This is a genomic window from Escherichia sp. E2748 (genome assembly GCF_005781125.1).
GTDB lineage: Bacteria > Pseudomonadota > Gammaproteobacteria > Enterobacterales > Enterobacteriaceae > Escherichia.
Genome location: NZ_VATP01000001.1, coordinates 57,672 through 173,014, shown reverse-complemented (window position 1 = coordinate 173,014; position 115,343 = coordinate 57,672). Strand labels below are relative to the sequence as shown.

111 protein-coding genes, 7 tRNA genes and 1 pseudogene (2 of these 119 cut by a window edge) are annotated in these 115,343 nt (G+C 50.6%); 43 read left to right on the top strand and 76 right to left on the bottom strand.

What is annotated here, in order from left to right; genetic code table 11:
- From folC to pdxB, 6 genes are all read right to left on the bottom strand, one after another.
- Positions 1-808: the 5' portion of a bifunctional tetrahydrofolate synthase/dihydrofolate synthase gene (gene folC / locus FEK42_RS00825; RefSeq protein WP_135490981.1), read on the bottom strand. Its footprint begins 461 nt before the window's first position; 808 of the gene's 1,269 nt are visible here — the first part of the coding sequence; the start codon lies at positions 806-808; its stop codon lies beyond the left edge, outside the window.
- A 73-nt stretch (positions 809-881) separates the two neighbouring features.
- Complete coding sequence (accD, locus tag FEK42_RS00820) at positions 882-1,796, bottom strand: acetyl-CoA carboxylase, carboxyltransferase subunit beta (RefSeq protein ID WP_064526523.1); 915 nt, start codon at positions 1,794-1,796, stop codon at positions 882-884.
- 155 nt (positions 1,797-1,951) lie between these two features.
- Complete coding sequence (locus FEK42_RS00815) at positions 1,952-2,599, bottom strand: DedA family protein (RefSeq protein ID WP_130207260.1); 648 nt, start codon at positions 2,597-2,599, stop codon at positions 1,952-1,954.
- Between the two features lie 82 nt (positions 2,600-2,681).
- Positions 2,682-3,494, bottom strand: a complete 813-nt coding sequence (truA, locus tag FEK42_RS00810; RefSeq protein WP_001283597.1) for a tRNA pseudouridine(38-40) synthase TruA — start codon at positions 3,492-3,494, stop codon at positions 2,682-2,684.
- Positions 3,494-4,507 (bottom strand): aspartate-semialdehyde dehydrogenase, encoded by a 1,014-nt coding sequence (locus FEK42_RS00805; protein WP_130207262.1) that lies wholly within the window; start codon positions 4,505-4,507, stop codon positions 3,494-3,496. The genes truA and FEK42_RS00805 overlap by 1 nt, the downstream gene beginning before the upstream one ends.
- Positions 4,508-4,572: 65 nt before the next feature.
- Positions 4,573-5,709, bottom strand: a complete 1,137-nt coding sequence (gene pdxB / locus FEK42_RS00800) for a 4-phosphoerythronate dehydrogenase PdxB (RefSeq protein WP_130207264.1) — start codon at positions 5,707-5,709, stop codon at positions 4,573-4,575.
- Positions 5,710-5,808: 99 nt separating this feature from the next.
- On the opposite strand from pdxB, the gene flk reads away from it, so the two are divergent.
- The gene (gene flk, locus FEK42_RS00795; protein WP_131162049.1) at positions 5,809-6,801 is read left to right on the top strand and encodes a flagella biosynthesis regulator Flk; all 993 of its coding nucleotides are present in this window, start codon (positions 5,809-5,811) and stop codon (positions 6,799-6,801) included.
- On the opposite strand, the gene FEK42_RS00790 is transcribed toward flk, so the two are convergent.
- Both FEK42_RS00790 and fabB read right to left on the bottom strand, forming a co-directional pair.
- A complete protein-coding gene (locus FEK42_RS00790; protein ID WP_130207268.1) occupies positions 6,798-7,976 on the bottom strand; it encodes an MFS transporter in 1,179 nt (392 codons plus the stop codon). The two genes, flk and FEK42_RS00790, sit on opposite strands and share 4 nt — an antisense overlap.
- 265 nt (positions 7,977-8,241) lie before the next feature.
- Positions 8,242-9,462, bottom strand: a complete 1,221-nt coding sequence (gene fabB, locus FEK42_RS00785) for a beta-ketoacyl-ACP synthase I (RefSeq protein ID WP_000817178.1) — start codon at positions 9,460-9,462, stop codon at positions 8,242-8,244.
- Positions 9,463-9,620: 158 nt separating this feature from the next.
- Between fabB and mnmC the strand changes: the two genes are divergently transcribed.
- Positions 9,621-11,627 carry a bifunctional tRNA (5-methylaminomethyl-2-thiouridine)(34)-methyltransferase MnmD/FAD-dependent 5-carboxymethylaminomethyl-2-thiouridine(34) oxidoreductase MnmC gene (gene mnmC, locus FEK42_RS00780; protein ID WP_135492853.1) on the top strand — a complete coding sequence of 669 codons (2,007 nt, stop codon included), beginning with the start codon at positions 9,621-9,623 and terminating at the stop codon, positions 11,625-11,627.
- A 119-nt stretch (positions 11,628-11,746) separates the two neighbouring features.
- On the opposite strand, the gene FEK42_RS00775 is transcribed toward mnmC, so the two are convergent.
- Genes FEK42_RS00775 through prmB form a run of 6 tightly spaced genes read right to left on the bottom strand, consistent with a single transcriptional unit; the run spans position 11,747 to position 16,296 of the window.
- Positions 11,747-12,025 (bottom strand): YfcL family protein, encoded by a 279-nt coding sequence (locus FEK42_RS00775; RefSeq protein ID WP_135492854.1) that lies wholly within the window; start codon positions 12,023-12,025, stop codon positions 11,747-11,749.
- A gap of 33 nt (positions 12,026-12,058) precedes the next feature.
- The gene (gene epmC, locus FEK42_RS00770; protein ID WP_135492855.1) at positions 12,059-12,607 is read right to left on the bottom strand and encodes an elongation factor P hydroxylase; all 549 of its coding nucleotides are present in this window, start codon (positions 12,605-12,607) and stop codon (positions 12,059-12,061) included.
- Entirely contained in the window at positions 12,607-13,416 is an 810-nt protein-coding gene (locus tag FEK42_RS00765; protein WP_064526496.1) for a sulfite exporter TauE/SafE family protein, read from the bottom strand. Before FEK42_RS00765 ends, epmC begins: the two co-directional genes overlap by 1 nt.
- Positions 13,416-14,240: a penicillin-insensitive murein endopeptidase gene (gene mepA, locus FEK42_RS00760; RefSeq protein ID WP_138211707.1), complete on the bottom strand. Its 825-nt coding sequence runs from the start codon at positions 14,238-14,240 to the stop codon at positions 13,416-13,418. Before mepA ends, FEK42_RS00765 begins: the two co-directional genes overlap by 1 nt.
- Positions 14,241-14,243: 3 nt before the next feature.
- Entirely contained in the window at positions 14,244-15,329 is a 1,086-nt protein-coding gene (gene aroC, locus FEK42_RS00755) for a chorismate synthase (protein ID WP_135492856.1), read from the bottom strand.
- 34 nt (positions 15,330-15,363) lie between these two features.
- Positions 15,364-16,296: a 50S ribosomal protein L3 N(5)-glutamine methyltransferase gene (gene prmB / locus FEK42_RS00750; protein ID WP_130207278.1), complete on the bottom strand. Its 933-nt coding sequence runs from the start codon at positions 16,294-16,296 to the stop codon at positions 15,364-15,366.
- 165 nt (positions 16,297-16,461) lie between these two features.
- Here prmB and smrB point away from each other — a divergent pair, with 165 nt between their 5' ends.
- Positions 16,462-17,013, top strand: a complete 552-nt coding sequence (gene smrB, locus FEK42_RS00745; RefSeq protein ID WP_000730806.1) for an endonuclease SmrB — start codon at positions 16,462-16,464, stop codon at positions 17,011-17,013.
- Between the two features lie 44 nt (positions 17,014-17,057).
- Here smrB and FEK42_RS00740 read toward each other — a convergent pair whose 3' ends face one another.
- The 11 genes from FEK42_RS00740 to FEK42_RS00690 all read right to left on the bottom strand — a co-directional run bounded on the left by FEK42_RS00740 (position 17,058) and on the right by FEK42_RS00690 (position 28,700).
- On the bottom strand, positions 17,058-17,885 hold the full coding sequence (locus FEK42_RS00740; protein ID WP_138211706.1) for a StfH/YfcO family fimbrial adhesin: 828 nt from the start codon (positions 17,883-17,885) through the stop codon (positions 17,058-17,060).
- 1 nt (position 17,886) lies between these two features.
- On the bottom strand, positions 17,887-18,372 hold the full coding sequence (locus FEK42_RS00735) for a fimbrial protein (RefSeq protein WP_131162111.1): 486 nt from the start codon (positions 18,370-18,372) through the stop codon (positions 17,887-17,889).
- Between the two features lie 41 nt (positions 18,373-18,413).
- A complete protein-coding gene (locus FEK42_RS00730) occupies positions 18,414-18,893 on the bottom strand; it encodes a fimbrial protein (protein WP_130207284.1) in 480 nt (159 codons plus the stop codon).
- Entirely contained in the window at positions 18,890-19,387 is a 498-nt protein-coding gene (locus FEK42_RS00725) for a fimbrial protein (protein WP_131162052.1), read from the bottom strand. The genes FEK42_RS00730 and FEK42_RS00725 overlap by 4 nt, the downstream gene beginning before the upstream one ends.
- 15 nt (positions 19,388-19,402) lie before the next feature.
- Complete coding sequence (locus FEK42_RS00720; protein ID WP_240783132.1) at positions 19,403-20,104, bottom strand: fimbria/pilus periplasmic chaperone; 702 nt, start codon at positions 20,102-20,104, stop codon at positions 19,403-19,405.
- A gap of 70 nt (positions 20,105-20,174) precedes the next feature.
- Positions 20,175-22,811 carry a fimbrial biogenesis outer membrane usher protein gene (locus FEK42_RS00715; RefSeq protein ID WP_138211705.1) on the bottom strand — a complete coding sequence of 879 codons (2,637 nt, stop codon included), beginning with the start codon at positions 22,809-22,811 and terminating at the stop codon, positions 20,175-20,177.
- Between the two features lie 82 nt (positions 22,812-22,893).
- On the bottom strand, positions 22,894-23,460 hold the full coding sequence (locus FEK42_RS00710; protein WP_130207292.1) for a fimbrial protein: 567 nt from the start codon (positions 23,458-23,460) through the stop codon (positions 22,894-22,896).
- A gap of 633 nt (positions 23,461-24,093) precedes the next feature.
- Entirely contained in the window at positions 24,094-24,579 is a 486-nt protein-coding gene (gene sixA, locus FEK42_RS00705) for a phosphohistidine phosphatase SixA (protein ID WP_130207294.1), read from the bottom strand.
- Between the two features lie 201 nt (positions 24,580-24,780).
- Positions 24,781-26,925, bottom strand: coding sequence for a fatty acid oxidation complex subunit alpha FadJ (fadJ, locus tag FEK42_RS00700; protein ID WP_138211704.1), 2,145 nt, complete (start codon positions 26,923-26,925; stop codon positions 24,781-24,783).
- The gene (fadI, locus tag FEK42_RS00695; RefSeq protein ID WP_130260689.1) at positions 26,925-28,235 is read right to left on the bottom strand and encodes an acetyl-CoA C-acyltransferase FadI; all 1,311 of its coding nucleotides are present in this window, start codon (positions 28,233-28,235) and stop codon (positions 26,925-26,927) included. Before fadI ends, fadJ begins: the two co-directional genes overlap by 1 nt.
- Positions 28,236-28,415: 180 nt before the next feature.
- On the bottom strand, positions 28,416-28,700 hold the full coding sequence (locus FEK42_RS00690; RefSeq protein WP_135492858.1) for a YfcZ/YiiS family protein: 285 nt from the start codon (positions 28,698-28,700) through the stop codon (positions 28,416-28,418).
- Positions 28,701-29,071: 371 nt separating this feature from the next.
- Here FEK42_RS00690 and fadL point away from each other — a divergent pair, with 371 nt between their 5' ends.
- Positions 29,072-30,412, top strand: coding sequence for a long-chain fatty acid transporter FadL (fadL, locus tag FEK42_RS00685; RefSeq protein WP_138211703.1), 1,341 nt, complete (start codon positions 29,072-29,074; stop codon positions 30,410-30,412).
- 61 nt (positions 30,413-30,473) lie between these two features.
- Here fadL and mlaA read toward each other — a convergent pair whose 3' ends face one another.
- Positions 30,474-31,229 carry a phospholipid-binding lipoprotein MlaA gene (gene mlaA, locus FEK42_RS00680; protein WP_130207304.1) on the bottom strand — a complete coding sequence of 252 codons (756 nt, stop codon included), beginning with the start codon at positions 31,227-31,229 and terminating at the stop codon, positions 30,474-30,476.
- Positions 31,230-31,522: 293 nt separating this feature from the next.
- Between mlaA and FEK42_RS00675 the strand changes: the two genes are divergently transcribed.
- Positions 31,523-32,455, top strand: a complete 933-nt coding sequence (locus FEK42_RS00675) for a formate/nitrite transporter family protein (protein ID WP_138211702.1) — start codon at positions 31,523-31,525, stop codon at positions 32,453-32,455.
- 75 nt (positions 32,456-32,530) lie between these two features.
- Positions 32,531-32,605: transfer RNA gene (locus FEK42_RS00670), tRNA-Arg, on the top strand.
- 84 nt (positions 32,606-32,689) lie between these two features.
- Here FEK42_RS00670 and FEK42_RS22740 read toward each other — a convergent pair.
- Positions 32,690-32,908: a hypothetical protein gene (locus FEK42_RS22740; RefSeq protein WP_171022630.1), complete on the bottom strand. Its 219-nt coding sequence runs from the start codon at positions 32,906-32,908 to the stop codon at positions 32,690-32,692.
- Positions 32,909-33,291: 383 nt separating this feature from the next.
- Positions 33,292-33,945: pseudogene (locus FEK42_RS00660) on the bottom strand (transposase); the annotation flags it as partial.
- A 270-nt stretch (positions 33,946-34,215) separates the two neighbouring features.
- Between FEK42_RS00660 and FEK42_RS00655 the strand changes: the two are divergent.
- From FEK42_RS00655 to FEK42_RS00625, 7 genes are read left to right on the top strand one after another with little or no spacing between them, the layout of a single operon-like run.
- A complete protein-coding gene (locus FEK42_RS00655) occupies positions 34,216-35,331 on the top strand; it encodes an FAD-dependent oxidoreductase (RefSeq protein ID WP_135488980.1) in 1,116 nt (371 codons plus the stop codon).
- A 5-nt stretch (positions 35,332-35,336) separates the two neighbouring features.
- A complete protein-coding gene (locus tag FEK42_RS00650) occupies positions 35,337-36,374 on the top strand; it encodes a glycosyl transferase family 2 (protein ID WP_135492859.1) in 1,038 nt (345 codons plus the stop codon).
- Positions 36,362-37,129: an NAD(P)-dependent oxidoreductase gene (locus FEK42_RS00645; RefSeq protein WP_135492860.1), complete on the top strand. Its 768-nt coding sequence runs from the start codon at positions 36,362-36,364 to the stop codon at positions 37,127-37,129. Before FEK42_RS00650 ends, FEK42_RS00645 begins: the two co-directional genes overlap by 13 nt.
- Position 37,130: 1 nt before the next feature.
- Entirely contained in the window at positions 37,131-37,946 is an 816-nt protein-coding gene (locus FEK42_RS00640; RefSeq protein WP_135492861.1) for a TIM barrel protein, read from the top strand.
- Positions 37,947-37,960: 14 nt separating this feature from the next.
- Positions 37,961-38,317: an EamA family transporter gene (locus FEK42_RS00635; protein ID WP_130207320.1), complete on the top strand. Its 357-nt coding sequence runs from the start codon at positions 37,961-37,963 to the stop codon at positions 38,315-38,317.
- Between the two features lie 5 nt (positions 38,318-38,322).
- Positions 38,323-39,141, top strand: a complete 819-nt coding sequence (locus tag FEK42_RS00630) for a glycosyltransferase family 2 protein (protein WP_135492862.1) — start codon at positions 38,323-38,325, stop codon at positions 39,139-39,141.
- Positions 39,138-40,448, top strand: a complete 1,311-nt coding sequence (locus tag FEK42_RS00625; RefSeq protein ID WP_138211701.1) for a hypothetical protein — start codon at positions 39,138-39,140, stop codon at positions 40,446-40,448. Before FEK42_RS00630 ends, FEK42_RS00625 begins: the two co-directional genes overlap by 4 nt.
- A gap of 932 nt (positions 40,449-41,380) precedes the next feature.
- Here FEK42_RS00625 and FEK42_RS00620 read toward each other — a convergent pair.
- The gene (locus FEK42_RS00620) at positions 41,381-41,623 is read right to left on the bottom strand and encodes a YfdY family protein (RefSeq protein WP_130216891.1); all 243 of its coding nucleotides are present in this window, start codon (positions 41,621-41,623) and stop codon (positions 41,381-41,383) included.
- 351 nt (positions 41,624-41,974) lie between these two features.
- Here FEK42_RS00620 and lpxP point away from each other — a divergent pair, with 351 nt between their 5' ends.
- Complete coding sequence (gene lpxP / locus FEK42_RS00615; protein WP_135410226.1) at positions 41,975-42,895, top strand: kdo(2)-lipid IV(A) palmitoleoyltransferase; 921 nt, start codon at positions 41,975-41,977, stop codon at positions 42,893-42,895.
- Positions 42,896-43,217: 322 nt separating this feature from the next.
- Entirely contained in the window at positions 43,218-43,289 is a 72-nt protein-coding gene (gene ypdK, locus FEK42_RS00610) for a membrane protein YpdK (RefSeq protein WP_010723117.1), read from the top strand.
- Positions 43,290-43,353: 64 nt separating this feature from the next.
- Here the strand turns inward: ypdK and alaC are convergent, their stop codons facing one another.
- Complete coding sequence (alaC, locus tag FEK42_RS00605) at positions 43,354-44,592, bottom strand: alanine transaminase (RefSeq protein ID WP_135492863.1); 1,239 nt, start codon at positions 44,590-44,592, stop codon at positions 43,354-43,356.
- 375 nt (positions 44,593-44,967) lie between these two features.
- Here alaC and ypdA point away from each other — a divergent pair, with 375 nt between their 5' ends.
- Genes ypdA through FEK42_RS00590 form a run of 3 tightly spaced genes read left to right on the top strand, consistent with a single transcriptional unit; the run spans position 44,968 to position 48,284 of the window.
- Positions 44,968-46,665 carry a two-component system sensor histidine kinase YpdA gene (gene ypdA / locus FEK42_RS00600; RefSeq protein ID WP_000544385.1) on the top strand — a complete coding sequence of 566 codons (1,698 nt, stop codon included), beginning with the start codon at positions 44,968-44,970 and terminating at the stop codon, positions 46,663-46,665.
- 14 nt (positions 46,666-46,679) lie between these two features.
- A complete protein-coding gene (ypdB, locus tag FEK42_RS00595) occupies positions 46,680-47,414 on the top strand; it encodes a two-component system response regulator YpdB (protein WP_130237839.1) in 735 nt (244 codons plus the stop codon).
- Between the two features lie 12 nt (positions 47,415-47,426).
- The gene (locus FEK42_RS00590; RefSeq protein ID WP_138211700.1) at positions 47,427-48,284 is read left to right on the top strand and encodes an AraC family transcriptional regulator; all 858 of its coding nucleotides are present in this window, start codon (positions 47,427-47,429) and stop codon (positions 48,282-48,284) included.
- 2 nt (positions 48,285-48,286) lie between these two features.
- Here the strand turns inward: FEK42_RS00590 and ptsP are convergent, their stop codons facing one another.
- The 6 genes from ptsP to glk all read right to left on the bottom strand — a co-directional run bounded on the left by ptsP (position 48,287) and on the right by glk (position 55,724).
- Positions 48,287-50,782 (bottom strand): phosphoenolpyruvate--protein phosphotransferase, encoded by a 2,496-nt coding sequence (ptsP, locus tag FEK42_RS00585; protein WP_135492864.1) that lies wholly within the window; start codon positions 50,780-50,782, stop codon positions 48,287-48,289.
- 24 nt (positions 50,783-50,806) lie between these two features.
- Positions 50,807-51,844: an aminopeptidase gene (gene ypdE / locus FEK42_RS00580; RefSeq protein ID WP_135492865.1), complete on the bottom strand. Its 1,038-nt coding sequence runs from the start codon at positions 51,842-51,844 to the stop codon at positions 50,807-50,809.
- The gene (gene ypdF / locus FEK42_RS00575; RefSeq protein WP_138211699.1) at positions 51,844-52,929 is read right to left on the bottom strand and encodes an aminopeptidase; all 1,086 of its coding nucleotides are present in this window, start codon (positions 52,927-52,929) and stop codon (positions 51,844-51,846) included. The genes ypdE and ypdF overlap by 1 nt, the downstream gene beginning before the upstream one ends.
- A 15-nt stretch (positions 52,930-52,944) precedes the next feature.
- Positions 52,945-54,192 (bottom strand): PTS fructose transporter subunit IIC, encoded by a 1,248-nt coding sequence (locus FEK42_RS00570; RefSeq protein ID WP_000985352.1) that lies wholly within the window; start codon positions 54,190-54,192, stop codon positions 52,945-52,947.
- 21 nt (positions 54,193-54,213) lie between these two features.
- Complete coding sequence (locus FEK42_RS00565; RefSeq protein WP_000038455.1) at positions 54,214-54,540, bottom strand: PTS fructose transporter subunit IIB; 327 nt, start codon at positions 54,538-54,540, stop codon at positions 54,214-54,216.
- Positions 54,541-54,758: 218 nt separating this feature from the next.
- Entirely contained in the window at positions 54,759-55,724 is a 966-nt protein-coding gene (gene glk, locus FEK42_RS00560; protein WP_130207348.1) for a glucokinase, read from the bottom strand.
- Positions 55,725-55,928: 204 nt separating this feature from the next.
- On the opposite strand from glk, the gene FEK42_RS00555 reads away from it, so the two are divergent.
- Together FEK42_RS00555 and ypeC are read left to right on the top strand one after the other, a co-directional pair.
- On the top strand, positions 55,929-57,185 hold the full coding sequence (locus FEK42_RS00555; RefSeq protein ID WP_135492866.1) for an ion channel protein: 1,257 nt from the start codon (positions 55,929-55,931) through the stop codon (positions 57,183-57,185).
- 114 nt (positions 57,186-57,299) lie between these two features.
- Positions 57,300-57,626 (top strand): DUF2502 domain-containing protein YpeC, encoded by a 327-nt coding sequence (ypeC, locus tag FEK42_RS00550; RefSeq protein ID WP_130207352.1) that lies wholly within the window; start codon positions 57,300-57,302, stop codon positions 57,624-57,626.
- Between the two features lie 143 nt (positions 57,627-57,769).
- Here ypeC and FEK42_RS00545 read toward each other — a convergent pair whose 3' ends face one another.
- Positions 57,770-59,008, bottom strand: coding sequence for an Nramp family divalent metal transporter (locus FEK42_RS00545; RefSeq protein WP_130216878.1), 1,239 nt, complete (start codon positions 59,006-59,008; stop codon positions 57,770-57,772).
- A gap of 335 nt (positions 59,009-59,343) precedes the next feature.
- Here FEK42_RS00545 and nupC point away from each other — a divergent pair, with 335 nt between their 5' ends.
- Positions 59,344-60,546, top strand: a complete 1,203-nt coding sequence (gene nupC / locus FEK42_RS00540; RefSeq protein ID WP_064526382.1) for a nucleoside permease NupC — start codon at positions 59,344-59,346, stop codon at positions 60,544-60,546.
- 227 nt (positions 60,547-60,773) lie between these two features.
- Here nupC and FEK42_RS00535 read toward each other — a convergent pair whose 3' ends face one another.
- From FEK42_RS00535 to FEK42_RS00520, 3 genes are all read right to left on the bottom strand, one after another.
- Complete coding sequence (locus FEK42_RS00535; protein ID WP_130207356.1) at positions 60,774-62,963, bottom strand: sensor domain-containing phosphodiesterase; 2,190 nt, start codon at positions 62,961-62,963, stop codon at positions 60,774-60,776.
- Positions 62,964-63,171: 208 nt separating this feature from the next.
- A tRNA-Ala gene (locus FEK42_RS00525) sits at positions 63,172-63,247 on the bottom strand.
- A 39-nt stretch (positions 63,248-63,286) separates the two neighbouring features.
- Positions 63,287-63,362, bottom strand: a tRNA-Ala gene (locus FEK42_RS00520).
- A 220-nt stretch (positions 63,363-63,582) separates the two neighbouring features.
- Between FEK42_RS00520 and FEK42_RS00515 the strand changes: the two genes are divergently transcribed.
- Together FEK42_RS00515 and FEK42_RS00510 are read left to right on the top strand one after the other, a co-directional pair.
- Positions 63,583-63,942: a YfeC-like transcriptional regulator gene (locus FEK42_RS00515; RefSeq protein WP_135492867.1), complete on the top strand. Its 360-nt coding sequence runs from the start codon at positions 63,583-63,585 to the stop codon at positions 63,940-63,942.
- 1 nt (position 63,943) lies between these two features.
- Positions 63,944-64,336: a YfeC-like transcriptional regulator gene (locus FEK42_RS00510; RefSeq protein WP_135492868.1), complete on the top strand. Its 393-nt coding sequence runs from the start codon at positions 63,944-63,946 to the stop codon at positions 64,334-64,336.
- Positions 64,337-64,388: 52 nt separating this feature from the next.
- Here the strand turns inward: FEK42_RS00510 and gltX are convergent, their stop codons facing one another.
- Entirely contained in the window at positions 64,389-65,804 is a 1,416-nt protein-coding gene (gene gltX, locus FEK42_RS00505) for a glutamate--tRNA ligase (RefSeq protein ID WP_130207364.1), read from the bottom strand.
- A 258-nt stretch (positions 65,805-66,062) separates the two neighbouring features.
- Here gltX and FEK42_RS00500 point away from each other — a divergent pair.
- The 4 genes from FEK42_RS00500 to FEK42_RS00485 all read left to right on the top strand — a co-directional run bounded on the left by FEK42_RS00500 (position 66,063) and on the right by FEK42_RS00485 (position 66,460).
- A tRNA-Val gene (locus FEK42_RS00500) sits at positions 66,063-66,138 on the top strand.
- A gap of 44 nt (positions 66,139-66,182) precedes the next feature.
- Positions 66,183-66,258: transfer RNA gene (locus tag FEK42_RS00495), tRNA-Val, on the top strand.
- 46 nt (positions 66,259-66,304) lie between these two features.
- Positions 66,305-66,380, top strand: a tRNA-Val gene (locus FEK42_RS00490).
- A gap of 4 nt (positions 66,381-66,384) precedes the next feature.
- Positions 66,385-66,460, top strand: a tRNA-Lys gene (locus FEK42_RS00485).
- A 49-nt stretch (positions 66,461-66,509) separates the two neighbouring features.
- Here the strand turns inward: FEK42_RS00485 and FEK42_RS00480 are convergent.
- The 5 genes from FEK42_RS00480 to FEK42_RS00460 all read right to left on the bottom strand — a co-directional run bounded on the left by FEK42_RS00480 (position 66,510) and on the right by FEK42_RS00460 (position 72,085).
- The gene (locus tag FEK42_RS00480) at positions 66,510-67,394 is read right to left on the bottom strand and encodes a LysR family transcriptional regulator (protein WP_130260680.1); all 885 of its coding nucleotides are present in this window, start codon (positions 67,392-67,394) and stop codon (positions 66,510-66,512) included.
- An 88-nt stretch (positions 67,395-67,482) separates the two neighbouring features.
- Positions 67,483-68,724 (bottom strand): nucleoside permease, encoded by a 1,242-nt coding sequence (locus FEK42_RS00475; protein ID WP_135492869.1) that lies wholly within the window; start codon positions 68,722-68,724, stop codon positions 67,483-67,485.
- A gap of 58 nt (positions 68,725-68,782) precedes the next feature.
- On the bottom strand, positions 68,783-69,616 hold the full coding sequence (gene xapA / locus FEK42_RS00470; RefSeq protein ID WP_138211698.1) for a xanthosine phosphorylase: 834 nt from the start codon (positions 69,614-69,616) through the stop codon (positions 68,783-68,785).
- Positions 69,617-69,847: 231 nt separating this feature from the next.
- Positions 69,848-70,777, bottom strand: coding sequence for a nucleoside 2-deoxyribosyltransferase (locus tag FEK42_RS00465; protein ID WP_135492870.1), 930 nt, complete (start codon positions 70,775-70,777; stop codon positions 69,848-69,850).
- A 54-nt stretch (positions 70,778-70,831) separates the two neighbouring features.
- Complete coding sequence (locus FEK42_RS00460) at positions 70,832-72,085, bottom strand: nucleoside permease (RefSeq protein ID WP_135492871.1); 1,254 nt, start codon at positions 72,083-72,085, stop codon at positions 70,832-70,834.
- A 602-nt stretch (positions 72,086-72,687) separates the two neighbouring features.
- Here FEK42_RS00460 and FEK42_RS00455 point away from each other — a divergent pair.
- Positions 72,688-73,686, top strand: coding sequence for a bile acid:sodium symporter family protein (locus FEK42_RS00455; RefSeq protein WP_135410231.1), 999 nt, complete (start codon positions 72,688-72,690; stop codon positions 73,684-73,686).
- Here FEK42_RS00455 and FEK42_RS00450 read toward each other — a convergent pair.
- From FEK42_RS00450 to zipA, 3 genes are all read right to left on the bottom strand, one after another.
- Positions 73,683-73,901: a DUF3820 family protein gene (locus FEK42_RS00450; protein WP_130260674.1), complete on the bottom strand. Its 219-nt coding sequence runs from the start codon at positions 73,899-73,901 to the stop codon at positions 73,683-73,685. The genes FEK42_RS00455 and FEK42_RS00450 overlap by 4 nt on opposite strands.
- Before the next feature lies 1 nt (position 73,902).
- Positions 73,903-75,918, bottom strand: coding sequence for an NAD-dependent DNA ligase LigA (gene ligA, locus FEK42_RS00445; protein ID WP_130260673.1), 2,016 nt, complete (start codon positions 75,916-75,918; stop codon positions 73,903-73,905).
- Positions 75,919-75,988: 70 nt separating this feature from the next.
- Positions 75,989-76,969 carry a cell division protein ZipA gene (gene zipA / locus FEK42_RS00440; RefSeq protein WP_130260672.1) on the bottom strand — a complete coding sequence of 327 codons (981 nt, stop codon included), beginning with the start codon at positions 76,967-76,969 and terminating at the stop codon, positions 75,989-75,991.
- Positions 76,970-77,198: 229 nt separating this feature from the next.
- On the opposite strand from zipA, the gene cysZ reads away from it, so the two are divergent.
- The 5 genes from cysZ (at position 77,199) to crr (ending at position 82,078) form a co-directional block, all read left to right on the top strand.
- The gene (gene cysZ, locus FEK42_RS00435) at positions 77,199-77,960 is read left to right on the top strand and encodes a sulfate transporter CysZ (protein ID WP_130207372.1); all 762 of its coding nucleotides are present in this window, start codon (positions 77,199-77,201) and stop codon (positions 77,958-77,960) included.
- A 184-nt stretch (positions 77,961-78,144) separates the two neighbouring features.
- Positions 78,145-79,116 carry a cysteine synthase A gene (cysK, locus tag FEK42_RS00430; protein ID WP_000034402.1) on the top strand — a complete coding sequence of 324 codons (972 nt, stop codon included), beginning with the start codon at positions 78,145-78,147 and terminating at the stop codon, positions 79,114-79,116.
- Positions 79,117-79,498: 382 nt separating this feature from the next.
- Complete coding sequence (gene ptsH / locus FEK42_RS00425; protein WP_000487600.1) at positions 79,499-79,756, top strand: phosphocarrier protein Hpr; 258 nt, start codon at positions 79,499-79,501, stop codon at positions 79,754-79,756.
- 44 nt (positions 79,757-79,800) lie between these two features.
- Complete coding sequence (gene ptsI / locus FEK42_RS00420) at positions 79,801-81,528, top strand: phosphoenolpyruvate-protein phosphotransferase PtsI (protein ID WP_000623129.1); 1,728 nt, start codon at positions 79,801-79,803, stop codon at positions 81,526-81,528.
- Positions 81,529-81,568: 40 nt separating this feature from the next.
- On the top strand, positions 81,569-82,078 hold the full coding sequence (gene crr / locus FEK42_RS00415; protein ID WP_000522247.1) for a PTS glucose transporter subunit IIA: 510 nt from the start codon (positions 81,569-81,571) through the stop codon (positions 82,076-82,078).
- 41 nt (positions 82,079-82,119) lie between these two features.
- Here the strand turns inward: crr and pdxK are convergent, their stop codons facing one another.
- A complete protein-coding gene (pdxK, locus tag FEK42_RS00410; protein WP_130257428.1) occupies positions 82,120-82,971 on the bottom strand; it encodes a pyridoxine/pyridoxal/pyridoxamine kinase in 852 nt (283 codons plus the stop codon).
- 103 nt (positions 82,972-83,074) lie between these two features.
- Here pdxK and FEK42_RS00405 point away from each other — a divergent pair, with 103 nt between their 5' ends.
- On the top strand, positions 83,075-83,443 hold the full coding sequence (locus FEK42_RS00405) for a YfeK family protein (RefSeq protein ID WP_000719945.1): 369 nt from the start codon (positions 83,075-83,077) through the stop codon (positions 83,441-83,443).
- A gap of 2 nt (positions 83,444-83,445) precedes the next feature.
- Here FEK42_RS00405 and cysM read toward each other — a convergent pair whose 3' ends face one another.
- From cysM to murR, 7 genes are all read right to left on the bottom strand, one after another.
- Positions 83,446-84,357 (bottom strand): cysteine synthase B, encoded by a 912-nt coding sequence (gene cysM, locus FEK42_RS00400; protein ID WP_130207378.1) that lies wholly within the window; start codon positions 84,355-84,357, stop codon positions 83,446-83,448.
- 133 nt (positions 84,358-84,490) lie between these two features.
- Entirely contained in the window at positions 84,491-85,588 is a 1,098-nt protein-coding gene (gene cysA, locus FEK42_RS00395) for a sulfate/thiosulfate ABC transporter ATP-binding protein CysA (protein ID WP_135492872.1), read from the bottom strand.
- On the bottom strand, positions 85,578-86,453 hold the full coding sequence (gene cysW, locus FEK42_RS00390; RefSeq protein WP_064526347.1) for a sulfate/thiosulfate ABC transporter permease CysW: 876 nt from the start codon (positions 86,451-86,453) through the stop codon (positions 85,578-85,580). Before cysW ends, cysA begins: the two co-directional genes overlap by 11 nt.
- Positions 86,453-87,286, bottom strand: a complete 834-nt coding sequence (gene cysT / locus FEK42_RS00385; RefSeq protein WP_135492873.1) for a sulfate/thiosulfate ABC transporter permease CysT — start codon at positions 87,284-87,286, stop codon at positions 86,453-86,455. The genes cysW and cysT overlap by 1 nt, the downstream gene beginning before the upstream one ends.
- Positions 87,286-88,302 (bottom strand): thiosulfate/sulfate ABC transporter substrate-binding protein CysP, encoded by a 1,017-nt coding sequence (gene cysP / locus FEK42_RS00380; protein ID WP_000290223.1) that lies wholly within the window; start codon positions 88,300-88,302, stop codon positions 87,286-87,288. Before cysP ends, cysT begins: the two co-directional genes overlap by 1 nt.
- Before the next feature lie 172 nt (positions 88,303-88,474).
- On the bottom strand, positions 88,475-89,266 hold the full coding sequence (gene ucpA, locus FEK42_RS00375) for an SDR family oxidoreductase UcpA (RefSeq protein WP_000517431.1): 792 nt from the start codon (positions 89,264-89,266) through the stop codon (positions 88,475-88,477).
- A 128-nt stretch (positions 89,267-89,394) separates the two neighbouring features.
- Positions 89,395-90,252 carry an HTH-type transcriptional regulator MurR gene (gene murR / locus FEK42_RS00370; protein WP_131162080.1) on the bottom strand — a complete coding sequence of 286 codons (858 nt, stop codon included), beginning with the start codon at positions 90,250-90,252 and terminating at the stop codon, positions 89,395-89,397.
- 171 nt (positions 90,253-90,423) lie between these two features.
- On the opposite strand from murR, the gene murQ reads away from it, so the two are divergent.
- From murQ to pbp4b, 3 genes are read left to right on the top strand one after another with little or no spacing between them, the layout of a single operon-like run.
- A complete protein-coding gene (gene murQ / locus FEK42_RS00365; protein WP_130207386.1) occupies positions 90,424-91,320 on the top strand; it encodes an N-acetylmuramic acid 6-phosphate etherase in 897 nt (298 codons plus the stop codon).
- A gap of 3 nt (positions 91,321-91,323) precedes the next feature.
- Entirely contained in the window at positions 91,324-92,748 is a 1,425-nt protein-coding gene (gene murP / locus FEK42_RS00360) for a PTS N-acetylmuramic acid transporter subunit IIBC (protein WP_135492874.1), read from the top strand.
- A gap of 2 nt (positions 92,749-92,750) precedes the next feature.
- Complete coding sequence (gene pbp4b / locus FEK42_RS00355) at positions 92,751-94,055, top strand: penicillin binding protein PBP4B (RefSeq protein ID WP_138211697.1); 1,305 nt, start codon at positions 92,751-92,753, stop codon at positions 94,053-94,055.
- Positions 94,056-94,293: 238 nt separating this feature from the next.
- On the opposite strand, the gene yfeX is transcribed toward pbp4b, so the two are convergent.
- The 4 genes from yfeX to FEK42_RS00335 all read right to left on the bottom strand — a co-directional run bounded on the left by yfeX (position 94,294) and on the right by FEK42_RS00335 (position 96,929).
- On the bottom strand, positions 94,294-95,193 hold the full coding sequence (gene yfeX / locus FEK42_RS00350; protein ID WP_000084590.1) for a porphyrinogen peroxidase: 900 nt from the start codon (positions 95,191-95,193) through the stop codon (positions 94,294-94,296).
- Positions 95,194-95,288: 95 nt separating this feature from the next.
- Positions 95,289-95,861: an RpoE-regulated lipoprotein gene (locus tag FEK42_RS00345; RefSeq protein ID WP_135491696.1), complete on the bottom strand. Its 573-nt coding sequence runs from the start codon at positions 95,859-95,861 to the stop codon at positions 95,289-95,291.
- A 206-nt stretch (positions 95,862-96,067) separates the two neighbouring features.
- Positions 96,068-96,517, bottom strand: a complete 450-nt coding sequence (locus tag FEK42_RS00340) for a DUF2919 domain-containing protein (protein ID WP_130207394.1) — start codon at positions 96,515-96,517, stop codon at positions 96,068-96,070.
- On the bottom strand, positions 96,504-96,929 hold the full coding sequence (locus FEK42_RS00335; protein ID WP_000406000.1) for a GNAT family acetyltransferase: 426 nt from the start codon (positions 96,927-96,929) through the stop codon (positions 96,504-96,506). Before FEK42_RS00335 ends, FEK42_RS00340 begins: the two co-directional genes overlap by 14 nt.
- Before the next feature lie 213 nt (positions 96,930-97,142).
- On the opposite strand from FEK42_RS00335, the gene amiA reads away from it, so the two are divergent.
- The 6 genes from amiA (at position 97,143) to FEK42_RS00305 (ending at position 101,544) form a co-directional block, all read left to right on the top strand.
- A complete protein-coding gene (amiA, locus tag FEK42_RS00330; RefSeq protein ID WP_130207396.1) occupies positions 97,143-98,012 on the top strand; it encodes an N-acetylmuramoyl-L-alanine amidase AmiA in 870 nt (289 codons plus the stop codon).
- 3 nt (positions 98,013-98,015) lie between these two features.
- Positions 98,016-98,915: an oxygen-dependent coproporphyrinogen oxidase gene (gene hemF / locus FEK42_RS00325; protein WP_131162084.1), complete on the top strand. Its 900-nt coding sequence runs from the start codon at positions 98,016-98,018 to the stop codon at positions 98,913-98,915.
- Positions 98,916-99,035: 120 nt separating this feature from the next.
- A complete protein-coding gene (locus FEK42_RS00320; protein WP_131162085.1) occupies positions 99,036-99,329 on the top strand; it encodes a DUF1778 domain-containing protein in 294 nt (97 codons plus the stop codon).
- The gene (locus tag FEK42_RS00315) at positions 99,313-99,828 is read left to right on the top strand and encodes an N-acetyltransferase (RefSeq protein WP_135492875.1); all 516 of its coding nucleotides are present in this window, start codon (positions 99,313-99,315) and stop codon (positions 99,826-99,828) included. Before FEK42_RS00320 ends, FEK42_RS00315 begins: the two co-directional genes overlap by 17 nt.
- Before the next feature lie 95 nt (positions 99,829-99,923).
- Positions 99,924-101,186: a DUF1963 domain-containing protein gene (locus FEK42_RS00310; protein ID WP_135492876.1), complete on the top strand. Its 1,263-nt coding sequence runs from the start codon at positions 99,924-99,926 to the stop codon at positions 101,184-101,186.
- A 40-nt stretch (positions 101,187-101,226) separates the two neighbouring features.
- On the top strand, positions 101,227-101,544 hold the full coding sequence (locus tag FEK42_RS00305) for a hypothetical protein (protein ID WP_135492877.1): 318 nt from the start codon (positions 101,227-101,229) through the stop codon (positions 101,542-101,544).
- A 70-nt stretch (positions 101,545-101,614) separates the two neighbouring features.
- On the opposite strand, the gene eutR is transcribed toward FEK42_RS00305, so the two are convergent.
- The 15 genes from eutR to eutQ all read right to left on the bottom strand — a co-directional run.
- A complete protein-coding gene (gene eutR, locus FEK42_RS00300) occupies positions 101,615-102,673 on the bottom strand; it encodes an HTH-type transcriptional regulator EutR (RefSeq protein ID WP_138211696.1) in 1,059 nt (352 codons plus the stop codon).
- A 45-nt stretch (positions 102,674-102,718) separates the two neighbouring features.
- Positions 102,719-103,219: an ethanolamine utilization microcompartment protein EutK gene (gene eutK, locus FEK42_RS00295; RefSeq protein ID WP_130207402.1), complete on the bottom strand. Its 501-nt coding sequence runs from the start codon at positions 103,217-103,219 to the stop codon at positions 102,719-102,721.
- Between the two features lie 12 nt (positions 103,220-103,231).
- On the bottom strand, positions 103,232-103,891 hold the full coding sequence (gene eutL, locus FEK42_RS00290; protein WP_001111027.1) for an ethanolamine utilization microcompartment protein EutL: 660 nt from the start codon (positions 103,889-103,891) through the stop codon (positions 103,232-103,234).
- Between the two features lie 9 nt (positions 103,892-103,900).
- The gene (eutC, locus tag FEK42_RS00285; protein WP_135492878.1) at positions 103,901-104,788 is read right to left on the bottom strand and encodes an ethanolamine ammonia-lyase subunit beta; all 888 of its coding nucleotides are present in this window, start codon (positions 104,786-104,788) and stop codon (positions 103,901-103,903) included.
- A 20-nt stretch (positions 104,789-104,808) separates the two neighbouring features.
- Positions 104,809-106,170, bottom strand: coding sequence for an ethanolamine ammonia-lyase subunit alpha (gene eutB, locus FEK42_RS00280; RefSeq protein WP_000769975.1), 1,362 nt, complete (start codon positions 106,168-106,170; stop codon positions 104,809-104,811).
- Between the two features lie 11 nt (positions 106,171-106,181).
- Entirely contained in the window at positions 106,182-107,585 is a 1,404-nt protein-coding gene (gene eutA / locus FEK42_RS00275; RefSeq protein ID WP_096843166.1) for an ethanolamine ammonia-lyase reactivating factor EutA, read from the bottom strand.
- Positions 107,582-108,808 carry an ethanolamine utilization protein EutH gene (gene eutH / locus FEK42_RS00270; protein ID WP_000512386.1) on the bottom strand — a complete coding sequence of 409 codons (1,227 nt, stop codon included), beginning with the start codon at positions 108,806-108,808 and terminating at the stop codon, positions 107,582-107,584. The genes eutA and eutH overlap by 4 nt, the downstream gene beginning before the upstream one ends.
- Positions 108,809-109,124: 316 nt before the next feature.
- Complete coding sequence (gene eutG, locus FEK42_RS00265) at positions 109,125-110,312, bottom strand: ethanolamine utilization ethanol dehydrogenase EutG (protein ID WP_135492879.1); 1,188 nt, start codon at positions 110,310-110,312, stop codon at positions 109,125-109,127.
- The gene (gene eutJ / locus FEK42_RS00260) at positions 110,302-111,138 is read right to left on the bottom strand and encodes an ethanolamine utilization protein EutJ (protein ID WP_135492880.1); all 837 of its coding nucleotides are present in this window, start codon (positions 111,136-111,138) and stop codon (positions 110,302-110,304) included. The genes eutG and eutJ overlap by 11 nt, the downstream gene beginning before the upstream one ends.
- A 10-nt stretch (positions 111,139-111,148) precedes the next feature.
- Complete coding sequence (locus tag FEK42_RS00255) at positions 111,149-112,552, bottom strand: aldehyde dehydrogenase family protein (RefSeq protein WP_001075662.1); 1,404 nt, start codon at positions 112,550-112,552, stop codon at positions 111,149-111,151.
- An 11-nt stretch (positions 112,553-112,563) separates the two neighbouring features.
- Positions 112,564-112,851 carry an ethanolamine utilization microcompartment protein EutN gene (gene eutN, locus FEK42_RS00250; RefSeq protein ID WP_000762196.1) on the bottom strand — a complete coding sequence of 96 codons (288 nt, stop codon included), beginning with the start codon at positions 112,849-112,851 and terminating at the stop codon, positions 112,564-112,566.
- Positions 112,852-112,957: 106 nt separating this feature from the next.
- Positions 112,958-113,251: an ethanolamine utilization microcompartment protein EutM gene (eutM, locus tag FEK42_RS00245; RefSeq protein ID WP_000387713.1), complete on the bottom strand. Its 294-nt coding sequence runs from the start codon at positions 113,249-113,251 to the stop codon at positions 112,958-112,960.
- 38 nt (positions 113,252-113,289) lie between these two features.
- Positions 113,290-114,306 (bottom strand): phosphate acetyltransferase, encoded by a 1,017-nt coding sequence (gene pta, locus FEK42_RS00240; protein ID WP_000582977.1) that lies wholly within the window; start codon positions 114,304-114,306, stop codon positions 113,290-113,292.
- Positions 114,303-115,106 (bottom strand): ethanolamine utilization cob(I)yrinic acid a,c-diamide adenosyltransferase EutT, encoded by an 804-nt coding sequence (gene eutT / locus FEK42_RS00235; protein WP_023281406.1) that lies wholly within the window; start codon positions 115,104-115,106, stop codon positions 114,303-114,305. The genes pta and eutT overlap by 4 nt, the downstream gene beginning before the upstream one ends.
- Positions 115,103-115,343: the end of an ethanolamine utilization acetate kinase EutQ gene (gene eutQ / locus FEK42_RS00230; protein ID WP_047668824.1), read on the bottom strand. 461 nt of this gene lie beyond the right edge of the window; the window shows 241 of its 702 coding nt (coding positions 462-702); its start codon lies beyond the right edge, outside the window; its stop codon occupies positions 115,103-115,105. Before eutQ ends, eutT begins: the two co-directional genes overlap by 4 nt.

Here is a 115,343-nt window from a genome sequence, read left to right as displayed (position 1 = left end):
GGCCGCTGGCACGCAGTGCCGCCAGCGCCGTTGCGGCATTCGGTTGCGGGACAAGTGGCAACGGTAATCCCGCCAGCGTGCCGTGAGCATCGGTAAATGACCAGTCATGGTCAGTGACGGAATAATTCCACTCAACGCCACAACGTTGCAACAGTGCGCTTTTCTCCTGTGCTACATCGGCAATGGTGTAAGGCATTTCCGGTTCACCGACGATTGCCGGTTTTTCGCTGCGGAAGATCCCCGCTTTCTCACGACCAATGCTTTCACGATCTGGCCCCAGCCAGTCGGTATGATCCAGCGCGATACTGGTCACCACGGCAACATCAGCATCGACAATGTTAGTCGCATCCAGACGACCGCCCAGACCTACTTCCAGAATCACCACATCGAGTTGCGCCTCTTTGAACAACCACAATGCCGACAGCGTACCGTATTCAAAATAAGTCAGAGAAATATCGCCGCGCTCGGCCTCAATCTCGGCAAAAGAAGCCGTATGGGCCGACTCCGCCAGTTCTTTGCCCTGTATACGAACGCGCTCGGTATAACGCACCAGATGCGGCGAACTGTAGACCCCCACCCTGTACCCTGCCGCCATCAGAATCGACTCCAGCGTACGGCAGGTCGTGCCTTTGCCATTAGTTCCCGCTACGGTAAACACAAACGGTGCAGGTTTAAGGACGCCAAGACGCGCCGCAACCTGGCTGACGCGATCAAGGCCGAGATCGATAGTTTTACTGTGCAGGTTTTCCAGATAAGAAAGCCACGAAGCCAGAGGCGACGCGGCTTGAGGAGTGCGTTTGATAATCATGGTATCCGCTGATTCGTTACGGGGAGAATAAATAGCAAAAGGGCAGAGCCAGTGGCCCTGCCCTTATCAGTTATCAGGCCTCTGGTTCCTGATCCGGCACCGGTGGCACCACTTCGCCTTCACGCGGCGCATCAGGATTAGGCGCTGGCAGATTCATCAGCTTCGCCAGAATGCTAGCCAGTTTCAGACGCATTTCCGGTCGACGGACGATCATATCGATGGCGCCTTTCTCGATCAGGAATTCACTGCGCTGGAATCCTGGCGGCAGTTTTTCGCGAACGGTCTGTTCGATAACGCGCGGACCGGCAAAGCCGATTAACGCTTTCGGTTCAGCAATATTGAGATCGCCCAGCATCGCGAAGCTTGCAGAAACACCGCCCATAGTCGGGTCGGTCAGTACAGAAATGTACGGTAACCCGCGCTCCTGCATTTTCGCCAGTGCCGCAGAGGTTTTCGCCATCTGCATCAGCGACATTAACGCTTCCTGCATACGTGCGCCACCAGAAGCGGAAAAGCAGATCAGCGGGCAGTTATCTTCCAGCGCTTGCTCAACGGCACGCACGAAACGAGCGCCAACCACTGAACCCATTGAACCGCCCATAAAGGCGAATTCGAATGCCGCAGCGACAACCGGCATACCATACAGAGTGCCTTTCATCACCACCAGCGCGTCTTTTTCGCCGGTTTCTTTCTGCGCAGAGGCCAGACGGTCTTTATACTTTTTGGAGTCACGGAACTTCAGCACATCTTTCGGCTCAAGCTCGCTACCCAGCTCCACAAGGCTGCCTTCATCTAACAAGCTATGCAGGCGGTTACGCGCCGACATACGCATGTGATGGTCACACTTCGGACAGACCTCAAGATTACGTTCCAGTTCAGCGCGGTATAAAACCTGACCGCAGCTATCACACTTAGTCCACACACCTTCAGGAATGCTCGCCTTGCGGGTGGGAGTAATGTTGCTTTTAATTCGTTCAATCCAGCTCATTAGGGACCTTTCTGTCTGAACCTGGTTCGATGCCAGTTTTATCTTTGGGGACGCATAATGCCATTTTTGCCCCCAACAGACCATGAATGTTGCACATTAAAACATAACAGCCCGAAACTTTGGATAAAAAAGTGGTCGAACCGCGGAGTTACTTTTTATTTTGCAGCGCGTTTGTGACGAATAAATTCGAAAACCCCAGGCAATATTGAAACAAAAATAATGCCAACAATCATCAGTTTAAGGTTACTCTGAATGAAGGGGAGCGTGCCGAAGAAATAACCTGCGTAGGTAAAAATCAGTACCCACAACAGTGCACCAATCACGTTAAAAGCGGCGAAATGACGATACGACATGTGGCCCATTCCCGCAACGAACGGCGCGAACGTTCTGACGATCGGTACAAAACGGGCGAGAATAATTGTTTTGCCGCCATGTCTCTCGTAAAACTGATGAGTCTTATCAAGATAACTACGACGAAAAATTTTCGAATCCGGATTACTGAACAGTTTGTCACCAAATAACCGCCCAATGGTGTAGTTGACCGCATCACCCACAATTGCAGCAATCAACATCAGTACCACCATCATATGGACGTTGAGATCATTAGTCTCCAGAGATGCCAACGCGCCAGCGACAAACAGCAACGAATCACCAGGCAGGAATGGCGTTACCACAAGCCCGGTTTCACAGAACAGAATCAAAAACAGAATGGCATAAACCCAGACGCCGTACTCTGCGACCAGCTCCGCCAGATGCACATCAATATGCAAAATAAAATCGATGAGGAAATAAATCAGGTCCATAATTGCCTATGCCTTGTACTCTTCATTTCTCAGGCTGTAACAGCATTGGCTACAGCCTGAAATTTTTAGAGCATTATTCTCATTAGTCCGCCAGAAACAGCGGGCCCATTGGCGGTTTTGGAAGATCAAATCGGTCAGGGTAATCTACCGCAACCAGATACAGCCCTTCCGCTTTCGCCGTTGCTGCCGCCAGCGTTCTGTCCTTTGCCGCTAACAGCTCTGCTATCCAACTCTCTGGCTGGTTGTGGGCGCCTACTTCCATCAGGCTACCGACAATATTCCTCACCATATGATGTACAAAGGCATTCGCTTTGATATCTACCACCACATAAGGACCATGTCGCGTGACGTTAATATGCATAACGTTGCGCCACGGCGTTCGGGACTGGCACTGCACCGCGCGAAATGAGGTGAAATCATTCTCGCCCAACAAGCATTGCGCAGCCCGATGCATCCGTTCGGCATCCAGCGGTTCGTAGAAGTGGGTCACACCTTTACTCAGCACTGCCGGGCGCAGCCGATGATTGTAGATGATGTAGCGATAACGGCGAGCCGTGGCGCTAAATCGGGCATGAAAATCATCAGGTACAGCTTTAACCCAACGCACGGCGATGTCACCAGGTAAATTCGCATTTACGCCTAATGTCCACGCGGCGTCTTTGCGCTGCGCGGTGGTTTCGAAATGCACTACCTGCCCGGTGCCGTGTACGCCTGCGTCAGTACGCCCGGCGCAGAAGACGGTGATGGGCTCGTTCGCCACCTGGGAGAGCGCCTTTTCCAGCTTCTCCTGCACACTGCGGACTTCGTTCTGCCGTTGCCAGCCGTAATACCTACTGCCGTCGTACTCAATGCCCAGCGCAATTTTATAAACTGGCGGTTGTTGCTGGTCGGACATTAGTACAGATACTCCTGCACCAGTTTCTCGGCGATTTTCACTGCCATCAGTGCGCCGCCAAAACGGACGTTATCGGCCACCGACCAGAACTGGATTTGCTCTGGAATACCGTAATCATTGCGCACGCAGCCCACAGAAAGATGCGGCGTACCGGAAGCGTCACCCACCTGAGTAGGAAACTCGTTCTCTTCAGAGAGCACAATATCTTCGCCCTGGGTAAAGGCATCACGCGCTTCTTCTGCCGCCAGCGGACGCAGAGCTTCAAAGTTGACCATCTGAGCGTGACCGTAAAATACCGGTGCCTGCACGACGCTTGCCGAAATCATCAACCCTTCGTCCTGCATGATTTTGCGCACTTCATCGACGATACGACGTTCTTCGCGCACGCTACCTTCCCTGTCAGGCAGTAACGGCAGCATGTTGAACGCCAGCTGACGTCCGAAGAAATCTTCTTCGTCAATCGGAATGCCGTTGAGCAATTTCGCACTCTGCCCCGCTAACGCATCGACCGCTTTTTTGCCCTGGGCGGAGGCTGAAATCAGGCTGGTAACGCTAATACGCGACAATCCGCCCTGATCGATTAACGGTTTCAGAGAGGCCAGCAGCTGGCTGGTCAGGCTGTCCGGTACGGCAATGACATTACGGTTACGGTAATCAGCAAGTACAAACGGGTTTACTTCCGGCACCACCAGCGGTACGTCGGGTTCGAGAGCAAACAATCCGCTGCTGTCGATAACCAGGCAGCCTGAGTTGGTTGCTTCTTCAACCCAGGTCGCGGTCGCTTCTTTGCCTGCGACAAAAAACGCCAGTTGCGCCTGCGTCCAGTCAAATTCGGCAGCATCCTGCACGGTGATTGTCTTACCACCAAAGCGCAGATGTTCGCCTGCGCTTTCGTTACGTGCCAGTGCATAAATTTCCCCAACCGGGAACTGACGTTCAGCCAGCGTTTCAATCAGGGCTTCGCCCACAGCGCCAGTTGCGCCCAGGACGGCAATGTTCCAGCCTTCAGACATGGTGGTTTACTCCAGAAAATGCAAAGCTCCCTGCCTATGTTACAGCAGAGAGCATGAAGAAGAGATTAACGAGCCGGATGATGAACGGCGTTAAAACCCAGTTTACACAGTAATGATGCCGCACTGGCGTCATTACAAATCACATACAGAGACGACCATTCACGGCGCTCAAGGTAGTTTTTACGCAGTTTATCGAACTCACCCGGTATTCCGGCAACTTTACGCAACGGCGCATCGTCGCGGCGCACATCATACACCAAATGCACCAGCCTTTTTAGCGTCGGCTGATCGAGCGGACCATGCAGCGTAATGCGGCCAAACTCCGGCGCGGGCAGTAAAGTATCCAACGCCACGTGCTGTTCATGACCAATAAACTTGCTGTAGGCTTCAAACACTTGCGTTGTGCCACGCGCTTTACCTTCGAGGGTGTAGCCCGCGATATGCGGCGTGCCGATATCCACTTTTTGCAGCAGCTCGACGTTGAGTTCTGGCTCGCCTTCCCAGACATCCAGCACCACGCTTAACTTCTGACCTTCATTCAGGCAGGTTAGCAGTGCCGTATTATCGACAACGGCACCACGGCAGGCGTTAATCAGAATTGCCCCCGGCTTCAGGCTGCGAATCAGTTTTTCATCCGCCAGATGCCGCGTTTTGTACGGACCATCTTTAAAGAGTGGAGTATGGAAAGTCAGAATGTCTGCCTGCGCGACCAGTTCATCAAGAGGACGGAAATCCCCCTCATCCCCACGATCGGCGCGAGGTGGATCGCAAAGTAATGTTTTGATCCCCCACGCTTCCAGCCGCGCCTGTAAACGTCGCCCGACGTTGCCGACGCCCACGATCCCCACGGTACGCTCGTGCAGTGAAAATCCATCGCGTTCGGCGAGCATCAGCAGTGACGAGAAAACATATTCCACTACCGCAATCGCATTGCAGCCAGGTGCAGCAGAAAAACCAATTCCCGCCTGCTTTAACCACGCTTCATCGACATGGTCCGTCCCCGCGGTCGCGGTGCCAATAAATTTTACTGGTTTTCCTGCCAGTAAAGATTCATTCACTTTCGTGACCGAACGCACCATCAAAGCATCTGCATCATCCAGTTCAGCAACTGGAATTGGACGCCCCGGAACCGCTTTCACCTCCCCCAGACGACTAAATAATTCGCGGGCATAAGGCATATTTTCATCAACAAGGATTTTCACGTTTGTGGTACCTGTATGAGAACGAGAGTTAACCGGACAAGTGTGCCATAATCTCGCGGCCAGGCATACTTGCGATGATTTCAGGTATAAGGATACGTAATGATACAACCAATTTCCGCCCCTCCTGGGCAACCACCGGGTCAGGGGGATAAACTGTCGTCTGGCGCAGGCAATCAGCCTTTATCCAGCTTGCAACGTACAGTGCTGGAAAGTTTGATAACCAAAGTGACTTCGCTGACGCAACAGCAGAGCGCGGAATTGTGGGCCGGTATAAAGCACGACATCGGTCTGCCAGGCGATTCACCGTTACTTTCACGCAATTTCCCCGCCGCAGAACAAAACCTTGCACAACGTTTACTGGCCGCGCAAGAAAGCCATTCTGTCCGCCAGCTTTTGGCGCAATTGAGCGAGTACTTACGGCTGGGGAATAATCGTCAGGCGGTCACAGATTACATTCGTCATAACTTTGGTCAGACGCCGCTGAATCAACTCTCACCGGAGCAATTAAAAACCGTCCTGACGCTGTTACAGGAAGGGAAGATGGTTATTCCGCAGCCGCAACAGCGCCAGGCGACCGATCGCCCTTTGCTACCGGCAGAACACAATACGCTTAAGCAACTGGTGACTAAACTCGCGGCGGCAACAGGAGAACCCAGCAAACAGATTTGGCAATCTATGCTGGAACTTTCTGGGGTAAAAAATGGAGAGTTGATCCCGGCCAAAATGTTTACCCACCTGGTTACCTGGTTGCAGGCACGCCAGGTGTTAAGTCAGCAAAATACACCGACACTGGAGTCGCTTCAGATGGCGCTAAAACAGCCACTGGATGCCAGCGAGTTGACAGTATTATCGAGCTATGTTGAGCAAAAATATGGCCTTTCTCAGCATTCAGCCCTGACTTCCGCACAGGCCGAGGATATCCTCAACCAGCTTTATCAACGGCGGGTGAATGGGATTGAACCGCGAGATATTCAACCGTTGCTCAATCCCTTTACGCCATTCATTAACACGATGCAAGAAATGGCCATGCGCCCCAGCCTGTGGATATTGCTGACCGCCATCATCGTGATATTGGTCTGGTTATTGAGTTAACCACGACGAAATGACAGTATCGTCACGATAATCCCCAGCACCGCCGATATCGCCCCGGCAAGGAATACCGACGAGTAGCCAAATGTGGTCGCCAGGACACCTGCCAGTGGCCCGGAAACACCGAGGGCGATATCCTGAAACGCCGCATAACCGCCGAGCGCAGTACCGCGAACCTGAGACGGAACGCGCTTAACCACTTCCACACCAAGCGCCGGGAAGATAAGTGAACACCCTGCCCCGGTTAACGCCGCACCGGCTAACGCCACCCACGCGCCAGGCGCTTGCCAGAGCAGCAACAAACCTACCGTTTCGACAAGCAAAGAGACAATCGCCACTTTCACGCCGCCAAAACGGTCTGGCATCCAGCCGAACATGACGCGCATCACGACAAATGCGCCGCCAAATGCGGTGAGTGTAAAACCTGCCATCGCCCATCCTTTGCTGGCAAAGTAGAGCGATACAAAGGTTCCGATAACCGCAAAGCCAACGCCCTGAAGCGCCAGACCAAGACCCGGTTTCCAGATAAGTCCGACAACGCTCCACAGTGATGGACGTTCTCCCGCCATTGCCGGTACTTTGCGTACTGTGCCGTTACAAGCCCACGCCAGCAGGGGCAATGCCATTGTCGTAAGCGCCAGTGCGGCAAAACCGTAATGGCTATGAATCAACAAGCCAAGCGGTGCGCCCACCGCCAGTGCGCCATAAATCGCCATTCCGTTCCACGACATCACTTTGCCTGAGTGTTTTGGCCCGACAATGCCCAATCCCCAGGTCAAAGCGCCCGTCAGTAACTGGCTTTCGCCAAAACCAAGAATCAAACGCCCGACGACCAGCAGGGCAAATTTAATTGGTGCGGAGACAGGCAAAAGCGCCGCCAGCAGCAGCGCGCCGCCAGCCAGACCACAGGCGAACATGCCCTGAAGCGCCGAACGTTTTGCACCATATTGATCGGCCAGTCGTCCGGCGTAGCCACGCGTCAGCACCGTAGCCAGAAACTGAATGCCGACGGCAATCCCGACCATGGTGTTGCCATAGCCCAGTTCATGATGAACAAACAGCGGGATAACCGGCAACGGCAGCCCTACGGTCATGTAAGTTAGAAAAACCGCAAAAGCGATGCGGAAGAGCGAAAAATTGGCAGAAGATCGTGTTTCTGTTTGGCTTACAGCAGTCATGCATTACTCCAGAATGCAGCGCAAGGCGAGGAGTCTCCCCGTCTCATCTCTCTGGTTTTCAGGGTTACGGTGCGTTGGCAGGATTTAACGCGTACGTCTTTTCAGAAGGAAATCGACAAAACGGGAAGTTTGCCTGGAACAGGCGGCGATTGTCAATGATGTGAAAAAGGGAACCATCGGGTTCCCTTTTGCGTTAGTGCCGGATGCGACATTGCCGCGTATCGTCGGATGCGACGCTGACGCGTCTTATCCGACCTACTCCGAATTAATCTTTCAGCTTACGCATTACCAGCGTGGCGTTGGTGCCGCCGAAGCCGAAGCTGTTAGACATCACGGTGGTCAGTTCGCGATCGGTCGTTTCGGTCACGATGTTCAGACCCGCAGCCTGCTCGTCCAGCTCTTCAATGTTGATGCTCGGGGCGATAAAGCCGTGTTCCAGCATCAGCAGAGAGTAGATAGCTTCCTGCACACCCGCAGCGCCCAGAGAGTGACCGGTCATTGCTTTGGTTGCAGAAATCGCCGGGCTCTTATCGCCGAACACTTCACGGATAGCCGCCAGCTCTTTCACGTCGCCAACCGGAGTCGAAGTACCGTGGGAGTTCAGGTAGTCGATTGGGGTATCAACACCGTGCATCGCCATCTTCATGCAGCGCACTGCGCCTTCGCCAGACGGAGCAACCATGTCTGCGCCATCAGACGTTGCGCCGTAGCCAACGATTTCAGCGTAGATATGAGCACCACGTGCCAACGCGTGTTCCAGTTCTTCGACCACCACCATACCGCCGCCGCCAGCGATAACGAAACCGTCACGGTGAGCGTCATAAGTACGGGAGGCTTTTTCCGGGGTGTCGTTGTATTTGGTAGACAGCGCGCCCATTGCGTCGAATTCGCAGGCCATTTCCCAGCACAGCTCTTCGCCGCCGCCGGCAAACACGATGTCTTGTTTGCCCAGTTGGATCTGCTCTACTGCGTTACCGATACAGTGTGCGGAAGTCGCACACGCGGAGCTGATGGAGTAGTTAACGCCGTGGATTTTGAACGGCGTGGCGAGGCAGGCAGAAACGCCAGATGCCATCGCTTTAGTGACCACATACGGGCCAACCGCTTTCAGGCCACGTGGGCCGCGCATTGCGTCAGCGCCGAACACCTGGAAACGCGGAGAGCCGCCGCCGGAACCTGCAATCAGGCCAACGCGCGGGTTATTCTGGTAAGCTTCCGGGGAGAGGCCAGCATCTGCAATTGCCTGCTCCATAGAAAGGAATGCATAAATGGATGCATCGCTCATAAAGCGCACAACTTTGCGGTCAATGAGGCCAGTGGTATCCAGTTTTACGTTGCCCCAAACATGGCTACGCATGCCGGAATCCTTCAGCTCCTGAGAGAAAGTGATCCCTGAGCGTCCTTCACGCAGAGATGCCAGGACTTCCTGCTGGTTATTACCGATGCTGGAAACAATGCCCAGGCCAGTAATCACTGCACGTTTCATTCAATACCTCTGTAAGTCGCACATAGAGTAAGTTTCGAATGCACAATAGCGTACACTTGTACGCCGAACAAGTCCGATCAGCCAATTAATAGAGAAATTTGCGCAGCCTGGCACACATCGCTAAGATCGAGCCACCGCCTGTAAGACGAGTAACTTACGTGAAACACTACTCCATACAACCTGCCAACCTTGAATTTAATGCTGAGGGTACACCTGTTTCCCGAGATTTTGACGATGTCTATTTTTCCAACGATAACGGACTGGAAGAGACGCGTTATGTTTTTCTTGGGGGTAACCAATTAGAGGCACGCTTTCCTGAGCATCCACATCCTCTGTTTGTGGTAGCAGAAAGCGGCTTCGGCACCGGATTAAATTTTCTGACGCTATGGCAGGCATTTGATCAGTTTCGCGAAGCGCATCCACAGGCGCAGTTAAAGCGCCTCCACTTTATAAGTTTTGAGAAATTTCCCCTCACCCGTGCGGATTTAGCGCTAGCGCACCAACACTGGCCGGAACTTGCGCCGTGGGCGGAACAGCTTCAGGCGCAGTGGCCTTTGCCCCTGCCCGGTTGCCATCGTTTATTGCTCGATGAAGGCCGCGTAACGCTGGATTTATGGTTTGGCGATATAAACGAACTGACCAGCCAACTGGACGATTCGCTAAATCAAAAAGTAGATGCCTGGTTTCTGGACGGCTTTGCGCCAGCGAAAAACCCGGATATGTGGACGCAAAATCTGTTTAACGCCATGGCACGACTGGCGCGTCCGGGCGGCACGCTGGCGACATTTACTTCTGCCGGTTTTGTCCGCCGCGGTTTGCAGGAAGCCGGATTCACCATGCAAAAACGTAAGGGCTTTGGGCGCAAACGGGAAATGCTTTGTGGGGTGATGGAACAGACATTACCACTCCCCTGCTCCACGCCGTGGTTTAATCGTACGGGCAGCAGCAAACGGGAAGCAGCGATTATCGGCGGCGGTATTGCCAGCGCGTTGTTATCACTGGCACTATTACGTCGCGGCTGGCAGGTAACGCTTTATTGTGCGGATGAGGCCCCCGCGCTGGGTGCTTCCGGCAATCGCCAGGGGGCGCTGTATCCGCTTTTAAGTAAACACGATGGGGCGTTGAACCGCTTTTTCTCTAATGCGTTTACTTTTGCTCGTCGGCTTTACGACCAATTACCCGTTAAATTTGATCATGACTGGTGCGGCGTCACGCAGTTAGGCTGGGATGAGAAAAGCCAGCATAAAATCGCACAGATGCTGTCGATGGATTTACCCGCAGAGCTGGCTGTAGCCGTTGAGGCTAATGCGGTTGAACAAATTACGGGCGTTGCGACAAATTGCAGCGGTATTGCTTATCCGCAAGGTGGCTGGCTGTGTCCAGCAGAACTGACCCGTAATGTGCTGGAACTGGCGCAACAGCAGGGTTTGCAGATTCATTATCAATATCAGTTGCAGGATTTATCCCGTAATGATGATTGTTGGTTGTTGAATTTTGCAGGTGATCAGCAAGCAACGCATAGTGTGGTGGTACTGGCGAACGGGCATCAAATCAGCCGTTTCAGCCAAACGTCGTCTCTGCCAGTGTATTCGGTTGCCGGGCAGGTCAGCCATATTCCAACAACGCCGGAATTGGCGAAGCTGAAGCAGGTGCTGTGCTATGACGGTTATCTCACGCCACAAAATCCGGCGAATCAGCACCATTGTATTGGTGCCAGTTATCATCGCGGCAGCGAAGATACGGCGTACAGTGAGGACGATCAGCAGCAGAATCGCCAGCGGTTGATTGATTGTTTCCCGCAGGCACTGTGGGCGAAAGCGGTTGATGTCAGTGATAAAGAGGCGCGCTGCGGTGTGCGTTGTGCCACCCGCGATCATCTGCCAATGGTAGGCAACGTGCCTGATTATGACGCTACACTCGTGGAATATGCGTCGCTGACGGAGCAAAAAGATGAGGCGGTAAGCGCGCCGATTTATGACGATCTCTTTATGCTTGCTGCTTTGGGTTCGCGTGGTTTGTGTTCTGCCCCACTGTGCGCCGAAATTCTGGCGGCACAGATGAGTGAAGAACCGATTCCGATGGATACCAGTACGCTGGCGGCGTTAAATCCGAATAGGTTATGGGTGCGGAAGTTGTTGAAAGGTAAAGCGGTTAAGGCGGGGTAATCTGCTTTGGCATTGTTTGTCGGATGCGGCGTGAACACCTTATCCGACCTCGTGTGACGTGTAGGCCTGATAAGACGCGATAAGCGTCGCATCAGGCATGGTGCTCCAGACGCCGCAACTTACTGCTGTGACGCCTGCTGAAACAGGTGTTCCCACATATCGGTTACCAGCGCCTGGTCACGCGGCGACAATTCACCGGCACCAATGGCTTTTTCCAGACTCTGACTAACGGTTGTATGTACCGCATGAGCGGAGTGGTCATCACCACTTTCCAGTTCTGCGATAGCTAATGTCAGGTGGCCACGCAAATACCCACTGGCAAACAACTCATCATCACTGGCATGGTCAACCATACCGTCGATTAATGCCAGAATGCGTGATTCAAACTCCGCGATCATCTTCTTTCCTCATTGTAAAACGTGGCGCCGGCTTCAGTTGAGCGCTTCCGGCCACGGGAACTGTTCCGCCGTAATTTCCGGCGTGTGATAATAATTTTGTAATGCTTTAATTAAGCGTGCCGGACGTTCTGGAATACCGTTAGCCAGATAATCCATCACCTGCGCATGTACCCGCCGTTGAAACACCACACGATCCGGTTCGAAGTCGCCTTCCAGATTGTCGCAACTGACGTTAAACGGATATCCCGCCGCCACGCAGAACAACCAGTCGAGCGCCTGCGGCTTCACTTCAACATCTTCAAACTGGTTTTGCGTTTGGGCATCGCGACCGTCCGGGCAATACCAGTAACCGAAATCAACCAGCTTACGGCGCGCTTTCCCGGCAATACACCAGTGCGAAATCTCATGAATTGCGCTGGCATAAAAGCCATGAGCAAAGACGATTCGGTTATACGGTACTTCCGCATCAGCAGGAAGATAGATCGGTTCGTCGTCGCCTTTAATCAGACGGGTATTAAATTCATCGGCAAAGCAGCTATTAAAAATTTCAATTAACTGCTCATAGTGGTGTGTACTGTTCATTAGTTCATCCCCAACCAGTGGAGGATCTCCTGTCCGTGGCTATCATAAAGTAATTTGGCACTCATCACCGCCGAGACGATAACGATCATCGGGCGGATCAGCTTTTGTCCTTTGCTCAACACCAGTCGTGAACCCATGCGCGCGCCGAGGAACTGCCCCACCAGCATCACAAAGCCCGTCGCCCAAATCACTTTGCCGCCGAGAATAAACAGCAGCAAACCGCCGATGTTTGACGTTGCGTTAAGTAATTTGGCGTGAGCCGTGGCTTTGGCGAGGTTGAATCCGCACAGCGTAACGAAAGCCAGCGCGTAAAACGATCCGGCTGCCGGGCCAAAGAATCCGTCATAAAAACCGACGCAGCCACCGGCAATTAACGCGAAGGGCAAACCGTACATCCGGCGCTGGCGATCTTCTTCACCCAGCTTTGGCATCAGCAAGAAATAGAGGCCGATGCAAATCACGAGGATGGGCAATATCTGCCGTAATATATCGGCCTGAACATATTGCACCAGCAGTGCGCCACTCATTGAGCCGACAAAGGTCATGGCGATATTGAGTTTTTGATCGCTTAAACTAACCACTTTGCGGCGAATAAAGTAGATAGTGGCGGAAATAGAGCCACCGCAGGCTTGCAGTTTATTGGTTGCCAGCGCGTTAGCGGGAGACATCCCCGCCGCCATCAATGCCGGAATAGTGAGTAACCCACCGCCACCGGCAATCGAGTCGATAAATCCCGCCAGCATGGCGACAAAAAAGAGAACTCCCAGCAGCAGCGGGGAAACCATAAACAGGCTATTAAACGTTTCCATTAGATCACGTGCTCATCCAGTAGCGCCTGGCAGGAAGGCGGCAACGGAGGCGGTGTCTTCTTCTCAGGCTTTGTTGTTCCCGGTTTTGGAGGTTCAAACCAGCTTTGCAGTTCTGCCCCGCAACCATCGCCTGGTGGCGGTAAAGGTTGATCTTCACACTCCAGACTATCGGCAGGACAACGTAATCGTACATGCATATGCGCGCGATGCTGGAACCAGGGTCGCACTTTGCGCAACCAGTCGCGATCGGTGCCGGCATCAAGGCAAAGTTGTTGTTTAATCGCCGGATTAACAAAAATGCGCGTGACGTCTTTGTCCTGGGCGGCAAGTTTGATCAAGCTGAAAATTTCCGGCTTCCATAGCGTCGGGACAACGTGTTTACCGTCGCGGGAAACCAAATCTAATGCTTGCGGGCGCAAGAGCTGCGCAGTGGTCCAGCGTGTTTTTGGCAGTTGCAGAAAGATATCAACATCCAGTCCGGTCTGGTGGCTGGCGTGACCGCCGTTGAAACGCCCACCAGCAGGCATCCCCATATCGCCAATCAACACCGTCCCCATGCCCAGATTGCTCACCTGGCTACTCAGACGCTGGATAAACATCACCAGGTCCGGGTGACCGAAGTAGCGACGCTGATCGGTACGCATGACCTGATAATGTTCGGACTGTATCGGCAGCGTGTCAGCGCCGACGATACAACCATTGGAGAAACTACCTATCGATTGTGCGCTACCCGGCACAGGTTGGGTTATTTTTTGCCACGGCGTCGCTGCCAGGCTGGCGCTACTGGCAAGCAGGGCCAGCAGCGCAATCGCAGTTTTGTTCATTTTTTACCAGCGTGGAATATCAGTCTTCACATCGGCATTTTGCGCCCGCTGCCGTAACAGGTGATCCATTAAAACGATCGCCAGCATCGCTTCAGCGATCGGCACCGCGCGGATCCCGACACAAGGATCGTGACGACCTTTGGTGATCATCTCAACTTCTTCGCCAAAGCGGTTAATGGTGCGCCCCGGCACGGTAATGCTGGAGGTCGGTTTTAGCGCCATATGGGCAATGATTTGCTGCCCGCTGCTAATCCCGCCGAGAATGCCGCCCGCATGGTTGCTCTGGAAACCTTCTTTGGTGATTTCGTCGCGGTTCTGGCTGCCACGCAGCGCCACCACGTCAAAACCATCACCGATTTCCACGCCTTTCACCGCGTTGATGCTCATCAGCGCATGGGCGATGTCGGCATCCAGGCGGTCAAAGACCGGCTCGCCAAGTCCGGCGGGGACGCCACTGGCAACAACGGTGACTTTCGCGCCAATGGAGTCGCCCTCTTTTTTCAGCGCGCGCATCAGTTCATCTAAGGCTTCTATTTTGTCCGGGTCCGGGCAGAAGAACGGATTTTGCTCGACCTGCGACCAGTCTTTGATTTCCAGCGGAATGTCGCCCATTTGGGTCAGGCAGCCGCGAATTTCGACACCGAATTTCTCAGCAAGATATTTTTTGGCAATCGCCCCTGCCGCAACGCGCATGGCGGTTTCACGGGCGGAAGAGCGTCCACCGCCGCGATAGTCGCGCAAACCATATTTTTGTTCGTAGGTGTAATCGGCATGGCCTGGACGGAAAACGTCCTTAATTGCGCTGTAATCTTGAGAACGCTGGTCGGTGTTTTCTATGAGTAGGCCAATGCTGGTGCCGGTGGTCACACCTTCAAAAACACCGGAGAGAATTTTGACCTGATCCGGCTCGCGGCGCTGGGTGGTATAGCGCGATGTCCCAGGGCGGCGGCGGTCAAGATCGTGTTGCAGATCCGCTTCCGTCAGCGGAATGCCTGGCGGAACACCATCGACGATGCAACCGAGCGCCAGCCCGTGCGATTCGCCGAAGGTGGTTACGCGAAAGAGTTGTCCAATTGTGTTTCCAGCCATCACGGCTCCGTTATTGTTGTGTTTGCGTGTTTATTTAATCTTTATAAATCGCGAAATGTTCACGTGCGGCAATAAGCTGCGCTTTGGTGAGCATAAACACACCGTCGCCGCCGTTATCAAACTCCAGCCAGGTGAACGGAACATCCGGATATTGTTCCATAAGATGTACCATGCTGTTGCCGACTTCACAAATCAGCACACCATCATCAGCAAGATAATCTGCCGCGTTACCGAGAATGCGGCGGGTCAGTTTCAGGCCGTCGGTACCAGACGCCAGGCCCAGTTCCGGCTCGTGACGGTATTCATTTGGCAGGTCGGACATATCTTCCGCATCGACATACGGCGGGTTGGTGACGATCAGGTCGTACTGCACTTTCGGTAAATCACGGAACAGATCGGAACGAATCGGGATGACGTTGTGGATCAGACCGTGTTCTTCGATGTTCTGTTCGGCAACCGCCAGCGCGTCTGGAGAGATGTCCACCGCGTCGACTTCCGCTTCCGGGAAGGCATAAGCGCAAGCAATAGCGATGCAGCCGCTCCCGGTACACATATCTAAAATGTGCTGCGGTTGCTTGCTGATGAGTCCGGCAAATTTATTGTTGATTAGTTCACCAATCGGCGAGCGCGGCACCAGCACGCGTTCATCGACGTAAAATTCATGGCCGCAGAACCACGCTTTGTTGGTCAGATAAGCCACCGGAATGCGTTCGTTGACGCGGCGGATCACGCGCTCAACAATGCGGTGTTTTTCGCTGGAGGTCAGACGCGCATTGCGCATATCTTCCGGAATATCCAGCGGCAGGTAGAGCGAAGGCAACACCAGCTGTACGGCTTCATCCCACGGGTTATCGGTGCCGTGACCGTACCAGATATTTGCCGCACTGAAGCGGCTAACCGACCAGCGCAACATGTCCTGAATGGTTTGCAGCTCATTTACTGCTTCATCAACGAAAATTTTATCCACGTATTCCTCCAGGGCATGATCGCAATAATTTCGGCGGCTAGTTTGCCATGAAGATGACGATAAATCAGCATTCACGCGCGGTGAGTGAGGAAAAATACGTTTAAAACGATCGATTGCGCGACGAGTCGGGTAAACTGTAGGGAAATTAGAAATAGAGACACATCAATGAAAAAGAAAACAACACTTAGCGAGGAGGACCAGGCTCTGTTTCGCCAGTTGATGGCGGGGACTCGCAAGATTAAGCAGGACACGATTGTCCACCGACCGCAGCGTAAAAAAATCAGCGAAGTGCCGGTTAAGCGGTTGATTCAGGAACAGGCCGATGCCAGCCATTATTTTTCCGATGAGTTTCAGCCGTTATTGAATACCGAAGGCCCGGTGAAATATGTCCGCCCGGATGTAAGCCATTTTGAGGCGAAGAAACTGCGACGCGGTGATTATTCACCGGAGCTGTTTTTGGATTTGCACGGTTTGACGCAGCTACAAGCCAAGCAGGAACTAGGGGCGTTGATTGCCGCCTGCCGCCGTGAACATGTATTTTGTGCCTGCGTGATGCATGGACACGGTAAGCATATTTTGAAGCAACAAACACCACTGTGGCTGGCGCAACATCCGCATGTGATGGCGTTTCACCAGGCACCGAAAGAGTACGGTGGTGATGCGGCGTTGCTGGTGTTGATTGAAGTGGAAGAGTGGCTGCCGCCGGAGTTGCCCTGAATGCTAAACCGGATACGACATAAACACCGTATCCGGTTTGGTCACTACAACATATTCAGCACATACTGGAATCGGCAAGTGGAATCTATTGGCTGCGGTGTAGTAGTATCGACACGCACCACAATATCATGTAGTTGTTTGTCGGTTATCGCATGTCGGTTTGGTATGGTTGTCACTTTGCTATCTGTACAACCATATGACGTAAAAGTGATCATTTGCGAAATAAAACGACAATATGCGCCACGCTCGTTAAATTGGCTACCATCACACAACTTGCCATCCTTCATCAAAAAGGTAGGGAGTGTATTTTCGATTACCCCTCCCGTGGATTTCAATGATAACAGCTTGCTATGCACTACCGAATTTGGACTCCATGAAACATCATAAGGGTCTAAAGGAACTGGCGGACAGGTGGAGTTAAACGCTGAAGGCCCCAGGTAAACAGTACCAGTCGCTCTTGCTTGTGTTTTGATATTACTGGTCACTATCCAGGGACAGCTACCGGGATCGCCTTCAACGATAATATCCATGATAACCTTACTACAACTAAAACCTCCCGATGTCGGCAACCCTGGGCAATTCGATGAGTCAATATAATCCCCACTTTTCACATTAATTTCTGGTGCTGTCCCTGGCCCATTCCAGGATATATTGGGAATATCTCCGGTATAAAGAGTATAACCATCCCGGTGATATGTTCCCTGATAGACGCCAGATAAAGTTTGGACATTAAGTTCATACCAGATTGAGGTATTACCGTTACCGGCATACCCCATCAACGTGTGCATATCACGAAATATTGTTGATGCCATCGCGGTGGGTACCATTAGTATCAACACTAGTAAGCAAAAAACATGGCGTAATTTTTTCATTTTAAAGGTACTCAAACGTTGCGGTTAGCTGGGCGGTAAAATTGCCAGGAGTCACATCACGACCGCTTTTTGCCTGTAACCAGGCCCGGAAATTAAGACTATTGCTGCCGTTATTAAGTACAAAGGTCGCTCCAGTAGAACTGTTGATGGCAACAGGTGTGCCGTCGTTTTTTTCCATACCTATACCAACTCCCTGCGCACCCGATGACGCATCCAGCGCCAGAATACCCGGCTGTTCGCTATCTTCCGTGCCGGTCAAGGTTACCTTTACGTTGTATGACGTTGGTCCCTTACAGTCTTTCAGTTGAAAAACCACCGGCACACGGGCCGACTGCCCGGCGACCACTAAATCTTGTGCACTCACCGTAGGAAACTGTACTTCCGCCAGCAATCCTTGTGTCTCTACCGGTGTACAGGTTTTATTCAATAAATTACCGTAAAAATGCAGGTTGTCAGCCGCCTGCACCGGCGCTACACAGATCAGCATTAAGCTCCCCAGCAGCGTTGCGAGAACATACTCTTGTGTTTTCATTGGTAATCCACCTGTAGCGTGGCATACGCGGAAAATGCTCCGTCTCCCAACACCGCGCCGCTGGCTTTCACCGGTACCGCCTTGAGCATTGGGGGGCTGGCAGGATCAATACTCAGAGGTTTATCCAGCTCAAACGGACTGCCATTTTGTTGCATTTCAATGCCCAGGTCGGTAACGCTGGTCTGGACTGCCGACGTATTGTAATTGGTGGGAGTCCCCTTCCAGGTCAGAGTCATCTCCCAAACCGCATCACGAACTCCAGAATCACAGGTGATCTCATAGGGTACAGTCTGACGAAAGTTAACACCGTCAATGTCATTAATAAGGATGTCGCCAAAATCCACTTCAATGGTTTTCCCGCCGCTAATGGTACAAACTGGCGGTGATACCAAAGTTCCGTGAAAAGTAATGTCTGGTGTCGCCGCCTGTACCACGCAACAGCAACCACAAATCACAAAAAAACCGAGTCGTTTCATTGGTAATCCACCACCATCGTCATACTGGCGTTAAATTCCGATGCCGCGAGTGATACACCGCTCTCTTTTACTGGCACCGCTTTCAGTTTCGGTTGGCTGTTGATGTTGAAAGGCGTCCAGTTGTTTTCGCCAATCGGAAACAGCGAATTATCAGACGCACTTTCAATTCGAATACCAAATCCAGAAATTCCTGTACTCAACACTGTTTCGCCATTAATCGTGGTAGTCGTTCCCTTAAACTGCATTTGCAGGTCGTCACTTAGACTTCCCTTACAGTCCAATTTGTACTCAGCATTCATGCGATAGTTGGTGCCATTGATCTTTTTGATGATCACATCACCAAACTCCACAGCACTACCCGTTACTGAACAAGGTGGCGGAGCATCGACCAGCACCCGCAATATCAGATCAACGGATTTCGATTCTCCGCCTGCCGCAGGATGGCTCACCACACCAAAAACCAGCAGTAATTTAACCAGAAACATCTTTCTCATCGGATTCTCCTGGAATCAGCCTTTGCTGCTTAGTTCTTCATCCACCAGGCAGGCACTACCGCTACAGCGGAAAAAGAGCGGCATACGCGCACCATAGTCGTTGACATAGGTCAGCACTGGAGTGCTATCCATTTTCACGTTTAACGGAGCATTGGTTTTGGGCGGCATGACTAACGGCGAGAAACCTGCCGCTGGATTGCCATTTTTCTGCGTACTGGCGTTGCTGATGATGACGTAATACGCCGTTGGGTTATTGACGGTAAATTCCTGGCCGCTGCGGGTTAGGGTCACTTTATGCTGCCAGGGAGTTTGTGTGCTGCTTTTTTCCAGTGCCTTAGGACGCCAGAAAAGTTTGATACGTGTCTGCAGAGCAATTTGCAGCGTGTTAGCTTTATTCGATTTAGGCGGGATCTCGCGAACGTTAAAGTAGAACATCGTTTCGCGATCGGTAGGCAATTTGTGGATATCTGGCAATCCCTGAATTTTCACCTGACCGTTCATCATCGCATCAATACGCTGTACAGGAGGTAAAACAGCTAATGGTGAACTCACCTTGTTACCCTTTTCATCTTCAATCCAGCTTTGCGCCAGGTAAGGAAGTTTAGGATCGTTATTACGTAGGGTAACACTAATAGATTTATCACTTTCGTTAAAAATCAAACGGGTACGATCGGGCGTCACTGAAGCCTGTGCGTAAAAACTTGCAGCCGCCGCCATCAACGTCAATGCAGTGACGATCTTTTTTGAAGAGATATGTTTAGACATGGATCATTCCTTAATCACGTTATTAATTCGATGAAACAGAGATTGGTGGTTCCATTGGTGTCACCTGTTGTGTCTGCTCCTGAATGACGGGCTGAATATCATGTGAAATTGCGGGAGCACTTCCCCCAATTTGCTGGCATGGCAACAGCAAGCCATTGAAGAGATCATCCGGTAGCGGGTCCGGTAGACTGATATCGCAGTGGGATTCTCCCTCCCAGGATACCGTCATGCGTTCACCCGGTTTAACGCCCGCCAGATAGACATTCCCTTCATCATCAACCAGACCAACTTGCTGTTTATTAACATTTTTCACTTCCGCACCAAATGGCGGATGACTACCATCCTGCAATCGCAATACCGCCATTGCTTTCTGCCCACTGATCACCGCAAATTTACGATAACCAATGGCACCTTCCGTTAGCGTTGCCTGGACCACCGACTGGGTGGCCTCAGCATTTTCTGGCAGGTTATTCAAATCGATATAAGCCTGATTACGGTAGTAGTCGTTAACATCGGCCACCACGGCTTTACCAAACATGTTGGTATAAACAGCAGCACCGTTGCCTTCTACTGGCACATTGGCAACGCCATCGGCATCAATCAGCAAACGCGTGCCGCCCATGTTCTGCGTGCGATGCAGCGCGCCGCCGTGGGCAGTCAGCGTTGCACCGCCCTGTAAAGAGATACCCGCGGAAGTGTATTGCCCTTCATGATAGTTGGCGCTCAGATCAACTTTTGCCATAGTGCCATCGTGGCTGTAATAACCATCTACACTGGCGTGGTTTTCACTGGTGCCTGCACTCAGCGTATAGTGGCTGGCGTCATCTATTCGATGGTACAAACTCGCCTGGCTGCTGTCGGCACCGCTGCCATAGTTGCCGTTGTAACTAATGGTGCTGCTGTCACCCCACGGCAGGCTTAAGGAAAGATAAATACCTTTATCGGCATTGTTATCGTATTCATAGCGATAACCGGTCAGAGAAACGCTCATGTTTCTGATATTTCCCATATTGAAATAATGAGAAAGCATCATGTTGTAGTTGGTTTGATCCTCGCGGTCCCAGTAGGTATGGTGGGAATAGTTGAGATAGACCGAAACACGCGCATCCCTGAAGTTCTGGTTGTAAGTGACCGTATACATCTCTTTGTCGTTGCCCGTGCGCGCCCGATCGGCGTTGTTAGCATCCAGGTATTCGCTCATGGTCATGTAGTTTTTTTCAGAGAAGCGATATCCGGCAAAGGTCACACGGCTGTTGAGTTCATCAAAATCTTTGGCATAACTGACACGATAAGAGTTACCATCCAGCGTTTTGTTGCCGTATACGCTGTTGTCGTCAAAACGAGTACGGGAGTGGGTAACGTCAAACGCTAACGCGCCGAACAGTGCCAAATCGCGCCCAAGTCCAATTGCCGCTGACTGGTAGTTTTCATCCGCTAACGCACCGCCATAGAGCGACCAGCCATTGGCAATCCCCCATGATGCCTCGCCTCCCGAGAAGAAACTCCCTTCGACATGATGATCCCAGTTTTGCGGACGGCCCATCGCCACTTTATATCGCACCTGGCCTGGTCGGGTCAGAAACGGCATGGAAGCCGTGCTGACGTCATATTCCTGCACCTGACCATTTTGTTCTTCAATACGGACATGCAGAGTACCAGATACCGAATCACCAATATCCTGAATACGGAACGGACCTGCGGGGACCTGGGTTTCATAAAGGACGCGCCCCATTTGCGTTATCGTAACTTTCGCGGTGGTATGTGCTACACCGGAAATATCCGGAGCGTAGCCGCGAAGGTTTGGCGGCAACATTTGATCGTCGGTGCTGATGCTACCGCCAATGTAGCTAAAGCCATCAAAAATATCGGAGTTGAGGTAATCTTCGCCCAAAGAAAGTTTGGCTTTTAATGACGGCAAGGCGCGCCAGGCGTAGTAACGGCTCCACTCCCAGTTTTTTTGCGTGCCGCTATCGTTAGCATCACCATCATCGTTACTGCGGGTATGCTGATAGTCGCTCTGCCAGTCGGCACGCAGGCGCCACGGGCCAACGTTAACGCCAACCGTACCATTACCACTAATATCGTTAGTATCATCCCCACCCTCTTCATGCCGGGTCTGGGCGTTGATACTGTAATCGGCAATAAGACCGGGAATACCTTCATCCCAACGTGAAGGTGGATCCCATTCACTGTCGGTATATTCAAGATAAGCCTGTGGCAAAGAAATCACGAAAACTGACTGGCTTAAATCACCAGTCATTTCCATGCCATTTAACGGTTCAGTATTCAGACACTGACCATCACGAATCCATTGCAAATTTTTCGTGATATCTTCTTTAAAGCCTAACTGAGCAACCAGTTCAGGCGGTAAGCAGGCATACGATTTATCAGGATTGTTTTCGACTGCGTACCAGTAGATATCGTATTCATCCGGTAAGGATTGGTTATTTACATGAACCTGTAAATTATATTTACCCGGCTCAACATAACCTTTTTGGGAAAAACGCCCCAAATCAATTTTGGTATTCCCTTTTAACTCGAGAAATCGGGCATCAAACTGAATGGTATCATCTGCCAGGGCATAAAATGGACTTCCGGAAATTGCCAGAGCAATCCACCACGAAAGCCCCCGTAAACGGAGAAAAGAATGTTCGGGCATTTACGTATCCATCCGTAATTATTATAATTTAATTATCTTTCATTTAAAAACCCCATAACTTTGCAGTTATGGGGGAGTCACATTAAAGATACGTAATCTGGAATGTTGTTAGCGTTTCAAACGGAGCCGGAGTTGGTGTTACCGCAGCAGTTTCACCGACTAACCAGGCTTTAAATTTCAGCGTTTGTTTCTGTTTGCCTTTACCCGTTGAACTGTCCATTGCAATGGCCTGATCGATACCTTTGCCCAGGTCATAGCCTTTACCACGCTGGTCGCCGATCACCAGACTTACGTTTGGAACTTCGGTGCCATTATCCAGGTTAGACAGGGAGTAATTATTTGGATTACCGGAATATGGATTACCGGTAAATGTCGTGGTCATCGTTGTTTCAGTATTGAAATTGCAATCCTGTAAACGAATCTGGAAATCCTTTGGTGTGGTAGTTTTGCCACCCGTTAAAGAACCGGTACCGATGCTCCCCATATCCACTTCCAGCTTGTGGTCATCAGGAACAATTGAGCATGGAGAGTCTTCAATTATACCGAAAAATCTCACTGTACCGTTGTTCCCTGCGGCTACGACCGATGCTGAAGTCAGCGCCCCCATAAGCATTGCTGTGGCGACGGCTGCTTTTACAAACTTACTCATTATTTGTCCTTAAATCATAAATAATTAAAATGTCAGCCAACTGACACATTAATACTGAATATAATAACTTTCAGTGTAATTTGCAGTGGCTTATAACCCACCATTGAATAGGATTTCTGAGGTCTCGTGAGATGATATTCTTTGGCGTGGCGAGCATGTTGATATTATAGAGCGCGTGACACAATTTAAATTTACTAACAACAATATTTAGAAATATTTAAATAATTAACAAAACAAATAATATTTTGAGAACTTTCCTGGAATTACGTGGCAAATGGCTAAAATATGGTATAAGCACATCATGGATGTGAATGATTGAAGAGCAAAAAACAACCAACAGCAAATAACACGATTGTATTTTTATTTTTTGCCGATACAATATTAAAACACTATAATTAATATAAAATCAAGACCAAAAAGTATCTCTTTTCTACTCTCTTATTTTGCGTTCACAGTGGTTAACTCTGGAAATAAAATACAAGAAAAGTTAATGAATGTTTCTAGATGTAACTTTATACAAATCGGCGATTAAACGCTAAAAAGATGCCATCTGCATCGTTATTGGGAGAATTTCAATAAGGTATGAACAATTCAGGCCCGATAGCTTGCGCCATCGGGCACTTTACGATCACATCAGATTGCTTTTGCCATTTTCAAATTACACGGACTCATCTGCCAGTTGAATGTGCCGTTTCCGCTTTCATCAAGCGTTACGCTGGCAATGGCCGAAGTGGTAAACATAGGCGGCGTTTCGCCCGGACATAACTCGGCAACCAGATACCCGACTAACGGTAAGTGGGAGATAACCAGTACCGAAGCGACACCTTCGTTGGTCAGCGCCTGTAAATATGCACTGACCAGCCCTACATCGCCGCAGGGCGTCAACTCCGGCAGAACTTCCACGTTGGAAGGCAGGTTCATACAATCCCCTACTTCCTCCAGTGTTTGCTCGGCTCGCAGGAACGGGCTCACCAGAACACGTTCGACTTCCACTTTTTGACCTTTCAACCAGTTCGCCATCAGGCGAGATTCGTCACAACCGTTAGTGGTCAGAGGACGAACCGAATCACTGGCGGCATCGAGGGCTGCGTCGCCGTGACGCATGATAAAAACTTGCATATTGCACCGCTTTTGTTAACCAGATTCACCCGCCCCGTTCATCTGAAACCAGAGAAACAAGGCGGTGGCCGGCATTGTGCCTTATCCATTCACCGAATGAAACGCTGTTTTTTACCTCAATGGCGCAAGTATAGTCAATATGTGTTTACATTTTGACCAATACTCCACCATTCAGCGCGGATTCATATAGCTTTGACCCTTTTATTGAGGGTCAGTTGCACTTGTTTTCCAAAAACTTTCCCCGCGCTCGCTCATCTCTAATAGACGCTCGCAAGGGGTAAAACGAGAACCATACTGCGTGGCCAGTCGTTGCATTGTTGCAACGACTTCCCCCGCGCCGAGAGCATCGATATATCGGAACGGGCCACCAAGAAACGGCGGGAAGCCTATTCCAAATACCGCGCCAATATCCCCGTCACGCACACTTCGGATAACCTGCTCGTCCAGACAACGTACTGCTTCATTCAGCATCAACATCACACACCGTTCAGCAACCTGCGGTGCGGAGAGTCGCCCCTGCCCTTGTACACCAATTAGCGGGTAAATGGCGGGATCGACCTGTTTTTTGCTTTTACGCCCTTTTTGGCCATAAAGATAGAAACCTCGGCCATTTTTTCTGCCTTTGCGATCATCATTCAAAATTGAAGAAACAACATTTGCAGGCGCGCTAAAACGTTCTCCATAAGTTGCTTCCAGTACAGGAATAATTTTAGTCCCGGTATCAATTCCTACCTCATCCAAAAGTTGGATTGGCCCCACCGGAAAACCAAATTTCACCAGCGCGGCATCAATATGCTCAACACGTTCGCCTTCGGTCAACATGCGGATAGCTTCATTAATATACGGCGCCAGGATGCGATTGACATAAAACCCAGCTTTATCCTTTACCACAATCGGCGTTTTGCCCTGTTTTTTCGCCAGTTTTACCGTGGTGGTGATGGTTTTCGCCGATGTCCCCGCATGAGGAATGATTTCCACCAGCGGCATTTTTTCCACCGGGCTGAAGAAATGCAGGCCGATAACTTGCTCTGGTCGCGTGGCGTGCGCGGCAATATCGCTAATCGGTAAAGAGGAGGTGTTCGATGCAAAAATGGTATGAGAAGCGCAGTTTTGCTCAACTTCTGCCACCATCTGCTGTTTTAATTCGAGATTTTCAAACACCGCTTCAATAATCAGATCTCGATGGGCAAAGCCACGGTAATCCGTCGTCCCCGAAATTAAAGCCAGTTGCTTGTCGCGTTCGCTGGCTTTGAGATGACGACGGCGCACTTTACCCTCCAGCTGCTCCCAACTGTATTTCAGCGCATGATTTATGCCCTGGGCATTGATATCTTTAATTCTTACCGGCAGACCCGCTTTACAGGCAGTAACGTAGGCAATTCCACCGCCCATCAACCCGCCGCCTAAAATCCCCACGCTGTTTAATGGCGCAGGAGGAACATCACTGCCGGGATCTTTCTTCACTTCAGTACTGGCAAAAAAGATATTGCGCAGCGCCTGCGATTGCGGCGTCATCGCCAGTTCACCAAACGCCCGAGCTTCGGCGTCATAGCCACTGCTGGTCCCCTGCGCTAAACCGGTTTCAATAACGTCAAGAATGCGTTTTGTCGCTGGATAGTTACCCTGAGTTTTTTGCTCTGTTTTCTTGCCTACCATTTTGAACAACAATGCACGACCTAACGGCCCCGCCAGAATACGCTCGCGTACAGGTAGAGGGCGGGAAGATGGACGATCCTGCTTTGCCAGCTCAACAGCGGCTTCCAGCAAAATGGAGTGCGGAACGACGTCATCCACCAGCCCCAACTTTAATGCCTGTTTCGCCCGAAGTTGTTTTCCGGTGAGGATCATCTCTAATGCTGTGCTGACACCTGTCAGGCGTGGCAAACGCTGAGTTCCGCCTGAACCTGGCAATAATCCAAGCTGAACCTCCGGCAAACCGAGCACAGTTTTAGGATCGTCAGTACAGACACGGCCATGACATGCCAGCGCCAGCTCCAGCCCGCCCCCCAGGCAAGCGCCGTGAATAGCGGCAATAACCGGAACAGGCAGAGCATGAATCTCCGCCATCAACTGTTGGCCCTGCCGCGCCAATGCTTCCGCTTCTTGCGCCGTTTTGCAGTTGCCGATCATGTTGATGTCTGCGCCAGCAATGAAGTTATCTGGTTTAGCGGAGACAAACACCACGCCGCGCAACTCTTTGTTTTCACGGAGTTGCTTAATAATGGCGCGCACCTGCGAAGCAAATTCCGCCTTCAGGGTATTCATTTTCTCGCCGGGAACATCAATGGTGATAACGGCAATGTTGTCCAGACGGACATTGAGGGTAAACGCTGATGCCATTTCCATTATTCCGCCTCCACAACCATTGCCGCGCCAAGCCCACCTGCGGCACAGGCAGTCACCAAACCAAACCCACCGCCGCGACGCCGCAGCTCATGTAAGGTCTGGGTAATCATCCGTGCGCCGGTAGCCGCAAAGGGATGACCATAAGCAATCGAGCCGCCAAGCACGTTAAATTTGCTATCGTCAACTTCGCCAGTGGCATGTGCACGCCCCAGTACGTCGCGGGCAAAACGTTCGCTGCCAAGCAACTGAATATTGGCCAGCGTCTGGGCGGCAAACGCTTCGTGCATATCAATCAACGTCAGATCGGCCATTGTCAAACCAGCACGTTCCAGCGCCAGCGGTGTTGACCAGGCCGGACCGAGCAGCATGTCCTGCCAGACATCTATAGCGGTAAATGCGTAGCTGCGCAGATATCCCAGCGGCACCAGCCCTAACTCTTTCGCCCGGGATTCAGTCATCAGGATCACCGCGGCCGCACCATCGGTCAGCGGCGTACTGTTTGCCGCCGTTACCGTCCCGTGTTTGCGATCAAACGCCGGGCGCAGCTTTGCGTAGTCGGCAAGCGTGGAATTTCCGCGAATATTATTATCTTCCGCGAGAGGCTGTTTATAAGGCGGGATATAAGCGGTCATGACTTCTTCTTTTAATTTACCTTCTGACCACGCCTGGGCGGCACGTTGATGCGAACGGTGGGCCAACGCATCTTGCTGTTCACGGGTGATGCCGTACGTTTTTGCCATTTGTTCGGCGGTGTCGCCCATCCGTAATCCAGTGGAGTATTCCGCCACTGCCGGAGGCACCGGCATTAAGTCACGCAAACGTAAGCGAGAAAAAAGTTTCAGGCGCTGGCTCATGGTTCGTGCTTTGTTGACATCAACCAGCACGCGCGCCAGTTTTTTACTGACGCCAATTGGCAATACAGAAGAGGAATCTGCCCCACCAGCAATCCCCGCTCGAATAGTTCCCGCCATCAGGCTTTCTGCGACGTTTGCAACCGCCTGGAAACTGGTAGCGCAAGCGCGGCTGACGCTGTAAGCATCGGTATGCACATTCATTCCAGTGCCGAGAACAATTTCACGCGCAATGTTGGGCGCTTCCGGCATTTGCACAACCTGACCGAAGACCAGTTGCTCAATCACTTCTGCGGGAATTTCGCTGCGTGCCAGCAATTCGCCTACGACCATCTTCCCCAAATCAACAGCAGGAATGCCATGAAAAGCCGTCGCCTGGCGGGCAAAAGGCGTACGTAACCCGCTAACGATGGCGATACGATCGCCCTGACGGGTAATCAGCGGTAAAACCTGACCCATAACACTCCCCTGTAAAAATAAGATATAAAGTGGTCTGACCTGATCATAGTCTTAACCATTTTTTTACATTTAGCCAAGCGGAGAAAAGGGAAAGTGGGAGCTATGACACAGTGAAGACAGGAGAAAGAAAAGAAAACGCCCCTGCCTGTTGCTGGCAGGGGCGTACGTACCCGAGAGGAATTAACGCAGACCCAGCTGGAAGATCAGCATTTCAGCTTCGCAGGCAAAAGTGAAATCGATATCCAGGTGCACACCGTCAGACTCTTCAGTGAAAGTCGGGGTGATTTTGCACGGTTCGGATTCCACGCTACGGGCTTTTTCAGTCAGCGCCGCCAGCGTTTGTTCTGCTTCTGCGCGGTTTGCAAACACACGGCTGTAAGACGCGGTGCAGTCGGAGTTGTCCATAATGGTGCCAACATCCATACAGCAGCAAACCGGGGTTTCATCAGCACTACATTTACTCATCGTTGATTTCCTCTGTATGTGCACCTAAGGTGCCAGATAAACGTTGCGGATATTTTACGCTTCTGAAAAGTGCCACTCCAGTTGTTAATTCTGCAAAATCAGATAAGTGACCGAAATCACACTTAAAAATGATCTAAAACAAAATTCACCCAAATCTATGAGTGCACTACCTCCAAATTTTGCCAGCTGGATCGCGTTTCTTAGATCATATTTGAAAAAACATAGAAACATACTTGCAACATTCCATCTGGTCCGACCTATACTCTCGCCACTGGTCTGATTTCTAAGATGTACATCAGACCCTACACTTCGCGCTCCTGTTACAGCACGTAACATAGTTTGTATAAAAATAAATTATTGAGGTTATGGTCATGAGCCAGAAAACCCTGTTTACAAAGTCTGCTCTCGCAGTCGCAGTGGCACTTATCTCCACCCAGGCCTGGTCGGCAGGCTTTCAGTTAAACGAATTTTCTTCCTCAGGCCTGGGCCGGGCTTATTCAGGGGAAGGCGCAATTGCCGATGATGCCGGTAACGTCAGCCGTAACCCCGCGTTGATTACCATGTTTGACCGCCCAACTTTTTCAGCGGGCGCGGTTTATATTGATCCGGATGTAAATATCAGCGGAACGTCTCCGTCTGGTCGTAGCCTGGACGCGGATAATATCGCGCCTACGGCATGGGTTCCGAACGCTCACTTTGTTGCGCCAATTAACGATCAATTTGGTTGGGGAGCTTCCATTACCTCTAACTATGGCCTGGCGACAGAGTTTAACGATACTTATGCAGGCGGTTCTGTCGGTGGTACAACCGACCTCGAGACCATCAACATGAACTTAAGCGGCGCCTATCGCTTAAATAACGCATGGAGTTTTGGTCTCGGTCTGAATGCCGTCTATGCCCGTGCGAAAATTGAACGCTTCGCAGGCGATCTGGGGCAGCTGGTTGCAGGTCAGATTATGCAATCTCCCGCCGGGGCGACTCTACAAGGACAGCAACTGGCGGGCATGGCTAATAGTATCCCAAGCGATGAGAAAATTGCCCATCTGAATGGTAACAAATGGGGCTTTGGCTGGAATGCCGGCATCCTGTATGAACTGGATAAAAATAATCGCTACGCGTTGACCTACCGTTCTGAAGTTAAAATTGACTTCAAAGGTAACTACAGTAGCGATCTGCCAATTGCTATTAACAACTACAATTTCGGTCTGCCAACGGCTACGGGCGGAGCTACGCAGTCAGGTTATCTGACGCTAAATCTGCCTGAAATGTGGGAAGTGTCTGGTTATAACCGTGTCGCGCCGCAGTGGGCGATTCACTATAGTCTGGCTTACACCAGCTGGAGTCAATTCCAGGAGTTGAAAGCTACGTCCACCAGTGGTGATACGCTGTTCCAGAAGCATGAAGGCTTTAAAGATGCTTACCGCATCGCACTGGGTACCACTTATTACTACGATGATAACTGGACCTTCCGTACCGGTATCGCCTTCGATGACAGCCCCGTTCCGGCACAGAACCGTTCGATTTCCATTCCGGATCAGGACCGTTTCTGGCTGAGCGCAGGTACGACATATGCATTTAATAAAGATGCATCTGTCGATGTTGGTGTCTCTTATATGCACGGTCAGAGCGTGAAGATCAACGAAGGCCCGTATCAGTTCGAGTCTGAAGGTAAAGCCTGGCTGTTCGGTACTAACTTTAACTACGCGTTCTAATAACACGCTAGCTTAATAAGAAAAAAGGTGAGTTTTCCAACTCACCTTTTTTATTGGCTTCTTATTCAGAATCGATATCTTTTAAATCATCCTGAATCGCTTGCGCATTCGGGTTTTCCTGCGGTTTGAGTTCTCCGCCATTGGCGATGAAATCATGACGCTGGAAGTACGCCTCGCGCACCATGACGTAAGGATCGGACGACTGACGAAGCAGGCCATCAGAATCCAGCAGTTGCGCACGCGTTTCGATACCTTCAAGTGTCCATTTTCCTACCGACATCGGCCAGGTCAACCACGAAAGCACTGGATAGAGGCCATCAGCCATATCACCGCCGTCATCTCGCAGCGTGAAGCTACCGTAGAACGGTAACTGAACATAAGGCCCATACCCCACGCCATAGTGACCGAGCGTGCTACCAAAACGGTGAGGTTCCGTTCGTTGCAGTTTCGGATTCGCCATCCCAGCAACATCAATAAAACCCCCCATCCCCAAAATAGTGTTCAGGAAAAAGCGGGTAAAGTGGACCATCCCCTGATAAGGGTCGCCCTGCAGGAAGTAGTTAACCATCACTGCAGGTTCTTCAAGGTTGCCAGTAAAGTTGCTTAACCCATTACGTGCCGGTTGCGGAACATAATCACGCCACACGACAGCCACCGGTCGAACCACATACGGGTCTAACACATTGAAGTTAAAATTGTACATGGTGCGGTTGAACCCTTCTAACGGGTCAGAACGCCCTTGCTGATCTGTTCCGGAACTCGCACACCCCACCAGAAGCGTAGTTCCCAGAGCAAGCGCCGACAGGCGAAGCTTCATAAATGTCTCCCTGTTTTTTTTATGGCTTATGCAGTTTGCCATCCATGACGGAACGATACCGTATCCGCCTGTTTAGGTGTGGGCGATTGTAACAGCACGTCAAATGACGTCCATACGCCCTGTTTTGCTGATTTGATCATAGCCTGGTAATCACCGCCCTGTAGGCTACTTGATTCTATAGAAACAGAAAAAGGCAAACGTTGCCTTTTATTCATTTTCAGAGTAACTCCCGCCAGTTGCGAGCAAAAAAGCCGCTACGCTTTAGCTATACGTGCTAATCAAGAGAACTCACCATGGATAACGATAAAATTGATAAACACAGCGACGAAATTGAAGTCGAGAGTGAAGAAAAAGAGCGCGGAAAAAAAATTGAAATAGATGAAGATCGGCTCCCTTCCCGGGCAATGGCTATCCACGAACATATTCGTCAGGACGGCGAAAAAGAGCTGGAACGCGACGCAATGGCGCTACTGTGGTCAGCTATTGCAGCAGGTCTGTCGATGGGTGCATCGCTACTGGCAAAAGGGATATTTCATGTCGAACTGGAAGGCGTGCCAGGGAGTTTCTTGCTGGAGAATCTCGGTTATACCTTTGGTTTTATTATCGTTATTATGGCGCGCCAGCAATTATTTACTGAGAACACCGTGACAGCGGTACTACCCGTAATGCAAAAACCGACAATGGGCAATGTCGGTTTATTGCTACGACTTTGGGGCGTTGTTCTGTTAGGTAATATTCTGGGAACGGGTATTGCGGCGTGGGCTTTTGAGTATATGCCTATTTTTGATGAAGAAACCCGCGATGCGTTTGTCAAAATCGGCATGGATGTGATGAAGAACTCGCCCAGCGAGATGTTTGCCAATGCGATCATTTCCGGCTGGCTAATAGCTACTATGGTATGGATGTTTCCGGCGGCGGGTGCGGCAAAAATAGTAGTGATTATTTTGATGACCTGGCTTATCGCCCTGGGAGACACCACTCACATCGTTGTCGGTTCCGTAGAGATCCTCTATCTGGTGTTTAACGGCACACTACACTGGAGCGATTTTGTCTGGCCATTTGCGCTTCCCACTCTGGCGGGAAACATCTGTGGCGGCACCTTTATCTTCGCGTTGATGAGTCATGCGCAAATTCGCAACGACATGAGCAATAAGCGAAAAGAAGAAGCATGTCAGAAAGCAGAACGTGCGGAAAACATTAAGAAAAATGATAAAAATCCGGCATGAGTGGCGAGCGTTTAAGCAATCGAGCGGCAGTGTACTTACCCCGCAGTCCATTAGCGGGTATACTCATGCCGCGCTGTCCTCTTAGTTAAATGGATATAACGAGCCCCTCCTAAGGGCTAATTGCAGGTTCGATTCCTGCAGGGGACACCAGTTATCAGTGCGCCCCATTCGTACCAGTCAGCAAAATTCCCTGAATATCAAGCCTTCCTAATCCACCGTTCGTCATGGTCCGAGTCAGATCGTAACAGCCGCACTCCATGACGGATAAAAAGTGGATAAAATAATTTTACCCACCGGATTTTTACCCATGCTCACCGTTAAACAGATTGAAGCAGCAAAGCCGAAAGAAAAACTGAGGTGGCTGCCCATCGCACTCTTTATCCTTGCTTGCCGCAAGTTGGCAGAAGTCAGCAACGCGAGCGTGATGGACGCTGCTGTCCAGGTGTTTCGCATACATGTCAAAACACCTTCGACGGGCAGTGCTTACATATCACTGCCCGTTACTTCTGCTCGGCCTGTCAGATCACGTAGGCCGTGGTGACGTTTTCAACCCACAGAGGCGGATTTGTTCTTCAGCCTTTCAGCACTCAACCTTGAGGATCATCCTGGCTTAGTGATCTCGCCTCAATCCCCGTTGTCAGCGGGTTACATCACCCTGCGGGCATGCCGCAGGTCACTGCCGCTCAGGTTCTCCACCGTCACACCCGGTGGAATTGTTGGGTTTCTCATCATGAGTTACCGGTTCAATATTCCAGACAGACTCATGGTTTATTTGAGCCTCCATGCTCGCCCTGAACTCCGGGCACACTATACGTCACGTCGCCACATCACACTTAATTTGGCTCTGTCACGGCGAACTGCCGTTCAAGATAGTTAGGGATAGCAACATGTTCATGACCGCCATGCCTGTACCGGTGAGTCGGCTGCTGGCAACTGACCAGTCCCAACTCTTTCATAAGTCTGTCAGCAAGCCAGCGCCCCATCTGATAGCCTCTTTGGGTTGCCATTGTGGCAATGCTTCTTGCTCCTGCCGAACAGTGGCTGATGCTATGTAGCTCAAGTACCTGACTGCGTAATACAGCCCGTCTGGTTTTTCAGGACGGTTTTTCCAGTATCTGTAGCTGCTGCGATGAACCCCGAACACGTGGCAGAGAGTGACCACAGGATAACGCACCCTGAGTTTCCCGATTATCGAGAACTGTTCAGGGAGTCTGACATCAAGAGCGCGGTAGCCTTTTTTAATATTTCGTTTTCCATTTCAATTCGTTGTAGCTTTTTCTTTAGCTCACGTATTTCGATTTGTTTCGGAGTTATCGGGAAGTCTGTTTGTGTTTTTCCCTGACGCTCATCACGCAGTTGTTTGCCCCATCTTGTCATCGTGGAAAGGCCAACATCAATAGTTTGGCGGCATCTGCCACTGTGTAGTTCTGGTCAACAATCAGTTGAGCGGATTCGCGTTTGAATTCAGGACTAGATTTTCGGCTTTTCATTTGTGCACCTGTATTGTTCTGAGGTGAGCATATCACCTCTGTTCAGATGAACAAATTAAATAAACCACTAAAATTCACAATAGACTTTCATTCATCTAACGAATTAAGTATTATCCCAATATTAAGGATAATCTAAAAATATAGCCGCAGTTAAATTTTTGTACGCCCAAACTTACCAACATTAATACTTATCAACGTTAATACTTATAAACATTAATACTTACCAACATTAATACTTCTAGTTTTAACGTATTTTCGGAGGTTTCGATTATGGGGAGTAAAAATATTGCAATCGCAGGAGGCGGTTTTTTTGGTTTGTATCTGGCAGAACAACTTGCATTGAAGGGTTGTAAAGTTACAGTTTATGAGAAAAGTCAAGAACTCATGTCCCGAGCATCCTATGTTAATCAGGCTCGAGTGCACAATGGCTATCATTATCCACGCAGCATCTTGACAGCGTTACGCTCTCGTATCTCTTTCCCCCGTTTTGTTACTGAATTTCGCGACTGCATTGAAGATGATTTTGCCAAATATTACCTTGTTGCAGGTGCGTTAAGTAAAATAACAGGTGCACAATTTAGCCGATTTTGTCAACGTATAGGTGCTGAATGTGAAGATGCTCCTCCGTCAGTGAAACGTTTGATTAATCCTGTACTTATCGATGCGGTGTTTACTACCCGTGAGTATGCATTTGATTCCCATAAGCTGCGTAATATAATGCTACAACGGCTTTCAGCGGCAAAAGTTACTATTGTAACGGACGCGGTTGTTGAAAAAGTTAGCAAATCTGGTGAGGGGTTAGAGGTAATCACAACAATATCTGGACAACCAGATATTAGCTATGTTGATCATCTTTTCAATTGTACTTATTCAAGAATTAATTATCTCTTGAATGGTTCTGAGCTTACATTAATTCCCCTTCGTCATGAAATGACGGAAATGTGCCTTGTAACTGTTCCAGATGAGCTAAAAAAAATGGGGTTAACACTAATGTGTGGTCCATTTTTTTCTGTTATGCCATTCCCACCAGCTCAACTACATTCCTTCAGCCATGTTCGATACACACCCCATTACCAATGGAATGACAGACCAAATGAACCTTACGAGGATGCATATAGAAAGTATGAACTGAATGAACGGCATTCAGCCTGGGGGCATATGATAAGAGATGCCACGCGTTATATCCCTTGTTTGAGTGAATGCCAATATCAAAGCTCTATCTGGGAAGTAAAAACAATCCTTCCACGAAGTGATAGCGATGATTCTCGCCCAATTTTATTTCGCCCGAATTATATATTGAAGGGGCTTCACTGCGTGATGGGTGGGAAAATTGACAATATTTATGATGCTCTACATGAAATAGAACGCGTGATCGAGTTGAGTTGATAAAAATGAAAAGTGAATCTTTTGTATCAGTCGTTATTGTCATTCCAGACCACTTGAATGATATCTATACTCCTTTATCTAAACTAGCCTCACTTCTGGATACGCTATACAGTGATTACGAATTAGTCGTTATAGCACCGGGGTTAGACAATACTAGTGCACAGGTAGAAGATCGTGTTTTGAAGGATATTCCTTGTGTACGAATAATCCAGCTATCCACTCCCGTATTTCATGATGTTGCGTTAGCGGCTGGATTAGAAAGTGCTATTGGTGATTTTGTTGTTTTATGGAATCCACTGGCCGATCCGGTAGAAGTCGTACCTCAAAGTGTTAACAAATGTCGTGAAGGTGCCGATGTCGTAATTGGTGTCTCGAATAGCGTTCGTTCACTACGTTATCGGATACTTCGTCGACTCATGAATGTTGCATTGCGCACCATAGATTATGAGATTCCTTCTAACTCAACGGGGTTACGTTGTTTAAGCCGTCGCGCTGTAAATGCCGTTACTCGAATCGGTCGATTTCACCGCCAATTCTATCTTCGTATTCACAAAACCGGCTATCCAGCCGAAGCCCTCATCTACAAACCCCTAAAACAATCAGAGGGCGCCGGGGTAGTAAAATCATTGCATCGATTGATGCACCTGGTAATATTTAACTCCACGAAGCCGCTACGTTGGATGTCTATTCTCGGTTTCGGCGGAAGTCTTGCAGGTTTTCTATTTGCTTGTTATAGCGTGTTGATCCATCTGTTTAGTGGGCTTGTTGTTGAGGGCTGGACAACGTCTATATTAGTTGTAACTTCATTATTTATAATTCAGTTCGTCATGATGGCTTTTTTTGGCGAGTATTTGGGACGCCTGCTGGATGAAAGCAACTCACAGGCAGAGTATGCAGTGGTTTATGAACGAACAAGTGAAGTCATGGTTAATACCGATAGGTTTAATGTTATGCACACTTCTCTGCCACTAGAGTCTAATTATGTACAAACTGGTCGTGATGGTTTAACACCACAGGCTATGGGGGAAGAATGGACGCATTGATTGGATATACCGGTTTTGTCGGTACAACTTTATTAAGACAACGTCGTTTCGATGCACTATATCGCTCAACCAACATCGACGAAATTGTTGGAAAAACATTTGATACTGTAGTTTGTGCCGGTGCCCCTGCACAAAAATGGCTTGCAAATAAAGCCCCTGCCGACGACATAAAAAAAATCAATGACCTAATTGAAAAATTAAAAACCATATCTTGTCAAAAATTTATTTTGATTAGTACTGTGGATGTTTTTAAAGATCCAGTTAATGTTGATGAGACTACATCAATCGAAACAGAAGGATTACATGCTTATGGTGCACACAGATATTATTTAGAACAATTTGTTAGCAAACAATTCCCTGACAATCTAATTATACGATTACCAGGCCTCGTTGGGCCAGGTCTCAAAAAAAACATTATCTATGATTTTTTGCATAAAAATAATATTTTACAAATTGAAAGTCGTAGTGTTTTTCAATTTTATCCGATGATCAACTTGTGGTATGACATTAACATTGCGCTACAACATAAATTATCACTGGTACATTTTACTGCGGCGCCAATAAGCGTCGCTGATATAGCACAACATAGTTTTGGCTTCGAGTTTTGCAATCACATTCAGGATAAACCTGGATATTACGATATGAAAAGTTGCCATAGCCACCTATTTACTAACGATCATGACTATCAGTATAACCGTCGTGAATCATTGATGGCAATACGCGCTTATGCACAATCTGAAATAGGCAGTAATTAAAATGAGACTTTCACTCTCAGGTTTGGCCTGGAGTATAACCAATGATGATTCTATCTGTCACCTACTACATTCCAGACAGATTGATGCAATAGATATTGTCCCTGGGAAATACTTCCCCAATCCGTTAGATGCTAGTGAACGCGAAATATTTGCCGTTCGTAATTACTGGCATGACAATGGAATTTCATTAGTTGGTATGCAATCATTATTATTTGGAACCCAAGGGTTAAATCTTTTTTCAACCAACGAAGTACAAAAAAAAATGTTGGTTCACTTACAGGCTATCAGTCGTATTGCTGCTGGTTTAGGAATTCCAGCATTAGTGTTTGGATCACCTAAAAACCGCGACCGAAAGGGATTATCTGATAGTATCACTCTTGAAACTGCAATAAATTTCTTTAATCATCTTGGTGATATTGCGCGGCAAGAAGGTGTTTATTTTTGCCTTGAACCTAACCCAGTCTGTTACGGGGCGAACTTTATGATTGACAGTGCTGAAACTGCTTTTGTTGTTCGGCAAGTAAATCACCCAGCAATTAAAATGCAGCTGGATACTGGTGCCATCATAATTAACAAAGAAAATATTAATGATATCCTTCAGCAAGACGTTGACATTATAGGTCATATTCATCTCAGTGAACCAGATCTGGTTCCTTTAGGCTGTAGTGGTGCGAACCATACACATATTGCTAATGCTCTCTATCACGCATTACCGAACTCTATTGCAACAATCGAAATGCTCGATCCCCAAAATAAACATTCGCTTTCCTCTATTGAGGATGCTCTTGATTTCGCAATTTCTCATTATCGCCAGTAGAAAGGGGGAATAGCATGAAGTGGCTCATTTTAATTCTTGGCATATTTTCTAATGCCTCGGCCAGTGTTCTTATAAAATTAGCAATAACCCCTCCCAGAAGGCTCCCAAGTTTGGCTGAACCTCTTGCCGCGCTTGCAAATTGGCCATTATGGTTAGGGATATTTCTATATGGAATTGCCTTTTTGTTATATGCTGTTGCACTGGCATTTTTACCTTTGAATGTAGCACACCCAATACTGACCTCTGGTGCAATTGCCTGTGTCGCATTATTCTCTGTCATTATTTTCCGCGAACCAGTTTACTGGTCTACCATTACTGGAATTCTGTTGGTGATGAGTGGTGTCGCCCTTATTACCCTTAAAGTTAAGTAAACATTATGACTGAATTCATATCTCAAACACTTCGCGCCAAATGGCAAGTCCCAGCCTACGAAAACCAAATGTGGCTTGGTAAAAAACACAATTATTGCGTCGTTATCCCCGTAATTAACGAAGGCAATCGTATACATAACCTATTAGCAAGAATGGCTGCCATAAATGTATCAACTTATGCGGATATAATTATTGTTGATGGCGGTAGCACCGATGGTTCTCTGAATCCCAATATCCTACAGGAAAAAGACGTTCGTGGTCTAATACTGAAAACAGCACCGGGTAAGCTAAGCGCACAGCTAAGATGTGCCTATGCTTTTGCTCTTGAGCGAGGTTATGAAGGCATTGTGACTATTGATGGAAATGACAAAGATGATCCTGTGGCTATTCCACAATTTATCACAGCTCTAAAAAATGGTGTACATTTCGTCCAGGCGTCTCGTTTCCTTAATGGTGGTTTAGCAGAAAATACTCCTCTCACCCGAGATATTGCAATACGTTTTATCCATGCGCCTATGCTTAGTTTCTTTTCAGGATTTAAATGGACAGATACTACTCAAGGATTTAGGGGTTATAGTAGTAAAATGCTGCTTGACGAGCGTGTTGCACCGTTCCGAGATATTTTCTCATCTTATGAACTACTGGCATATCTTTCATACCGAGTCCCACAACTTGGTTATCGTTGCTTAGAAATTCCGACCATTCGTCGTTATCCTAAAGGTGAAATACCTACAAAAATAAATGGAATCAAAGGAAATTTTTCCGTATTGATTGTCTTATTTAAAGCGTGTTTTGGATTTTATAATCAGAGAAAAGGAAAATGAGAAATATAAACATCAGCAGTTATATTATTTTAATAATATTTGGCATGATAATTTTGGCTATGCGTTATACAACTCCAATCATCAACCCCTGGCTTTATGCGGAAGATGGTGTATGGGTTGCTAATGCATTGAATCATGGTTGGCTAGAAACCTTCATCAATGCCAGAGAAGATTATTTTGTATTCTTTAATATTTTCTTTTTGTTTGTATCAACATCAATCAGCAGTATTATAAGCGGGAGTCCATTATTACTTCTTCCGCAATCCCTAGCTATAGTATCGTATTTTTTCTATAGCCTAATGGCCGTTATGGCTTTTCGTTTAATCATTAAAATATCCAATCCATTATTTTCTATTTTAGCATATTTCATAGCTCTCTTATTGCCTTTAGGTCATTCTCAATTTGAAAATATCGGTCATTTGCTACAAATTGGTTTTTATATGCCAGCTATAGCGAGCGCTCTTATTATACAGAGAGAGTACGTCAATAAAAAAATTGCTAAAATTATTATTGACATAATGATCTGGTTAACTGCCGCAACAAACCCAGTCGTATTTATAATTGTGGGGGTTTATTATTCCGTCAAGTTGTTGAATGTTAAAAATAAATATATTTTAATTAAGGATATGCTACCTTTAGCTATATCCATGGTCATATTAGCTTTATTTATACTTCCTCGACTCAATGGTTCTGGTGGACTTGGTAACTATGGCTATAATTCTAATAATATTATTGAAATGGTAACGGCTCGACTACTCCTTTATCCATTTATATTTCCTTGGTACGAAAAATTCAATGATTCAATATCGATAACCCTATCATTTGCATATATTATCTTTTGTACAACAATTATTTTAAAAACTAAAAATATAATAATAAAAAAACATTTGCTTACTTTAGCGATCGCACTTTTTATCTGTCTTGTTACGACTGTTTTTGGTAGAATCGGTCTTAGCGATATCCTGAATAACTATCAAACCACATTTCCCGATAGATATTTTGTAGGAACAAACTTTCTCTCTATCTTATTGTTCATAGCATGTTTATCTCAATGTAATTTCTCAAAACCAATCAGTTATTTATCTTATTTTATTTCCGGAGTGTTATTGTGTATTTATCTTGTGAATGCAGACATAATATCAGAAAGTGAAATGGCGAAGAAAAACATTTTTTTAAATGATCATTTTTATTATTCAATATGTCACGCTGAAAAAATTGATAACGCAAATTCAGCCATACAAATCAAACCAGCAAACTGGGTTATGATTGTTCCAACAAACTTAATTAGCGAAATTCACTGCCACTAAAGTATTGCATGATTTATGCCCCGAAGCTGGGGCTTTAATTTTGCTAGTCACTTAATACAAATGATCAGAAACTAGCGATTCTTTTTTAAGCCGATACAGACTCAGAACTTCTTTTTACTTTCCAGATTCAGCTCTTGTATCGTCTTAACTGCTTTGTCATGATAACGGTCATCTTCCTGTATTTTATATTGAATGGCATCCAGACAGACGATAGAACTTTTCCAGTGGACGTTGTTGCCACTGGTTTAACTCAGAAATGGCCTTATTTGTCATGGCGATAATGGTCATAGCGGGCACGCTGAAAGCATATAAATCTTCAATCTCACTACAGAGATCCTGCAGCGTACCCCAGGCACAACAAGAGAATGATAATCCGTTCGATCTTATAGGGGAACGTGGTCTAGCGCCTTTTTCACTAATTGGGAATCAACCGAGCGATTAGAGTCGCGTGACGTAGTCCGTAGTCCATTCGAAACTGCCCGTTGTGGCTTTAATAATCTTTTTACTGGAACCGTTTTTAGACCTGGCTTCCAACTACTGAACCAGACGAGAGCCAAATTCCTCAGTCAATGCAGCTGAGGTTAACTATTTGATTAAATGATCTAAAATGCCGTCCTCATCCGTTAGCTCCGAACTGAAGCACCTAAGGGTTTTATCAAAATCGAAGGGCTGGACATACGTCATTCCTTTCTGATTGCAAGTTACTGAAATGCCCCAGAATTTCTCACACTCTCTTTTTTCGTGTTTGTACACAATTTTACGCAAAGACCTTTTATCGGAAATGACGTAAAAACGGCCACCAACTCAACAATAACGGTCATTTCCAGCCGATTGCTCTAAAGTGGCATTATATATTCACGAAATGGATGGTCACAGGTGAACAATCTCTTCAGTTGATGCTCTGAACACCTGCCATTAAAATTTTCGCTCCACTACCGCCTTCCATACCCCACCATAAAGCGAATCATCAATCCGCAGGCTGGTGCAAGAAACATAAATATTCCCGTGACCAACTCATTGCCACTGGTTAACCACATCGTGGAGTAATAAATGAGTGCGGCAAGGATGACCATACCGAAAAATGAAGAGACAGCAGAAACTACATTTAATACCTGACCGATATATCCGCTAACGCAGACGATACACAGGGCGAGAAACATCCATAAATAAATCATAGCTCAACCTCCTGCCGTGCTAAAAAACGTGTTACTTCAATTACTCCAATAGTAAGACAATTCTTAACCACTGGCAATTTCAGCAAAATATCAATAAAAACAATATATTATCAACATAACTATAAATCACTGAAAAATATTCACTTGAGTAATAAATAATCAGTAGCTGAAAATAATCAGCTGGTGATAAAATAGAAATACCGCATTCATGCTCCTCGTGGTTATGTCCTGACTAGTCTTTACACTCTTTACAGGAACCATTGTCGTACATGATGGCCCAATCAATTGAGTGTACCGCTGTAGACATGGAATCTTCTGCGATACAACAATTCGTATCTACAGAAGGTAACTATGTTTCCACAATGCAAATTTTCCCGCGAGTTCCTGCATCCTCGCTACTGGCTGACGTGGTTTGGTCTTGGCGTACTCTGGCTTTGGGTACAACTTCCTTACCCTGTTCTGTGCTTTCTTGGCACGCGTATCGGCACAATGGCCAGACCGTTCTTGAAACGTCGCGAATCCATCGCCCGCAAAAACCTTGAGCTTTGCTTCCCGCTGCTTTCCTCCGAAGAGCGCGAGAAGATGATTACTGACAACTTTCGCTCGCTTGGAATGGCGTTGGTAGAAACCGGAATGGCGTGGTTCTGGCCAGATCTTCGCGTGCGTAAATGGTTTGATGTCGAAGGGCTGGATAACCTGCAACGTGCGCAAATGCAAAATCGTGGCGTGATGGTTGTCGGTGTGCACTTTATGTCGCTGGAGTTGGGTGGCCGCGTAATGGGGCTTTGCCAACCGATGATGGCAACTTACCGTCCGCATAATAATCAACTGATGGAATGGGTACAGACCCGTGGTCGCATGCGTTCCAATAAAGCGATGATCGGTAGAAATAATCTGCGCGGCATTGTCAGTGCGCTGAAAAAAGGTGAAGCCGTATGGTTTGCACCTGACCAGGATTATGGTCGTAAAGGTAGCTCCTTCGCGCCATTCTTTGCGGTAGAAAATGTTGCTACAACCAATGGCACCTACGTTCTCTCTCGCCTCTCTGGCGCAGCTATGCTAACTGTGACGATGGTACGAAAAACCGATTATAGCGGTTACCGTCTGTTTATTACGCCAGAAATTGAAGGCTATCCGGCTGATGAAATTCAGGCCGCGGCCTATATGAACAAAATTATTGAGAAAGAGATTATGCGTGCACCAGAGCAGTATCTCTGGATCCATCGCCGCTTCAAAACGCGTCCGGTGGGTGAAGCCTCGTTATACGTTTAACAAATAACCCAGGCTTTTTCCCTCTTCAGATAAGCCATAATAACACCATGGTTTTTATGGCTTTTTTCTTAAGATTTTTCCCTTCGCTGAATCGTGAATTATTACTTCCAGAAATCAATCTGTCGCCGATATGCGACACTCGTAAGTTACTAAAAGTAAATAAGAAAATGCCACTTGTTTCGATTTAGTTTTAGGCGTACATTAGCGCCGTCTCGAGCCAATATGCTCAGAATTCTGAGGTGATGCCCGCGGGTGTCAGCTCACTGTAACAGGTGTAATGAAGTCATTCAGGCGTAACAGTAATTACGCGGAGAGATGTAAAGTGAAATATTTCTTTATGGGCATTTCTTTTATGGTCATCGTTTGGGCCGGTACTTTTGCCCTGATGATCTAAAAGTTAACTGCGAAACGAAAAACAGGAGCCATCAGGCTCCTGTTTGCATTTCTGGCGATGGTGTTTATTCCGCGTTTTCGTGAATATGTTTGCTGCCGACGGGCAGTAAGCCGTCAGCGCGGAACATCGCTTTAATCCCACGAATCGCCTGACGAATACGGTCGCGGTTTTCAATCAGCGCAAAGCGTACATGCGTGTCGCCGTAGTCGCCAAAGCCGATGCCGGGTGAGACACAAACCTTCGCTTCGTTAAGCAGCTTCTTGGCAAATTCCAGCGAGCCCATTGCCGCATACGGTTCCGGGATTTTCGCCCAGACATACATCGAGGCTTTCGGCATTTCAACCATCCAGCCCGCTTCATGCAGCCCTTTTACCAGCACATCGCGGCGGCGTTTGTACTGTTCGGCAATGTCGCGCACGCACTGTTGATCGCCCTCCAGCGCCGCAATCGCCGCCACCTGCAACGGTGTAAAGGTACCGTAATCGTGATAGCTTTTAATACGCGCCAACGCGCTGACCAGTGTTTTATTGCCGACCATAAAGCCGATACGCCAGCCCGCCATATTGTAGCTTTTCGACAGCGTAAAGAACTCGACCGCTACGTCACGTGCGCCCGGCACCTGCATGATTGACGGCGCTTTCCAGCCATCGTAGACGATATCCGCATAGGCCAGGTCATGGACCACCAGCACATCGTAGCGTTTCGCCAGCGCCACTACTTTTTCGAAGAACTCCAGTTCTACGCATTGCGCGGTTGGGTTTGACGGGAAGCCAAGGATCATCATCTTCGGTTTCGGATAACTTTCACGAATAGCGCGTTCCAGTTCGTTGAAAAAATCGACACCTTCCACCAGCGGCACTGAACGTACCTGAGCACCAGCAATCACCGCGCCATAAATATGAATGGGGTAGCTTGGATTCGGCACCAGCACGGTGTCACCGTGATCCAGCGTCGCCAGCATCAGGTGCGCCAGCCCCTCTTTCGAACCGATGGTGACGATGGCTTCTGATTCCGGGTCGATTTCAACGTCGTAACGTTCCTGATACCAGCGTGAAATCGCGCGACGTAACCGCGGAATGCCGCGTGAAGTAGAGTAACCGTGCGTGTCCGGGCGCTGCGCCACTGTACATAATTTTTCGACAATATGCGGCGGGGTCGCGCCGTCCGGGTTGCCCATACTGAAATCGATAATATCTTCGCCGCGCCGACGCGCAGCCATTTTCAGTTCAGCGGTAATATTAAAAACGTAGGGCGGGAGACGATCAATGCGCGTAAAGCGACGTTCAGGGCGAGTGTCAGCCATAATTTCCTCAGATTAACGTTAGCGCCCGGACCGTCCGAGCGACGCTGCCACGATGGTGGCTGTTTTGAAAATAGCCTGATTAATTTCTGTCTGTCCAGCGTTTTGGAAAATTTTTATTAATGCGAAAAAAGAGGAACAAAACCTTAAAAACAGGAAAGTCAGATTCGCCAACAAGAAAATTATCACCCATTACATTAACAATATAATTTCAATAAATTTACTAATTGGCTTGATGCTGACAAGAGATGCATTGCCAGTACACCATTTAGCTTTCAATCCCCTTTTAAAATTGTGGTTTTTCCTCAAAAACGGCCTGCTGGTCATCAGCCTTCAGGTTACCTATCATAGAGGTTTAATCCTTATTCAGAGTCACCCGTGCACGAAATATTCAACATGCTGCTGGCGGTCTTCGATCGGGCAGCGTTAATGCTTATCTGCCTGTTCTTTCTCATCCGTATCCGCCTGTTTCGCGAGCTGTTGCACAAGTCGGCGCACTCCCCAAAAGAGTTGCTCGCCGTTACCGCCATTTTCTCGCTGTTCGCCCTGTTCAGCACCTGGTCCGGCGTTCCCGTAGAAGGCTCGCTGGTGAACGTACGTATTATCGCGGTGATGTCCGGCGGGATTCTGTTTGGCCCGTGGGTGGGCATCATTACCGGCGTGATTGCGGGTATTCACCGGTATTTAATTGATATCGGCGGTGTGACGGCGATCCCCTGCTTTATCACCAGCATTCTGGCGGGTTGTATATCGGGCTGGATCAACCTGAAAATCCCTAAAGCGCAGCGTTGGCGCGTCGGTATTCTCGGCGGCATGCTCTGTGAAACGTTGACCATGATTCTGGTGATTGTCTGGGCGCCGACCACTGAGCTGGGGCTGGATATAGTCTCCAAAATCGGTATCCCGATGATCCTCGGCAGTGTCTGTATCGGCTTTATTGTGCTGCTGGTACAAAGTGTTGAGGGCGAAAAAGAGGCCAGCGCCGCGCGACAGGCCAAGCTGGCGCTGGATATCGCCAACAAAACGCTGCCTCTGTTTCGCCATGTCAATAGCGAGTCATTACGCAAGGTCTGCGAAATTATCCGCGATGACATTCACGCTGACGCGGTGGCAATCACCAATACCGATCATGTGCTGGCGTATGTCGGCGTGGGCGAACACAACTATCAGAATGGCGATGACTTCATTAGCCCGACTACCCGCCAGGCGATGAATTATGGGAAAATCATTATTAAAAACAATGATGAAGCCCACCGCACACCAGAGATTCATTCCATGCTGGTGATCCCATTGTGGGAGAAAGGCGTTGTGACCGGAACGCTGAAAATTTACTACTGCCACGCGCACCAGATTACGTCATCATTACAGGAAATGGCGGTCGGTTTGTCGCAAATCATCTCTACCCAACTGGAGGTTTCTCGCGCCGAGCAGCTACGGGAAATGGCAAATAAGGCAGAGCTTCGCGCCCTGCAAAGCAAAATTAATCCCCATTTTCTGTTTAACGCTCTGAACGCTATTTCATCGTCGATTCGTCTGAATCCAGACACTGCTCGCCAGCTAATCTTTAATTTGTCGCGCTATCTGCGCTATAACATTGAATTAAAAGACGATGAGCAAATTGATATCAAAAAAGAGCTGTACCAAATTAAAGACTATATCGCCATTGAGCAGGCCCGCTTTGGCGACAAGCTGACGGTTATCTATGATATTGATGAAGAGGTGAATTGCTGCATTCCCAGCCTGCTTATCCAGCCGTTGGTGGAGAACGCCATTGTCCACGGTATTCAGCCTTGCAAGGGAAAAGGTGTTGTCACCATCAGCGTTGCGGAGTGCGGTAATCGAGTCCGTATTGCGGTAAGAGATACCGGGCATGGCATCGATCCAAAGGTGATTGAGCGGGTCGAAGCGAATGAAATGCCGGGCAATAAAATCGGCCTGCTGAATGTGCATCATCGCGTGAAGTTGTTATATGGCGAGGGGCTGCATATCCGCCGCCTGGAACCAGGAACGGAAATTGCGTTTTACATTCCTAACCAACGCACCCCTGTCGCCTCACAGGCTACGTTATTGCTTTGAGCCGGAGTGATATTGTGAAAGTCATCATTGTTGAAGACGAATTCCTGGCACAACAGGAACTTAGCTGGCTTATTAAAGAGCACAGCCAGATGGAGATTGTCGGCACCTTTGACGACGGTCTGGACGTGTTGAAGTTTTTGCAGCATAACCGCGTCGACGCTATTTTTCTGGATATCAATATTCCGTCGCTGGATGGCGTGCTGCTGGCACAAAACATCAGCCAGTTCGCCCATAAGCCGTTTATTGTGTTTATCACCGCGTGGAAAGAACATGCGGTGGAAGCGTTTGAACTGGAGGCGTTTGACTACATTCTCAAACCGTATCAGGAGTCACGGATTACCGGGATGCTGCAAAAGCTGGAAGCCGCCTGGCAGCAACAGCAAACCAGCAGCACGCCTGCCGTGCCGTTAACGCGTGAGAATGACACCATTAATCTGGTGAAGGATGAACGCCTCATCGTGACGCCGGTCAATGATATCTACTACGCCGAAGCGCACGAAAAAATGACCTTTGTCTATACGCGGCGTGAATCTTATGTGATGCCAATGAACATCACCGAGTTTTGCAGCAAACTGCCGTCGTCGCACTTTTTCCGCTGCCATCGCTCGTTTTGCGTCAACCTGAACAAAATCCGCGAGATAGAACCGTGGTTTAATAATACCTATATTCTGCGGCTGAAAGATCTGGATTTTGAAGTGCCAGTCAGCCGCAGCAAAGTTAAAGAATTCCGCCAGTTAATGCATCTGTAATCGGGAACTTTCATGAAAGCAGCAGGCTTGCCCGCCGATCAACAATTTTTCGCCGATCTGTTCAGCGGCCTGGTGCTTAACCCGCAACTGCTTGGGCGCGTCTGGTTTGCCTGCCAGCCCGCCTCGCTGCCGGTAGGCAGTTTGTGTATTGATTTTCCCCGACTGGATATTGTGCTGCGCGGCGAATATGGCAATCTGCTGGAAGCAAAGCAGCAGCATATGGTGGAAGGAGAAATGCTGTTTATTCCGGCGCGCGCGGCTAATTTACCGGTCAACCACAAACCGGTAATGCTGTTAAGCCTGGTGTTTGCGCCGACCTGGCTGGGGTTATCGTTTTACGATAGCCGCACCACGTCGTTACTGCATCCTGCTCGCCAGATCCAGCTTCCCAGCCTGCAACGCGGTGAAGGTGAAGCGATGCTTACCGCCCTCACCCATCTTAGCCGTTCGCCGCTGGAGCAGAGTATCATTCAACCGTTGGTGTTAAGTTTGCTGCACCTTTGCCGCAACGTGGTGAATATGCCGCCGGGCAATTCGCAGCCGCGCGGCGATTTTCTCTACCACAGCATTTGTAACTGGGTTCAGGATAACTACGCTCAGCCGCTCACTCGCGAGAGCGTGGCGCAATTTTTTAATATCACGCCCAATCATCTGTCAAAACTGTTTGCGCAGCATGGGACGATGCGTTTTATCGAGTATGTTCGCTGGGTACGAATGGCAAAAGCGAGGATGATTTTGCAGAAATATCATCTGTCGATTCATGAAGTGGCGCAGCGTTGCGGCTTTCCGGATAGCGACTATTTTTGTCGCGTCTTCCGGCGTCAGTTTGGCCTGACGCCGGGAGAGTACAGCGCCCGTTTTCAGGGCTAAGTTTAGAAGGTTATTTCCGTTTCCAGCAGCGTCAGGATGCTTTGCGCATCACTTGCGGCGAAAAGCGACTGGCGGAAGTTTTTATTCACCAGTTTGCGCGCCAGCTGCGAGAAGACTTTCACATGATTCATCCCTTCGTTAGCGCCCAGCGTCAGCATGATCACCAGTTCGACTTCGCCCATTTCTGACTGCCAGTCAACCGGTTTCACCAGTCGGGCAATGCTGATACTGGAATGGCGGATCCACTGCGATTTGGTGTGCGGGATTGCCACACCAAAACCAACGCCAGTAGTAACAATCTCTTCTCGCTGCCAGACATCTTCTTCCAGCTCGAACGGATGCTCAGTACGCCCGTTAACGCCGAGGTTACCGCACAGGAACTGAATCGCCTGCTCTTTATTGCTAAAGTCCTGATCAACAAAGATATTCTCTAGCGACAGCAGTGGGCGAACGTCTTCTTCCGGCGTAAACGCGGTGAGTAACGCTTCAATTTCCTGCGCGCTGCGGCATTCACATGCCTGACGCGCCAGTTCCCGACACGCCTCGCTATCCAGTTGACGAAGCTGGCTTTTCACCGCCGGAATTCGTGGGCTACTCATGCTTAACTCGTCCAGGTCCAGCCCAAGCAGAAGCGGCAGATAACGGCTTTCACCGCCCAGTTCACCGCAAATACCTACCCATTTGCCCCGCTGATGCGCAGTGGTAACTATCTGCTGCAACATGCGCAGAAACGATGGCGAGATCGGGTTATACAGCGGCGATACCCTCGGGTTATTACGATCGACCGCATACAAATACTGGGTCATATCGTTAGAGCCGATGCTGAAGAAATCGACCTCATCGCAGAAGTGATCGATGATGTAACATACCGACGGCACCTCAACCATGATCCCCAACGGGATCGTTTCTGCATGACGCAGGCCATCGCGCTTAAGATCAACGATCGCTTTCTGGATCTCACCTTTCACCCATAAGATCTGATCAAGGCTGTGGACCATCGGGATCATCAACTGGGCGTTGCCGAAACTGGCAGCGCGCAAAATCGCCCGCAGTTGAGTGCGGAACAGGCCAGCAAATTCCGGATAAATACGTACCGCGCGATAGCCGAGGAACGGGTTCTCTTCCTGGGGAATGTTGAGGTAAGGAATGCTTTTATCACCGCCGATGTCCATCGTGCGGAAGATAATCGGTTTGTCGCCCGCCGCCAGTAATACCTGCTGGTAAGCTTCAAATTGCTCCTGTTCGTCCGGCGCGCTGTCACGATCCATATAGAGCATTTCGGTACGAAACAGCCCGACGCCTTCCGCGCCGTTAGCAAACGCGCCTGGTGCTTCCAGAGCAGTGCCAATATTCGCCGCAATATCAATACGCTTGTTATCACGGGAATAGGCCAGCTGCGCGGCGGCCTGCGCCTGTTGCTGCTGACGTTTATCCGCCAGCGTCTGCGCAACCTGATAATAACCGCTCACCGCGTCATCAGGATTTACCGCCAGCACGCCGCACTGGGCGTCAAGCACCGCCGGTTGTCCGGCATAACGGGCAATCGCATCCAGCGGCAGGCCGCTCAAAACCGGGATCGCCGAGGCGCGGGCCAGAATCAGAGTATGCGAGGTGCGCCCAGTTTTCTCCAGAATCATGCCTGCAAGATTTTTTAAATCGAGGCTCAAAAACTGGCTAGGGGTTAAATCCTCGGCCACCAGAATGGTCGGTTTTTCGAGCACCAGATTATTACGCGGCTTCAGTTCCGGCCAGGTAATATGCAGCAACTGTTCGCTGATATCACGAATGTCGCTGACCCGCTCGCGCAGATAATCGCTGGCAGAGGCAGAAAGTTTGGCGCAAACCTGCTCCATATTGCTGATGATCGCCGCTCCCAGCCCCTGATGCTGTTCTGCCATCAGGCGACGGATATTCCCTGCAAATTCATCATCCTGAATCAGCGACAAATGGGCGCTGAGGATGGTTTTGCTTTCGCCGTCACGCTCGCGCAACTGCTGGTTCAGTTGCTCGGCAAGCGTTGCCAGGCTGTGTTCCAGCCAGGTGGAGTCTTGCACACTGGCGGGGATTGCCCGATAACTGTCGAGGCTGTCGCTCTGTAACAGGGTCAGTGTACCCACGCCGACGCCGCTTGCCAGCACGTTGCCGTACAGTAAATCCGGGTTAAGGCGGCTTAATGAACGCGGCAGCGGATGCGCCGTCAGTTCTGCCTGCGTTGGCTGAACGCTGTCGCTGTCGATAAAGCGAACCAGGATGTACTCTTCCAGCACGCGCCGCGCCTGCTCTTCATCGCAGCCGCTAATGTTCAGGCTGCAACTGTCATTAAATAGGGTGCCGGTGCCAATCAGCGCCAACGAGCTTTTCGCATCTGCCTTTGCGTTCTGGCGATGGTTGATGAAGGTGATTTCGCTTTGCCACTGGCTGCACTGTTCTTTAAGTTCCCACGCCGGACGGGCATGAAGACCGTTAGGCAAAGGACAGAGAAATTGAATTGTTAGCATAACCGCTCCGGGTTAATCAGGAGATCATCTGAAATCCGTCAGTTGAACAACCGTCTCACGGGTAAGACGTTGAATAAGGGCAGATAAAAGCCGCTGCATCTGCAAAATGTCGCGGCAGTCGGCAATCGATGCGGCGCAATGTCCATGGCGGGTTGCTGGCCCCATCACCACTGTGGGTATGCCAGTACCGGTTAAGTGCACCGCTCCACCGTCCGTGCCGCCGTTACTGAACATATCCGCCTGTAACGGCACGCCAATTTCTGCCGCCACAGTTTCGATCCAGGCGGTAAGTTTTGGCGGCGCAATCAGTGACTTATCGCTTAACACCAGCATCGGTCCGTGACCAATCTGGCGATGGTTAGCTGCGCCATAATCAAAGTTTTTCGCCCAGCAGGCGGTATCAAGCACAATGGCGACATCCGGCGACACCGCACGCGTGGCGGTTTGCCCGCCGCGTAAGCCCACTTCTTCGCTGGAACTTGCCACCAGCCACACTTCCGCAGGCAGTTCAGCGTCGTGCAGCTCGCGCAGCAACGTCACCAGCAGGTAGCAACCGAGGCGATCATCAAAGGCTTTCCCCATCACCCGCTGGTGAGGGAGAACCTGAAAAGTAGTATCAAACGTGACGCGATCGCCTGGACGAATTCCCGCCTGCATCACTTCGTCATACGAGCGCGCGCCAATATCCACGCGCATGGCGCTAACGTCATTCCCCTGCCGCTCGCCATCAAGCAGGCCGGGAATTTTGCACTCTTCACGGGTGGTGATGCGCACCGGCTGCAACTGACGGGCAGCCATGCGCACATTGCCAACTGGCAGCACATCAATCGCCCCTTCGCGGGAGATGCTGCGCACCATAAATCCCACTTCGTCCATATGCGCACAGATCATCACCTTCGGACCTGTCGATTCATTGAGGCGGATCAGCACCGATCCCAGGCCGTCAAATCGCACTTCTTTTTGCAGGCGATCCGCTTCATCCATCAGGATCTGCCGCACTTCCTGTTCCGAGGAGGCGATCGCATCTGCCTCGCTCAATGCTTTTAATAGTGATAAATCCATTATGCCTCTCCCGTGAGCAACACTGTTTTCGGCATGGCGTAGAGCACTTCTGCGCCTTGCGGGGTGACCAGCACAACATCTTCGATGCGCACGCCCCCTTGCCCTGGCAAATAAATCCCCGGCTCCACGGTCAGTAGCATGCCTGGCTGTAGCGTCGTGGTGTCCCGCGGTGAAAAACGCGGATCTTCGTGCACTTCAATGCCGATAGCATGACCGGTGTTATGACCGAAATAGTCGCTAAAACCTGCTTCTGTAATCACCTGGCGCGCGGCGTCGTCAACCTGTTGGCAGCGCACGCCGGGGCGAATTGCAGAGATTGCCGCCAGCTGTGCTTGCAGGACAATCTGGTAGACGTTAAACAGCGGGTGAGATTCGGCGCTCACCCCTTCGCCATTCACCAGCAAGGTGCGCGTCATATCAGAGCAGTAGCCCTGATACAGCGCACCGAAATCGAGAGTGACAAACTCGCCCGCTGCAACAATCTTGTCGCTGGCTTTGCCGTGCGGCAGCGCCCCACGCCAGCCACTGGCGACAATGGTGTCAAAAGAGGCTTTTTCTGCGCCCTGCTGGCGCATAAACCACTCCAGTTCAGCGGCTATCTCGCGCTCGCTCATCCCCGCCTGAATAAAGCGGCGAATATGCTCTGCGCCACGATCGGCAATCCCACAGGCGAGGCGGATTTTCTCCACCTCCTCTGGCGTTTTGATTTGCCGCAGCACATCCGGCGTGGCGCTTACCAGTTTCGCATTGAGTTCAGACTGCCAGCGGTGCGCGGTTTCCCAACTCACCTGCTGGCCTTCAAAACCGAGCGTTTGCAACTGCTCATCGGCAATGATTTGCCTGACGATGGTGGCAAGCGTGTGCATCGCGTCGAGCAAATGCAGCTGGTAACCTTGCGTGCGGGCTTCTACATCCGCGTAATAGCGCGAGTCCACCAGAATGTGCGCACTTTCACGGCTAATCACCACATAACCTGATCCGGTGGAGATCCCCAGATGCGGCTGTTTGTTCTGCCGTGAGGAAAGGAGCACCGCATCCAGTTGTTGCGCCTTAAGCCAGTCGCGCAGCGAAGCGAGTAATGTCATCTGGATTTTTCCTTCTTACAGGCTATCGATTAACAATTTGCCTTTGCGGAACATCATCAGACGCAGGAACACCACCATCAGCGCAGTAATGATTGCTCCCAGCGCGATCCCCGCCATATAGACGCCCAGATTAGTGACCAGCGGCCACGCCCAGATAGCGGATTCCGGGAACCATTGCACTGCGCCCAGCCAGACAGCAGCAGTGGAACCGACAATCGCGCCAACCATATAGGACGGAATAGCGGTGATGGGGCTTTCCAGCGCAAACGGAATCGCACCTTCACTGATCCCCATAAACGCCAGGAACATCGCGGTTTTACCCTGCGGATAAAGCTGGGCGTTAAACAGGCGTTTGCCAGTTAAGCGACGATCGATAATGGTCGCCAGACCCAGACCAATCGGCGGAATAACAATAGCGATAGAACGCGCAGTGACTGGTAATACATGGTCGGTGGTAAAGCTGAAGGCGACGAAACCAGCTGCTTTGTTGATTGGACCACCCAAGTCGATTGCGGTCGCCGCAGCAATGCCCATTGCGTACATCAGCGCGCCCTTCTCACCAGCAGCGGTCAGCACGGTACGGATACCGCCGTTGATCCAGCCACCAAACGGCGTGATCACGTAGTACATCGCCAGCATGACAAAAATGGCGGAAAGAATCGGTAGCAAAAATGTGGTTTTGAACGCTAACAGGAAATCCGGTAACTGGATTTTCTGGTTCATCCATTTCACGAGGTAACCCGCGACGATAGAAATAATCAGCGCACCAATGAAGGTAGACGGGACTGGTGAAGAGGTCGCCCACTGCATAGTGCTGGGATCAAAGTTCAGCAGTTGCGTGGGCTGGGTAGACATCAACCCGCCGATAAACCCAGCCGGGAACGCCAGTTTGCCGCCAATAGAATTCGCCACAAAAGCGGCAAACATCGGAATGGCAAAGCCAAACAGCACGCCGCCAAAGGACTGCGACAGCCAGGCAAATTTCAGTAAGGAGAGGTCGAAACCGGAAAATTTCCCACTATTAAGAGCATCCATAATGCCGATGTCTGCGGGAATTTTAAGCCAGCTATAAGCAATCAGCTGGCTGAAAGCGAGGATCACACCGCCCATAATTAAGGTCGGCACCATGCGTGAAATCCCTGACATCACATGCTGCGGGAGTTCACCCCAGAAGCTGGTTTTAGAGGCCTGCGGATTCTTAACTGCCGCTGCCGCACCGGATGCGCCAGGCACAACGGTTGCACTGCGTTTTTTAATGGCCATAACAATTATCCCTGTCGAATATTACTGTTGTTCAGCGGCAATCATCTCTTCGATTTCTTTGATGATGCCCGCAGCGTTTTTAATTGCGTCCTGCAAAGTGATTTCATAAACGTCGCGTGATTCGAAACGCTCGTTATCTTCTGGTGTTACTGCCACGGAATGAATGATGATGGTCGCTTCGGCGATATCCTGCGCCGTCAGGCGGTTCTGGATGCCATCCGCACCCTGAGTTTCAATTTTCACTTCATAGCCGGCTTCCACCGCCGCTTCTTCCAGCGCCTGGGCGGCCATAAAGGTGTGAGCCAGCCCCATTGGGCAGGCACATAAGGCAATCAGTTTCTTACTCATCGTTATTTCCTCGTTCGTTTATAGTTGACGAATGAAATTATGAACGTGCAAAACAAATAGCCGTTACCAGACAAATAATGCATTTACTGGAGAATTAATCCCGTAGTGCGGAAGTGTGACGCAGGTCGGCCTTGTGAAGAGACACAAAGAAAAATTGAATTAACTGATTGATTTAAAAGATTATCGGGAGAGTCACCTCCCGATATGACAGGAAGGATTTACAGAATGTGGCCTAAGGTCTGGCGTAAATGTGCACCGGAACCGAGAAGCCCAGGGTTATCGTGCACAATTAAATAGACCGGAATATCATGAACATAATCTTTAAAGCGCCCTTTGTCTTCAAAAGCGGCACGGAAACCGGAGGCTTTGAAGAACTCAAGGAAACGCGGAACGATACCGCCCGCAATATAGACGCCGCCAAATGTTCCGAGATTGAGCGCCAGATTACCGCCAAAACGCCCCATAATGACGCAAAACAGTGACAACGCACGACGGCAATCGGTGCAACTGTCGGCCAGCGCGCGTTCGGTAATATCTTTTGGCTTGAGATTTTCCGGCAGGCGGTTGTCCGCTTTCACAATCGCGCGATACAAATTCACCAGTCCAGGGCCAGAGAGCACGCGTTCAGCCGAGACATGGCCAATTTCCGCGCGCAGTATTTCAAGGATAATGGCTTCTTCTTCACTGTTTGGCGCAAAATCAACGTGACCGCCTTCACCAGGCAGGCTTACCCAGCGTTTATCGACATGGACCAGATGTGCGACCCCAAGCCCTGTCCCGGCACCGTACACCGCGACAGGTTTACCTTCAACCGGTTCTGCGCCGCCAAACTGGATCAGATGCTCTTTTTTCAGCATCGGGATCGCCATCGAAACCGCCGTAAAATCGTTAATAATCTCCAGGTGGCTAAAACCGAGATTCTTTTTCATTTCGGCAATCGAAAACGCCCAGGTGTGGTTGGTCATTGCCACCCAGTCACCAGTAATTGGGCAAGCAATGGCGATGCAGCCATCTTTCACCTCGACTTTATTCTCTTCAAGATAAACGCGAATGACCGCTTCCAGGCTGGGATAATCAAGCCCTGAATAGGTTTTAGCCTGCGAGATTTCACCACTGGCAATATCACACAGAGCAAGACGTGCGTTAGTACCGCCCACATCACCGACTAATGCATACTTTGTCATTCTTCAACTGCTCCGCTAAAGTCAAAATACTTCTTTCTCACACTGTAAATACGTGGGGGCATAACAACAACGCCGAAAAGGCAGGCTCCCTGTAAATATCGATCTGGGTCACACATTTACTTTATCGTTTCAGCATCAATTGCAGCGATGTCTTTGTGCAAGCTGGGCAAACTAAATATCTGAACCCGCATAAAGGAATAGAACATGCTCCATCCGCGAGCCAGAACCATGTTGTTATTATCGCTCCCCGCTCTGGCAATTGGGATTGCGTCCAGTCTTATTCTGATTGTGGTGATGAAAATCGCCTCGGTATTACAGAATCTGCTCTGGCAACGACTGCCGGGAACTCTGGGGATAGCCCAGGATTCACCTTTCTGGATCATCGGTGTATTAACGCTAACGGGTATTGCGGTGGGGTTGGTCATCCGCTTCAGCCAGGGTCATGCCGGCCCAGACCCCGCCTGTGAACCGCTGATCGGCGCACCAGTCCCTCCCTCTGCGCTACCAGGACTGATCGTAGCATTAGTTCTCGGTCTTGCTGGCGGCGTCAGTCTTGGGCCGGAACATCCCATTATGACCGTCAATATCGCCCTCGCGGTGGCGATTGGCGCGCGTCTGTTACCACGAGTGAACCGGATGGAGTGGACTATTTTAGCCTCTGCGGGCACCATCGGCGCACTGTTTGGCACACCTGTTGCGGCGGCGTTGATATTTTCGCAAACCTTAAATGGCAGCCACGACGTTCCACTTTGGGATCGTCTCTTTACGCCGTTAATGGCAGCGGCGGCTGGTGCGCTAACCACCGGATTGTTTTTCCATCCTCATTTTTCGCTGCCCATTGCTCATTACGGACAGATGCAGTTAGCAGACATCATCAGTGGTGCAATTGTGACGGCGATCGCCATTGCGGCAGGTATGGTTGCAGTGTGGTGTTTCCCACGGGTGCACGCGATGATGCATCAGATTAAAAATCCGGTCCTCATGCTGGGGGTTGGCGGGTTTATTCTCGGTATTCTGGGTGTTATTGGTGGGCCTGTTTCGCTATTTAAAGGACTGGACGAGATGCAGCAGATGGTGACAAATCAGGCTTTCAGCACCAGCGATTACTTATTGCTGGCGGTAATCAAACTTGCCGCCCTGGTCATTGCCGCCGCCAGTGGGTTTCGCGGCGGGCGAATCTTCCCGGCGGTATTTGTCGGCGTAGCGTTAGGGTTGATGCTGCATGCGCACGTTCCCGCCGTTCCAGCGGCCATTACCGTCTCCTGCGCGATTCTCGGCCTCGTACTGGTGGTAACGCGCGATGGCTGGCTAAGTTTGTTTATGGCGGCGGTCGTTGTACCTGATTCCACATTGTTACCGCTACTGTGTATCGTCATGCTTCCGGCATGGTTATTACTGGCAGGTAAACCGATGATGATGGTGAATCGTCCAAAACAACAGCCACCCCACGATAACCTTTAGCAAAAAATGCTCTCCCTTATGATTTAAGAGTTATGGCGATGAAACGGGGCTTTACCTCCCCGTAATATTGCGTTAACAGGCCGCTGACGGCTTCGATCGTGAAGGAGAATAACAATGTTCAGGTCACTGTTTCTGGCGGCCGCCCTGATGGCATTTATCCCGCTTGCAGCAAACGCAGGTGAAATTACCTTGCTGCCATCAATTAAATTACAAATTGGCGATCGCGATAATTATGGTAACTACTGGGACGGTGGCCACTGGCGCGATCGTGACTACTGGCACCGTAATTATGAATGGCGTAAAAACCGCTGGTGGCGTCATGATAATGGCTATCACCGTGGTTGGGATAAGCGTAAAGCGTATGAGCGTGGCTATCGCGAAGGCTGGAGCGACCGTGATGATCATCGCGGAAAAGGCCGTGGACATGGGCATCGTCATTAAACACATTCGCTAATGGAGCACAATGCCTGATGCGACGCTTGCGCGTCTTATCAGGCCTACAAACCCACTTCATTTAACGCGTAGGGCGGATAAGGCGTTTTACGCCGCATCCGCCAGTGGTGCCTGATGCGACGCTCATTCAACTACAGCCCCAATGCCGTTCCCACCAACAACCAGATATTCAGCGTTACCACCAGCACCACAATCATCCAGCCGATTTGTTTAACCCATTTGCTATTCACCAGATCGCCCATCAACTTGCTGTCACTGGTGAAAATCAGCAGCGGCACCAGCGCCAGAGCAATACCAAAACTGAGCAGCACCTGACTCATAACCAGAATCCGTGTCGGATCTAATCCCATCAGAATGACAATAAATGACGGCAGCATGGTTACCGTACGGCGTACCCACAGCGGAATATGAAAGCGAATGAACCCCTGCATCACCACCTGCCCTGCCAACGTACCCACTACCGTTGACGAAAGCCCCGCCGCCACCAGACTTAAACCAAAAACCGTTGCCGCAGCATTGCTTAACAGCGGTTGCAGCGTAAGGTAAGCCTCATCAAGATCGGCAACACCAGTATGACCAGAAAAATGAAACGCTGCGGCAGCCGTTGCCATCATTGCCAGATTGACAAAGCCAGCGATGGTCATGGCAATCGCCACATCCCATTTAGTCGCAGAGTAACGTTGTTGGCGTGAACCACCGTGTAGATGCTGGGTAAGCGAAGAGTGAAGATAAATCACATGCGGCATAATCGTCGCCCCTAACACGCCAGCCGCCAGGAAGACCGCTTCCGAGGTCGGTAAACTCGGTATCGCCATACCTTTGCTCAACTGCACCAGATTCGGTTGGGAGAAAATCAGCTCAACAATGTAGGCCGCCGCGACAAACAACAGAAGCCCACCAATCACTTTCTCCAGCGGTTTTTGCCCGCGACGTTGCAGCATTAAAATCAGGAAAGTGGCGATACCTGTCAGCACCGCCCCCTGCAATAAAGAAACACCAAGAATGAGTTTGAAACCGATCGCCGCACCAATAAATTCCGCCAGATCGGTCGCCATCGCAATAATTTCCGCCTGGACCCAATAGAACCAGACTACCGGACGTGGGTAGTGGTCGCGAATTTGCTCCGCCAGATTTTTACCAGTGGCAATCCCGAGTTTGGCCGAGAGGATCTGAATCAGCATTGCCATCAGGTTGGCCCAGACGACCACCCACAGCAGTTGATAGCCGAAGCTGGCGCCCGCCTGAATATTGGTCGCAAAGTTACCGGGATCGATATAACCAATCGCCGCAATGAACGCAGGTCCCATTAATGCGAGCCTCATCTTGCGCGCCGCCCGTCCGCTGCTACTCTCAACGCGATAGTTCGTCATCTTGTGCCTCTAAAACATAGCCTTTGCTATGTTTCATGCTATGTCAAACGAGAATGATTATCAAATTCATTTAAATGGATTGTGGTGATTTCTCTGATAGACCAGGATTATGACTACGAAAAGATTGATGATTTGAATGTTATAATTATGTTTAATGTTAGCACATTTACATAACTTTCAGCTTCCATACACAACATAGCAAATATGTATGACAGGTCACTATTTTTGAAGCTTGTCACAGGACGTCATTATAGTGTGTGTCAGATCTCGTTTTCCTTACCCATGTTACATAGAATGTGCACGGAAATTTAACCTGCCTCATATTTGGAGCAAATATGGACCGCGTCCTTCATTTTGTACTGGCACTTGCCGTTGTTGCGATTCTCGCACTGCTGGTAAGCAGCGACCGCAAAAAAATTCGTATCCGTTATGTTATTCAACTGCTTGTTATCGAAGTGTTACTGGCGTGGTTCTTCCTGAACTCCGACGTTGGTCTGGGCTTCGTGAAAGGCTTCTCCGAAATGTTCGAAAAACTGCTCGGATTTGCCAACGAAGGGACTAACTTCGTCTTTGGTAGCATGAATGATCAAGGCCTGGCATTCTTCTTCCTGAAAGTGCTATGCCCAATCGTCTTTATCTCTGCGCTGATCGGTATTCTCCAGCACATTCGCGTATTGCCGGTGATTATCCGTGCAATTGGTTTCCTGCTCTCCAAAGTCAACGGCATGGGCAAACTGGAATCCTTTAACGCCGTCAGCTCCCTGATTCTGGGTCAGTCCGAGAACTTTATCGCCTATAAAGATATCCTCGGCAAAATCTCCCGTAATCGTATGTACACCATGGCAGCCACGGCGATGTCCACCGTTTCTATGTCCATCGTTGGTGCATACATGACGATGCTGGAACCGAAATACGTAGTTGCTGCGCTGGTACTGAACATGTTCAGCACCTTTATCGTGCTGTCGCTGATCAACCCTTACCGTGTTGATGCCAGCGAAGAAAACATTCAGATGTCCGACCTGCACGAAGGCCAGAGCTTCTTCGAAATGCTGGGCGAATACATTCTGGCAGGCTTCAAAGTGGCCATTATCGTTGCCGCAATGCTGATCGGCTTTATCGCCCTGATCGCTGCACTGAACGCTCTGTTTGCTACCGTGACTGGCTGGTTTGGCTACAGCATCTCCTTCCAGGGCATTCTGGGCTACATCTTCTATCCGATTGCATGGGTGATGGGTGTTCCTTCCAGTGAAGCACTGCAAGTAGGCAGCATCATGGCGACCAAACTGGTTTCCAACGAGTTCGTTGCGATGATGGATCTGCAGAAAATTGCGTCCACGCTCTCTCCGCGTGCTGAAGGTATCCTCTCTGTGTTCCTGGTATCCTTCGCTAACTTCTCTTCTATCGGGATTATCGCAGGTGCCGTTAAAGGCCTGAACGAAGAGCAAGGTAACGTGGTTTCTCGCTTCGGTCTGAAACTGGTTTACGGCTCTACGCTGGTGAGTGTGCTGTCTGCGTCAATCGCAGCACTGGTACTGTAAGCGAATCCATTAAAAAAGCCGGGGATAATTCCCCGGCTTCAGTTTGTTGACAACGTGCGCTTTGTTTATGCCGGATGTGGCGTGAACGCCCTACCCAGCCGACAAAACAACTCAAATTCAATAGATTGTGTTTCCATGTAGGCCTGATAAGCGCAGCGCATCAGGCAATTGTCCGTTTGCCATCAACCTCAAATGCCGGGGATAATTCCCCGGCATTTTTACGCCTGTTAATCAACTAATGGTTGCGGGCGACCAATTAAATACCCTTGCAGATATTGCACCCCGAGCTTATGCAATAGCGCCTGCTGCTGTTGCGTCTCGACAAACTCCGCGACCACACTCAATGACTTCGCTTTCGCCAGATCGGTAATTGATCTCACTATCATCGCATCCAGTGTATTAGTGACGATATCCTTAACGAAGACGCCATCAATCTTGATGATATCAGCCTGCAAACGTTTTAACCGTTCGTAGTTGGCATAGCCTGTGCCAAAGTCATCAATCGCAATACGGAAGCCAAACTTATGCAGTTGTTCGATATTGTACATACTGCTTTCTGCGTTAGAAAACGCCTGCTCCTCGGTGATCTCAATAATCACAGCCTCCGGGGAGACACGGTAACGTTTAAACAGACGAATAATTCGCCCGGCGATATTCTTTTGCAGCAGAGTGAGCGGCATTAAATTGACTGAAAAGCGCGGGCCTTTCTTGTCACAAGGGTGGGTTGCCAGCCACTTCAGCAGGGATTCCAGCACCTGTAAATCGAATCGCGCGCTAAGGTTAAACTGAGCAATAAGGGGCAGAAACTTATCCGGGGTCATAATGCCGCCGTCATACTTCAGTCGCGCGAGGATCTCATCATAACCTTCACCCTCTTTGTTGCGAATTGGCTGGGCGTAGAGAAGCAAATCACCCTGATCTAACGCCGTGCGAATGGTATTCAGCAATAGCACCTGTTTAGTGGTCTGCCCGGAAACCATCTCCTCTCTGCTGTCCAGCGCCAGCACATGATGATGTGCGCAGGATTGCTCCGCCAGCCAGCTTAACTGCCCCAGCATTGGCTGCAGAGTATCCTGATTACCGTCAAAACGTCCCCAGGCAGCACCATAGCCCATATCCAGCCCGGTATTGTTCCAGTGGATTTGCCGACTGTTGAGAATGTTAACCATATGCTGTAACCGCCCTTCCGTTTCCGGCCCGGTCAGTACCAACAGCAATTCGCTCCCCGGCAATTGATACAACTTTTCGTTTTCCTGCATCAACGGCAGCAATGTACGGTAAATTGAGCGAATACAATGAACGCGCATCATTAACCCGTAATGGCGACTCATAAACTCAAGATTATCAATGCGCAGACAGCAAAAACTCTTACCAGCCTCTTGCTCCTGCGATTGCTCCAGTGCGCGAAAGTTGGGTAATAGCGTTAACGGATCGGTCAGTGCCTGCAAATGCCAGCGACGGTTAAGCCATTCGCTACGATAATAAATGCGTACCATATAGAGCAGGCAAACGCTAAAGGAAATCAGCACTGCGAGAATAAATGCCAGCGAATATTCGGTTAGTACCCCTTGCAAAAAGTTCTGGTTGTAATTCAGAAGGCAAAGCGTTGAAACAGCCCAAGTGAGATTTAAAAACGGATAGCGAAGCTTACCGACACCGAGGGTAAAGATGATAAAGAAAACAGGTACCAGATAACCGGCAATAAAGTCATTTTCATACGGTGTGCACATCAGAAGTAGCAGCACGCTAAGAGCTGCCAGCCAGCTTAAGGTAAATGCGCGTTTCTCTTTGCTCAACGACGGAGCGATATCCCTACGCCACAATATCTGTGCAAAGTGGGGACTTACAATCATGCGGGTGAGATAGTAAAAAAGCATGTTGTAAATCAGCACTGCGGTGAAAAGGCTTAGCAAATCAACGACCGTGAAAATGGCATCCGCATCGCCGAAAAAGGTAGATATCTTTAGCGGGAAATCAAAGAAGCTCCCCACAAGATACATGCTGCATTTGATGCCGATCGGTGTCACCAAACCAAGCCAGAACAGACGTTGCCAGACATATCGGCTGGTCAATCCATAACGCCAACGCGTCCCCAGCTGCCAGCGTAATATTGCGCAGGCACACAACACGACAAACGTCTGGCTGCCGAGCATGACCGCGGTCTGTAAAAAAGAGAGATGAAAGTTCCACAGATTGGTGCAAAACATCCCGCATAAAACAGGAACGACACCGCGCCAGCCAAAGATAAACAAGATTGACAGCATTACGCACAGTGGCATCCACGCCAGGAAAATATAGCTGGAATGGATAACAGCAAGTGGCGAGATAAAACGGGATAGCTGAATAAGTACCACGGTGAGCGTAAACGCTAGTGCAAATATCTTGATATTTTTTATCAGGTTATGCTCCACAAACATGAGTACACTACTCTCACTGATCGGGGTTTTAAGGCACACAAATAATATGTTTATTCGCATCGCGAAGCAAACAGGGACCGACCTGTTGCCGATATTTCATCCAATGATGTTTCCAACAGGCAACACTAACCTGGAAGGTAGACTGTATTACAAAAGCGGCAAAAAGCAGAGACAAAAAACCCCCGCTTCGCAGCGAGGGTTTGAAATTTGGTGGAGCTAAGCGGGATCGAACCGCTGACCTCTTGCATGCCATGCAAGCGCTCTCCCAGCTGAGCTATAGCCCCACGAGTCGTTTACGTACCAAATTTGCTGGGTGCAAAATTTGGTGGAGCTATGCGGGATCGAACCGCAGACCTCCTGCGTGCAAAGCAGGCGCTCTCCCAGCTGAGCTATAGCCCCATCACGTAAAGCTTGTCGAGTTGACGGGCGGCATCATATGAATTCCACCCGAATGTGTCAACGGCAAATTGCAAGGCGTAGTTTCAATCGCTGAAAAATCAGGCAAATGAACTATTTTGGATAGTCGCTCGCATTCAGTAGTTATTCCTGTCACGGTTTCTTGTAAAGTGGTGTTATAAAATGAACCACTAATAGACCCGCAATCATTCAGGGAATTGTTATGTTCAAGGAGAGGATGACGCCAGATGAACTTGCCAGGCTGACCGGTTATAGCCGCCAGACCATTAATAAATGGGTACGCAAGCAAGGCTGGGCGACATCACCAAAACCAGGTGTCCAGGGTGGCAAGGCCCGGCTGATTCACGTCAATAAACAAGTTCGTGAATATATTCGTAATGCAGAACGTCCGGACGATCAAAGAGAGGCACCTGAACTGTCTGCCGATACGCCTCTTGAAGTGCTGCTGGTGACGCTGGCGAAAGAGATGACGCCTCTTGAACAAAAACAGTTTACATCCTTGCTTCTGCGGGAAGGGATTATCGGATTATTACAACGCTTAGGGATTCGCGACAGCAAATAATATGAAAAGATTACGTAATAAAATGACCACCGAAGAGCTGGCGGAATGCCAGGGTGTGGCTAAACAAACTGTTAACCGTTGGATCAGAGAAAAAGGCTGGAGAACGGAAAAATTTCCCGGCGTGAAAGGAGGTCGTGCCAGACTTATTCTGGTCGATTCGCAGGTTTGCGAGTTTATTCAGAACACGCCTGCGTTCCATAACACACCAATGTTGATGGAAGCTGAAGAGAGAATTGCCGAATACGCTCCTGGAGCACGCGCCCCGGCGTATCGACAAATTATCAACGCGATAGATAATATGACTGACATTGAGCAGGAAAAAGTCGCGCAATTTTTGTCACGTGAAGGAATTCGCAATTTCCTCGCCCGTCTCGATATTGACGAATCAGCATAAATAAAAAAACGGCAGGATATTATCTCCTGCCGTTTATCTTTTTATACGCTAATTACTGCTGATTTTCGCGTTCAGCAATAAAGGCCAGCGCTTTGTTGATACGCTCAATGCTACGTGTCTTACCGATCGCGTGAACGGTAACGTCCAGCGCCGGAGACTGCCCCGCACCGGTAACGGCGACACGCAGCGGCATCCCAACTTTACCCATGCCCACTTCCAGCTCATCCGCCGTTGCCTGAATTGCGTGGTGAACATTTTCCGCCGTCCAGTCAGTGATAGCAGACAGTTTATCGCGCACTACTTCCAGCGGCTGGCGCGCTACCGGACGCAGATGTTTTTTCGCGGCGTCGGCATCGAACTCAGCAAAATCTTCGTAGAAATAGCGGCAGCTTTGCGCCATCTCTTTGAGCGTTTTGCAGCGTTCGCCCAGCAGTTTCACCAGCTCAGCAAGCTGCGGGCCGTTACGGGTATCAATATTTTCCTGCTCGATGTGCCACTGTAAGTGAGTAGCTACATACTCCGGCGGCAGCGCGTTAATATAGTGATGGTTCAACCACAGCAGTTTGTCAGTGTTGAACGCACTGGCAGATTTGCTGACGGCATTCAGGGTGAAGTACTTGATCATCTCTTCACGGGTGAAGATTTCCTGATCGCCGTGGGACCAGCCCAAACGCACCAGATAGTTCAGCAGTGCTTCTGGCAGATAGCCGTCGTCGCGGTACTGCATTACGCTGACTGCACCGTGACGTTTGGACAATTTTTTACCATCATCACCGTTGATCATAGAAACGTGCGCGTAAACCGGTACGGGCGCTTTCAGTGCTTTCAGGATGTTGATCTGGCGCGGCGTGTTGTTGATATGGTCTTCACCACGGATGACGTGAGTGATTTCCATATCCCAGTCGTCAACCACCACACAGAAGTTATAGGTCGGAGAACCATCGGTACGGCGGATAATCAGATCATCCAGCTCCTGGTTGCTGAACTCGATCGGACCACGGATCTGATCGTCAAAAACAACGGAACCTTCCTGTGGGTTAGCAAAACGTACAACGCACGGTTCATCATCAGCGTGATGTTCATGGCTGTGGCGGCAACGGCCGTCATAACGCGGCTTCTCGCCTTTTGCCATCTGCTCTTCACGCAGCGCTTCGAGGCGCTCTTTAGAACAGTAGCATTTATAGGCAGTACCCTCTTCCAGCATCTGATCGATCACCGCGTTATAGCGATCGAAACGTTTGGTCTGGAAGTACGGGCCTTCATCCCACTCCAGACTCAGCCAGTTCATGCCATCCATAATGGCTTCGATAGCTTCCGGCGTGGAACGCTCAAGATCGGTGTCTTCAATACGCAGCACGAACTCACCGCCGTGGTTACGTGCAAAAAGCCAGGAGTAAAGAGCAGTACGCGCGCCGCCAACGTGCAGATAGCCTGTTGGGCTTGGCGCGAAGCGAGTTTTGATTTTCATGAAATGGCCTTACGTTTAGAAAGATGCCGACAACCGGCAAATCCTGGAAAAATTGAGTGGGCGATATTCTATCACTCCCGCCTGATTCCTCAATGTAGTTCGGGTTGCTACCTTACGCATTATTGTTTTCGTTGACAAATTGCGCAACACGGTCTGTTTTGCGATCACCCTGCTTAAATTTACGACGAACGAACAATTTCTTTAGAAAATGCGTTGACTCATTTCCAACTCTCCCTATAATGCGACTCCACACAGCGGGGGTGATTAGCTCAGCTGGGAGAGCACCTCCCTTACAAGGAGGGGGTCGGCGGTTCGATCCCGTCATCACCCACCAACTACTTTATGTAGTCTCCGCCGTGTAGCAAGAAATTGAGAAGTGGGTGATTAGCTCAGCTGGGAGAGCACCTCCCTTACAAGGAGGGGGTCGGCGGTTCGATCCCGTCATCACCCACCACTTTCTCGCCAGCTAAATTTCTTGTAAAAATGTGAAGTACCGAAGTGGGTGATTAGCTCAGCTGGGAGAGCACCTCCCTTACAAGGAGGGGGTCGGCGGTTCGATCCCGTCATCACCCACCACTTCGGGTCGTTAGCTCAGTTGGTAGAGCAGTTGACTTTTAATCAATTGGTCGCAGGTTCGAATCCTGCACGACCCACCAATGTAAAAAGGCGCCCTAAAGGCGCCTTTTTGCTATCTACGATATTCCTTCACGCGATCAAGGCATTAACCAACCTCTCCAGCGCAGGCGCCGCATGTTGCTGTTCATAGACAATATACAGATCTGCCGGAATACGTTCTTCCAGTGGACGAAATACCACACCGGGCCAACTCATCTGAGCATAACTATCTGCCATTAATGTCACGCCTAATCCCATACTGATCATCGCCAGCACAGTTTGCGGCTCTACGGCCTCCCGGACGATCATCGGTGAAAAACCTGCCTGCTGACAAACGCGCTGTAAAAACGCCCAGTCAGAATGGACGGAAGGCAGCGTTACAAAGTATTCATTGCGTAATGCGGTTAGCGGGATAGCATCTCGCGATGCCAGATGATGGTCTTGCGGAATAGCAACCAGAAAAGAGGATTCATGTAAGCGTAAGCTGGTAAACCCCGTGGTTGGTTCAATCGCCATCCGCCAGATACCCGCATCCAGTTCCCGCCGCTCCAGCAACGCCATTTGCATGCCTGGTGATTTTTCACGAAATGAGACATGAACATTGGGGCATTCTTTCAGAAAGCACCGCATCGCCGGACGCATTCGCCCCCACATTGCTGTTCCCACCACGCCCAGCTCAATCCGCCCTGCCTCACCGCGACCAATCTGCTCAACCCGTGCCATCGCCTGACTGGCATTCGCCAGTAACCGTCGTGATTCTTCCAGTAAAATTTTTCCCGCATGAGTGAGCGCCACACTGCGCGAATGACGAACGAACAGCAACGTGCCCAGTTGTTGTTCCAGATCTTTAATATGAATACTTAATGGCGGCTGCGACATATTGAGCCGCGCAGCCGCCCGCCCAAAGTGAAGTTCTTCTGCGACCGCAAGAAAATAGCGCAATAACTTGAGATCAATACGATGCGTACTTTCCATAATTATTGCGCTCCATAAGGTTTGGTAAGGCTCCAAATCTAGCACATTGCAATAAAGGTCAACCCCGTTTACATCAGTGAGCTAATGATTATTGTGCCATTTTTTCAGGTTCATGCTTATAACGGAAAAACAGGGCAAAGATCACTGCCTGGGCCAGCGCATACGCAGCAAATACCAACCAGATAGTTTGCCAATCTTTCACACCATCAACCGTGAAATAGTCAACCGCCATACCACTCAGAAGAGAGCCGATCCACGCCCCAACGCCGTTGACCATCGTCATAAATAAGCCCTGAGCGCTGGCGCGAATACTGGAATCCACTTCCTGTTCGACAAACACTGAACCTGAGATATTAAAAAAGTCGAACGCACAGCCATACACAATCATCGATAACAACAATAATACAAAGCCACCTGGCGATGGGTCGCCAAAGGCAAAGAAGCCAAAGCGTAATGTCCACGCGACCATACTCATCAACATGACGGTTTTTATGCCAAAACGCTTAAGGAAGAAGGGAATAGTAAGAATGAAGCCGACTTCCGCCATTTGCGAAACCGAGAGCAGGATGGAAGGATATTTCACCACGAAGCTATCCGCAAATTCAGGGTTACGGGCAAAATCATGCAGGAATGGATTACCAAAAACGTTAGTAATTTGTAGTACTGCACCTAATAACATGGCAAATAAAAAGAAAATCGCCATACGTGGATTTTTAAATAACACAAACGCATCCAGGCCTAATTTACTGGAAAGAGTAGTACTAGTTTTATGCTCCACCACTGGGATTTTCGGTAGCGTTAATGCATAGATCGCTAACACTAAAGAAGCGCCAGAAGCAATATATAGTTGCACACTACTTAACTCCAGATGCAATAAACTCACCAGCCACATGGCGACAATAAATCCCACAGTGCCATAAACACGGATTGGAGGAAAACAGGTTACCGGATCTAATCCGGCCTGGGCCAGACACGAATAAGAAACACTATTGGATAATGCAATAGTGGGCATGAACGCCATTGCGTTAAGCAACATTATCCAGAACATCATATTCGGTTCAGTCACGGTGGCAGCATAAAAAAGTACCCCGGCGCAAATAAAGTGGCACAGCATATAGGTACGTTCAGCTCGTAACCATTTATCCGCAATAATGCCCATAATGGCTGGCATAATAATAGCCGCAATGCCTTTAGAGCTGTATGCCATACCAACATCAGCCCCGGTAAAATGTAAGGTGTTTATCATGTAAGAGCCGAGGGTAACTAACCAACTCCCCCAGATAAAATATTGCAGAAAAGACATAATCTTTAAACGCGTTGCGATATTCATTTTTGGTTTCCTTATCGCAGTGAGATGGCCCCATCCGCGAGGCCATTTTTTATTGCTTTCAGGCGATTTTGCGTAAGAATCCGCAAATCAGATTGATAAAGTTTTGCCGGGATAATTCCGCTGCAGCCAGCGTTTGGGCATGTGACAATTTCACATCGCTTAAACCTTCCGCCATATTAGTTATTGCAGACACAGCAACGACTTTCATTTCGCTATGACGTGCGGTAATCACTTCAGGTACTACAGACATACCCACGACGTCACCGCCAATCATCTGCATCATGCGAATTTCTGCCGCCGTTTCGAAGTTAGGCCCTGGATAAGAAACAAAAACGCCCTCTGTGAGAGGAAAACCTTCTTCCTGCGCGACGGACTGCAAAACGGCCCGATAATCAGCATCATAAGCGTTCGCTAATGAGAAAAAGCGTTCGCCGAAGCGATCATCATTAAGGCCTGTCATCGGTGTGCCTGGCATCGTGTTGATGTGATCTTTCAGCGCAACCAAACTGCCCGCCCTCACTTCCGGGCGAAGCGAGCCTGCAGCATTAGTGCAGAACAACAACTCACAGCCCAGCAACTTGAACGTGCGAATCGCATCAGTCATGACTGTCATTCCGCGGCCCTCATAAAAATGGCCACGACCTTTCATGCAAGCTACAGGCACACCAGAGAGCATGCCGAGGACCAACTCTCCTGCGTGACCATGTACGGTGCTCACCGGAAATCCCGGCAAATCGCTATAAGAAATAGCGACCACGCCTTCAATCTGTTCAGCCAACGCACCCAGTCCCGAACCAAGAATAAACGCAACGCGTGGGGTAAAGTTTGGTTTGTGGCGACGAATGATATCTGCGCAATACCACGGGTTTTGTGAAAAATGAGATTGGGTCATGGAAAGTCCTTGTAATAAACATTATTCGTTAAATATGAGTCACTTCTTTTTATAGCGAGAAAAAGTCGTGAGTGACCAATACATTTACCAGAGATATTCAATATATTTTTTAAATCGATCATACCGTCCCCCGGCAGAGAGATATAACGACGGTATAATTTATTTTGGTAGTTAATTTAAAAAGTTGATTATCAGGCAATCACTCACCTGATAATCAAGAAGAATAAACTATTACATTTCTTTGTTGTCAATCAATGCTTCAAGCTCTGCAAATGAATGTGCCACCGTTGATGACCAGGTTATCATTAAATTTAGATAATCGGTCGTCAGTGCAGACTGATACTTTTGTTGCTTACTACAATAAATAATCGATTGCTGCCCTAATGCATAGGCAATGCCATTCATAATACCGGTGTCAACATTCGGCTCAAAGGTATCAGAATAAAAAATGACTTGTCTGGATTTTCTTAAATTATCAATATCAGTCGCAATATCATTCATGTTGTCACCAACGATAAATGTTTTACCCACACTAACGATCGCTTCTTTGATATTCTCCAGTAAGCCCTGAGATGGTTCTGTATACATAAAGTTAGGATCAAGATAATAATCATACTCAATGGGCAGTGGAGTAACGGGTATAGCTGGAGTAATCGTCGTGCCGAAGTCGGCAATTAAATTTTGCTGAAATATTTGCAATGCACGATTGATGATGTCTGTTGTTTGTTCACGATAGTTGCTGATACTGGCATCAGAATCTGACACTGATACAACTTTTGCTACATAATTTATCAGCTTACTTATAGGGTAAAACTCTGAAGAGTTACCTGCCGCCCATAAGAGAAAGTCGGTCGTAACCAGATGTACCGGCATTCCTGAAGCCCATGCATAGCCCACTTCCCACGCACAACCGGAATCATAAGTTCCGCCATCGAAATAACCGATAACCCCAACGCTGTTGTCTATATTCGCGACATCGTTAACAAAAATCTCCTCTTCACTGGAGGCACCGGCATCATCGCGATAAGGAAGAAAAGTATGGATCAGGGGCGGTAACAGACCATCGTCAATCCATTGATCGATGATGTCATTTAAATTTAAAGCATCTAATCGCCAGGGTGCGCAATAAACCCGACACTGGTTATACAATTGATTTGCCATAACATCCTCTTTTATGAATCCTATAAAATATCATTAATTTTTATAAATAGCGTATCAGGCGAAATGACCGGACGTCGTCGTGGCACCGTTGTGTTTATATTTAAACAACAGCATAAATGCGATAGCAAGAACCAGTGAATATCCGGCAAATACCAGCCAAATGGTTGACCATTGCGGGTTACCATCCGTTGTTAAATAATCGACGACTTTGCCACTAATAAAACCACCCAGAATACAACCAAAACCATTGGCCATCATCAGAAATACGCCCTGAGCACTATTACGGATCGAAGGATCAACTTCTTGTTCAACAAATACCGATCCAGATATATTGAAGAAGTCAAAGGCACAGCCATAAACGATCATCGAAAGAATTAACAGAATAGTACCGCCGAATGAAGGATCGCCATAAGCGAATAAACCAAAGCGCAGCATCCAGGCAATCATGCTCATCAGCATGACATTTTTAATACCATATTTTTTCAGAAAAAAGGGAATAGCAAGAATGAAACAAACTTCGGATATCTGAGAAATCGATAACAAAATAGAAGCATGGGTGACAACAAAACTATTGGCAAACTCTGGAACACTCTCGAAGCTGTGGAGGAAAGTATTTCCAAACATTCCGGTAATCTGTAATTCTGCCCCAAGCAGCATGGCAAAGATAAAGAAAATAGCCATTTTGCTATTTTTGAACAGTGCAAATGCACGCAGTCCGAGAACGTCTATTATTCCTTGTGCCTGGTTAGATTTAGCTACCGGTACAACAGGTAATGTCAACGTAAACAGACTTAACCCTAATGAAGCCGCCGCTCCGATATACAATTGCATATGACTTAATTCAAAACCCGCCAGACTTACTGCCCACATCGCAACAATAAATCCGATCGTTCCCCAGATGCGTATTGGTGGAAACTCAGTCACAATATCCATACCCGCATTTTGTATACGGTAATAGGAAATCGTATTACTCAAGCCAAGCGTTGGCATATAAACGAGAGAGTTAAGTAAAATGACAATGAACATTGCCGAAGGTGTTGTAACAGATGCCGCGATAAATAATGTTACCGCGCCAAAAAAGTGACAGGCGGCATAAATCCATTTAGCGCTAATCCATTTATCTGCCACAATGCCAAATAGTGTTGACGTTATCACCGCTGCAATACCCAATGTACTGTAGACTGCACCAATATCTTCTCCTTTGAAGCGCAGCGTAATAAACATATAAGAACCAAATGTGTTTAGCCAACTTCCCCACAAAAAGAATTGCAGAAATGAAAGAATTTTTAACTGTAGTTTTAGATTCACCGTCGTCCCCTTTGATTTGACCCTCCCCTTTAAATATCCTGAAACACATCAAATTTACCAATATCTTTTATTGCAATGATCAATTGCGATTTGATATCGATTCTGAAAACATTAAGAAAACCACCCTGTTATTGCGTAATAATTCTGAGTTTTTAGATAAACCACTAACCTAGTAAACAGCAACACTAAACAATCACATCAAAAATATATGAGACAATCACATTCATGATGTTTATTGTTTGCGAGAAATATATGATAAAAAGGTAACTCCTGTTATTAAACCTGAGTCTACCCTCATAATTTTACCGCACCGTTAATAATAAAGTGAGTGAAACGTTCTCTCCGTGTAACATTCTTTATTCAATAAAATACCCGTTCTAAAACCAGCGCTGACCACGCTAAAACTGCTATGTACATCAGCAGTAATAACCTTCTGTGATTTTTTCGGCTGTCACATAGTTTCCTCAGTTAACAGCCCCTATTTGTCAACCAAGCGAAGCTCCCCCTGACTTCCCATTACCACGCACAAATTGATAAGCAATTCAGTTTTATTTATCAATCAGAACAACGCACAATGAAAGCATCGGTCATCTGGAGTCTTTATGAAACTTTTTCGTATCCTCGATCCTTTCACTTTAACCCTGATCACGGTGGTATTGCTGGCTTCTTTCTTTCCGGCCAGCGGCGGTTTTGTCCCCTTCTTTGAAAATCTGACCACGGCAGCTATTGCCCTGTTGTTCTTTATGCACGGTGCGAAGCTGTCGCGTGAGGCGATAATTGCTGGCGGTAGTCACTGGCGATTGCATTTGTGGGTAATGTGCAGCACCTTCGTACTGTTTCCGATTCTGGGCGTACTGTTTGCCTGGTGGAAACCGGTAAATGTCGATCCGATGCTCTATTCCGGTTTTCTCTATTTGTGCATTCTCCCGGCTACCGTGCAGTCTGCAATCGCCTTTACTTCAATGGCGGGCGGTAATGTCGCGGCGGCGGTTTGTTCTGCGTCGGCATCCAGCCTGCTGGGGATTTTCCTTTCGCCGTTGCTGGTCGGTCTGGTAATGAATATCCACGGAGCAGAAGGCAGTCTGGAACAGGTCGGTAAGATTATGTTGCAACTACTGCTGCCGTTCGTGCTGGGACATCTTTCTCGCCCGTGGATTGGTAACTGGGTAGCACGCAATAAAAAGTGGATAGCAAAAACCGACCAGACATCCATTCTTTTGGTCGTTTATACGGCATTCAGCGAAGCCGTCGTTAACGGCATCTGGCACAAAGTCGGTTGGGGTTCGCTGCTGTTTATTGTGGTAGTTAGCTGCGTATTGCTGGCTATTGTGATTGTGATTAACGTCTTTATGGCGCGTCGACTGGGTTTCAATAAGGCGGATGAAATCACTATCGTCTTCTGTGGCTCGAAAAAGAGTCTGGCGAATGGTATTCCGATGGCGAACATTCTGTTCCCCACATCGGTGATCGGTATGATGGTACTGCCGTTAATGATTTTCCATCAGATCCAACTGATGGTCTGCGCGGTGCTGGCGCGTCGTTATAAGCGCCAGACCGAGCAACTACAGGCGCAGCAGGAAAGCAGCGCCGGAAAAGTTTAAAGCGGACGTTTCAGGGGCTGGACCAGTTGCGCCAGCCCCTCGGTTTTAATCAGCAACGTGATTTGCATTAACTCACCGAGTTTGCCTGCCGGAAACTCATCTTTGCGGGCAAACCACAGCAGATACTCTTCCGGCAGGTCGATTAAGCGACGCCCTTTGTACTTGCCAAACGGCATCACCGTATTGGCAATTTCAATCAGCTGCTCTTTCTCCACCTCAGCTCCCCAGCAAACGCAGCATTTCAGCTTCGTCGATGACTTCAATACCCAGTTCCTGCGCTTTCGCCAGTTTAGAACCTGCAGCTTCTCCGGCAATCACCAGATCGGTTTTCTTCGACACGCTGCCCGCCACTTTCGCGCCCAGTTCGATCAAGCGAACTTTAGCGTCATCACGCGACATCTGACTTAAGCTACCGGTGAGCACCACGGTTTTACCGGCAAACGGGCTGTCGATCTCTTCCGCGTTAATCACCACCGGCGCAGGCCAGTGAACGCCTTCAGACAACAGTTCACTAATGACATTGCGGTTACTTTCTTCGGCAAAGAAGTTGTGAACATGAGATGCCACCACGATCCCGACGTCTGGCACTTTTTGCAGCTCTTCAATCGAGGCTGATTCCAGCGCTTCCAGCGTGCCAAAATATGCCGCCAGACCGGCTGCGGTAGCCTCACCGACTTCACGGATGCCAAGGGCATAGAGGAAGCGGGCAAAGGTGGTTTCTTTCGCTTTTTCCAGCGCGTTAACCACATTTTGTGCCGATTTCGGCCCCATTCGCTCCAGTCCGGTAAGTTTGCCTGCGGTGAGTTTGAACAGGTCCGCCGGAGTGTGAACGTATTCTTTTTCAACCAGCTGGTCGATAATTTTGTCACCCATGCCATCAACGTCCATCGCACGACGGGAAACAAAGTGTTTCAGCGATTCTTTACGTTGAGCACCGCAAATCAGGCCACCAGTACAGCGGGCCACCGCTTCGCCTTCCACACGTTCCACGTCAGAACCACATACCGGACAATGCGTCGGGAATACAACCTCACGGGTATCTTCCGGGCGTTCAGAAAGCACGACGTTAACCACTTGTGGGATCACGTCACCTGCGCGGCGAATCACCACTTTATCGCCAATGCGTAAACCGAGACGTTCAATTTCGTCGGCATTATGCAGTGTGGCGTTGCTCACCAGCACGCCTGCAACATGGACAGGTTCCAGACGCGCAACGGGCGTAATCGCTCCTGTACGCCCAACCTGAAACTCTACATCGCGCACAAAAGTCATTTGTTCCTGCGCAGGGAATTTAAACGCAACAGCCCAGCGCGGGGCGCGGGAAACAAAGCCAAGTTGCTCCTGCTGCGCCAGCGAGTTGACCTTAATGACTACACCGTCAATATCAAAGCCCAGCGTCGGGCGGTCTTCTTCCACTTTGTGGTAAAACGCCAACACGTCTTCTGCTGATTCGCAAAGCGTTACCCGATCGCTGACTGGTAATCCCCACGCTTTAAACTGCATTAAGCGGCCCAGATGAGTGTCCGGCAACTCGCCACCTTCCAGTACGCCAACGCCATAGCAGAAGAAAGTAAGCGGTCGCTTCGCAGTAATACGCGGATCAAGCTGGCGCAGAGAACCTGCCGCCGCATTACGTGGGTTAGCAAACACTTTCCCGCCCGTGCGTCGCGCCTCTTCGTTAATCTTCTCAAAACCCGCCTGCGGCAGGAACACTTCACCACGCACTTCCAGACGTGCTGGAATATTCTCACCATGCAGTTTCAGCGGAATGGCGCGAATGGTACGAACGTTAGACGTGATGTCTTCCCCTGTAGTGCCATCGCCACGGGTCGCCGCGCTTACCAGTACACCATTCTCATACAGAATGCTGACGGCAAGCCCATCGAGCTTTAACTCGCAGCACCAGGTCACTTTTTCGTTGCTTTTCAGACGATCCTGTACGCGTTTGTTGAAGGCGAGAAAACTCTCTTCATCAAATACGTTATCCAGCGACAGCATTGGTACTTCATGACGGATCTGGCTAAAGGCTGCCAGCGGCGCAGCACCTACACGTTGGGTAGGTGAATCAGGGGTAATCAGCTCTGGATGTTTGGCTTCCAGCTCACGTAACTCGCGCATCAGCCTGTCGTATTCAGCGTCGGGAATTTCCGGCGCATCCATCACATGATAAAGATATTCATGGTGGCGAAGCGTCGTTCGCAGTTCTGTCAGTTGTTGTTCGATTGATTCCATATCGCACCATCAATGCTAAAAACCCCCGACAAGCGGGGGTTCGAAAAGAAGTTGATTTGCCCTAAGTGTATCAGGCGTTGGCGTCTTTGACTTCGCGGATGATGTCCTGATACTCGCGCAGTTTCTGCGGAGTCATCATACGGCGCTGATCGTCAAGCACTACGCCGCCTACTTCATCGGCAATATGCTGCGCGGATTGCAGCATCAGCTTGAAGTTTTGCAGTTCATCACCGTAAGACGGCACCTGCATGAAGATAGTGACACCCGGCGTTGTGAAATCCTTCATTTCAGGATCAAAGGTTCCCGGTTTCACCATATTCGCCAGGCTGAATAACGCAGGGCCGCTGCCATCCGGGCTAAGATGGCGATGATAAATATTCATATCGCCAAAGATAAAGCCCGCCTGTTGAATGCTATTAAGAAGCAGTTCACCGTTCAGCTCGCTACCGTGATGCGCCGCGACGTTCATGATGATCACCGCTTCTTTGCGCTTCGGCTTATCCATCACAGGCGCTGGTTCAGCTACAGGTTCAGGCTGCGGTGCCGCTACAGGTTCCGCGGTCTGGAAAGTAGGCTGCGGAGCTGGAGGCACCTGCGAAACAACCGGCTGTTCAGGCTGCGGCGGGTAAGCCGGCTGCTGTACTGGCTGCGGTTGTTGCACTGGCTGCGGTTGCTGAACAGGCTGCGCTGAATGCGGAGCATGTTGCGGCGGTACCTGCGCTTCAGGCGGCTGCTGAACCGGTTGACGCGGTTGCGCAGACGCATAAGGCGGTTGGTACTGGTGTTGCGGCGACGGACGAGCAGCCTCATGCTCCTGGGCGTTAGCCGGGGCATGATTTACGCGGTGAACACGAACCTCACCAACGCCCTCATCATCTTCGACATCCTCGTCATAAGAATCGTCGTCACGTTTTGACTTCATTCGTTTTAGTGGCCGATCGCGAAACATAGAAGATCGTTCTTTACGGCTGGTCCAGAAACCATGTACCAGTAAAGCGATTATGGCGATCGCGCCAACAATGATTAATATCAGACGCAAATCCTGCATCATTATATTCTCTGTTGTTCTAACACCTTGCCACCACGGCAAACATTTACTCACTAAGAGTATTTGTCGATTACCTCAAGTGCAAGTGCACTATTAACTTTCACAGCACAAAGATAGATGAAATCGTGCTTTTTGCTGGTTTTTCGAACATATCCTAACTGTCCATTGCGCAAATACCCGGTAAAATACGCAGAACTTTCCTGGGATTGGTCAAAAGGAGCATATCCTGATTATGGTTTCAACATTCACATCTGCCTCACGCAGCGGTTTTTACTATTTTGCGCAAGGCTGGAAGCTCGTCTCGCAACCTGGGATTCGCCGTTTTGTCATCTTACCGCTGTTGATCAATATCTTGTTGATGGGAGGCGCGTTCTGGTGGCTCTTTAGCCAGCTGGATGTTTGGATCCCGTCGTTAATGAGTCACGTACCTGACTGGCTGCAATGGTTGAGCTATTTGCTGTGGCCTGTAGCGGTTATCTCCGTGCTACTGGTTTTTGGCTATTTTTTCTCCACCATCGCCAACTGGATTGCCGCACCATTTAACGGTTTGTTGGCTGAACAACTGGAAGCAAGACTGACTGGCGCTACGCCACCGGATACCGGTATTTTCGGCATCATGAAAGATGTGCCGCGGATTATGAAACGTGAATGGCAAAAGTTTGCCTGGTATCTGCCGCGCGCGATTGTATTGCTGATCCTTTACTTCATCCCTGGCATTGGGCAAACCGTCGCACCGGTGCTGTGGTTCCTGTTCAGCGCCTGGATGTTAGCCATCCAGTACTGCGACTATCCGTTCGATAACCACAAAGTGCCATTCAAAGAGATGCGCACTGCCCTGCGCACGCGCAAAATCACTAATATGCAGTTTGGTGCTTTAACCAGCTTGTTCACGATGATCCCGGTACTCAACCTGTTCATCATGCCGGTGGCCGTTTGTGGCGCTACGGCGATGTGGGTCGATTGCTACCGCGCTAAACATGCATTATGGCGGTAACAATTTACCGATTATTTTGTAAACATTATGTGTGGAACAGGGGTGGCTTATGCCGCCCCTTATTCCATCTTGCGAGCCATTATTTCCCTTCTGCATATAGATATGCTAAATCCTTACTTCCGCATATTCTCTGAGCGGGTATGCTACCTGTTGTATCCCAATTTCATACAGTTAAGGACAGGCCATGAGTAAGATTTTTGAAGATAACTCGCTGACTATCGGTCACACACCGCTGGTTCGCCTGAATCGCATCGGTAACGGACGTATTCTGGCGAAGGTGGAATCCCGAAACCCCAGCTTCAGCGTTAAGTGCCGTATCGGTGCCAATATGATTTGGGATGCCGAAAAACGCGGCGTACTGAAGCCGGGCGTTGAGTTGGTGGAGCCAACCAGCGGCAATACCGGGATTGCACTGGCGTATGTGGCTGCCGCTCGCGGTTATAAACTCACTCTGACCATGCCGGAAACCATGAGTATTGAACGCCGCAAGCTGCTCAAAGCGTTAGGTGCAAACCTGGTGCTGACCGAAGGTGCTAAAGGCATGAAAGGTGCGATTCAAAAAGCGGAGGAAATTGTTGCCAGCAATCCAGAAAAATACTTGCTGCTGCAACAATTCAGCAACCCGGCAAACCCGGAAATTCATGAAAAAACCACCGGCCCGGAGATCTGGGAAGATACTGACGGTCAGGTCGATGTGTTTATTGCTGGTGTCGGCACTGGCGGTACGCTGACCGGCGTCAGCCGCTACATTAAAGGCACCAAAGGCAAGACTGACCTCATCTCTGTTGCCGTAGAACCAACCGACTCTCCCGTTATCGCCCAGGCGCTGGCAGGTGAAGAAATCAAACCCGGGCCGCATAAAATCCAGGGCATCGGTGCTGGCTTTATCCCGGCTAACCTTGATCTCAAACTGGTCGACAAAGTTATTGGCATCACCAATGAAGAAGCCATCTCTACTGCGCGTCGCCTGATGGAAGAAGAAGGCATTCTTGCCGGGATCTCTTCCGGCGCGGCTGTTGCTGCGGCGTTGAAACTACAAGAAGATGAAAGCTTTACCAATAAGAATATTGTGGTTATTCTTCCATCATCGGGTGAGCGTTATTTAAGCACTGCACTGTTTGCCGATCTCTTTACCGAGAAAGAATTGCAACAGTAATGCCAGCTTGTTAGAAATGCGTAAAAAAGCACCTTTTCAGGTGCTTTTTTGTGGCCTGCTTCAAACTTTCACCCCTCCTGGCATTGATTCAACTTGTCGGAACTGGTATTTAACCTGACTAATTATTTTGATGCGCGAAATTAATCGTTACAGGAAAAGCCTTAGCTGAATCGATTTTATGATTTGGTTCAAGTCTTCCTTTAGCGGCATAATGTTTAATGATGAACGAAACGTCAGCGGCCAACATCCGCCAGCAATGGACTGTATAGAGCACTTCGTGCGTCGCGTCTGTTAAAACTGGCGCTAACAATACAGGCTAAAGTCGAACCGCCAGGCTAGACTTTAGTTCCACAACACTAAACCTATAAGTTGGGGAAATACAATGTTCCAGCAAGAAGTTACCATTACCGCTCCGAACGGTCTGCACACCCGCCCTGCTGCCCAGTTTGTAAAAGAAGCTAAGGGCTTCACTTCTGAAATTACTGTGACTTCTAACGGCAAAAGCGCCAGCGCCAAAAGCCTGTTCAAACTGCAGACTCTGGGCCTGACTCAAGGCACCGTTGTGACTATCTCTGCAGAAGGCGAAGACGAGCAAAAAGCGGTTGAACATCTGGTTAAACTGATGGCGGAACTCGAGTAATTTCCCGGGTTCTTTTAAAAATCAGTCACAAGTAAGGTAGGGTTATGATTTCAGGCATTTTAGCATCCCCGGGTATCGCTTTCGGTAAAGCTCTGCTTTTGAAAGAAGACGAAATCGTCATTGACCGGAAAAAAATTTCTGCCGACCAGGTTGATCAGGAAGTTGAACGTTTTCTGAGCGGTCGTGCCAAGGCATCTGCCCAGCTGGAAACGATCAAAACGAAAGCTGGTGAAACGTTCGGTGAAGAAAAAGAAGCCATCTTCGAAGGGCATATTATGTTGCTCGAAGATGAGGAGCTGGAGCAGGAAATCATAGCCCTGATTAAAGATAAGCACATGACCGCTGATGCAGCTGCTCATGAAGTTATCGAAGGTCAGGCTTCTGCCCTGGAAGAACTGGATGACGAATACCTGAAAGAGCGTGCGGCCGACGTACGTGATATCGGTAAGCGCCTGCTGCGCAACATCCTTGGGCTGAAGATCATCGACCTGAGCGCCATTCAGGATGAAGTAATCCTGGTTGCCGCTGACCTGACGCCGTCTGAAACCGCACAGCTAAACCTGAAGAAGGTGCTGGGTTTCATCACCGACGCGGGTGGCCGGACTTCCCACACCTCTATCATGGCGCGTTCTCTGGAACTGCCAGCCATCGTGGGTACCGGTAGCGTCACCTCTCAGGTGAAAAACGACGACTATCTGATTCTGGATGCCGTAAACAATCAAGTTTACGTCAATCCAACCAATGAAGTTATTGATAAACTGCGCGCCGTTCAGGAGCAAGTTGCTTCTGAAAAAGCAGAGCTTGCTAAACTGAAAGATCTGCCAGCAATTACGCTGGACGGTCACCAGGTCGAAGTGTGCGCTAACATCGGTACTGTTCGTGACGTTGAAGGTGCAGAGCGTAACGGCGCTGAAGGCGTTGGTCTGTATCGTACCGAATTCCTGTTCATGGACCGCGACGCGCTGCCAACCGAAGAAGAACAGTTTGCTGCTTACAAAGCTGTGGCTGAAGCGTGTGGCTCACAGGCAGTTATTGTTCGTACCATGGACATTGGCGGCGATAAAGAGCTGCCGTACATGAACTTCCCGAAAGAAGAGAACCCGTTCCTCGGCTGGCGTGCTATCCGTATCGCGATGGATCGTAAAGAGATCCTGCGCGATCAGCTTCGCGCTATCCTGCGTGCCTCTGCTTTCGGTAAATTGCGCATCATGTTCCCGATGATCATCTCTGTTGAAGAAGTGCGTGCACTGCGCAAAGAGATCGAAATCTACAAACAGGAACTGCGCGACGAAGGTAAAGCGTTTGACGAGTCAATTGAAATTGGCGTAATGGTGGAAACACCGGCTGCCGCGACAATTGCGCGTCATTTAGCCAAAGAAGTTGATTTCTTTAGTATCGGCACCAATGATTTAACGCAGTACACTCTGGCAGTTGACCGTGGTAATGATATGATTTCACACCTTTACCAGCCAATGTCACCGTCCGTGCTGAACTTGATCAAGCAAGTTATTGATGCTTCTCATGCTGAAGGCAAATGGACAGGTATGTGTGGTGAGCTTGCTGGCGATGAACGTGCTACACTTCTGTTGCTGGGGATGGGTCTGGACGAATTCTCTATGAGCGCCATTTCTATCCCGCGCATTAAGAAGATTATCCGTAACACGAACTTCGAAGATGCGAAGGTGTTAGCAGAGCAGGCTCTTGCTCAACCGACAACGGACGAGTTAATGACGCTGGTTAACAAGTTCATTGAAGAAAAAACAATCTGCTAATCCACGAGATGCGGCCCAATTTACTGCTTAGGAGAAGATCATGGGTTTGTTCGATAAACTGAAATCTCTGGTTTCCGACGACAAGAAGGATACTGGAACTATTGAGATCATTGCTCCGCTCTCTGGCGAGATCGTCAATATCGAAGACGTGCCGGATGTCGTTTTTGCGGAAAAAATCGTTGGTGATGGTATTGCTATCAAACCAACTGGTAACAAAATGGTCGCTCCGGTTGACGGCACCATTGGTAAAATCTTTGAAACCAACCACGCGTTCTCCATCGAATCTGATAGCGGCGTTGAGTTGTTCGTTCACTTCGGTATCGACACTGTTGAACTGAAAGGCGAAGGCTTCAAGCGTATTGCTGAAGAAGGTCAGCGCGTGAAAGTTGGCGATACTGTGATTGAATTCGATCTCCCGCTGCTGGAAGAGAAAGCCAAGTCTACCCTGACTCCGGTTGTTATCTCCAACATGGACGAAATCAAAGAACTGATCAAACTGTCCGGTAGCGTGACTGTGGGCGAAACCCCGGTTATTCGCATCAAGAAGTAATTCTTGCCGCAGTGAAAAATGGCGCCAATCGGCGCCATTTTTTATGCTTCCGCCAACGGCGGCAAAATCAATTCATCGCTCTCATGTTGCTGGGTGTAGCGCATCACCTCCAGTACGCGTAAGCCTGCGCTATGTACCGCGTCAGTTAATTCCTTACCTTTCAACAAGCCACTGATGAGCTGGGCGCAAAACAGATCGCCTGTTCCTTTAAGGTCCGTCTTTACCCGAGAATGGGAAATGACATTCACGCTGTCGGCACTGACCACCACCACCTGCATCTCCTGATTTTCTTCGTTACCAGAGGCGCTGGTAATAACCACCCATTTTAATGTGTCTGAAAGCAAACTTTTTGCTGCGGCAATGGCGCTGTCGAGATCGCGGCAGTTTTTACCGGTCAGGATTTCCAGCTCAAAGATATTTGGCGTAATTCCCTGCGCCAGTGGCAACAAATATTGCCGATACGCCTCCGGAAGATCAGGTTTGACGTAGATACCGCTATCAATATCGCCAATGACCGGATCGACCATAATCAATAAGTCAGGATGGTTTTCGCGTAATACAGTCAGCCACTCGGCAAGTATTTTGATTTGCGACGCGGTTCCCATATAGCCGGTGGTGACAGCGCGCAGCTGGCGCAGCGCATCACGCTCCTGTAGTGCACGTAAATAGCCGCTAAACCATTCATCCGGAATCGCACCACCGTAGAACGTATCATAATGTGGCGTATTGCTGAGCAACACGGTCGGCACGGCAAAGACATTCAGGCCGTTCTGTTTAATAGCAGGCACGGCAATGCTGTTGCCTACGCTGCCATACACCACCTGCGACTGCACAGCGACAATATCCGCCTGCAACGCTCTGCTCTTATCGTTAAACAACAACAAACTACTCATTTAATTTTTCTCCTTGCCGATGATCCTCATCGCATCCCAACCGAAACTTTACCTGATTTTGGCAGTCAAATCGGCTATCACAAAACAAGGATATGGTAATTCAGTGAAGAAAATCATTTGTCTGGTCATTACGCTGTTGATGACACTCCCCGCTTACGCGAAGTTAACTGCCCACGAAGAAGCCCGCATCAACGCCATGCTGGAGGGATTAGCACAGAAAAAGGATTTGATATTTGTGCGCAACGGCGATGAACATACCTGCGATGAAGCGGTTTCCCACCTGCGCCTGAAGCTGGGCAACACCCGAAACCGCATTGACACTGCCGAACAATTTATTGATAAGGTTGCCTCGTCATCATCGATTACCGGGAAGCCTTACATCGTGAAGATGCCCGGTAAGAGCGATGAAAATGCGCAACCTTTTTTACATGCACTGATTGCGCAGACGGATAAAACAGTGCCTGCGCAATAATCTTAGATCCCCGCCCCCTGGCTAAAGTGCTCTTCCCCGAATACCCCGGTGGAAAGGTAGCGATCGCCGCGATCGCAGATGATCGCCACCACCACCGCGCCAGGGTTAGCTTTTGCCACGCGTATCGCGCCAGCAACCGCACCGCCAGAGCTTACGCCGCAGAAAATCCCTTCCCGCACCGCCAGTTCGCGCATGGTGTTTTCCGCATCGCGCTGATGAATATCCAGCACCTCATCCACCAGCGAAGCGTTAAAGATGCCAGGCAGATATTCCGCAGGCCAGCGGCGAATGCCGGGAATACTGCTGCCCTCTTCCGGCTGCAGGCCGACAATGGTCACCGGTTTGGATTGCTCACGCATAAAGCGTGACACGCCGGTAATGGTGCCGGTCGTCCCCATGCTGGAGACAAAATGGGTAATGCGACCGCCAGTTTGCTGCCAGATTTCCGGCCCGGTGGTGGTGTAATGCGCATAAGGGTTATCGGGATTATTGAACTGATCGAGCAGCTTGCCTTCACCACGATTTGCCATTTCAAGCGCCAGATCGCGCGCTCCTTCCATGCCCTGTTCTTTGGTAACCAGAATCAGTTCCGCGCCGTAAGCCAACATCGCCGCACGGCGTTCCTGACTCATGTTGTCCGGCATCAGCAATTTCATGCGATAGCCTTTTAGCGCGGCAATCATCGCCAGCGCAATGCCAGTATTGCCACTGGTGGCTTCAATCAGCACGTCGCCCGGTTTAATTTCCCCGCGCTTTTCCGCCTCGGCGATCATCGATAGCGCCGCACGATCTTTCACCGAGCCTGCCGGGTTATTGCCTTCCAGTTTTAACCACACTTCACTGCCGTTATCCGGCCCCATTCGCTGCAACTTCACCAGAGGCGTATTGCCAATTGTTTGTTCTAATGTACTCACGATCTCTGTCCATACGTGGTGTTGCCTGATGCGACGCTTGCACGTCTTATCAGGCCTACAGGTTACAAACCTTGCCATTAAAAAGCCCGGATCGCGGGAAGCGCCTCCGGGCGTTTAACATTCACTCAACCTATCAGGCGCTTTGTGCGAGAGCAAGTTCCTCATCGCGGGTTTCAATACGCTCGTCGCCGTTATACAGCCGCGCATGTTGCAGACCAACGAATAAACGCTCGCCACGCTGCGGGGCGTCGTCGCCATGCATCACGACCGTCAGCGGTTCGTTGTACCACCCCAGCGGCTGCACGACTAATTGGGTGTAGTGCCCTTTCGGGCTGGCTTCCAGCACCTGGACCGGCAGTGGCGATTCAAGGCTGGTGCGGCGGCTGATATCCACTTCCCACGGGCGCAGGAAGAGATCCACCGGCCCCTGATACGCAGGCGTATACCCCAGCGGCCAGCGATGTGCACCAACGTGGAACTGCCCGCCGCGAATGGTTCCCTGCAGGCGGTTTACTTCGCCCATAAATTCGAGCACAAAACGGGTCGCTGGTTCGCGCCATACCTGGTCCGGCGCATCAGCCTGTTCGATATTGCCCTGACTCATCACCACCACGCGGTTGGCGACTTCCATCGCCTCTTCCTGGTCGTGGGTAACGAATACACTGGTGAATTTCAGCTCTTCGTGCAGCTGACGCAGCCAGCGACGGAGTTCTTTACGCACCTGCGCATCCAGCGCGCCAAACGGTTCATCGAGCAGCAGAATTTGCGGTTCCACGGCAAGCGCGCGCGCCAGCGCTACACGCTGTTTCTGGCCGCCGGAAAGCTGGGCCGGATAACGATCCGCCAGATGGGCAAGCTGCACCATCTCCAGCAATTTTGTCACTTTCGCTTTGATCGCCGCGGCATTCGGGCGCTCGCGACGCGGCAGCACCGTCAGGCCAAAGGCGATATTGTCGAACACCGTCATATGACGGAACAGCGCGTAATGCTGAAACACGAAACCGACTTTACGATCGCGCGCGTGCAGACGGCTGACGTCGGTGCCGTGGAAGCGAATATGCCCACTGGTTTGATGCTCCAGCCCGGCAATAATGCGCAGCAGCGTGGTTTTCCCGGAACCGGACGGCCCCAGCAATGCGACCATCTGACCAGAAGGAATATCCAGTGAGATATCGTTCAGCACCTGGGTGCGACCAAACGACTTCTTAATATTGGCAATCTCAATGCTCATGATGTTCCTCCTGCTGCGCGCGTTTTTCCTGATTTTCCAGGCGCCACTGCAACATACTCTTTAAAAACAGGGTGATAATCGCCATCAGCGTCAACAGCGCAGCAGCGGTAAAGGAGCCGACGGTGTTGTAGTCCTGCTCCAGCAATTCAATCTGTAACGGCAGCGACAGGGTTTCGCCGCGAATCGAGCCGGAAACCACCGATACCGCGCCAAACTCGCCAATCGCGCGGGCGTTGGTCAGCACCACGCCATAAAGCAGCGCCCAGCGAATATTCGGCAATGTGACGCGGCGGAACATCTGCCAGCCAGACGCGCCAAGCAAAATCGCCGCTTCGTCTTCCTGGCTGCCCTGGCTTAACATCACCGGCACCAACTCGCGCACCACAAACGGGCAGGTGACGAAGATAGTGACCAGCACCATTCCCGGCCACGAGAACATAATTTGCAGATTATGTTCATCAAGCCAGCCGCCCAGCGGGCCGTTAGAGCCGTAGAACAGCAGATACACCAGGCCCGCGACCACCGGAGAGACGGCAAACGGGATATCCAGCAGCGTCAGCAGCAACTGACGCCCAGGAAAATCAAAACGTGTCACCAGCCAGGCCAGCAGGATGCCGAACACCAGGTTCACCGGCACGGCAATCAGCGCAATCATCACCGTTAGCCAGATGGCGTGCAGCATGTCCGGGTCAGCCAGATTCTGTAAAACTGGCATCAGCCCTTTGCTGAACGCCTGCACAAAGATGTAAATCATCGGCACCAGCAGGATGAACGCCGAAACCAGCATCCCGATGCCAATCAGAAACCATTTGCCCCAGTTAATCGGGCGCGCGTCATAACGCTTCAATTGGGTAACTTCCGCCATTAATGACCTACCACACGCCGACCAAAGCGACTTTGCAGAGTATTAATTGAGAACAGCAGCAGCAGGGATGCCGCGAGGATCACCGAGGCAATCGCGCTCGCCGCCGGGTAATCAAACTCCTGTAAGCGAACAAAAATCATCAGCGACGTCACTTCCGTCTTCCAGGCGATGTTCCCGGCGATAAATATCACCGCGCCAAATTCACCAAGACTACGGGTAAACGACAGCGCCACACCCGCCACTAACGCTGGAGAAAGCTCCGGCAGCACCACTTTACAGAAACTCTGCCAGTGCGTTGCGCCGAGCGTTTCTGCCGCTTCTTCATATTCCGGGCCTAACTCTTCCAGCACCGGCTGCACAGTACGCACCACAAACGGAATGCTGGTAAAGGCCATCGCTACCGCAATCCCCAGCCAGGTGTAGGTGACTTTGATATCAAACTTCGCCAGCCATTCACCGTAAAAACCATTCACGGAAAAGAGCGAGGCCAGCGTCAAACCGGCCACCGCCGTCGGCAACGCAAAGGGTAAATCCATCAGTGCATCAAGCAGCGTGCGGCCCGGAAAGCGATAACGGGTTAAGATCCACGCCATCAGCAGACCGAAAACACCGTTAAAAATCGAAGCCACAAACGCCGACAGCAGCGTCACTTTGTAGGCCGCGACCACCTGCGGGTTGGTGATCACTTCCCAGTACTGCGCCCAGCTCATCTCAGAGAGCTGCATCACCAGCGCGGAGAGCGGCAGCAATAAAATCAGGCACACAAACAGCAGACTGGTGCCAAGGCTTAAGGTAAAGCCCGGCAGCACGCGTCTTGATGAAACTGCAAACATCAGTTACGCCCCGCAGCTAACAGCTTGTCTAACTCGCCGCCGCTGGTGAAGTGGGTTTTCATCACTTCCGGCCAGGAGCCAAATTTGTCTTCCACGCGGAACAGCTCGGTCTGCGGGAATTTATCTTTCAGTTTGTCCATGACTTCCGGGTTATTCACGCGGTAGTAATAGTCGGTGATGATGGTTTGCGCCTGCGGGCTGTAGAGCCAGTTCAGGTAGGCTTTTGCTGCTTTTTCCGTACCGTTGGCCTGCACATTTTTATCGACCCACGCCACCGGGAATTCCGCCAGAATATTGGTTTTCGGAATCACCACTTCAAAGCCCTGCGCTTCATACTGTTTACGGATGTTGTTCACTTCCGATTCAAAGCTGATCAGCACATCGCCCAGGCCGCGCTCGGCAAAAGTGGTGGTTGCGCCACGACCGCCGGTATCGAACACTTCAACGTTTTTCAGGAACTGCGTCATAAACTGTTCGGTTTTGGCTTTATCGCCACCGTCGGCTTTATCCGCTGCGCCCCACGCGGCTAAATAGGTGTAACGCGCGTTACCGGACGTTTTCGGGTTCGGGAAAATCAGCTTCACGTCGGAGCGCACCAGATCGTTCCAGTCGTGGATATTCTTCGGGTTGCCCTTACGCACCAGGAAGCCCATGGTGGAGTAGAACGGCGAGCTATTATTCGGCAGGCGCGACTGCCAGTCCGCCGGGATCAGCTTGCCTTTGTCGTGCAGGATTTGTACGTCGGTCACTTGGTTATAAGTGACAACGTCTGCTTTTAAGCCCTGTAAAATCGCCAGCGCCTGTTTTGATGACCCGGCATGAGATTGTTTAATCGTCAGTTTGTCGCCGCCGTTATCTTTTGCCCATTGCTGTTCAAACGGCGGGTTCAGGGCGGCAAACAGCTCGCGGGAGACGTCATAAGAACTGTTCAGCAGTTCTGTTGCCTGTACATGGCCTGCCAGCAGCAGAGAAGCGACCAGCGCGAGTGAGTTCTTTTTCAGTAAGTTAACGGCCATTGCGCACCCTTATATATTTAATGACTTTCTAATAGCCATCATATTTATAACGGGCATGAAAGGAGTAACGGTTTTATATACCGTTTGGTGATTTGGAAGTTGAAAAGGGAATAAGAACCGGGTTCAAAACGAAATCCTCCCCACACAAATGCAGGGAGGAAACAGAGGTGAATCAGATGCCGACGCTAACCGTCTCCGGCAACGTACTGCCGCCATCGATCACATTCTGTGTACCGGTTAAATAGCTGGATTCATCCGATGCGAGGAAGGCTGCCAGTTCTCCGACTTCCAGCGGATCGGCGAGGCGACGCATCGGGATTGCTTTTGCCATTTCAGTCAACACCGATTCTGGATCTTCCGGGTTCGACTGACGGGCAATACTTTCCGCCATTGGCGTGCGCACGTAGCCCGGACAAATCGCATTTACGCGAATACCAGACTGCGCGTACTCCACCGCCAGCGATTTAGTCAGGCCAACAATCGCCGCTTTCGTTAAGGCATACGCCGTTTCGCCAGGATCGGCCACCATATCGCCAGTGACCGAAGACATCATCACAATGCGGCCATCTTTGCGGGCAATCATCTCCGGCAGCACCGCCTTTGTGACGTTCCATACGCCTTTAATATTGATATCAATATGGAAATCGCGATCGTCATCGCTCATATCGAGGAAACTGCCCAGGCGACAAACGCCTGCGTTATTCACCAGGATATCAATGCGCCCTTCTTTTTCCTTCGCGCGCTTGATAGCAGCGGCTACCGACGCCGGGTCACGCACATCGGCGACAACCGCCGTACAGCGATGACCACGACCACACAGTTCGTCCGCCAGCTTTTCGATCTCAGGGGAGATATCCAGCAAGATTAGATTCGCGCCATGACGTGCAAAAGTTCTGGCAATTCCTTCGCCAATTCCCTGCAATGCGCCTGTAATCAGTGCTGTCTTGCCCGTGAGTTTACCCATTTTAATGCTCTCCTTGTTAATACAGAGCGTTACACTCCATTCCCTCTGAAAATACAGGATAAACAAAATATTGCTGCGTATCAGCTCACTAATTCAGGAAAATCTCAATCCAGTCGCTGCTTTATGCATCATTTCAGGCGTTGTGTTAGCTCACTGCTGCGCTCAATCATTTTCAATGACTCCACATCATTGAGTTGCACAAGGCCAACAAACAGTAAATCGGTAACAGAATTTTGCGCCGTGCGGGTGGACATCGACGAGCTACGCCATTCGGTTTCGCCGGAAACGGTATCGAGCGTGAAATGCGCCAGCCGCCGCAGCGGAGAGTCAGTCAGAGAAGTAATGGCAATCACCGTTGCCCCCTGCTTTCGCGCTGCCTCGGCGCACAGCACAATCTCTTTTTTACTGCCGCTGTAAGAGATAGCGATTTGTACATCGCCTTTTTTTAGCGCCTGGGAAACGGTGGCTTGTACGTGTGTGTCGGCTTCACAGGCCACGCGATAGCCAATTTTCATCAGTTTGAACGACAGATCGCGCCCCACCAGCGCCGATCCGCCCAGGCCCGTTATCTGAATAAATGGCGCTTTACTGATGACATCAATGATTTTTTGCAGCCGCGCGTAATCGAGCAACGCGCAGGTTTGCTCCAGCGCCAGCTCTTTTTCGCGATTCAGTTTGCGCGCGATCACTTCCAGCGAATCATCACTGGTAATCGAACTGTGCAGGTGCAGCGCCGTGGCATTCGTTTTCTCCCGGCTGGCACTGTATTCGCCAATTAACGCCATACGCAATTCAGTAAACCCTTGCGCGCCGAGTTTCTGAGCGAACTTCACAATACTCGACTGGCTAATACCAAGCTGTTTCGCCATATTTCGTGAAGAAACGGATTTCAGTTCGCTCACCCTGGCTTGCAGAAAGTCGGCTATCTTTTGCTCATTTTCAGTAAAGTCACTTTCTGCATTGCGTAATTTTGTCAGGTACAACATCTTCCACTCCCTCACCACATCCTGCGCGCAGCATAGCACACGGTTTTTGCCCTTTGACGCTCTTCACACTCTGTGATTTCAGACTCAATGATTCCTTTAAAACTAACAAATCGAGATATATGATTCCATCAATCTGCAATTATTTGATTGTGAATACTAAGGTCACCACTGATGCAACTTGAAAAGATGATTACCGAAGGCTCGAACGCCGCCTCGGCTGAAATTGACCGCGTTTCGACGCTGGAAATGTGCCGGATTATCAACGATGAAGATAAAACCGTACCACTCGCCGTTGAGCGCGTACTGCCGGATATTGCAGCGGCGATCGATGTTATTCACGCCCAGGTGAGCGGCGGCGGCCGTCTGATTTACATCGGTGCGGGGACCTCTGGTCGTCTGGGTATTCTTGATGCCAGTGAATGTCCGCCGACCTACGGCGTGAAACCGGGCCTGGTGGTTGGTTTGATTGCTGGCGGCGAATATGCCATTCAGCACGCGGTGGAAGGCGCGGAAGATAGCCGGGAAGGCGGCGTTAACGATCTGAAAAGTATTAATTTAACGGCACAGGATGTGGTGGTTGGTATTGCCGCCAGCGGTCGTACGCCGTATGTGATTGCCGGACTGGAATACGCCCGCCAGCTCGGTTGCCGCACAGTGGGAATTTCCTGTAATCCGGGGAGCGCCGTTTCAACTACCGCAGAGTTTGCTATTACGCCGATTGTTGGGGCTGAAGTGGTTACCGGTTCTTCGCGAATGAAAGCAGGCACGGCGCAGAAACTGGTGCTCAATATGCTCTCCACCGGGCTGATGATTAAGTCAGGCAAAGTGTTCGGTAACCTGATGGTTGATGTGGTCGCCACCAATGAAAAACTGCATGTACGCCAGGTCAATATCGTTAAAAACGCCACCGGATGTAGCGCTGAGCAAGCGGAAGCGGCATTGGTTGCCTGCGACCGCCATTGTAAAACGGCTATTGTGATGGTGCTGAAAAATCTCGATGCCGCAGAAGCTAAAAAACGCCTGGATCAACACGGCGGCTTTATTCGCAAAGCTCTGGAAAAGGAATAACCCATGGCTAAAGAGATCAGCAGTGAACTTCTGAACACCATTCTTACCCGGGTCGGTGGCCCGGGTAACATCGCCAGCTGTGGTAACTGTATGACGCGTCTGCGTCTGGGTGTACATGACAGTTCACTGGTTGATCCCGATATCAAAACCCTGGAAGGCGTAAAGGGCGTCATTTTGACCAGCGATCAGGTGCAGGTGGTTTTTGGGCCGGGCAAAGCGCATCGTGCCGCAAAAGCCATGAGCGAGTTGCTGGGCGAAGCACCGATACAGGATGCCGCGGAGATCGCCGCCCAGAATAAACGCCAGTTAAAAGCCAGACAAACTTCCGGCGTGCAACAATTTCTCGCCAAATTCGCCACCATCTTTACGCCGCTGATCCCCGGTTTTATTGCTGCGGGTCTGTTGCTGGGGATAGCGACGCTAATCGCCACGGTGATGCATGTTCCGGCAGATGCTCAGGGAACGCTGCCCGATGCGCTGAATTTTATGAAGGTGTTCAGCAAAGGCTTGTTCACCTTCCTGGTAATTCTGGTGGGCTATAACGCGGCCCAGGCGTTCGGCGGCACGGGCGTCAATGGCGCAATTATCGCCGCGCTCTTTTTGCTCGGTTATAACCCTGCTGCCACTACTGGTTACTACGCCGGATTTCACGATTTCTTCGGTCTACCCATCGATCCGCGCGGCAATATTATCGGCGTGTTGATTGCCGCCTGGGCCTGCGCCCGCATTGAAGGCATGGTGCACCGCTTTATGCCGGACGATCTCGACATGCTGCTGACCTCGTTAATCACTCTGTTGATCACCGCTACGCTTGCGTACCTGATCATTATGCCGCTGGGCGGCTGGTTATTCGAAGGTATGTCGTGGCTGTTTATGCACCTGAACAGTAATCCGCTCGGTTGTGCGGTTTTAGCCGGGCTGTTCCTGATCGCCGTGGTGTTTGGCGTGCATCAGGGCTTCATTCCTGTTTATCTGGCTTTAATGGACAGTCAGGGGTTCAACAGCTTATTTCCCATCCTTTCGATGGCGGGCGCGGGCCAGGTGGGCGCGGCGATGGCGCTCTACTGGCGGGCGCAACCGCACAGTGCACTACGCAGTCAGGTGCGCGGGGCGATAATTCCCGGCCTGCTGGGCGTTGGTGAACCGTTGATTTACGGCGTCACCCTGCCCCGCATGAAGCCGTTTGTTACCGCCTGTTTAGGCGGCGCGGCGGGCGGTTTGTTTATCGGGCTGATAGCCTGGTGGGGTCTGCCAATGGGCTTAAACAGCGCCTTCGGACCGTCTGGCCTGGTGGCGCTGCCGCTGATGACTTCCGCTCAAGGTATCCTTCCGGCAATGGCGGTATATGCAGGTGGGATTCTGGTGGCATGGGTTAGTGGATTTATTTTCACCACGCTCTTTGGCTGCCGTAACGTCAATCTGGACTGATTATGAAACGGACAATGCTCTATCTTTCTCTGCTGGCTGTCAGCTGTAGCGCCAGCGCCGCAAAATACCCTGTTCTGACAGAAAGTTCGCCAGAGAAAGCAGGGTTCAATGTCGAACGGCTTAACCAGATGGATCGCTGGATTAACCAGCAAGTTGATGCCGGTTATCCTGGCGTAAACCTACTGATTATTAAAGATAATCAGATTGTGTATCGCAAAGCCTGGGGGATGGCGAAAAAGTACGATGGCAGCGTGTTGATGGCGCAGCCTGTAAAAGCCACCACCGAGACGCTGTATGACCTGGCCTCAAATACCAAAATGTACGCCACTAACTTCGCTCTGCAAAAGCTGATGAGCGAAGGCAAACTGCATCCTGACGATCTGATTGCGAAATATATTCCAGGGTTTGCCGACAGTCCAAATGACACCATCAAAGGCAAAAACACGCTGCGGATTTCTGATCTGCTGCATCACAGCGGCGGTTTCCCGGCGGACCCACAATACCCGAATAAAGCGGTCGCTGGCGCGTTATATTCGCAGGATAAAGGCCAGACGCTGGAGATGATCAAGCGCACGCCGCTGGAGTATCAGCCCGGCAGCAAGCATATCTACAGCGATGTCGATTATATGCTGCTTGGATTTATCGTCGAGTCGGTTACCGGTCAGCCGCTTGACCGCTATGTTGAAGAGTCGATTTATCGCCCGCTCGGCCTGACGCATACGGTATTTAACCCGCTGCTGAAAGGCTTTAAACCGCAGCAAATTGCCGCGACGGAACTGAACGGCAATACCCGCGATGGCGTGATCCACTTTCCGAATATCCGCACCTCCACTATCTGGGGTCAGGTGCACGATGAAAAAGCGTTCTATTCGATGGGCGGCGTTTCCGGACACGCAGGTTTGTTTTCCAATACCGGCGATATTGCGGTGTTAATGCAAACGATGCTGAACGGCGGTGGCTATGGCGATGTGAAGCTGTTCAGTGCGGAAACGGTGAAGATGTTCACCACCAGCTCAAAGGAGGACGCCACTTTTGGCCTTGGCTGGCGCGTGAATGGTAATGCCACCATGACGCCGACGTTTGGCACGCTGGCAAGCCCGCAAACCTACGGTCACACTGGCTGGACAGGGATGGTAACCGTTATCGATCCGGTCAATCATATGGCGATTGTGATGTTAAGCAACAAGCCCCATTCGCCAGTTGCCGATCCACAAAAAAATCCCAATATGTTCGAAAGCGGTCAGTTACCGATTGCAACTTATGGTTGGGTGGTTGATCAGGTGTATGCGGCGTTAAAGCAGAAGTAATAAAAAGGCCAGTCAGTTTTGTTACTGGCTGGCCTGAGACTGCTGACAAACGCAATACTGCCTGATGCGCTACGCTTATCAGGCCTACGCGCCCCCTGCAATGTATTGAATTTGCACGATTTGTAGGCCGGATAAGACGTTTACGTCGCATCCGGCGTGTACAACGCGCACTTTATCAACAATCTGAAGCCAGTCAGTAATGCTATTGGCTGGCCTTTAATCATCGAATCAGAAACGCTTACAACGCCATCAACTTGTCCAGCGACGGCGCGAAGTAATAGCCGCCGGTTACCGGTTTGGTGAAACGCAACATCGCATCACGCTTACCATCGGTATCGCCAAACATGCTCAGCAGTTGCTGCTCAATGTTATGCAGACGCGCACAGTAGGCGCAGAAGTACAAACCGTGAGTGCCACTGGCGGTGCCGTACGGCAGGCTCTGGCGAACAATCTTCAGTCCTTTGCCATCTTCTTTCAGATCAACACGGGTCAGGTGAGAAGTTTCCGGACGTTCGTCGCCATCAATCTCTTCGTTGGCTTCTTTGGTACGGCCGATCATCATCTCCTGATCGTGAACGCTCATACGGTTGAGTTGCTTCAGGTTGTGCTCCCAACGCTGCACAAACACATAGCTGCCGCCCGCATCCACGCCGTCTTTGATAACCGCCACTTCGCGACGCGTCTCTTCACCCGCCGGGTTTTCTGTACCGTCAACAAAGCCGCTCAGGTCACGCTCTTCCACCCAACGAAAGCCGTGGATCTCTTCTTTCACTTCAATGCAGTCACCAAAGGCTTCCATCGCCGCCTGGGCGACAGAAAAGTTTACGTCATGACGCAGAGAAAGAATGTGGATTAACACATCGAACTGAGTGGTCGGCGCAAGACCTTTGCCGTAGCCCGGAAAATCTTTCAGCTCTTCGGCACCAACGCCGCCGCTCAGAGCACGCCAGGTGTTGTTACCAAAGGCAACGACTGCACCAAGATGTGCGTCCGGGAATTTCGCTTCAAAAGTTGCCAGTTTGTCGGCAAATGTTTTACTGGCCGCACGCAGGGCATCAACTTCCCCTTTTACGTTGGCTTCGATCCAAATCGCCGCGCGGCAATGTTCTGGCAAAATGCCACTCTGAACCTGAGACATTGTTCCTCCTGAAAATAATAATGCCACGCAATCCGTGGCATTGTTGGGCGCTATTTTACGTGTTTTTTGTGATTCGCGGTTTGCTCAGACGCAAATTAACGTCGCCAGATAATTTTACTGACTTTCCAGTTTTTCAAGGTATCGTCCGAAGGCATTAACCCTTCAGGACCACTCCATTCACCGCTGAACTGGTAGCTAATATGTTGACTGCCTTCAGCTTTACATTCGACAGCACGATCATCACCATCTGCTTTTTGGCAATTGCCAAATGCTTTGCTGTAAAGGTCGCTAAACGGTGTACCGATTTTAACACCGGAGTCCGCAGGAATATTGCTGTCTGAAACGTCAATGCGGCTGATTGTACCTTGATCACCATTGATGACCATCGCCACGCTGTCGCCTTTCATCACTTCAAAAAAGCGCACTACATTACCGTTAGCGGTTTTCATTCCGCTGCGCAGGCGATAATCACCATCAAGCGCATCGGCAATAGCTTGTTCTTGTAATGGTGTGGACGCCGTTAATTCACCCACGCCCTGCTCGCTCACTTTGGTAGATGAACCAAACCAGTTCCACGGATTAGCGGCAGACCAGTTAACTGACGACATAGTGGAACAGCCGGTCAGCATCAACGGCATAGCGCATAACATTAAACGCAGCGATTTCATCTCACTTCCTTTGGTTATTCAATAACGTTGCTTGGAGTGCAAATTTGCAAAAAAGTGCCGTTAGAGGTAGATGACAAACACAAAATTGCCTGATGCGCTACGCTTATCAGGCCTGCTTTTTCCTGCAATATCTTGAATTTTCGATGTTTTGTAGGCCGGATAAGGCGTTCACGCCGCATCCGGCATAAACAAAGCGCACCTCTGCGTTATTCTTTTTCTTCATTAAAACAAGCGCGTAAACGTCGATTAGTCAGCAGCCAGATTAACGCCACAATATCCGCCACTACCAGCGCCAGACCGATTCCGCTAACCGATTCACCGTTCAGCCACAGCCACGGTTGCCAGCAAAGTAAAACCACTTGCGCCAACAGCAACAGAAAATAGAGCCCATGCCAGATACGGGGAAACGTAGCCCGCCGACCACTCAGCAAAAACGCCAGCACTGCTGGAATGCCGGGAATTAACCCCAGCCAGAAATTATCATGATCGGGATAAAACAGATTCAGCAGCGCAGTACCCTGCTCACGCGACGCACCGGCAATCACAAACAGCACCCAGGTTCGCGCCTGAAGCAGTAGCACAAGCCAGAAGAGAAAAGGTAAACGCAGGCGTCCGTGCGCATCATAATGGACAGGATGAAACTCAGTACTCTTCATCTTCAATCAAACGCTTACCCAGACTCAGCACATCAGCGTGTTCGTATCCCAGGCGTTCGTACATTCCGAGCACCATGTCATTGTCTTCCGGCACGTTGATCTGAATTTTCGGGCAACCGCGGGCAATCAGCTTTTTCTCCAGCCGATTAAGCAAGGCGTTAGCAATGCCGCGCCCGCGAAACTCCGGATGCACGCCAAGATAATAAGCAGACCCACGATGCCCGTCATAACCGCCCATCACCGTTCCCACCACTTCACCATTCACTTCCGCGACCAGGAACAAACTGACGTCATGGTTCATCTTGCGTTCGATGTCCATTTCCGGATCGTTCCACGGACGCAGCAAGTCGCAACGCTCCCAAAGGGTGATGACCTCTTCGAAATCTTCCTGGCGAAATACGCGTATCTCCATGGTATGAGTTACCTTTTTGGGGGTTAAAAGGGTGATTATGGCGTGAACGACCGAATTAGCCAATATCTGACGAAAATCGGTTGAAAAAGTGGCATAATGACGCGTTGTCATTTATTGAAATGAAAAGTAAAACAATTCTCACCAGCAAACCGTCGTAACGGATTACGCGATACGATATAACATCTGGAACTTCATTATTACAACTCAGGCCGTATGAGCACTTTTAAACCACTAAAAACACTCACTTCGCGCCGCCAGGTGCTGAAAGCCGGATTGGCTGCCCTGACGTTGTCAGGAATGTCACAAGCCATCGCCAAAGAAGAACCTTTAAAAACCAGCAACGGACACACTAAGCCGAAAGCCAAAAAAGCTGGGGGCAAGCGGATAGTCGTTCTCGATCCGGGTCACGGCGGGATTGATACCGGTGCGATTGGCCGCAACGGGTCAAAAGAAAAACACGTGGTGCTGGCAATCGCCAAAAACGTCCGTTCAATTTTGCGCAATCATGGCATTGATGCGCGGCTGACGCGTTCTGGCGATACCTTTATTCCACTGTACGATCGCGTTGAAATCGCCCATAAACATGGCGCTGACCTGTTTATGTCAATTCACGCCGACGGCTTTACCAACCCGAAAGCCGCTGGTGCATCGGTCTTTGCCCTCTCTAACCGTGGCGCAAGTAGCGCGATGGCAAAATATTTGTCGGAACGCGAAAACCGTGCTGATGAAGTTGCCGGGAAAAAGGCGACCGACAGGGATCACCTATTGCAACAAGTGCTGTTTGATCTGGTGCAAACAGATACCATTAAAAATAGTCTGACGCTCGGCTCGCATATTCTGAAGAAGATTAAGCCGGTGCATAAACTGCACAGCCGCAACACCGAACAAGCGGCATTTGTGGTGTTGAAATCACCGTCGGTTCCTTCGGTGCTGGTGGAAACTTCGTTTATCACCAACCCGGAAGAAGAACGGCTATTAGGCACGGCGGCGTTTCGTCAGAAAATCGCCACAGCGATTGCTGAAGGCGTGATCAGTTATTTCCACTGGTTTGATAACCAGAAAGCACACTCGAAAAAGCGGTAAGTGATGAAACCCGACGCACACCAGGTTAGACAGTTCCTCCTCGACCTTCAGGATACAATTTGCCAGCAACTGGCCGCCGTAGATGGCGCAGAGTTTGTCGAAGATAGCTGGCAACGTGAAGCTGGTGGCGGCGGGCGTAGTCGGGTGTTGCGTAATGGTGGTGTTTTCGAACAGGCGGGCGTCAACTTTTCTCACGTCCACGGCAACGCGATGCCCGCTTCCGCGACCGCTCATCGCCCGGAACTTGCCGGGCGCAGTTTCGAGGCGATGGGCGTATCGCTGGTAGTGCATCCGCATAATCCGTACGTTCCCACCAGCCACGCGAATGTGCGGTTTTTTATTGCCGAAAAACCGGGTGCCGATCCCGTCTGGTGGTTTGGCGGCGGCTTCGACTTAACTCCATTCTATGGTTTTGAAGAAGACGCCATTCACTGGCATCGCACCGCCCGTGACCTGTGCCTGCCATTTGGTGAAGACGTTTATCCCCGTTACAAAAAGTGGTGCGACGATTACTTCTACCTCAAACATCGCAACGAACAGCGCGGCATTGGCGGGCTGTTCTTTGATGATCTGAACACGCCAGATTTCGACCACTGTTTTGCCTTTATGCAGGCGGTAGGCAAAGGCTACACCGACGCTTACTTACCGATTGTTGAACGGCGTAAAGCAATGGAATACGGCGAACGCGAGCGCAATTTCCAGTTGTACCGCCGCGGGCGCTATGTCGAGTTCAACCTGGTATGGGATCGCGGGACGCTGTTTGGCTTACAAACCGGCGGGCGCACCGAGTCTATTCTGATGTCGATGCCGCCACTGGTACGCTGGGAGTATGATTATCAGCCAGAAGCAGGCAGCCCGGAAGCGGCGTTGAGTGAGTTTATTAAGGTCAGGGATTGGGTGTAACATCATGAAAATAAAAGAAAAATCATAATTCTCTGTTTGTGATTTGAAATTGCCCCTGTTTAATTTGTGTGCCATAGTGACACCATAATTGTTAGTCATCACTAACATTGAGGTATTATTATGGCTAAGAACATCGAACGAAAAGACACTCGCCTGGTTGCCAGAACATCTTTAGAAATACAGGAAATGATTCAAAGAGCTGCAGATTATTGTGGTTCAACTGTGTCACAATTTCTTATTGAATCTGCTGTGGATAAAGCACGCAACGTCATTGAACGTACTGAAGCGTTGCATTTATCTATGGCAGGAGCAGATGCACTGGTTGCTGCCCTTGAGAATCCACAAAGACCTAATCAAAAACTGCTAAAAGCAGCGCAAAACTACAAGGATGTAGTGAATGTCCGTGATAATTGAAGAGATAACTCAGCAGCATAATCGGAAACTTTTTGACTGTGGGAATCACGAATTCAATCAGTTTTTACAACAGCAAGCCCGGCAGAAAATAGTCAAACATATAGCAAAGACCTATGTGGCCTGCCGAAAATCAGCCCCCACAAATATCATTGGTTATCATACTTTATCAGGATATTCTGTTATTATTCCTCCTGTTTGCAGAGAATATAAAAACTATCCTCATCCTCTTAATGCGGTAAAACTGGCAAGGCTCGCGGTCGATTGTTTAAATCAGGGCGAGCGTTTGGGAGAAAAATTACTTATTGATGCCATCTATAGAACTGTATTAGTTGCCGAGCAAATTTCAGCTATTGGGCTGTTCGTAGATCCACTCCCCCCCAAAGTGATGCCTTTTTACGAACAATATGGATTCTTAAAAGCTGATTGTGATGATACATCACGTACAGAAATGTGGCTGCCGATTAAAACGTGTATTGAAACAGTCAGTATATTGTTATAAACAAAGTACGTTATTAACGGCGGCGAATGAACTATATATGTGACTTCTAATAACCTTATCTTTCAATTTATTATCTTCAGGCAAGGAGCGCCCCAATGACTGATCGTATTTCCTGTAAAAGCCCCGCGTGTACATCGACCATTCTGCCACAAACCGCAGCGCGCACCGGTGGGTTTTGCATGCCCTGTGTTCAGGCCCAACAACGACGTGAACACGATGAATATATCAGGAAAAACAAAAAGATCGTGAATGCGTTTGCAGGATTAAGCGATCCGGTTGCCATGCTGAAATTAGTTCACCAACCGCGAAAATTCGATGCGTTAATCGAGTGGACTCCCTGCCCCGTTCCCACCGATGCCCTGTATCAACAACTGACCGCCGATCAAGCGCAGCAGATGGCTGATTACGCCACAGACCGCTTTGCATCTGGTGAATATAAGCTCGCTCAGGAGATTTGTCTTTGTCTGGCGGCGTTTACCCAGGCGAATCTGGATGCGTATTTCAGAGAATGGATCTCTTACGATGATTTGGACAGTGATTCTTACATGCCTTTTCACCGTGCCCCCACGGACGTTCGCGATACGCTGTTAGAACGGGTTGAGGTTGATGCAGACAACAGAAATTGTATTCTGCAATGTCTGGCATGGATCGGGGATGACATTGTTGTCGAACGTTTTGCCCACTGGCGCAATAGCCCGCCGCCGTGGCGCAGTTCACTTTACATCGCGCCTGAAGAATATGCGCATGAGGCCGGTTGGGAGCTAACCACTGAAGGGCAAAGGCGTAATCTCTATTTTCCTCACTGTTTTCATCTGGAGATGAAAAACACCGGGTATTGCGAAGCTTTGCGTGTTGTTGATGAACGCAGCGATACCTGTCCAAATTGCGCATTGCCACTGACAAATCTTTTCGACGTTGACCTGAAGGCAACGGGTCTTAGCAATAACGGTAGGTTTCGCGTCGTGACTTGTGAATGTTGCACCGCCTACAGCACCATTTTCGGTTACATGGACTCACGAGGTAACGCTCATTTGTCTGCAAAAAATATCCCGCCAGCCTGGCTGCCGGATGATGTATCTGAATGGCGTCGGCTACCTGTAAACAGCATGAGACGAGGAAACCTTCGGCCACCATTATTCGCCGCAGACCCATTTTTACCTGTCTCTTTCTCGCAACTTGGTGGGCATCCAACCTGGATTCAGGACGCGAAATATCCTCTCTGCCCGGAATGCTCCCGCTCAATGACGTTTCTTGCGCAACTGGATTATGCCGATATTGAACAATACGGCGAAGGGATAATTTACGCGTTTATCTGCCCGGAGTGCCGGACAACAGCGACGTCTTATCAACAATCGTAGGAATTAATTTGCGCCAGTTTGCTCACGGGAGCATTTAAAAATGTCAGACACATCACATCAAGAAAGTAAATGGCACCCTCATCTGGATATGAGTTTTCTGGGGTGCGTGCTGGCATTTGCTATGGAAGTTTATTTTGAAGAACACATTTTTATTCCCCACGGTGGAGGAGCAAGTTTTGGATTGATAGCACTCATCGTTATTAATTTTATGACTATTCCGGTAGTGATCGTGGTAACAACACTATTTTGCTATTTATTTGGAATTTCGCGAAAGCGCGTAAATCGTATTTTGATATTCCTGTTGGCATGTATTTTGACAATTATCGGTTTGTTTATCGCATATCCCGTCGGGCAATAAAAAACAAAGCAACTCAATGTAATTGATAACTTCACTATTGGCCGGATTAAACACCCTCCCCATCCGGCCCTCAACCGCCCCCCAACTCCTGCATCCGCTGATGCAGTGTCAGTGACGGCTTCTCGGCAAACAGTTGCTGATAATCCGTGGCAAATTGCCCCAGATGCCAGAATCCCCACTGCATGGCGGCGTCTTTTACCGTCATACTTTGCGACCACGGACTAATCAGTTCACGGCGCACGGCGTTCAGGCGAATGCGTTTTAGCCACGCATTCGGGCCAATGCCCAAAATAGCGTGAAATGCGTTTTGTAGCGTGCGGCGGCTGACGTGCAGTTGATTACACAAGTCCAGTACGGTTACCGGTTCGGACATGTTTTCCAGCACATATTCACGGGCGCGGGAAAGCAAACGTCGGTAACTCTGATGACTAATACTTTCCGCTGTCACCATTGGTTGCGCTTCTTCCAGCATCGCCCCCATCGCCATCAGCAAATTATCCCCCAGCACTTTACGCACCTCAGGCTGATGAAGATTCTCCGGGCTCTCGCAAAATGTCGCCAGCGCCTGTTGGACAAAGCCCCACAGCGCGGCTTTATGCTGCTCTTTCACTTCCAGCGCCGACTGGTTACGTAACATATGCAGCACCCTTTCCGGGTTATGCAAAAAGTTAGCCTGCCGGGTAATGACATCTTCAGAAAGCACTACGCCAAGGATCGTATAATCATCCGGTGTACTCAGCTCAAACTCGGTGCCGCCAGGGCGCGTGGCAATTTCCGCGCTTCCCAGGCATTGTGAGCCGATAAATCCCTGTTCGCCGCGTGTCGCCGGAATACCAAACCAGAAAGAGTTCGGCCAGACCAGGCACGACTGACGCAGTGCCAGACCAGTGTATTCACGGAAAACCTGAATATCATCAAGCAGAATTTCCGTAAATTCACCATGAAACTTGCCCGGATGCAGCTGATCGTAAATCTGCTGCCAGGCGGTAATCGTCAAAGCATGTTCATAGACATCCGTTGTCTGTCGTTGATGAACATTATCCACTTCGACCTTCGGCGTAAGCTTCAGGTTTTCAGATAAGGGTTCATGATAAAGATGGTGCAAATTAGCTGTACGGGGCTTTTTCATGATGTTAATGCCGGGTGTTATATGACACCCGGCACCTCCGACAGATTAATGGGGCTTGAGACGATAACGGCTACTGCGTTTACGCAACGTCCCGGCAGAAAAGAGCTGTTCGAGCGCATTTCTGGCTTTTTCCAACGGCCAGCCAAAGTGGGCAGCCACTTCTCCTGCCGTCATTCCCTGACGTACTGATGTTAACAGCGCCAACAACTCGTCAGCAGATTCCGCAACGATAGCTGGCACGCAGGGTTCCTTTACAGCTTGCTTCGGCTGGCGGTTAAAGCCAGTAACCAGCCACTGGGTGTCATCGTCTGGCCGACCGATCTCCTTGCGGCTAATGACGCGCCCGGTACGCATCGCAGCAGCACAACCTGCGTCCAGCGCCGCACGACACGCCGCCAGATCGCCTTCCACCACCAGCGTCAACCTACCAGGGTCAAGTACTTCATGACTGAGCAGACGTACGTTGGCCGCTTTCAGCATCGCATCCGCCGCATCGATTGCTGCGACCATGCCGTCCACTTCCAGCAATCCCAGTGCATTGATCATCGGCAACCTCCGTTACGCACGCTGGATTGGATTCCGCGCGATTTCCAGCACTGCATCGGTAAAGGCATTACAGGCCGCTTTACACGCCGCCTGGCTTCCCGTTAAGAATGCGGCGGAATAGTTGGTTTCTGACGGCGGCGGGACATAAGTCACCAGTTGCACGTCGGCAGATTTCAGGGCTGCATCAATGCCATAAGTCGCTTCCAGCGGCGGCGCCACCAGATACGCCATCGGATCGCCAAGCGTAATACCCGCAGTGGAAGAGAGATAAGAACCAGTACGCGAAACCACATGTGCAAGGAATGCCGTATCTTGCGCATCGTTGGCCCACTGGAAGGCCGCACCGTTTTCAATATGCGCAACCATTGCATCCAGACCAGCACGCACTTCCGCCGGGTTTGGCCCGCCCAGCATAATCAGCACTTCACCGGCAGTCGGTGACGGGCCGTGTGCGGCTCCTGCATACAGCGAGCGGCCATACACCACTTCCACCATCGCCTGTTTGGTCGCTTCATCAGCGGCAATGTAGGTTACGTCATCGGAGTCGGCGGAAATCAGCCCAAGGCTACGAATATGCGGCGGCAATTTCAGCTCACGCGCAAAATCGGCGTTAACGGAGGCAATCACCCGCATGGCGGTGACCGACGGTCGAATCAAATCTAAAGCTGGCATAATGCCTCCTTATCGGGTCATGTTGATGCCGGATGCTTTCTGCTCCAGCATACGTTTCGCCAAATCCACAATAACTGCTGCGGCTTCAACTGGCGGCGTGCCGCCCTGGTGAATGTTAGAGATACAGGTGCGATCGGCCTCAACGGTGGTCGCCATACGCGGCGAGTAAACGGCGTAGCAGGAGAGACTTTCTGACTGCCCTAACCCCGGGCGTTCGCCCACCAGCAGGATCACCACTTTCGCGCCGAGGATCTCACCGATCTGATCTTCAATTTTCACGCGACCGTAACGCACAAAGAACGGCGTGCCGACTTTCAAACCAGCCTGTTTCAGGCCCGCCATCAGCGGTGGCAGGATCTCTTCATAGTTCACGGTGATCGCGTCAGTAGACAGACCATCAGAAATAACGACCTGTACGTCCGGACTGGCGACACACTGTGATTTCAGGGCTTCAACCGCTTCTGCACACAGGCGGCGACCCATATCCGGGCGAGTCAGGTAGAGATTTTTGTCGCTAATTTCAGAGCGCACTTCCAGCAAGCCCTGCGCTTTCACCCACTCTTCCGGGACTTCTTTCAGTACGGTATCTTTCGAACGAGAGTGATCGGCCAGGAAACGCAGCAGCGCCTGGGTACGCGGACGCGGACCAGCACGACCGGTACAAACGCGGGCCACGGTGCTGCGGCGCAGTTCTGTTAATACGTCTGCGCGATGCGGATTTTCAACGCCAATCCACGCCTTCGCTTCAGCGGAACCTAAATCCAGCACACAGCTTTCCGAGGTCACTGGTGTCGCACAGGTGGTGGTGGCGCACTTTGCTTCTGACGGCGCGGGGGCCGCTTGTCCCATTGACGCCATCACGCTGCGTACAATTTCTTCAATCTGTTTTTGATCCATGATGTGTTATCTCCGCGTCATCAGAAGAACAGTGACGGATCGCCCGCCCGTTTGGTCAGGCGACCGTTTGCCATAATGCCCATGCTTTCCAGCCAGCGTTCAAACTCCGGTGACGGACGCAGGTTGAGTAACTGACGCACAGTGGCGGTATCGTGGAACGCCGTGGTCTGGTAGTTGAGCATGATGTCATCGCCCAGCGGCATCCCCATGATGTAGTTGCAGCCTGCGGTGGCGAGCAGGATCATCAGGTTTTCGTTGAGGTTCTGGTCAGCGTCAGCGTGGTTGGTGTAGCAGCAGTCACAGCCCATAGAGATGCCGCTCAGCTTGCCCATAAAGTGATCTTCTAAGCCCGCACGAATAATCTGGCGGTCGTTGTAGAGATACTCCGGCCCAATAAAGCCGACCACGGTGTTGACGATAAACGGATCGTAATGACGCGCCAGCCCATAGTTACGCGCTTCCATCGTCACCTGGTCAGCGCCGAAGTTAGCACCTGCGGACAGCGCAGAACCTTGTCCGGTTTCGAAGTAGAGGCAGTTTTCCCCGGCGATACGGTTGAACTCCGCGCCCACTGCGCGCGCTTCATCGAGCATCGCCAGTTCCACGCCAAACTCTTTCAGCCCTTTTTCGCTGCCGCAAATACTCTGGAAAATCAGCCCGCCCGGCGCGCCGCGACGAATCGCTTCAATCTGGGTAGTGACGTGCGCCAGCACGCAGCCCTGGGTCGGAATGTTGTATTTGTCGATCACGCCATAGATGGTATCCAACACGCGGCTTAAGTTTTCCACGTCGTCAGTCACTGGGTTAACGCCGATCACCGCATCGCCCACCCCGAAGGAAAGCCCTTCGTAGATTTGCGCGGCGATACTTTGCACGTCGTCACGGGTATCGTTCGGCTGCAAACGGGCGCTAAAGGTGCCCGGAATACCGATGGTGGTATTGGCCTTTTTGATAACCGGCATTTTCTTCGCGCCGTAGATCAGGTCCGCGTTGGAGCAAATCTTCGCTACCGCCGCGACCACTTCCGAGGTCAGCCCTTTGCGGGTAAAGGCAATGTCGTCCACGCTGGTTTCATCGCTCAGCACATACTCACGCAGTTCGCTGATGCTCCAGTTTTTAATCTGGTTGTAGGCCGTTTCGTTAACGTCGTCCTGAATCAGCCGCGTGACGCAGTCATCTTCATAGGCAATCACCGGATTATTGCGGATGTCCGCTACGGTCATTTCCGACAACACCTGCTTTGCCGCCACGCGCTCCTGTGAGCTTGCCGCTGCAACGCCCGCCAGCACATCCCCCGAACGCAGTTCGTTGGCTTTTGCCAGCACCTCTTTTACATCCTTAAACTGATATACATTGCCGAACAATGTGGTCTTTAGTTTCATAAGTCGTTCCCTCAGGAAGGAAATGCGAGTGATTTCACCGTCACCGGCACAACCGATCCGCCAAAAAGAGGCGTACCAATGTCGATATAGTCCCCCGCGCGGACAATCACTTCGTCAATGACTGCCAACGGGAGTTGTTGTAGCTGTGGGCGCAACAACATGCCCAGAGCTTTACCAAAGTCCTGCCCGGCCACCACCAGCAGGGGATGCGGATTCGGAAAACGCGCGACGAAATCGACCAGCGCGTTGATGACCGTCAGTACCGCGGCGTAACGCACAGGCAGCGAGGCGGGAAGCGCCAGCACGTACGCGTCAGTTTTGGGATCAAGATCCAGCTGAATCAGCGCCTGTTGCCAGGCACTCACCAGATCCGTTTCATCAATTGGGATCGCCACCGGCAAATTACGCAGCGGCAGTTGTACGCCCTCCAGCCAGATTGTGCTGCCAGAGAGCGAAAGAGTATGTGCGCCCGCGCCAATCACCGTGGCGCGCACGGTTTGCGCCGGAAACTGCACGTTCATCTCACGCAGACGCGGATGGTCATGCAGCGCCGTTGCCAGAAGCGGGCCAATATCGGCAAAACAGAACGGATCGGCGGGCTGGTGGCGATAACATTCGCCCACGCCGCCAGAAAGCGTAATGATTTCGGGCGTAACACCTGCGGGCAGTAAACCGGTTTGCATCAATGCCTGCGCGAGCGGCGAGAGCGTTCCGTCAATCACTTCGACAATCAGTTCCGCCATCCGCCGGGTAACCTGCACCAGCTGCGCGCCAGTCAGCGAACGGGCGTCAGTGCCTGCGCCGAAACACTCATCCACAATCATCTGCCCCGGTTTATGGGCGTAAACCACGCGTCCCTGGCTGTCGGTTTCCAGCAGGCGACCGCCAACGTTGAGGCAGGCAGTACCGCTGATTTTTCCGGCATCGAACAGGGCGTAGTTCGCCGTGCCGCCGCCGATATCGATATTCAGTACCCGACACAGCCGTTGTTCAGAGAGGGTTTGCGCCCCGGCACCGTGACCCGCAATCACCGATTCGAGATGCGGTCCCGCGCTGGCGACCACAAAATCCCCCAGCGACTGGGAGAGCGTCATCACCGCCGGACGGGCATTGCGGGTTTTTGCGCTTTCGCCAGTAATGATGATGGCACCAGAATCAACGCTTTCCGGCGCAATGCCCGCAGCCTGATATTGCTCGAGGATTAAAGTTTTCAGCTCCGCTTCTTTTAAACCGCCCTGTTTATCGACAGGGGTAAAGAACACCGGACTTTGCCAGCTAATTTCGCGTTTGATGAATTCGTAGCGCGGCACCTGCGACACCGCCGCACGGTTAACCAGCTCCAGGTGGGAGAAAATCACCTGGGTGGTGGTGGTGCCGATATCGATACCGACGCTCAGTAGCTGGCGAGTGTTCACGATTGCGCCTCCGCTTCGGTTTTAGCCGCAGTCGCGTCTTCTTTTGGTACCAGCATCATCGCCACGCCAATTGCCGTTACGCCGCCGATCAACTTGCCGACAATCATCGGGAAGATCATGGCGTTCATGTTGGCAGCGGCGAAGCCTAAGTGGTCGCCCAGGGCGAAAGCAGCGGAAACGGCGAAGGCGCAGTTGATGACTTTGCCGCGGGTATCCATCTGCTTCATCATGCCAAACATCGGGATGTTGTTGGCAAGCGTTGCCACCATGCCGGCTGCCGCGATGTTGTTCATATTCAGTACTTTACCGACGCTCATCAGCGGTTTTTCAAACCAGCGAGTCAGCAGCAGCACCATTGGATACGCCCCTAACAGCACGCAGGAGATAGAACCGATAACTTCAATGGCGCGCATCACTTCACCGGGTTTATCGCCAGGAGCCATAAAGATAGGGTCCAGACCGGGGATCAGTTCCCAGCCAAGGAGGAATTTCACTACCGCAGCGGCAAGACCGAGGGTGATCAATGCAACGAGGAATTTGGCGAAGATCTGGAAGCCGTTGATCATTTTTTCCGGGATGAATTTCAGCCCCAGCGCCACCAGTACCGCGACGATAAGTACCGGGATCATGTTCATCAGGATCAGGGCGAAGGTGAATTCCACTGGCTGACCGTTGATTTGCACGCCGGAATACATAGCCACCAGACCACCAGCAATACAGCCAATCGGAATGGTCACAATGCCCGCCAGCACGCCGAGCGCCAGATAACGACGGTCAGAAGGTTCGATAATGCCGAGCGCCACCGGAATGGAAAACACAATCGTTGGCCCCATCATCGACCCGAGAATTAACCCAGAGTATAGCCACGCTGCTACGTCGCCGCCCGCCAGCTCTTTGGCGAGGAAGAAGCCGCCCATATCGCACGCCAGCAGCGTTCCGGCGAACATTGACGGGTTTGCGCCGAGCATTTCGTAAACCGGGATAATTACCGGCCCGAGTACGTGAGCCAGTACCGGTGCCAGCGCGGTCATACCGACCATCGCCAGACCCAGAGCGCCCATTGCCATAAAGCCTTCTTCGAACTGACCGCCTGATCCTTCGATACTTTTACCGAACTTACCGAGGAAACGAGCAGAACCGCCGAACTGCGACAGGATCCTGTCTACGGCAGCTATCAGCATAAAGAACATCATGATGTACATGATGATTTCGTTAATTCCCATCGCCTTTACTCCCTGTTAGTTGTTATTTATTGGCGGATGCGGCGTAAACGCCTTATCCGCCCTACATGTGCAATCCCGAAGGCCGGATCAGACGCGGCAAGCGTCGCATCCGGCAATTGCACCGCGCCACTGGCGGATGCGGCGTGAACGCCTTATCCGCCCTACATGTGCAATCCCGTAGGCCGGATAAGACGCGGCAAGCGTCGCATCCGGCAATTGCACCGCGCCACTGGCGGATGCGGAGTGAACGCTTTATCCGCTCTACATGTGCAATCCCGTAGGCCGGATAAGACGCGACATGCGTCGCATCCGGCATTTATTGCGCCGCTGCGTACAGGCCGACAATCTGTTCCAGGCTGGCGGTACGCGGGTTGCTGCGCAGACAAATATCTTCCAGCGCGGCCTGCGCCCATGCGCGGTAATGTCCGGTTGTTGCACCCACGTCAGCCAGCCGCTTGTTGATCCCGACTTCCGCAATCAACTCACTTACCGCGTTAATAGCGTCACGATCGTCGGATTTTTTAGTTCGCAGTGCCCGACCAATCTGACTAAACCGATCACGACAAACCATCCGGTTAAATTCCATCACCGTTGGCAGCAACATGGCGTTCGCCAGACCGTGTGGAATATGCAGCGCCGCCCCTGGCTGATGCGCCATCGCGTGGCATAACCCAAGCCCCGCACTGGAAAACGCCATTCCCGCCATACATGAAGCCAGTAACATGCTCTCGCGCGCGGCAAGGTCATGACCGTAGCCCACCGCTTTCGGCAGCGATTTGCCAATCATCGCAATGGCACCAATCGCCAGACTGTCGGTAAACGGTGTGGCGTTCAGCGCGCTGTACGCTTCAATGGCATGGGTTAACGCATCAATGCCAGTCATCGCCGTGACATGCGACGGCACACCTTCGGTCAGTGCGGCGTCGAGAATCGCCACATCCGGCATCAGCGAGGCATGGGCTAACACCTGCTTACGCCCGCTCACCGCATCGATAATCACCGTTACGTTGGTGGTTTCAGAGCCGGTTCCGGCGGTAGTCGGAATGGCAATCAGCGGCAAGCGCGATTGCAGAACGCTGGTTTCTGACATTTCTGCCAGAGTGCTATCCGGGTTTGTCACCAGCAACGCCACGGCTTTCGCCGCATCCAGCACCGAGCCGCCGCCAAACGCGATCACTCCGTCACAACCTGATTCACGCAACTGTGCCACGGCTGCACACACGTCGGTGATGCACGGTTCGCCCACCGGACATGGCCAGAGCGTCATGGCGATGCCTTTAACAGCCAGGCTGCGCGTCAGCCCGGCTGTCATCCCCGCCTGATGCAAAAAGCTGTCTGCCATCACGAACAGATGTTTCAGCCCACGCGTTTGCGCTTGCTGCCCGCAACTACTCACCGCGCCCGGACCGCAAAGCGTCACCGGTGGAACGCTAAATGTTTTTACCCGTTGCAGATTCAGGGTATCGAACGCCTGAAAGAGCGCGGCCTGCAATTCATTTTGCATATAGCCCCTCCGCTTTCTCTCGCCCACTACTGGCGATCGCCAGCGGGGTCATAAACAAACTGTGCTGCGGTAGATGCACCTGTAACGCCGGGAATTGTTTGCGAAACAGTTCCGCCACGCCCGGTTGCATACAGGAGCCGCCCGCAAGCCATAAATCAGTAATGCTCTGCCCTTCAATATGCCGGGCGACAATGTCCGCCATTTTTTCGTACACCGGTTTCACCGCGGGCCAAATCTCGTCACCGTGACCGCGCTTGTACTGCTCTGCCTCTTCCAGCGGAATACGACGATTTCCGGCGAGAGTCAGAGAGATGTGATGTCCGCCAGTCGCTTCATCCGCCGAGTACGTCACCTTGCCCTTTTTCACGATGGCAATGCCGGTAGTGCCGCCGCCGATATCCACTACACCGGCGTTGTCCAGTTGCAGCAGATCCGCGACTGCGGTTGGCTCATCCAGCACATGGCTCACTTCCAGCCCAGCAGATTCCAGCACGTTGATGGAAATACGCGGGTCCGTACCTGGAGGAAATGAAGTCGCCGCATGGCTAAAACGAAGACCGAATTGCTGCTCAAGAGTGTCGAGATGGCGACGAACAATGGTGACCGCGCCGAAGAAATCCCAGACGATGCCGTCGCGAACCACATCGGCCCAGTCGAGGCATACCGCCACCGGCTGACCGTCGCGGTCGACAACCATCGACACCACATCGCAGGTGCCCAGATCCACCCCCAGCCACAGCGGGGATTCCGTCACGGCAGGCGTCTGGTTACACAGCGTTGCCGCTGTTTGCAGACGTGGGGTGAGCCATTGTTCGTCGTGCGCCATCGGTTACTCCTTAAACAATGCGAAACGCATCGACTAATACACAGCGACGCAGACGGACAAACGTCCGCGCGCTGGTTACCCCTTCACCGGTTGGCGTGGTGATGGTCATGGTGGTCCAGCCTTCCCCGCCCAGCCCCAGCCCGGCAATGCACGGTCCGTTCTTAACGAAAATGCTGGTATCAATAGCGTTCGCCATCTGGTTCATGTTCTCAATATTGCGCGAGTGCATTGCCGCCGTGTGGTGGCAACCGCCTTCCAGTTTCACCGCCAGCGCAATGGCATCCGCCACGTTGGCGACGCGCACGACGGGCAGCACCGGCATCATCAGTTCAGTCACGGCAAACGGATGTTCTGCAGTGGTTTCCACAAACAGCAGTCGCGTTTGTTCCGGAACTTTAAGGCCGATTGCCGCCGCGATTTTCGCCGCATCGCGACCAACCCAGTCACGGCTGACAGTACCTTTTCCGCGCTCGTCGATATTTTTCAGCAACACCGGTTGCAATTGCTGCGCCTGCTCTGCGGTCAGTTTCACCGCGTGCTGGCCTTCCATCAGACGCATCAGTTCATCGGCTACGCTATCAACAACAATCAGTACCTTTTCGTCGGCACAAATGATGTTGTTATCGAAAGACGCGCCTTTAACGATGGACTGAGCAGCACGGGCGAGGTCAGCGGTTTCATCCACCACTACCGGCGGGTTGCCAGCGCCTGCGGCAATCAGACGTTTATTGGTGTGTTTACGCGCCGCTTCTACTACCGCTTCGCCGCCGGTCACCACCAAAAGGCCGATGCCCGGAAACTTGAACAAGCGTTGCGCGGTTTCGATATCCGGATTGGCCACAGTAACCAGTAAGTTTTCCGGCCCGCCTGCGGCAACAATCGCCTGGTTGAGCAGCGTGATCGCCCGCTGGGAGACTTTTTTCGCCGCCGGATGCGGGGCAAAAATGACGCTGTTGCCCGCGGCAATCAGGCTGATGGCGTTGTTAATTACGGTTGCCGCCGGGTTAGTGGACGGCGTTACCGAAGCCACTACGCCCCAGGGCGCGTTTTCAATTAAGGTCAGGCCGTTGTCGCCGGTCAGCACCTGTGGTGAGAGGCACTCAACGCCCGGTGTGCCGCGCGCCTGAGCAACGTTTTTGGCAAATTTATCTTCGACGCGGCCCATGCCAGTTTCACTGACGGCAAGTTCCGCTAAATCTCTGGCGTGTTTTTCGCCTGCTTCACGAATGGCAGCAATGGCTAACTGGCGCATTGCCACGCTCTTTAACCCTTGCTGGGCAATTTTGGCTGCCGCAACAGCGTCATCCAGGGACGCGAAAACGCCCATCTCATGAACGGCGGCGGGCGGCGTGTCACTGCTTTGCATTTTCAGCAGTACCGCTTTCACCACCTGTTCAATATCCTGTTGATTCATGATGTTCTGCCTTATTTGTGGAAAATTACCTGACCGCCAGACACCACCTCATCGACGATGCCAATCACGCACAGATCGACCGGTGACGTTTCGCTTTTATGCGCCTGGCGGGCGGAACTGCCACTCACCAGCAACACCCACTCCCCGGTTCCCGCGCCAATATTGTCGATGGCGACGGCGCATTGCCCGTCAGGATTACCTTGTGGATCAATCATTTCCACCATCAGCAATTTGTCATGCGCCAGTCCGTGATGGCGTACGGTACAAACAATTTGTCCAGTGACGACTGCCAGTTTCATACCCGCCTCCGTGGCGTATTTCAGGTAAAAGCTCCCCCTACCCTCCGCAGAAGGTAAAATGAAAAAGGAGAGAGCGTGACGCCCGAATCGACGTCACACAGGGTGATTACAGGTTGCTGCTATCGCCTTTCAGGCCGATCGGGAAGACTTCTTCCAGGTCGCCGTGCGGACGCGGGATAACGTGTACAGATACCAGCTCGCCGATACGCTGTGCCGCTGCGGCACCGGCATCGGTCGCCGCTTTACAGGCTGCAACATCACCACGAACCATGGCAGTACACAGGCCGCCGCCAATCTGCTTAACACCAACCAGCTTGACGCGCGCAGCTTTCACCATCGCGTCAGAAGCCTCAATCAGTGCAACCAGGCCCCGGGTTTCGATCATTCCTAATGCTTCCATTGTGCTTTCCTCTTTATCAGGGTCCAGAACGGGACCGTTCATTCAACCAGTGTTTGTAAACTGCTTTCGCGGTTCACTTCTGTCTGACGCGGCACAGCTGCCACCAGCGCCAGCTCGATAATTTCCTGCACGCTACAACCACGAGAGAGATCGTGCATCGGCGCGGCAAGTCCTTGTATCAATGGCCCGACGGCACGATATCCGCCAAGTCGTTGTGCGATTTTGTAGCCAATATTTCCGGCTTCCAGCGACGGAAAAACCATCACATTGGCTTTGCCCTGTAGCGGGCTGGCAGGCGCTTTTTGCGCCGCCACTTCCGGCACGAAGGCGGCGTCAAACTGTAACTCGCCATCAACCACCAGCTTTGGTGCGCGCTCACGGACGATTTCTGTCGCCTGCTGGACGTTGGCAACGCAGGGGTGACGGGCGCTACCGTTACTGGAAAACGACAGCATCGCCACGCGCGGCTCTTCTCCGGTGATGGCGCGCCAGGTTTCGGCACTGGCAAGCGCGATATCCGCCAGTTGCGCCGCCGTCGGCTGTGGCACCACGCTGCAATCGGCAAAGCCCAACGCCGGGCCGCTGTACTGTGGCAACATCAGGAAAATGGAAGAGAGCGTTTTACAGCCTGGCTGCAAGCCGATAATGCGTAATCCGGCACGCAGCACATTCGCCGTGGAAGAGAGGTTGCCCGCGATACAGACATCCGCTTTACCGGCGCTGACCATTGCTGCGGCGAACATCAGCGGATCGGTAAGTTTTTCCAGCGCATCCGGCGGCGTTTTTTCGCCCGCGCGGGCCAGCCAGCGATGAGCAAATTCTTCCCGCATTGCGAGGTTGCCATGCGGATCAATAACCTGTAGCCCGTCCATCGCTACGCCATGACTGAGCGCAAACTGACGAAGTTCAAACGGATTGGCGACCAGAATGGGCGTTGCCAGACCTTGTTGATGTAAATATTGCGCAGCTTTCAGCACACGTTGATCTAACGCATCCGGAAAAACCACTCTGGCGGGCGCTCGCAACGCCAGTTCACGACAACGTTCAATAATCATTGCGTTTCCCCCAGTCGTTGTTGGATCTGCTTCACCGTTAGCGGCTGCTTCGTTACGCTCAGGATCATCATCACGTAGACAGTGCTCGAAAGGCGGTTCAGCGCCTGCAAGATGTCCGGGCGTAATACTTCAAAGCTGCGGGTGATAAACACCTGCGCCGCTACGGTTTCGGTTTCCCGCACTTTGGTGCGTAGCAGATTGAGCAACGCCGCATCGCGCCCGTGGCTGGCTTCCGGCACCAGATGATCGTGGTCGAGATAGCGCAGCGGCTGATGAGAAAGCCGATGCAGATCTTCGTCAGAAAGCCCGACAATCGCTTGGCAGCCCAGCGGTTCCCCCAGCGCATCGGCACGCATAATGTTGCCAAGACGCGAACGGATATCCGCCAGCCACGGCTGCCACGGTTCCGCCAGTTCAATTTGCAGCCACACTGCCAGCGCAATGGTGCTGTCGAGAACCGCGCGAAAACCCAGACGCGGATCGCTTTTGGCGACCATTTTTTCCGCCGACAGGTGAGTCAGCGTATCCGGCTTTTTTGCCACCGGCTGGCGGCACAGTTCGCAGCACGCCTGCGGATGTTCATCGCTACTGGTCAGCCCGTGAACGGGCTGTGGCTGCTGCTGTTCATCGTCAACAAACAGGCTGCCCTGCTCGTCAATAAACTTGATGCGCAGATGGCGGCTTTCCAGTAACTCCCGGGCAGAGGGCGTCAGGCGACTGTGCGCAGGAAGATGGATCTCTGCGCCTTCGCTGAGCGTATGGTTCGCTCTTAGCCATGCTTCGGTGATGAAATCTTTCATAGGGATTGCCAGTTAGCCGGCCAGGCGACATACAGGAATTTCACGCTGGATGTCGTACCAAATTCGATGCTGGAGCCTTTCGGGATAAACATCACGTCACCCGCTTTGGCGATCATGGTTTCGCCTTCGTGGCGAACATGCAGCTCCCCTTCCAGCACCATGTCGATTTCGTCGTAGTTCAGGGTCCACGGGAAGAAGGCGTTGTCCCACTGCATAAAACCGGCAGCCATGCTGCTG

Coding starts and splice junctions, on each gene's coding strand:
- accD (WP_064526523.1), bottom strand. CDS start 1,796: ATGAGCTGGATTGAACGAATTAAAAGCAACATTACTCCCACCCGCAAG.
- FEK42_RS00815 (WP_130207260.1), bottom strand. CDS start 2,599: ATGGACCTGATTTATTTCCTCATCGATTTTATTTTGCATATTGATGTG.
- truA (WP_001283597.1), bottom strand. CDS start 3,494: ATGTCCGACCAGCAACAACCGCCAGTTTATAAAATTGCGCTGGGCATT.
- FEK42_RS00805 (WP_130207262.1), bottom strand. CDS start 4,507: ATGTCTGAAGGCTGGAACATTGCCGTCCTGGGCGCAACTGGCGCTGTG.
- flk (WP_131162049.1), top strand. CDS start 5,809: ATGATACAACCAATTTCCGCCCCTCCTGGGCAACCACCGGGTCAGGGG.
- FEK42_RS00790 (WP_130207268.1), bottom strand. CDS start 7,976: ATGACTGCTGTAAGCCAAACAGAAACACGATCTTCTGCCAATTTTTCG.
- fabB (WP_000817178.1), bottom strand. CDS start 9,462: ATGAAACGTGCAGTGATTACTGGCCTGGGCATTGTTTCCAGCATCGGT.
- FEK42_RS00775 (WP_135492854.1), bottom strand. CDS start 12,025: ATGATCGCGGAGTTTGAATCACGCATTCTGGCATTAATCGACGGTATG.
- epmC (WP_135492855.1), bottom strand. CDS start 12,607: ATGAACAGTACACACCACTATGAGCAGTTAATTGAAATTTTTAATAGC.
- FEK42_RS00765 (WP_064526496.1), bottom strand. CDS start 13,416: ATGGAAACGTTTAATAGCCTGTTTATGGTTTCCCCGCTGCTGCTGGGA.
- mepA (WP_138211707.1), bottom strand. CDS start 14,240: ATGAACAAAACTGCGATTGCGCTGCTGGCCCTGCTTGCCAGTAGCGCC.
- aroC (WP_135492856.1), bottom strand. CDS start 15,329: ATGGCTGGAAACACAATTGGACAACTCTTTCGCGTAACCACCTTCGGC.
- smrB (WP_000730806.1), top strand. CDS start 16,462: ATGAAAAAGAAAACAACACTTAGCGAGGAGGACCAGGCTCTGTTTCGC.
- FEK42_RS00740 (WP_138211706.1), bottom strand. CDS start 17,885: ATGAAAAAATTACGCCATGTTTTTTGCTTACTAGTGTTGATACTAATG.
- FEK42_RS00735 (WP_131162111.1), bottom strand. CDS start 18,372: ATGCTGATCTGTGTAGCGCCGGTGCAGGCGGCTGACAACCTGCATTTT.
- FEK42_RS00730 (WP_130207284.1), bottom strand. CDS start 18,893: ATGAAACGACTCGGTTTTTTTGTGATTTGTGGTTGCTGTTGCGTGGTA.
- FEK42_RS00725 (WP_131162052.1), bottom strand. CDS start 19,387: ATGAGAAAGATGTTTCTGGTTAAATTACTGCTGGTTTTTGGTGTGGTG.
- FEK42_RS00720 (WP_240783132.1), bottom strand. CDS start 20,104: ATGGCGGCGGCTGCAAGTTTTTACGCACAGGCTTCAGTGACGCCCGAT.
- FEK42_RS00715 (WP_138211705.1), bottom strand. CDS start 22,811: ATGCCCGAACATTCTTTTCTCCGTTTACGGGGGCTTTCGTGGTGGATT.
- FEK42_RS00710 (WP_130207292.1), bottom strand. CDS start 23,460: ATGAGTAAGTTTGTAAAAGCAGCCGTCGCCACAGCAATGCTTATGGGG.
- sixA (WP_130207294.1), bottom strand. CDS start 24,579: ATGCAAGTTTTTATCATGCGTCACGGCGACGCAGCCCTCGATGCCGCC.
- fadJ (WP_138211704.1), bottom strand. CDS start 26,925: ATGGAAATGGCATCAGCGTTTACCCTCAATGTCCGTCTGGACAACATT.
- fadI (WP_130260689.1), bottom strand. CDS start 28,235: ATGGGTCAGGTTTTACCGCTGATTACCCGTCAGGGCGATCGTATCGCC.
- FEK42_RS00690 (WP_135492858.1), bottom strand. CDS start 28,700: ATGAGTAAATGTAGTGCTGATGAAACCCCGGTTTGCTGCTGTATGGAT.
- fadL (WP_138211703.1), top strand. CDS start 29,072: ATGAGCCAGAAAACCCTGTTTACAAAGTCTGCTCTCGCAGTCGCAGTG.
- mlaA (WP_130207304.1), bottom strand. CDS start 31,229: ATGAAGCTTCGCCTGTCGGCGCTTGCTCTGGGAACTACGCTTCTGGTG.
- FEK42_RS00675 (WP_138211702.1), top strand. CDS start 31,523: ATGGATAACGATAAAATTGATAAACACAGCGACGAAATTGAAGTCGAG.
- FEK42_RS22740 (WP_171022630.1), bottom strand. CDS start 32,908: ATGCGAAACACCTGGACAGCAGCGTCCATCACGCTCGCGTTGCTGACT.
- FEK42_RS00655 (WP_135488980.1), top strand. CDS start 34,216: ATGGGGAGTAAAAATATTGCAATCGCAGGAGGCGGTTTTTTTGGTTTG.
- FEK42_RS00650 (WP_135492859.1), top strand. CDS start 35,337: ATGAAAAGTGAATCTTTTGTATCAGTCGTTATTGTCATTCCAGACCAC.
- FEK42_RS00645 (WP_135492860.1), top strand. CDS start 36,362: ATGGACGCATTGATTGGATATACCGGTTTTGTCGGTACAACTTTATTA.
- FEK42_RS00640 (WP_135492861.1), top strand. CDS start 37,131: ATGAGACTTTCACTCTCAGGTTTGGCCTGGAGTATAACCAATGATGAT.
- FEK42_RS00635 (WP_130207320.1), top strand. CDS start 37,961: ATGAAGTGGCTCATTTTAATTCTTGGCATATTTTCTAATGCCTCGGCC.
- FEK42_RS00630 (WP_135492862.1), top strand. CDS start 38,323: ATGACTGAATTCATATCTCAAACACTTCGCGCCAAATGGCAAGTCCCA.
- FEK42_RS00625 (WP_138211701.1), top strand. CDS start 39,138: ATGAGAAATATAAACATCAGCAGTTATATTATTTTAATAATATTTGGC.
- FEK42_RS00620 (WP_130216891.1), bottom strand. CDS start 41,623: ATGATTTATTTATGGATGTTTCTCGCCCTGTGTATCGTCTGCGTTAGC.
- lpxP (WP_135410226.1), top strand. CDS start 41,975: ATGTTTCCACAATGCAAATTTTCCCGCGAGTTCCTGCATCCTCGCTAC.
- alaC (WP_135492863.1), bottom strand. CDS start 44,592: ATGGCTGACACTCGCCCTGAACGTCGCTTTACGCGCATTGATCGTCTC.
- FEK42_RS00590 (WP_138211700.1), top strand. CDS start 47,427: ATGAAAGCAGCAGGCTTGCCCGCCGATCAACAATTTTTCGCCGATCTG.
- ptsP (WP_135492864.1), bottom strand. CDS start 50,782: ATGCTAACAATTCAATTTCTCTGTCCTTTGCCTAACGGTCTTCATGCC.
- ypdE (WP_135492865.1), bottom strand. CDS start 51,844: ATGGATTTATCACTATTAAAAGCATTGAGCGAGGCAGATGCGATCGCC.
- ypdF (WP_138211699.1), bottom strand. CDS start 52,929: ATGACATTACTCGCTTCGCTGCGCGACTGGCTTAAGGCGCAACAACTG.
- FEK42_RS00570 (WP_000985352.1), bottom strand. CDS start 54,192: ATGGCCATTAAAAAACGCAGTGCAACCGTTGTGCCTGGCGCATCCGGT.
- FEK42_RS00565 (WP_000038455.1), bottom strand. CDS start 54,540: ATGAGTAAGAAACTGATTGCCTTATGTGCCTGCCCAATGGGGCTGGCT.
- glk (WP_130207348.1), bottom strand. CDS start 55,724: ATGACAAAGTATGCATTAGTCGGTGATGTGGGCGGTACTAACGCACGT.
- FEK42_RS00555 (WP_135492866.1), top strand. CDS start 55,929: ATGCTCCATCCGCGAGCCAGAACCATGTTGTTATTATCGCTCCCCGCT.
- ypeC (WP_130207352.1), top strand. CDS start 57,300: ATGTTCAGGTCACTGTTTCTGGCGGCCGCCCTGATGGCATTTATCCCG.
- FEK42_RS00545 (WP_130216878.1), bottom strand. CDS start 59,008: ATGACGAACTATCGCGTTGAGAGTAGCAGCGGACGGGCGGCGCGCAAG.
- nupC (WP_064526382.1), top strand. CDS start 59,344: ATGGACCGCGTCCTTCATTTTGTACTGGCACTTGCCGTTGTTGCGATT.
- FEK42_RS00535 (WP_130207356.1), bottom strand. CDS start 62,963: ATGTTTGTGGAGCATAACCTGATAAAAAATATCAAGATATTTGCACTA.
- FEK42_RS00515 (WP_135492867.1), top strand. CDS start 63,583: ATGTTCAAGGAGAGGATGACGCCAGATGAACTTGCCAGGCTGACCGGT.
- FEK42_RS00510 (WP_135492868.1), top strand. CDS start 63,944: ATGAAAAGATTACGTAATAAAATGACCACCGAAGAGCTGGCGGAATGC.
- gltX (WP_130207364.1), bottom strand. CDS start 65,804: ATGAAAATCAAAACTCGCTTCGCGCCAAGCCCAACAGGCTATCTGCAC.
- FEK42_RS00480 (WP_130260680.1), bottom strand. CDS start 67,394: ATGGAAAGTACGCATCGTATTGATCTCAAGTTATTGCGCTATTTTCTT.
- FEK42_RS00475 (WP_135492869.1), bottom strand. CDS start 68,724: ATGAATATCGCAACGCGTTTAAAGATTATGTCTTTTCTGCAATATTTT.
- xapA (WP_138211698.1), bottom strand. CDS start 69,616: ATGACCCAATCTCATTTTTCACAAAACCCGTGGTATTGCGCAGATATC.
- FEK42_RS00465 (WP_135492870.1), bottom strand. CDS start 70,777: ATGGCAAATCAATTGTATAACCAGTGTCGGGTTTATTGCGCACCCTGG.
- FEK42_RS00455 (WP_135410231.1), top strand. CDS start 72,688: ATGAAACTTTTTCGTATCCTCGATCCTTTCACTTTAACCCTGATCACG.
- ligA (WP_130260673.1), bottom strand. CDS start 75,918: ATGGAATCAATCGAACAACAACTGACAGAACTGCGAACGACGCTTCGC.
- zipA (WP_130260672.1), bottom strand. CDS start 76,969: ATGATGCAGGATTTGCGTCTGATATTAATCATTGTTGGCGCGATCGCC.
- cysZ (WP_130207372.1), top strand. CDS start 77,199: ATGGTTTCAACATTCACATCTGCCTCACGCAGCGGTTTTTACTATTTT.
- cysK (WP_000034402.1), top strand. CDS start 78,145: ATGAGTAAGATTTTTGAAGATAACTCGCTGACTATCGGTCACACACCG.
- ptsH (WP_000487600.1), top strand. CDS start 79,499: ATGTTCCAGCAAGAAGTTACCATTACCGCTCCGAACGGTCTGCACACC.
- ptsI (WP_000623129.1), top strand. CDS start 79,801: ATGATTTCAGGCATTTTAGCATCCCCGGGTATCGCTTTCGGTAAAGCT.
- crr (WP_000522247.1), top strand. CDS start 81,569: ATGGGTTTGTTCGATAAACTGAAATCTCTGGTTTCCGACGACAAGAAG.
- pdxK (WP_130257428.1), bottom strand. CDS start 82,971: ATGAGTAGTTTGTTGTTGTTTAACGATAAGAGCAGAGCGTTGCAGGCG.
- cysA (WP_135492872.1), bottom strand. CDS start 85,588: ATGAGCATTGAGATTGCCAATATTAAGAAGTCGTTTGGTCGCACCCAG.
- cysW (WP_064526347.1), bottom strand. CDS start 86,453: ATGGCGGAAGTTACCCAATTGAAGCGTTATGACGCGCGCCCGATTAAC.
- cysT (WP_135492873.1), bottom strand. CDS start 87,286: ATGTTTGCAGTTTCATCAAGACGCGTGCTGCCGGGCTTTACCTTAAGC.
- cysP (WP_000290223.1), bottom strand. CDS start 88,302: ATGGCCGTTAACTTACTGAAAAAGAACTCACTCGCGCTGGTCGCTTCT.
- ucpA (WP_000517431.1), bottom strand. CDS start 89,266: ATGGGTAAACTCACGGGCAAGACAGCACTGATTACAGGCGCATTGCAG.
- murR (WP_131162080.1), bottom strand. CDS start 90,252: ATGTTGTACCTGACAAAATTACGCAATGCAGAAAGTGACTTTACTGAA.
- murQ (WP_130207386.1), top strand. CDS start 90,424: ATGCAACTTGAAAAGATGATTACCGAAGGCTCGAACGCCGCCTCGGCT.
- murP (WP_135492874.1), top strand. CDS start 91,324: ATGGCTAAAGAGATCAGCAGTGAACTTCTGAACACCATTCTTACCCGG.
- pbp4b (WP_138211697.1), top strand. CDS start 92,751: ATGAAACGGACAATGCTCTATCTTTCTCTGCTGGCTGTCAGCTGTAGC.
- yfeX (WP_000084590.1), bottom strand. CDS start 95,193: ATGTCTCAGGTTCAGAGTGGCATTTTGCCAGAACATTGCCGCGCGGCG.
- FEK42_RS00345 (WP_135491696.1), bottom strand. CDS start 95,861: ATGAAATCGCTGCGTTTAATGTTATGCGCTATGCCGTTGATGCTGACC.
- FEK42_RS00340 (WP_130207394.1), bottom strand. CDS start 96,517: ATGAAGAGTACTGAGTTTCATCCTGTCCATTATGATGCGCACGGACGC.
- FEK42_RS00335 (WP_000406000.1), bottom strand. CDS start 96,929: ATGGAGATACGCGTATTTCGCCAGGAAGATTTCGAAGAGGTCATCACC.
- amiA (WP_130207396.1), top strand. CDS start 97,143: ATGAGCACTTTTAAACCACTAAAAACACTCACTTCGCGCCGCCAGGTG.
- hemF (WP_131162084.1), top strand. CDS start 98,016: ATGAAACCCGACGCACACCAGGTTAGACAGTTCCTCCTCGACCTTCAG.
- FEK42_RS00320 (WP_131162085.1), top strand. CDS start 99,036: ATGGCTAAGAACATCGAACGAAAAGACACTCGCCTGGTTGCCAGAACA.
- FEK42_RS00315 (WP_135492875.1), top strand. CDS start 99,313: ATGTCCGTGATAATTGAAGAGATAACTCAGCAGCATAATCGGAAACTT.
- FEK42_RS00310 (WP_135492876.1), top strand. CDS start 99,924: ATGACTGATCGTATTTCCTGTAAAAGCCCCGCGTGTACATCGACCATT.
- FEK42_RS00305 (WP_135492877.1), top strand. CDS start 101,227: ATGTCAGACACATCACATCAAGAAAGTAAATGGCACCCTCATCTGGAT.
- eutR (WP_138211696.1), bottom strand. CDS start 102,673: ATGAAAAAGCCCCGTACAGCTAATTTGCACCATCTTTATCATGAACCC.
- eutK (WP_130207402.1), bottom strand. CDS start 103,219: ATGATCAATGCACTGGGATTGCTGGAAGTGGACGGCATGGTCGCAGCA.
- eutL (WP_001111027.1), bottom strand. CDS start 103,891: ATGCCAGCTTTAGATTTGATTCGACCGTCGGTCACCGCCATGCGGGTG.
- eutC (WP_135492878.1), bottom strand. CDS start 104,788: ATGGATCAAAAACAGATTGAAGAAATTGTACGCAGCGTGATGGCGTCA.
- eutB (WP_000769975.1), bottom strand. CDS start 106,170: ATGAAACTAAAGACCACATTGTTCGGCAATGTATATCAGTTTAAGGAT.
- eutH (WP_000512386.1), bottom strand. CDS start 108,808: ATGGGAATTAACGAAATCATCATGTACATCATGATGTTCTTTATGCTG.
- eutG (WP_135492879.1), bottom strand. CDS start 110,312: ATGCAAAATGAATTGCAGGCCGCGCTCTTTCAGGCGTTCGATACCCTG.
- eutJ (WP_135492880.1), bottom strand. CDS start 111,138: ATGGCGCACGACGAACAATGGCTCACCCCACGTCTGCAAACAGCGGCA.
- FEK42_RS00255 (WP_001075662.1), bottom strand. CDS start 112,552: ATGAATCAACAGGATATTGAACAGGTGGTGAAAGCGGTACTGCTGAAA.
- eutN (WP_000762196.1), bottom strand. CDS start 112,851: ATGAAACTGGCAGTCGTCACTGGACAAATTGTTTGTACCGTACGCCAT.
- eutM (WP_000387713.1), bottom strand. CDS start 113,251: ATGGAAGCATTAGGAATGATCGAAACCCGGGGCCTGGTTGCACTGATT.
- pta (WP_000582977.1), bottom strand. CDS start 114,306: ATGATTATTGAACGTTGTCGTGAACTGGCGTTGCGAGCGCCCGCCAGA.
- eutT (WP_023281406.1), bottom strand. CDS start 115,106: ATGAAAGATTTCATCACCGAAGCATGGCTAAGAGCGAACCATACGCTC.